We start from the raw sequence: 113,767 nt of genomic DNA on the forward strand, positions 1-113,767 counted from the left end.
GGCGCCGCGGGGCGGCCGTGCGCGCCGGGCCCCCGGGGCCCCCCCCGCGGGGGGGGGGGGGGGGGGGGGGCCCCCCCCCCCCGCCCCTGTGGTGCTCGGACGTCAGTTGTGGTGGCCGTTCGGCGCGGTGCTCGTGTCGAGGTCGAAGCCGGGATCCTCGTCGACGATGTCGAGGAGCTCGCCGATGCGGGTGACCTCCAGCAGGAAGCGCACGGTCGGCGGTGCGCGGAGCACGCGGACGCGGTGGGAGCTGCGCGACGCGAGCCGGGCGAGGAACGCCACGCCCGAGGAGTCCATGAACGTCACGTGGTGCGCGTCGATCTCGACAGGCAGGCCGGAGTCCTCGGCGTCGCTGATCGCCTCGCTCAGCTCGGGGCCGATGTCGGCGTCGATCTCCCCCGAGAGCACCACCCGCGCGCGGGAGGTGCCGACGAGGACGTGCACGCTGGCGGGGTCGCCCAGCTCGGGCGGGGCGTCGTCGTCCGGCGTCTCGGTGGGCAGGGGGCCACGCGAGGTCGGTGTCGATCCGTCGTGCACGATGCTCCTCTCCACGCGCCGGGGCGCTCGCCTCGTATCTCGGCGGACACCAATCTACGGTTGAATGACCAGCAAGAACACCAACCAGGACGGGAAACCACGGTAGCGGAGGCATTATGACCGAATCATCCGGTCCTGTGCCCCCGGTTTCCGAGGGTCTGCTCGGGGCCGCGCTGCTCGACGCGATACTTCCGGTCTTCGTGACGGGCTCCTGGGACGACGGGATGCCGGTGCTGTGGGTCAACCCCGCGTTCACCGAGTCCACCGGGATCAGCACCGACGACATGAACCGACGAGGGATCCACCCCCTCCTGACCCTGGTCGAGGACGACCCGGACCGGGAGCCGGGGCAGGCCTCGCTGCGCGCCGGCAAGCCGACCGAGCGGATGATCCGCGGGCAGCGGGCGAACGGCGCGCCCACCTGGTGGCACGTCTCGATGTCGCCGATCCCCGACGGCGACGGGTCCGTGCGGATGTGGCTCGGGGCGGCCACCGACGTCTCCACCTACGTCCAGCGTCACGCCGCACAGCTTGCGTCCCTGGAGTTCGAGCGGCGGGAGCGCGCCGACCTCGACCTCGTCGCCCAGACGTCCGAGCTCCTCGGGGACCTCGAGTACCCGTACGCCCTGCGGGACATCGCCGACCTGCTGCGCGCACTGGTCCCCTGGGCGGGCTTCTACCTCAACGACGACGGCCTGATGTTCGCCGACGGCGTCGACGTCGCGTCGCCGCCGAGCGGACGGGGCAGGCGGCACACCCGTTACGTGCCCGAGTCACCCGTGCTCGCCCACCAGGGAGACCAGCTCGGCGACGACGCCGCGGGCGTCCGCGCCAGCGTCGACCAGGTCCAGGACCTTCTCGACGGCGTCGTCGACGGCCCGGTCCTGCTGGAGCTCGACGGTCGGTTCCCCGCGCACTCGGCGTCCGGCTGGCTGCGTCGCGACCTGGTGCGCAGGATCGTCGAGGAGACGGGCGTGATCCCGCGCTCGGTCGTCGTGCACGGCGTCGCGGGCCGGCGCCGGGTGCTGGGTCTGGTGGCGAGCTGGCACGGCGCGGGCACCGCCGTCGACGGGCTGGTGGGCCCCGACCCCGACGAGATCCCCGCCGAGCCGCAGCACGTGTTCACCGTGATCGAGGTCGTGGCGCGGCGCGCGGGCACCGCCATCGACAACGCCCGCCTGTACGCGCGCGAGCACCGGCTCGCGGAGGCGCTGCAGCGGGCGATGCTGCCCGAGCAGGCCGAGGTGCCCGGGCTCGACGTCTGGACGTACTACGCGCCGAACGCGGAGCACGCCCAGGTGGGCGGGGACTGGTACGACGTGCTGCAGATCACCGAGGGCACGGTCGGCCTCGTCGTGGGCGACGTCGTCGGGCACGACGTCGAGGCGGCGGCCGCGATGGGCCAGCTGCGGTCGGTCGTGCGGTCCTACGCGTTCGAGCTCGCGACCCCGGGCGTCGTCGTCGACCGGGTGGACCAGCTCGTCACCGGCATGCGGATCCCGCGCTCGGCATCCATGGTCTACGCCACCCTGCGCCACGAGCCGGACGGCGACGTGTGGGCCGTCCAGTACACGCGGGCGGGTCACCTGCCGCCGCTGCTGCTGCGTGACGGCACGGTCACCCAGCTCGCCGACGCCGGCGGGTCACTCATCGGGTTCGGGTCCAAGCCGCGAGCCACCGCCCGGGCCGAGCTGCGCCGCGGCGACGTCCTGCTGTTCTACACGGACGGGCTCATCGAGCGGCGCGACCGGTCGCTCAAGGTCGGGCTCGACGCGCTCATCGAGACCTCCGCGCGCATCACCGCACGCGACGCCGCGGGCGTGGGCGAGGAGCTGCTCTCCCGGCTCGCGGACGCCCCCGAGGACGACGTCGCGCTCGTCGTCGTCCGCGTCCCCGACCCGGTCGTGGACGCCGAGGTGCAGCCGCTCAGCCCGCGCTCGCGGCGCTGGCTGCTGCCGAGCGAGCCCGCGTCCATCGGCCGGGCGCGGCACGCCGTGCTGCGCACCTGCCAGGCCTGGGGCCTGCCGGAGTCCGCCTCCGCCGAGCTCGTGGTGTCCGAGCTCGTCGCGAACGGCGTGCTGCACGGCTGGGGGAACATCGCGCTGCGGCTCTTCGACACCGGCGACGGGCTGCGCATCGAGGTGGAGGACTCCAACCCGGCGCCGCCCGTCACCACCGACGGCCACCCCAACCGGCTGGGCGGGTTCGGCATGCAGATCGTCGAGCGGCTCGCGGACTGGGGCTGGCGGCCCGCCGGGTCGGGCAAGCTCGTGTGGGCCAAGCTGCGCCCGACCGGCGCCTGAGCCGCCGGTCCGCCGGGCACGTCGATCCGCCGGTCGGGCCGGCTCAGCCGGTCGGGCCGGCTCAGCCCGCCGGTTCGGCTCGGCCGGTTCGGCTCAGCCGGCGACGAGGGCGCGAACCTCCTCGGGAGACGTGCCGGAGTCGCGCAGGAACTGGGCGCACCGCTCAGACTCCTCCTCCTCGCCGATGAGGTGAGCGGCCCGCGACAGGGCGAGCAGCGCGCGCAGGAAGCCCTGGTTGGGCTCGTGGTCGGCGGGGACCGGCCCTTGGCCGCGCCAGCCGGCACGCCGCAGGGCGTCGAGCCCGCGGTGGTAGCCCGTGCGGGCGTAGGCGTACGCCGTCACGGCGCGGACCGTGCCGGGACCCTGTGTGTCGGCCGCTGCGTCGTCGGCGGCCGGGTCGCCGAGCGTCTGCTCGGCGAGCACGGCCCACGCGAGGCACGACGCCGGGTGGTCTGCGGCGAGCCGCGCCGGGTCCTCGCCGGTCTCGAGGCCCTCGCGCACCTGCGGGTGGTCGTCGGGCAGGAGCGTGGGCGGCGGGCCGGCGAGAAGGTCGCGCTGAGGGTGAGAGGTCATGCGCCCATTGTGGCCCGGTCGTTCGAGCCGCCGTTCCGGGCCGGTCGCAGGTACTCTCGGCACATGATCGAGATCGCGACGTCCTCGACGACGACGACGCTCGTGATCGCCGGTGACCTCGACCTGGCCGAACGCGACCAGTTCCCGGAGATCGCGGCGCGCGTGGTCGGCCTGCGCCGCCAGCTCCTCGTCATCGACATGTGCCGGGTGACCTTCATGGACTCGACCGGAGCGGCGTTCCTCATCTCGCTGGCCGACTCGGGGCGCAAGCGCGGCGGGGCCACGGTGCTGCGCGGCGCTGACGAGCGGGACCTGTTCGTGCTCGAGGTCTGCGGGGCGCTCGACCTGTTCCGCATCGACCGCGACCACCGCTGCGAGTCCTCGACGCCCGCCGCGGGGTCGGCCCACCGGCCGGTCTCTCACCCGCCCGCCTGAGCGTCGCCGCTGGCCGCCAGGTCATGGACGGGTAAACTCGGGCCCGGCCCGACCGCCGGCGTGGAGACCAGCTGCCGCCAGGTGTCTCGCCGGGCCGTGTCGACAGTTCGAGGAGAGTGGGAATCCCATGCCAGCCGTGGTGCTCGTCGGTGCTCAGTGGGGCGATGAGGGCAAGGGGAAGGCGACCGACCTCCTCGGCTCCCGTGTCGACTACGTCGTGAAGTTCAACGGCGGCAACAACGCGGGGCACACGGTGGTCATCGGCGACGAGAAGTACGCCCTGCACCTGCTGCCGTCGGGCATCCTCTCGCCGGGCGTGGTCCCGGTGATCGGCAACGGCGTGGTCGTCGACATCGACGTCCTCTTCGAGGAGCTCGACGCGCTGAACTCGCGCGGCGTCGACACGTCCCGGCTGCTGGTCTCGTCGCAGGCGCACGTCATCGCCGGATACCACCGCACCCTCGACAAGGTCACGGAGCGGTTCCTCGGCAAGCGCCGCATCGGCACCACCGGCCGCGGCATCGGTCCCGCCTACGCGGACAAGATCAACCGCGTGGGCCTGCGGATCGCGGACCTCTTCGACCCGAAGATCCTCACCGAGAAGGTCGAGGGCTCCCTCGACCAGAAGAACCACCTGCTGGTGAAGGTCTACAACCGCCGCGCCGTCGACGTGAACGAGACGGTGGACGAGCTGCTGGCCCACGCCGAGCGGCTCAAGCCTATGGTGGCCAACACGCCGCTGGTGCTCAACCAGGCGCTGGACGCGAACAAGACGGTCCTCTTCGAGGCCGGCCAGGCCACGATGCTCGACGTCGACCACGGCACCTACCCGTTCGTCACGTCGTCGAGCGCGACCGCCGGCGGGGCCGTGACCGGCTCCGGCATCGGCCCCACCCGCGTGGACTCGGTCATCGGCGTCATCAAGGCGTACACGACGCGCGTCGGCGAGGGACCGTTCCCCACCGAGCTGTTCGACGCGCAGGGCGAGTACCTGCTCAAGACCGGCGGGGAGTACGGCGTCACCACCGGCCGCGCGCGCCGCTGCGGCTGGTTCGACTCCGTCATCGCCCGGTACGCGTCGCGCATCAACGGCCTCACCGACCTCGTGGTCACCAAGCTCGACGTGCTGACCGGCATCGAGAAGGTGCCGGTCTGCGTGGCGTACGACGTCGACGGCACCCGCTACGACGAGATGCCCGACGACCAGACCGCGTACCACCACGCGAAGCCGATCTACGAGGAGATGCCCGGCTGGTGGGAGGACATCTCCGGCGCGCGCACCATCGAGGACCTGCCCGCGAACGCGCAGGCGTACCTCACGCGGCTCGAGGAGCTGTCGGGCTGCCGGATCTCGGCCGTGGGCGTCGGCCCCCGCCGCGACGAGATCATCGGGGTGCACGACCTCATCCACGGCCGCGGATGAGCGGCCCGACGGCCGCCGTCGTCGCCGCGCTCGCCCCCACCGGGGTGCTGCGCGCGGTGATCAACCTGGGCAACCCCGTGCTGGCGCAGGGCACCGCCGGCACGCCGTCCGGAGTGACCGTCGACCTGGCGCACGAGATCGCCCGCCGCCTCGGGGTCGACGCCGCGCTGTCGTGCGTCGACGCCGCGCGGCACTCGTTCGCGGCCGTCGCCGAGGGGCGTGCGGACGTCGGGTTCCTCGCCGTCGAGCCCGCTCGGGCCGCGCAGGTCGCGTTCACGGAGCCGTACGCGCTCATCGAGGGCGTGTACGCCGTGCCCGCGGGCTCGCCGGTGCGCGTGGCGGACGACGTCGACCGGCCCGGCGTGCGGGTGGGCGTCAAGGAGGGGTCGGCGTACGACCTGTTCCTCACGCGCACGCTGACCCGCGCGGAGGTGGTGCGCGGGATCGACGGCACGCAGGTCTTCGAGGCCGAGGGCCTGGACGTCGCGGCCGGGATCCGGCAGCCGCTGACCCGGTACGCGGACGCCCACGGGCTGCGCGTCGTCGAGCCGCGGTTCACCGAGATCCGGCAGGCGGTGGCGACGGCCCGCGACCAGGACCCGGCCGCCGTCGCCTGGCTGGCGGCGCTCGTCGAGGAGCTGCGGGCCGACGGGTTCGTCGCGGCGTCGCTCGGCCGCTCCGGCCAGGACGCCACCGTCCCGACGATCGGCTAGGCCCGCTGGTCAGGAGCGGCCCTGCGACGGGGGCTCGGCCACCGCGTCGGCCCACACTTCCACGATCTCGTGGAGCAGGCCGTCCGGTCCTGCCGTGGCGAACGTCGCGACATGGTAGACGTCGTCGCTCGCTCCCGTCGCGTCGCTCACGCGGGCGCGCAGCGCGCCCCGGGCGCCCCCGTCCACGACGTCCTGCTGCTCGAACCGCCACGCGCCCGGGTAGTCGCGGTTGAGCGCCACGAAGCCGTCCCGGTCGAACTCCTCGCCGGTGTGCACGTAGCGGGCGCGGAAGTCTGGCGCGAGCAGGGCGGCGAGGCCGGCCCAGTCCTGCGCGTCGATGCGGTCGGAGAACGTGCGGAGCAGCTGCGCGGCGGTCGTCATGGGGCCAGCATGGTGGTCGCCACCGACGCCCGGCCCCCGCGCCTCCTACACTGGGCGCCTGTGAAGATCCTCGTCGTCGGGAACGGTGCCCGCGAGCACGCCATCGTCCACGCCCTCGGGTCCGAGGAACCGGCCCACGAGCTGCACGCCGCCCCCGGCAACCCGGGCATGGCGGCGCAGGCGGAGCTGCACCCGGTGGACGCGAACGACGGCCGCGCCGTCGCCGCCCTCGCGCGCTCGCTCGGGGTCGACCTCGTGGTCGTGGGCCCCGAGGCGCCGCTGGTCGCCGGGGTGGCTGACGCCGTCCGCGAGGCCGGGCTGCCCGTCTTCGGACCCTCGGCGGAGGCAGCGCGCCTCGAGGGCTCCAAGGCCTTCGCCAAGGACGTCATGGCCGCGGCGAACGTGCCGACCGCGATGGCGCACGTGTGCACGACCGTCGAGCAGGTCGCCGAGGCGCTGGACGCCTTCGGCGCACCGTACGTCGTCAAGGACGACGGTCTCGCCGCTGGCAAGGGCGTCGTCGTGACGTCGGACCGCGAGGTGGCGCTCGAGCACGCCCGCGAGGCGTTGGCGGCGCGCGGCGACGAGGGACAGGTCGTGGTCGAGGAATACCTCGACGGGCCTGAGGTGTCGCTCTTTTGCCTGTGCGACGGGGCGACCGTGGTGCCGATGGTGCCGGCCCAGGACTTCAAGCGCGTGGGCGACGACGACGCCGGCCCGAACACCGGCGGCATGGGCGCGTACACCCCGCTGGACTGGGCGCCGTCCGGCCTCGTGGCCGAGGTGGTCGACCGCATCGCGCAGCCCACCGTGGACGAGATGGCGCGCCGCGGCACCCCGTTCTCCGGCGTGCTGTACGTGGGGCTGGCGCTCACCTCCCGCGGCACCCGCGTGGTCGAGTTCAACGCCCGCTTCGGCGACCCCGAGATCCAGACCGTGCTCGCGCGCCTGCGCACCCCGCTGTCGGGCGTGCTGCTCGCCGCCGCCACCGGCCGCCTCGACGCCATCGAGCCGCTGCGCTGGTCCGACGACGCCGTGGTGAACGTCGTCGTCGCCTCGGCGGGCTACCCCGAGGCGCCTCGCAAGGGCGACGCGATCACGGGGATCGAGGCCGCGCAGGCGCTCGACGGCGTCCACGTGCTGCACGCGGGCACGGCGCGGTCCGACGACGGCGGGCTCCGCTCCGCCGGCGGGCGCGTGCTGTCCGTCGTGGCGCGGGGGGCCGACCTCGCGGCCGCGCGGGCGGCGGCGTACCGGGGCGTCGCGCTGATCGGCCTGGACGGGTCGCACCACCGCAGCGACATCGCGCTGAAGGCCGAGCGCGGCGAGGTCACCGTTCCCCCTGCAGGTGTGTGAAACCGGGCTGAGGGGCGGTGTGGAAACGGGAGTAGCGCGCAGCGCAGGCGTCCTGGTTCCACCAAGGGGAGCTCGCTGCCTGCTCGGTGAGCGCACCTGGGCGATGCCGATCTCGTCGATCTGGCGGTGAGCAGCGCGGCACGGACGTCTGGAAGGATGTGCCCGTGACTGACACCCTCGAGCTGCCGGGCTGGCGGCACGTCTACTCCGGCAAGGTGCGCGACCTCTACGAGCCGGACCTGCCGGCGCTAGGCGGGGTGCACCCGCTCGGCGACGTCGTGCTCGTCGTGGCGTCGGACCGCATCTCCGCGCACGACCACGTCCTCGACCCGGGCATCCCGGACAAGGGCGCGGTGCTCACCCAGCTCAGCCTGTGGTGGTTCGACCAGCTGCGCGACGTCGTGGACAACCACGTCGTGTCCACCGCGGCCAGCGCGGAGCCGGGTGACGGCCTGGTGCCGGACGCCGTCCTGGGCCGCGCCATGATCTGCCGCCGCCTGCAGATGTTCCCGGTCGAGTGCGTGGCCCGCGGCTACCTCACCGGCTCCGGCCTGGCGGAGTACCGGGAGAACGGCCAGGTCACCGGCATCCCGCTGCCCGCGGGCCTCGTCGACGGGTCGCGGCTGCCCGAGCCGATCTTCACCCCGGCCACGAAGGCCGAGGTGGGCGAGCACGACGAGAACGTCCCGTTCGCCGAGGTGGCGCGCCGGATCGGGGACGAGGCCGCGGGGCGGCTGCGCGACCTCACCCTGACGGTCTACGCGCGGGCCGAGCAGATCGCGCGCGAGCGCGGCATCATCCTCGCGGACACGAAGCTGGAGTTCGGCGTCGACCCGGCCACCGGTGCGATCCTGCTCGGTGACGAGGTCCTCACGCCCGACTCGTCGCGCTTCTGGCCGGCCGACCTGTGGTCGCCGGGCCGCTCGCAGCCGAGCTTCGACAAGCAGGACGTCCGCGACTGGCTCACGTCGCCGGCCTCCGGCTGGGACCGGGCGTCGGACACGCCGCCCCCCGCCCTGCCCGACGCCGTCGTGCAGCGCACGCGGGACCGCTACCTCGAGGCGTACGAACGCCTCACGGGCACGCCGCTGTACTGAGGGCGCGGGCCGGCGCTGCGTGAGCTACTGGGCGACGCTTCCGGTCAGCGGCGTGCCGTCCATCGTCTGCACCCAGCAGTCGATGCTCCGGTCCCCGAGCTGCCACGAGACGGACGTCGGGTACAGGTAGCCGACGTCGAGGTTCGAGGTGTCGACGTCCGGAGAGACGTAGCCCGACGCGACGTCGAAGCAGAACTCGTCCGCCGTGGTCAGCACCTCGGTCTCGCCCGGGTACACGTCCGCGGTCAGCTCGCGCGCTCCGACGACCTCGGCCGAGTGCGGTGAGGCACAGTCGACGTGCACGAGGTTCGTGACGTCCGCGAGGTCGGCGGGAAGCTGGATGCAGCTGCCCACCTCGAGCACGAGGCCGGCGTCCGCCTGCGCACCTTCCCACCCGGACTGGAACCCCTCCCGGAAGTCGTCCGAGTTCCATGCGGCGACGGCGAGTCCGATCAGCGCGAACCACCCGACGACACCGACGGATCCGAGCACGATGCCGGCGATGGCGAGTCCCCTGCCGCCGCGACCCGAGCGGCGGGTGCGCACCAGGCCGGCGATGCCGAGGCCGATGGCGATCACGCCCATCCACAGGATGCCGGTGACGAGGGCCGCGATCGCGACACCGTCCGTGCCGGCGGGGCGGGGAGCAGGCGGCACGACACCGGCCGGAGGCCCGAACCCCGCCGGGGGCACCGGAGCGCCGGGGAGGGCGGGGGCTGTCTCCGCTCCCGCCGGTGCCGGGACCTCCGGCGAGGGCTCCTCGTCGGCGGGGGCGTCGCCGGCCGTTGCAGCCGGGCTGTCCACGCGGGCGTCCTCGGCGGCGGGAACGGGCTCGTCCGCGGGAGCGCCGTCGGCCGTCGCAGCGGGCTCCGCGTCCACCGGCGGGACGTCGGCGACATCCTGCGGCGTGGCGTCCTGGACGGTCTCGCGGGTGGTGGTGTCCGGGGCAACCTCCGGGGTGGTGTCCGGGGTGGTGTCGGCCGGCGTCGTGGGCTCGGGCATCGGGTCCTCTACGTCTGTCGGTGGGGCCGGCGATCGGCCCGTCGCGGCTGAGAGTATCCGTATCCCTCCGCACGTCGGAACCGACTTCCGGGTCGGTGACGGACGGCGTCGGGGTGCGACCGGCGTGCCGGGTAGACTCGTCGCGGAATCCCGCCGCCGTGCTCCCGCCCGCCACGCCCGCGCCTCGACGTGGACCGTGTCGGGATCCCGGAGCGGCGGCCGCCCTGACCGCCCGGTCACGATTCAAGGAGCACCCGTGGGACGCGTCGTCGTCGAGGTCATGCCCAAGCCCGAGATCCTGGACCCCCAGGGCAAGGCCGTCGTCGGGGCGCTGCCCCGCCTCGGCTTCACGCAGTTCACCGGCGTGCGCCAGGGCAAGCGTTTCGAGCTCGAGGTGGACGGCGACGTCACGCCCGAGGTCCTGGTCGCCGCGCAGCAGGCCGCCGAGATGCTCCTGTCGAACCCGATCATCGAGGACGTCGTGCGGGTCGCGGACGCCGCCGTCGAGAGCGTGGCCTGATGTCGGCCACCCTGGCGTCGGCTCGGATCGGCGTCCTGACGTTCCCCGGCACGCTCGACGACCGCGACGCGGCCCGTGCCGTGCGCCTCGCCGGTGGCGAGGCCGTCTCGCTGTGGCACGCCGACGGCGACCTGCAGGGCGTCGACGCCGTCGTGCTCCCCGGCGGGTTCTCCTACGGCGACTACCTGCGCGCGGGGGCGATCTCGCGTTTCGCGCCCGCGATGGACGCCGTCGTGGACGCAGCGAACGGCGGGATGCCGGTGCTCGGCATCTGCAACGGCTTCCAGGTGCTCACCGAGGCCCACCTGCTCTCCGGGTCGATGGTCAAGAACGACCACCTGCACTTCGTCTGCCGCGAGCAGGTGCTCACGGTCGAGAACGCCGCCACCGCGTGGACCAACCTGTACGCACCCGGCCAGCAGATCACCATCCCGCTGAAGAACCAGGACGGCCAGTTCGTCGCCGACGAGCGCACGCTCGACGAGCTCGAGGGCTCGGGCCGGGTCGTCTTCCGCTACTCCGGCTGGAACCCGAACGGGTCGCGACGCGACATCGCGGGCATCAGCAACGAGCGCGGCAACGTGGTCGGCCTCATGCCCCACCCGGAGCACGCGGTGGAGGCGGGATTCGGGCCGGCGGACGCGACCGGGCCCCGCGGCGGCACCGACGGGCTGGCGTTCTTCACGTCGGTGCTGGCGTCCCTCGTCCACGCCTGAGGAAGCAGACATGAGCACGATGGCGAGCGCGCCCGCAGGCCTGGGCGCCGATCCTGTCCGGCGGGACGTCGAGATCCACGACGTCGACTGGGACCATCCGGACGCCGTGGCCCTGCGCACCGCGCAGGAGGACGAGATGAACTCGCGGTACGGCGGACCGGACGACGCACCGGCGATCGACCCCGCAGCCGTCGTCGTGGTCCTTGTGGCGCGCGTCGACGGCATTCCCGTGGGCACGGGTGCGGTGCGGGACGTCTCGGGCCGTGACGACAACCGCGGTCGCGGCACCGCGCACGGCGCCGCGACGGGTGAGGTCAAGCGGCTCTACGTCGCCCCGGGGCACCGCGGCTCAGGGATCGCCAGGCTGCTCATGGCGGAGCTGGAGCGGTCCGCGCGCCGGGTGGGCTTCCGCCGGTTCGTGCTGGAGACCGGCACCGCGCAGCCCGAGGCGATCGCCCTGTACGAGGCGATCGGCTACCAGTCGATCGAGAAGTACGGCGACCACGTGCACGAGGAGCAGCAGCGCTGCTACGGCAAGCGCCTCTGACGGGTGCGTCAGCTCCCGGCCCCTGACCACGCCGGGAGCTGCTGCAGCGTCCAGGTGTTGCCGTCCGGGTCGTCGAACGTGACGAACCGGCCCCACGGGAGGTCCTCGACGCCCTGGGCGTCGACGTCGGCGCCGCGCAGGCCCGCCAGGGCCTCGTCCGCGTCCGGGACCACCACCTGGATCGTGTCCTGCTGGCCGGGCGTGAGGCCGCTGCCCAGGCCCGTGCCGAACGCGATCGAGCACGCCGAGCCCGGTGGGGTCATCTGGACGAACCGCAGCCCGTCGTCGACCCGGCGGTCGTGATCGGCGTGGAAGCCGATGCGTTCGTAGAACTCCTTGGACCGGTCCACGTCGGTGACGGGCACGAAGATGAGCTCGATCTTCCAGTCCATGCTGACGGCCTCCCGCTGCATCGGTAGCCCCGCATCGGTGCGAGGGCCTGCGGTCACGCTATATCGAGCCTGTGACACCGCCGCCGGCGCGCGCGAGGTGCTCCAGCTGGGCCCGGACGCTCTGCCGGGCGGCACCGCGCACCGAGGGATCGACGTCGGCGTAGACGACGTCGGCGACGCGGTCCACGAGGTCGTCGGTGAGCGTCACCCCGGACGGGAGGTCCAGCGCCACGGTCGCGGCCCGGACCTGCGCCAGCCGCTCCAGGCGGTGGGCGCGGTAGGCCCGGACGAGCACGGCCAGGTCCTCGATCTCGGGTCCGTGCGCCGGCAGCCCCAGGACGCCGTCGCCTCGTGACTCCAGGAGATCGAGGCTGGCCAGGTAGTCCGTCAGCGAACCGTCGGGCTCGGCAATGACGGTCGTGCCGCGGCCCAGCACGGTGTCGCCCGTGAGGACGGCCGGAGGCTCACCGGGCGCCGAGACGACGAAGCAGACCGAGTCCGCCGTGTGGCCGGGGGTGGCCAGCACCTCGACGCGGACGCCCGCCACCTCGATCGTCTCGCCGTCGTGCAGGGGCAGGCCGCCGGCCAGGCAGTGTGCCGGGTCCAGCGCCCGGACAGGGGCGGCGGTGAGCTCGTGGAGCCGCTGGGAGCCGGCCGTGTGGTCGGCGTGCCGGTGCGTGATCAGCACGAGCGCCACCGCCCCCGCGGCGGCGAGGGCGCCCAGGTGAGCCTCGTCGTCCGGGCCGGGGTCGACGACGACGGTCTCCCGCGAGCCCGGCGCGCGCAGCACGTACGAGCGCGTGCCGTCGAGCGTCATCGGGCCGGGGTTGTCGGCGCGGACCATGGTGACGGACGGCGTGAGCTGCACGAGCCTCATCGTGGCAGATGCTCGCGCCGCCGAGAACGACCCGGGGCGGTCACCACCCGCCGGGACCGCCTCGACGTCGTCCCGGCGGGTGGAAGCGGCGGCCCCGCGGTGGGCGGCGGAGCTCAGGCGAGGGCGTCGGCCAGCAGCTCGAGGGTCTGCACGCGGCCCGGCGTGGCGTCGAGGGGCTCCGCGTCGTAGGTGCCGGCGACCGGCACGACCATGACCTCGTCGGCGCCGTGCCGCGCGGCCAGGTCGCGGATCTGGGCCGCCGCCTGGTGCGGCTCGCCGATGATCCAGCGGGCCCGCATGTCGGCGACGATCTGCTCGCCCATCGCGTCGAGCGGCTCGGCGGCCGCCGCCTCCACGGTCTCCGCGCGGCCCATCGGCTTGCCCGTGCGCAGCCTCGCCATGGAGCGGAGCTGGGGCAGGGCACGCTCGTACGCCTCGACGGCGGTGGGCGCGACGACGGCGTTCACGGTGAGGAACGTGCGGGGCTCGGGGTGCGCCTCGCTGGGCCGGTACCCGTCGCGGTAGAGGGCCAGCACCTGCTCGATCCCCGCGCCCGAGAAGTGGTTCGCGAACACGTAGGGCAGCCCCAGCTCGGCGGCCAGCCGGGCGGAGTAGTCGCTCGACCCGAGCAGCCAGACGGTGGGTGCGGCGTCCGCGGCCGGGGTGGCGTGCACGTCGTAGACGTTGCCGTCGCCGAGGCGCAGCGCCGCGCCCTCGGGACGCATGAGGGCGAGGATGTCGCGCACGTGCTGGGGGAACCGCTCGACGTCCGACGTCGGGCCGGAGGCGCGCAGCAGCGCGGTCACCACCGGGTCCGAGCCGGGTGCCCGCCCGATGCCCAGGTCGATCCGGCCCGGGGCCAGCGCCTCGAGGGCGGCGAACTGCTCGGCGACCACCAGCGGCGCATGGTTGGGCAGCATCACGCCGCCCGAGCCCACCCGGATGCGCTCGGTGACCGCGGCCGCCGCGGCGATCATCACCGGCGGCGTCGACGCCGCCACCGCGGCCATGTTGTGGTGCTCGGCGAACCAGTAGCGCTCGAACCCCAGCTCGTCGGCGCGGCGCGCCAGCGCGAGGGACGATGCCAGCGCCTGCGCGCTCGACTGGCCGGTGCGGACCGGGACCAGGTCCAGCACCGACAGGCGCGGGGTCGTGGCCCCGGTGGCTCCGGTGGGGATTCCCGTCGTGGCTGCTGGAGCGGTGGGCGAGGTGGGCTGCGAGGCGGATCCGTCGGTGTTCATCGTGCAGGGCAACCCTCCCGGGCGGTGGGCCTATTCCTCGACCGGCGGGAAGTCACTGCGGGAGGGGTTCGCGCAGGCCGCTCGCACGCCGGACGGGGTGCGCGACGGCGGCCCGGACGGCGTCCGCGCCGGCCACCACGCGCACGTGCTCCTGGGCGCGGGTCACCGCCGTGTACAGCAGCTCGCGGGTGAGCAGGGGCGACCGTTCCGGGGGCAGGATCAGCGACACCCGGCGGAACTGGCTGCCCTGCGCACGGTGCACGGTCATGGCGTGCACGGTCTCGACCGGGGGCAGACGGTGGGTGCGCACCCGCAACGGGGCGCGCGAGTCCCCGAACGCCGCCACCACGCCGTCGCCGTCGGCCACCAGGATGCCGGTGTCGCCGTTGTACAGGCCCACCTCGGCGTCGTTCGCGGTGACCAGCAGCGGGCGGCCCACCACCCACCCGGTGGCTGCGCCCGGGCTGCCGGGTCTGCCGGTGGCCTCTTCCACCCAGGCCTCGACCTGGGCGGCCCAGCGGGCCACGCCCACGGGGCCGCGCCGGTGCGCCACCATCACGCGGTGCTGCGACAGCGCCAGGAGCGCCGCGGCGGCGTCCCCGGCGCGCGCGGCCTCCACCAGGGCGCGACCCGCCTTCGTCGCGTCGGCCCGCAGCGCCTGCACGGACTGCTCGTCGAGGTGCTCGGTGTCGGCCTCCACGAGCTCGACGCCGCCCCTGCCGGCGCGCAGCACCTCGAGGGCGGCGTCCGCGTCGCCGTCGCGGATGGCGGCGGCGAGCGGCAGGATCGCGGAGCTCTCCTCCTGCCGGTGCACGGTCACGAGCCGGACGACGCCGTTGCCCAGGCCGGCGGCCTCGCCGGGCTCCAGCCCGGCCTGCGTCACGTGCAGGCGCTCGGGGGCGGGCGCGACCGGCGGGCGGGCGACCAGGTCGCCGAGCACGGCCCCGGCCTCGACGGACGCGAGCTGGTCCGGGTCGCCCACCAGCACGAGCCGCGCCTCGGGCCGCAGCGCCTCCAGCAACCGTGCCATGAGCGACAGCGGCACCATCGACGTCTCGTCCACCACCACGACGTCGTGCGGCAGGTGGTGGCCGGCGTCGTGGCGGAACCGCGTGGCGCTGCGGTAGCCGAGCAGCCGGTGCACCGTCGTGGCCGCGGGCAGGCCGGTGCGTGCCCGGTCGTCGGGGTCCAGGGTGCCCACGACGTCGCGCACCGCCTCCTGCAGGCGGGCGGCGGCCTTGCCGGTCGGTGCGGCGAGCGCCACGCGCAGCCCGTGCCCGTCGTGGCCGGAACCTTGGCCCGCCACGTCCTGCAGGACGGCGAGCAGCCGTGCCACGGTCGTCGTCTTGCCGGTGCCCGGGCCGCCGGTGAGGACGGTGAGCCGCCGCCCGGCGGCATGCTCGGCCGCGAGCCGCTGGCGGACGTCCGCGGCCGAGCCGAAGAGGCGCGCGAGGGCGGCGTCCAGGCTCTCCGCGTCGACCTCGAAGGGTGCGGCGCGCAGGCGCGCGTCGACCAGGCGGCGCACGGTGAGCTCGTCGCGCCAGTAGCGGTCCAGGTACAGGCGCCCGCCGACCCAGCGGGCGGGGCGGTCCGCGGGCTCGCCCGTGCCGGTCGCGACCAGCGGGCTGGCCTCGATCGCCCGGAACCAGTCCTGCGCCGCCGGCCACGGCGGCGGGCCGGCGGCTGCTGGGCCGGGCGTGCCCTCGGGCACGTCGGGGAGCTCGACGCGATCGGCGTCCTCCGGGAGCGCCAGCGCGGCGAGCTCGACGGGGTCGTCGAGCCGCACGCAGACCGAGCCGCCGCGCAGCGCCCGCACGGCGAGGGCCACGGCCAGCAGGACGGTGGCGTCGTCCTCGCCGGTGAGCCTGCCGAGCCGGGTCGCGACGTGCACGTCGGTCGCGGCGACGACACCCGCCGCGTTGAACTCGCGCAGCAGGCCGAGCGCGCCGGACGCCACGCGCACGTCGCCGTCGTCGCCCCCCGTGCGGGCGCGGCCGTCGGCGTGCGCCGTCCCGACGGTCGAGGGGGTCGAGGTGGTCATGGCACGTCCTTCCTGTCCAGCAGGGCGGAGAGCGCCGGCACGAGTCCCGACGGCGGCGTCCAGGACACGACGCCGAACGGCGCGCCGTCCGGCCCGGTCGGCGTGCCGGGCCCGCACATGCCGCGCACGAACAGGTAGAGCCCGCCGCCCAGGTGCGTGTCGGGGTCGTACCCGGGCTGCCGCCAGCGCAGGTAGCGGTGCAGCGCCACGAGGTACAGCACGAGCTGCAGCGGGTAGTGCGCGTGGAGCATCGCGTCCACGGTGGCCTCGGGGCGGTAGTCGTGCGCCGTGAGCGGGGTGTCGGGCACGCCGAGCCGGTTCGTCTTGTAGTCCACGACGAGGTACCGCGGGGCCGCGTCGTCCGTGCCGGGCACGCGCAGGACGACGTCGATCGACCCGGTCAGGTAGCCGCGCAGCGGGCGCGCGGTGAGGTCCGCCGCGGCCAGCTCCGCGAGGGCCGCCGGGTAGCCCGCGAACGCGTCGTCGTCGGCCAGGTACCGGCCCAGGAGCTCGGCGACGTCAGCGAGCGTGGCGCCGCCGTCGCCACCTGCGGTCACGACCTCGCCGTCACCGCCGGCCAGCGGCAGCTCGAACTCCAGCTCGGCGAGCCGGTCCGCCGGCGTCACGTCGGCGAGGGTGCGGCCCGCGGCGAGCGGGCCGAGCGGCGTGCGGGCCACGACGCCGAGGGCCGCGGCGAGCTCGGCCGGGTCCGTGCCTGGCACGCGGGTCGTCGCGGCGGCCGCGCACCGGGCGAGCAGCTCGGCGTCCAGGTCCGGTGCGGCGGTGTCGACGTACTCGAGGACCTCGTGCACCAGCGTGCCGAAGCCCGTGCCCGCGGGCAGGCCGGACATCGGCGACGGGAGGTCGGCGCCGGGCGCCCGTTCCGGGGCGCTGCCCCTCGGCGCGACGGGGAGCGGGGCGGCCCCGTCCCCGGCGGGCTCGTCGTCGAGGTGGGCACCCTCGGGCTCGGACCCGACCCCGCCGGCGCCGGTGGCAGGCGGGGCGGCGGGGGCGAGCGTCGTGCCGCCCCCGTACGGGGTGTGGGCCGCGGCGGTGAGCGCGGTGTACGACGCGCGCCGCCAGGTCTGGTCGGGAACCCGCGCCTGCCGCGCGACCGCCAGGTCGGGCAGCTCCTGCGCGGCGGGCCGCCACCGCTCTGCCGGCGGGTCGGCGGGGACCTCCTCGGCGACGATCGTCCCGTCGGAGCGGTCGGCCAGCGCCCCGAGCGCGGCGCGCACGGCGTCGTCCCGCATGGCCTGCTGCGACGCGTGCGGCGCCGGCTCTCCGCCGAGCGTCCGCTCGCCGAGCAGCACGCGGGTCAGCGCGGCCTTGGCGGTGTTCGCCTTCGACGGCGCCCAGTGCGCCACCACCTGGTGGCGGGCTCGGGTCATCGCCACGTACAGCAGGCGCAGGTCCTCCCCGCGGTCCTCCGCCCGGTGCCGTTCGAGCGCGGCGTCGTACCCGAACGACCCCGGCCCGCCGACGTGCAGGATCCGCTGTCCGTCGCCGGCGTGGAACCGCAGCACCTCGGGCTGCCGCTGCTCGAACCGGTCCCACGCGAACGGCACGTACACGACGCCGAACTCCAGGCCCTTGCTCGCGTGCACGGTGACCACCTGCACCGCGGCGGCGTCCGTCTCGAGGCGGCGGCTGCGCTCCTCGTCGTAGTCGTCCCCGGCCTCGCCGATACGGCGGCGGAGCCAGGCGGTGAGGGCCGAGGCGCCCAGGCCTTCCGTCACGGCGACGAGGTGGAGCACCTCGCCCACGTGCCGCAGGTCGGTGAGACGACGTTCTCCGCTGAGGGTGGGCAGCAGCCGCTCGGCGAGCCCGTCGCGCGTCACGGTCTCCTGCAGCGCCGCCACGCCGCGGGTGTCCAGCAGGCGTGACCAGCGCCGCACGGTGTCGGCCAGCTCGTCGTGCGCCGCGTCGTCGGTGGTCGCCAGCTTCTCGGGTCCCCAGCCGACGAACGGTGTCAGCGCGAGGGCCGCGGCACGCCCGTGCGCGCCCGGCTGCTCGAGCGCCGCGAGCAGCGTCAGCCAGTCGCGCGCGGACTGGGTGCCGAACACGCTCGAGAGGCCGGAGACGACGGCGGGCACCCCACGGTCCACGAGCGCCTGCCGCACCGCTTCTGCCTGGGCGTTGGTCCGCGTCAGGACGGCGACGTCGCGGGGCTCGACCGGCCGCCAGGCCCCTCCCTCGTCCAGCCGGTCCCGGCCGAGCCGTCCCGCGATGTCGGCGGCCACGTCCTGCGCGACGAGCTGCCGGGGCGGGCCCACGGGCGGTGTCTCGCCCGGCGAGATACCGAGGGCCCGGCGTCCGACCTGCCGCAGCCGCAGCGGCGGCCCGCCGTCGAACCGGGAACCCGGGTGCGCCGCCGAGACGGGGCGCACCACGATCCGCTCGTCCCCCAGTGCCGCGCCGCCGAGCACGGTGTCCAGGGCGCGCAGCAGCGGACCGTCGCTGCGCCAGCTCGTGCCGAGCGTCGCGACGTCGGTCGCGTCGCGCTGGGCGTCGAGGTAGGCGACCACGTCGGCCCCGCGGAAGGCGTAGATGGCCTGCTTCGGGTCGCCGATGAGCACCAGCGTGCGGTGCGCGTGGAACGCCGTGCGCAGGATCTCCCACTGCACGGGGTCGGTGTCCTGGAACTCGTCGACCATGACCACGCGGTAGCGCGAGCGGACCCGTTCGGCCGCCGTCGGGCCGTGCACGCGGTCGACCAGGGCGTCGCGCAGCATGACCAGCAGGTCGTCGTAGTCCATGAGGTGCTGGGCGCGCTTGCGCCGCAGGGTCTCGTCGCGCGTCTCGGCGGCGACCGCCCGGCGCAGCGTGCCCAGGGTGGCGGGCGGCTCGCCGTCGCGTGGGGCCGGCTCGATCAGGGCCTGATGGTCGCTGACGGCGGCCCGGCCGAGGTCCGCCGCCATCGTGGGGGTCAGTGCGGGGGAGGCCTCGTCGGAGAAGCGCCGCACGTACAGGTCGTCCGAGACCTCGCGGGCCAGGTCGGCGACGTCGGCCACGAACGTCGCGGCCGGGTCGACGTCGGCGGCGATGCCGAGCGTGGCGAGCATCTGCTGGCAGAAGCCGTGCGTGGTGGTGATGGTCGCCGCGTCGAGCTGGGAGAGCGCGGCCGAGAGCCGAGCCCGACGGCGGTCCAGCTCGGCGTCGTCCACGTCCGCGAGCAGCGCCACCACCGGGTCGTCGCTGTCCGCCGGGTCGGGGCCGCGCAGCGCGCGCTCGGCGCTGACGAGACGCTCGCGGACCCGGTCGCGCAGCTCGGACGTCGCGGCGCGGCCGAACGTCACGAGCATGAGCTCGCGCAGCTCCGCGACGCCCTCCGCGACGTACCGGGTGGCCAGTGCGGCGATGGTGAACGTCTTGCCCGTGCCCGCGCTCGCCTCGAGCACGGTGGTGCCGGTGGGCAGCGGGCCGCAGACGTCGAAGACCGGGCGGTCGGCGTCGGCGGGGGGTCCGGCGGGGGTGCCGGTGGTCGGCGTCGTCACGACGTGCCCTTCTGCTCGTGCGCCAGCAGCGGGTCCCAGACCCGGCGGGCGAGCGCGCCCAGCCGGGTGGGCTCGTCGCCGAAGGTGCGGCGGTCGTCGTCGTCCGGCGTGCCGGCGATCGTGTCGAGCGCCACGCCCTCGCCCCAGCACAGCAGGTGGTACGGGTCGGACTTCTCGAAGCCGCCGTTCCACGTGTACCGGGCCTCGCTCAGTGCCTGTGCGGGGTCGCCGGTGCCGCTCCCGCGGGAGACGGCGTACGCGTGCGAGGCCTCGGGCGGCAGGGGCAGCGGGGCCCGCGCGGCGACGGCGCGCAGCGCGACCAGGTCGTCGAGCAGACGGCGCGCGTCGGCCGGCGACGGCGCGTCGATCTTGCTCCACGCCGCGCGCGGCCCGCGGGCCGGGGCCCGGCCGACGGTGACGGCGTGCCACGCCGGCAGGTCGTCGTCCGCTCCCGCGCGGCCGCCGGCCGGGTCCTGCTCCGACGCGGCCAGCGCCAGGACCTGCACCCACGCCCGCAGCCGGTGCTTGGGCCCCAGCCTCGAGTACTCGGCGCGGACCACGCGGCGGCCGTGGACGCCCGGCACGGTCCCGGTGACCAGCACGCCCGACGGCAGGGCGGCCGCGACGTCGACGACGCGGGCCTCGCCCACGGAGACCGCCTGCTGCGCCGTCGCGCGCACGGGCTGGACCCGCTGGACGACGTCGCGCAGCGCGGCGAACCCGAGCTTGCGCGGCGGTGCCTGCCCGCGGCGCCACTCGGCCTGGAACGCGCGGTCGGGGTCCGTGCCGTCGAGCAGCGCGGCGAGGATCCGGTCGCCGGCCCCCCAGGCGGCCAGGGGCGCCATGGTCAGCGGGAGCCGGTCGGTGACCTCGTCGGACTCGCCGGTCAGGGTGACGCCGAGCGTGGTGCGCACGAACCAGCGCGCGGGGTGCTCGAGCAGCCGCACGAGCTCGTCGAGGTCCACCTCCGGCGCCCCGGCGGCGTCGCTGCCCTCGCCGCCGCTCCCGTGGCCCGCGGTGCCATGGCCCGTGCCGCCGCCGCCACGGAGGGAGACGTCGAGCGGTGCGGTGACCAGCAGCCCGGGCGTGGTGCGCTCCGCCCGTCCGGCGAGGGCGCCCCGGTGCGCTGCCGCGTCGAAGCTGAACGGCCCCGGCGTGCCCAGGCTGCCCGGGACGAAGTTGCGCTCCCCGACCACCTGCAGCGGGTGCCGCACGACGACCTGCTCCCGAGCCGGCCTGCCGTCCGCCGTGCGGCCGACCCGGTCGACGGCGTCCAGCAGCTCGGCGACCGGGACGGCCGGCGGCCGGACCGCGCCCGTGCGCTCGTCGGCCCCCGAGTGCAGCACGACGAGGCGCTCGTGTGCCGCCGTCAGCGCGTCGAGGAAGATCTGCCGGTCCTCGCTGCGGCGGTCGCGCTCGCCCAGGCGGGCGTCGCGGGCCAGGAGGTCGTCGCCGTCCGGCGTGGCCGAGCGGGGGAACGCGCCGTCCTGCATGCCGAGCAGGCAGACCACCCGGTGCGGCACCGCGCGCATCGGCTCGAGCGAGCACACGGTGAGCGCGCCGGTACGGAACCCCGCCCGGGTGGGCCGCCCGGCCAGGCGGTCCGCGAGCAGCGCGCGCACGTCCTCCAGGCGCAGCGACGCACCGGCCAGGGCGTCGCTCGCCGGCCCGTCGTCATGGACGCCGCCGGAGCCCGCCGCTCGCACGTCGCCCAGGACGCGGCGGGCCTGCACCGTCTGCCAGGCGTCGTCGGGGGCAGGGTCGGTCAGCCAGGTCACGGCGCGGTCCAGGACGTCGAGCCAGTGCGTCAGGGCGTGTGACCCGTCCAGGTCGGAGAGCAGCCGCGTGAGCCGCGCGACCAGCTCCGCGAACCGTCCCGCGACCTCGACGTCCGTGGAGCCGACGTCGTCCAGCGGGAGCGCGGGACCCACGTACCGCGAGTCCTCCTCCGCCATCGCGACGCCGAGCAGCACGCGGTCCAGCGCCGCGTCCCACGTGCCCTGGCGCACCCGCGGGTCGATGCCGAACCGGGCACGTCGCGCGCCGTCCTCGCCCCACCGCACGCCGACCTCGACCGCCCAGTCGCGCCAGCGGTCCAGGTCGTCGTCGGACAGCCGGAACCGGCGCCGCACGGGCTCGCTCGCGGCGAGGTCGAGCACCTCCGACGCGGTGACGCGGCCGTCGGCCAGCCGCAGGAGCGTGGCGAGCACGCCGAGCACGGGGTTGACGACGCCGGCCCCCCGGTCGGCGAGGCTCACGCGCAGGTGCTGGCCGGGGTGCACCGGGACGCCGTCGGGCGCGGCCCCGAAGGTCGCGGTGATCAGCGGCGCGAACGCCTCGACGTCGGGGCACAGGACGACGACGTCGCGCGGCTGGAGCGTCGGGTCCGCGGCGAACATCCCGGTGAGCACCTCGCGCAGCACCTCGACCTGGCGCGCACGCCCGTGGCAGGCGTGCACCTGGACGCTGCGGTCGGCGGGCTCGAGGTCGGTCGCGGGCAGGTCCGGGTCGTCCGTGCGCAGCGCCGTCTGCAGCCGCCCGAGCAGCGTGGCCGGGGGCGCCGGCGCCGCGTGGTGGACGACGACGACGTCGTCGTCCACGAGCCGCAGCTGCAGCTCGACGGCGTCGCGCGCGGTCGAGGCGAGCAGCGGGTGTCGGGCGAGCACCGGCAGGTCGTCGCGACGCGGGCCCCGCGGGGGCGCACCCGGCCCGGACCAGGCGGCGACCGCGTCCCACAGCGCGGGGGACGGGTGCGGCAGCCACAGGTGCACGTCGCGGTGGTGGGCGAGGGCGCGCAGCACGTCGAGCTGGTCCTGGGGCAGCCGCGTCGGGCCGAACACCGACAGCCGGGCGGGCAGGTCGACCGTGCCGGGGTCTCGCGTGATCGTCTCGACGGCGTCGGCGAGCACCTCCGCCGGACCGGGGGCGTCGACCCGCGCGCGGACCAGCCGCCACAGGGCGGGCTGCCAGGCGAGGTCGGCGGGCACGGCCGCCTCGGTACCGGGGTCGAGCCACCCGGTGAGGAGGGCCGGGCGCTGCTGCGCGTACGCGGCGAACAGCTCCGCGACGCGCTGGGCCAGGGCGACCCGGCGGGACCGGCGCACGCCGTCGTCCGCCTCGCCGACGTACCGCGCCAGCGGCGCCGCCCACGGCTCGTCGAGCGACGCGTCGATCGTCTCGAGCACCGGCCACACGAGCCGCGAGCGCCGCCACGGGTCGTCGTCGCGATCGACGCCGGTCACCGCCGTCACGGCGGCTGCGACCAGCCGCGACGGCGAGCCGAAGTCCACGTTGGCGCACACGCCGTCGCCGGCGCCGGGCTCCGCGGCGGTTCCCAGCCTGTGCGACAGCCGCTGCGCCAGCCATCGTTCGATCCCGCGCGTGGGCACGGCCACGACGTCCGGGGTGAACGGGTCGTCCGGCGGGTCGGCGAGCACGTCCGCGAGCGGGGCGACGAGCGCGTCCGCGCGCTCGGACCGGTGGATGTGCAGCACGTCGGCCAGGCTACGGGTCCCCGCCGACATCGGGCCCTCACCACAGGGGAACCGCAGGTTCGGCAGTACCCCGAGGGCGGGCCCGACCTCCGCCGCAGGTCGCAACGCAGGTTCCGTCCTGCGGCCCAAGACCCGCACCGGCTGGGACGGAGAGCCTGGTGGTGCGGCGCGGACCGGCGCCGCCGGACAGAGGAGGAGACGGATGAGCGTCATCCGGATCGAAGGGCTGAAGAAGTCCTACGGACGTTTCGAGGCGGTGCACGACGTGACGTTCGCGGCCGGCGCCGGGCGCGTCGTGGGCCTGCTGGGACCGAACGGGGCGGGCAAGAGCACGACGCTGCACGTGCTGCTCGGCCTGGCGTCCGCGGACGCGGGGACGGCGACGATCGACGGCCGCCGGTACGCGGAGCTCGAGCACCCGTCGCGCGTCGTCGGCGCGATGCTCGACGCCGGCGGGCTGCACCCCGGCCGCACGGGCCGCGACCACCTGCGCGTCCTGGCCGCCGCGGGCGGGCTGCCGGCGCTGCGGGCCGAGGAGGTGCTGGACCTGGTCGGCCTGCGACCTGCCGCCCAGCGCCGGGTGCGCACCTACTCCCTGGGCATGAAGCAGCGGCTCGGCATCGCCGCCGCGCTGCTCGGCCGCCCCCAGGTGCTGGTGCTCGACGAGCCCGCCAACGGCCTCGACCCTGCCGGGATGCGCTGGTTGCGCGAGCTGCTGCGCTCGTTCGCGGCCGACGGCGGCACGGTGCTGCTGGCCAGTCACGTGCTCGCGGAGGTCACCCAGGTCGCGGACGACCTCGTCGTCGTCGGCCAGGGCCGCGTCGTCGCCGCGGGGACCCTGGACGACCTCGTCACCGACCGTTCCCTCGAGGACGTGTACCTCGACCTCACCGCCACCACCGAAGGAGTGCGCTGATGTTCCGCGCCGAGCTGCTCAAGCTGCGGTCCACCCGGACCCCCTGGATCATCGCGGCGGTCGCCGCCGCCGGCATGGTCCTCACCCAGGTCGTCACCCTCGTGCTGCCGCGCACCCTGGGGACCCTCGGGGGCCTCGGGGCCCTCGGCTCGGGCGACGGCGCCGGCCTCACCGTCGGCACGCCCATGACCCCCGCGGACACGGCGGAGCTCACCGCCGACCTCGGCGCGCTCACCGACCTGGGCTCCGCCGACGCGCAGCGCGGGCTGCTGGACCTCCTGGGCAGCGGGGCGGGCGGCGCCGCGTCCTCCGGGATCACGGCGCTGTGCATGCTGCTGCTGGGCGTCCTCGCGGTGACGACCGACTTCCGCACCGGCGGGATGGTCCCCACCGCGCTCGTCGTCCCCGACCGGCTGCGGATCCTGGCGGGCAAGGCGGGTGCGACGGCGGTCGTGGCCGTCGTCACGGGCGGCGTCCTGGCGCTCCTGACCGCCGTGGGCCTGGTGGTCGCGGTCGCGACGACGCCGGACGCGTCCCTGGTGCTCGGCGCCGGCGAGGTGCTGGGAGTCTGGGGCCGTGGGCTGGCGGTGCTCGTCCTGCTCACCTGGCTCGGCCTGGCGGTCGGCACCCTGGTGCGCGGCCAGGTGGCGGCGATCGTGGTGGTCGCGTCGCTGGCGCTCGTGGAGCCGCTGGTGCAGACGATGGCGCTCGTCCTGTCCGGCGGGACGGCGTCCCTCACGTCGTGGCTGCCGCTCACGCTCGGGTCCCTCGCCTCGACCGGGCAGGCAGGTGCCGCGCAGCTCTTCGGCGGCTCGGCGGCGATGGGCGCCGGGACGGCGCTCGCGGGCCTGCTGGCCTGGGCGGCCGTCCTGCTCGGGGTCGCGGCGGTCGTGTTCCGCCGCCGCGACCTCGCCTGACGATGCGCCTGAGGATGCGCCTGACGATGCGCCTGACGATGCGCCCGGCGATGCTCCCGACGGCGCGGGCCGGACGGTACCGTCGGACGGACCGCGACCAGCCATGACGGGGGGACCTGTGCTCGAGGTGCTGCACCGCCGGCTCGACGCCGCCGGGATCCGGACGACGACGGCGCGCGACGCCCTGCTCGCCGCCGTCGTCGCGGTGGGGAGCCTGCTGCTCTTCTGGGCCGTCATGCGGGCCGTCCTGACGGACCTCGGCGCCGCGATCGGCGTCGACGTCTCGGCGGACCACATGACCACAGGGCAGTACGTCGGCGCCGGCGCCGTGATCGTGGCGCAGGCGTCGGCGCTCACCCTGCGGCGTCGGGCGCCGCTGCTGTGCCTCGGGCTCACCCTCGTGGGCCAGCTGGGGCTGGTGCTCCTGCTGCCGCCGTTCGTCAACTTCCAGGCGCCGGCGGGGGTCGTCGCGGCGTACACGCTCGGGGCGTACGCCCCCCGGCGCACGGCGATCTGGAGCGCGGGCGGGACGGCGGTGGTCCAGGTGCTGCTCGGCCTGGTCCTCGCCGGCCCGGACACGTCCCTGGGGTTCTCGGTCGGTGCGCAGCTGTCCAGCGGGCTGGTCTCCGCCCTCCTGACGTACCTGGGGGCGGTGCTCGTCGGGGCGTACGTCGGCACGCGCCGCGAGCTTCTGGCAGGGCTGCGCGAGCAGGTGCTGCAGGCCGAGCGGGAGCAGGAGGCCCTCGCCGCGCAGGCCGTGCTCGAGGAGCGCGGCCGCATGGCCCGGGAGCTGCACGACGTCGCGGCGCACCACCTCTCGGGCATCGTCCTGCAGGCGTCGGCCGCCGAGCGGCTCGTCGACCGCGACCCCGACCGGGCCAAGGAGTCGATGCGCTGGATCCGGGCGCAGGGGCGCGAGACGCTCGACAACCTGCGGCTCGTCGTCGGGATCCTGCGCGACGCCACCGCGCCCGACGACGGAGTCCCCGCCACGCCGCAGCCGACGCTCGACGACGTCCCCGAGCTGGTCGAGCTGGCCCGCAGCGCGGGGGCGACGGTGCGGGAGACCTCGCGGGGTGAGCCCGTCGACCTGCCGCCGACGGTGCAGCTCACCGTGTACCGCGTGCTGCAGGAGGCGCTGTCCAACGCCCGACGGCACGCCCCCGGGCGCACCGTCGAGATCGACACCGAGCACGGTGCCCGCGCGCTGGTGGTGACGGTGCACAACGGCGGTCCGACGACGACGACCGTGCCGTCGGCCGCGGCCGCCCGTCCCGGGCACGGGCTGATCGGGATGCGCGAGCGCGCCGAGTTCGTGGGCGGCACCCTGGACGCCGGCCCGGCGCCCGGTGGCGGCTGGCGCGTGCGGCTGACGGTGCCCCGCACCGCGTCCGCACCTGCGCCGTCGCGCCCTGCGCCGGCGCCCGCGCCGTCGCGTTCTGCGTCCGCGTCTGCGCCCGTGCCCGGTGAGGCCGCGGAGGGGGCCCGATGACCCGCGTGGTGCTGGTGGACGACCAGGCGATGGTCCGCGCCGGGATCGCCGTCATCCTGGAGAGCGAAGGGCTGCAGGTGGTGGGCGAGGCGTCGAGCGGCACGGACGCGGTGCGCGTCGTGCGGCGCGTGCGGCCGGACGTCGTCTGCATGGACGTGCGGATGCCCGGCGGCGACGGCATCGCCGCGACGCGGGAGCTCGCCGGGCCTGGGGTGGAGGACCCGGTGCCGGTCCTCGTGGTGAGCACCTTCGACCTGGACGACGACGTCTTCGGGGCGCTCGAGGCGGGCGCGTCGGGGTTCCTGCTCAAGGACGCGGAGCCGGAGGTGCTCGTGGACGCCGTGCGCCGTGTGGCGGCGGGCGACGGGCTGGTCGACCAGTCCCTCACCCGGCGGGTCATCGACGAGTTCGCGCGGCGCCGCGGCCCGGTCGCGCCCGACGCCACGGCGGAGGGGCTGCTCACGGCGCGGGAGCGGGAGATCGTGGCACTCCTGAGCCGTGGATCGTCGAACGCCGAGATCGCCGCGGCGCTGTTCCTGGAGCCGAGCACGGTGAAGTCGCACCTGAGCCGCATCATGACGAAGACGGGCGCGCGCGACCGGGTGCAGCTCGTCGTGTGGGCCTACGACTCCGGGCTGGCCGTGCCCGGCGCCTGACCGGTCCGACGGTCCGTGGGGCGCTCGCGGTCAGGGCTGGCGGGCCAGCCGTTCGGCCCGTCCTCGCTGCCCGACGAGCCGGTTGAGGCGCTCGGACATGAGCAGGCCCAGGGCCACCAGCACGGCGAGGAACAGGGGGAGGACCCACATCCCTGCCCAGGCCGAGACCAGGCCGAACAACGGTGGCGCGAGGGTGGAGCCGGTGTACGCGGCGGCCATCTGGATGCCGATGACGGCCTGGGAGCTGCGGCGCCCGAAGTTGGCCGGGGTGGAGTGGATGATCGCGGGATAGACGGGCGCGCACCCGAGCCCCGCGACCACCAGCCCGGCGAGCGCGAGCACGTCTGTCTCCACGGGGAGCGCGAGCATCGCGACACCCAGTCCGGCTGTCGTGAAGCCGAGACGGATCAGCTGCTTGTCCCCGACCCGGTCGGCGAGGAAGCCGGCCAGGAACCGCCCGCCGGTGATGCCCAGGAGGAACAGCGAGGCGAACGCGGCCGCCGTGGCGGCATCGACGCCGCGCTCGGCCACGAGGTATGTCGACGCCCACAGGATCGAGGTGCTCTCCAGCGCGCAGTACGCGAAGAACGCGGTCAGGATCACCAGGACACCGGGGATCCGCAGTGCCTGCGCGAGCGGGACGTGACCGCCCGCGCCCGGCGGCTCGGTCGCGGCCCCGTGCGCCTCGTCCGTCTCGTCGGTCTGCCCGGGAGGCGCGACCCGGTTCACCTTCCCCCACATCGGCAGACTGACGATCAGCACGCACGTCAGGACGGCCTGGACGATGCCGACGGTGCGGTAGGCGCCGGTCCAGCCCATCCCGGAGGTGACGGCGTAGCTCATGATGAACGGGCTGATCGACGCGCCCAGCCCCCAGAAGCTGTGCAGCCAGTTCATGTGCCGCGCGGCGTAGTGCAGGGCCACGTAGTTGTTGAGGGCTGCGTCGACCGCACCGGCTCCCAGCCCGTAGGGGACGGCGAAGAGGCACAGCATCCAGAACGAGCCGGAGACGGAGAAGCCGACGAGGGCGGCCGCGGTCAGCCCGACGCTGACGGCCGTGACGATGCCGGCGCCGAACCGGCGCGTGACCCGCTCGGACGCGAGGCTGGACAGGATGGTGCCGCCGGCGATGATCATGGTGATGACGCCGGCGAAGGAGACGGGGACCCCGAGGTCCTGGTGCATGACCGGCCAGCCGGCTCCGACGAGGGAGTCCGGGAGCCCGAGGCTGACGAAGGCGATGTAGATGATCGCGAGGAGGAGCGAGTACACGGCGGGGAGTGCTGCCTTTCACGGGCCGGCCAGGTGCCGGGAACGTGGCTGAGGTCAGGCGCGCAGCGCCTGCTCGACATCCTCCAGCAGGTCCAGCGGGTCCTCCAGCCCGACGGACAGGCGCAGGGTGGTCTCCGCGATGCCGACCTCGGCACGGCGCTCGGCGCCGAGCCGGCGGTGCGTCGTCGTCGCGGGGTGCGTGATGATCGACTTCGCGTCGCCGAGGTTGTTGGAGATGTCGACGATCTGCAGTGCGTCGACGAACGCGAACGTGCGCTTCTTCGCCTCCGCGGGGTCGGTGCCCTCGGGCACGTCGAGGCCGAACGTCACGACCGTCCCGCCGCCGGACTGCTGCGCCAGCGCGAGCTCGTGCTGCGGGTGCGACGGCAGGTACGGGTAGCGCACGCCGGTGATGCCGTCCAGCCGCTCGAGCGCCGTCGCGATCTGCAGTGCCGCGGCGTTCTGCGCCCGGACACGCACGTCGAGCGTCTCCAGCCCCTTGAGCAGCACCCACGCGTTGAACGCGCTCAGCGACGGCCCGGTGTTGCGGATGAACGTCTGCACAGGTCCCGTGAGGAACTCCCGCGAGCCGAGGATCGCGCCGCCCAGCACCCGGCCCTGGCCGTCGATGTGCTTGGTGGCGGAGTAGACCACGACGTCGGCCCCGAGCTCGAGGGGCTTCTGCAGCACCGGCGTCGCGAACACGTTGTCCACGACGACGACCGCGCCCGCGGCGTGGGCGAGGTCGGCCACCCGGCGCACGTCCACCAGGTCCTGCATGGGGTTGGACGGCGACTCGAAGAAGACGACGTCGGCGGGGGTGGCCAGCGCCTCCTCCCACTGGGAGGTGACGTGCCCGTCGACGTAGTCGACCTGCACGCCCCACTTCGCGAGGATCTCGGAGTAGATCACGGTGGTGGAGCCGAACAGCGCCCGCGCGGACACGATGCGCGAACCGCTGGACACGAGCGCGGCGAGCGTCGTGAACACGGCCGACATGCCCGACGCCGTCGCGTAGCAGGCCTCGGCACCCTCGATCAGCCGCAGCCGCTCCTCGAAGACGTGCACCGTGGGGTTGCCGTAGCGCGAGTAGAGGAACCGGGACTGCTCGCCGGCGAACGCCGCCTCGGCGTCGGCGGCGGTGTCGTAGGTGTAGCCCTGGGTGAGGAACAGGGCCTCCGACGTCTCCTGGAAGTCCGAGCGGCGGTGCCCGCCCCGCACGGCGAGCGTCGCGGGGCGCGCGGTCGCCGGCAGCGGGCCGCGGCCGGAGCCGCCGTGCAGGACGTCGTCAGCGGCGGGGCCGGTGGGGATGTGCAGCGCGCTCACCGGTCGGCGCCCGTCGGCGGCGTGGGCTCGGCGTCCACGAGCTCGCCCCAGGGCAGGCCGCGGACCTTCCAGCCCTCGTGGTCGCGGGCGCCGTCGAACCCGGCGCCGCCCTCGAAGCCCTCCAGGATGTTGTACGACGGGCCGATGCCCGCGGACGTCGCGAGGCGCGCCGCGCCGATCGAGCGCTGCCCGGAGCGGCACAGGAACACGACCGGGCGGCCCGCGGTGACGCCGGCGTCCTCGAGGTCGGTGAGGAACGCGGGGTTCGGCCGCCCGCCGGCCTTGACCCATTCCACGAGGACGGTGTCCTTGTCGAGCGCGCGGGTGTCGGGGACGCCGACCGCCCGCCACTCGCCCTCGGTGCGGACGTCCACCAGGACGGCGTCGGGGTCGGTGGCGAGCAGGTCCCAGGCCTGCTGGGGGTCCAGGTCGCCGGCGTAGCCCGGGGCGGGCCGGGCTTCGGGGTGTGCTCCGGGCGTCGGTGCAGGTGCCGTCATGGCGCTCCTCCCATCGGTCGTGGCGGTAGCACCCTCGTCCGGTCCGGGTCGTCGACGGAGACCGGCGACGACCGGCCCGCGGGTTGCTGCGGCGTCGACGTGCCACGTCACTCGGCCGCTCGGGATGGTCAGCGCGATCGTACGACACCGTCCGCCTGGTGGGCACCCCGTCTCGCGAGGTGAGCCAGGCGGGCCCGCAGGCGCGTGGAGGGCTCAGCCGCCGTAGCGGATCTCGACTCGGCGGTTCTGCGCACGGGCCGTGGCCACGGCGTCCTCGTCACCGCTCTCGCGCACCTTGGGCCGGGTCTCCCCGAACCCGCGGACGTCGGTCGCGACGTCCTCACGAGCGGCCCGCACGGCGTCGGCGACCGCCTCGGCGCGCCGTTCGGACAGCTCCTGGTTGACCTCGTCGGTGTCCACGGTGTCGGTGTGACCGTGCACCTTGATCGAGGCGCCGTCCGGGACGTCGGCGACCAGGTCCGCGACCTTGGCCCGCGCCCCGGCGGAGAGCTCCGCCTCGCTCGGCGCGAAGAGGATGTCGGAGGACAGCGTCACGACGGTCTCCTCGCCCTCGGTCGTCACCTCCTGCACGGGTACGACGTCCATGCCGCCGTGGTGCACCACGGAGGGCTGGTGCTCGATGACGTCGCCGTGCGAGCCGGGCTCGCCGGTGTCGTCGTCGCCGAGGTCCGGCGCCGACGGCCAGTCGTAGGAGGGTCCGTCGTCGTCGGCCGGGGCGTCGGAGCCGGAACCGGTGCAACCGGCAAGGACGAGGACGACGCCGAGCGCCGCCCACCGGGCGCCGGGACGTGCGGTGCGGGTGCGCATGCCTAGTCCTCGACGGTCAGGGGGACGTCCTCGAACACCGGCCAGGAGTCGTGGAGCTTGACGTCGATCGTCGTGATGTCGTCCTCCGGCGCGGCGAAGTACGCCTGGAACCCGACGGACTCGCCCCGGGCGGCCTTGGCGCCGACGTAGTCGGTGGTGTACCCCGTGCGGTACTCCTTGAGGTTCTCCCGGTCGATGAGGTCGAGCCCGCCGCTCGTCTCCCCGAGCATGCTGAACACGGAGATCGCGTCCCCGTCGTCGTACTGCGGGGTGAAGACCAGCCGCAGCTCCGTGGTCTCGCCGCGCACGGTGAGCGACTCGATGCCCACCCGCACCTCGTCCTTCGTGCCCGGCACGGTGAACGTCGCGTCCGCGACGACGTCGTCGGGGTCCGGGAAGTCGACGCCCACGACGCCGCCCGGAGCAGCGTCGCCGGACTCCTGCGCGGCGCCGGCCGGGGCATCTGCGGCGTCGGCCGCCGCGTCGTCCTGACCGCCGGACGTGCAGCCGGACAGGGCGAGCGCTCCGGCGACGAGGACGGGGACGAGGCGCAGGGTTCGCTGACTCACCGGAGCACCGTACCGTCAGGAGGCCGCATCGCGAGACGTTTCGCCCACCTGTTGACATCCGTCGACGGCTCCGGTGATCCTGGCACCAGGTCAAGAGCGCCAGCGTCAAGCCCCGGCTCGCTGGCCGGCAACCCTCCTTCCGCGGCGGGGTGCCCCGGGTGACGACCAGGCCCGCGCCGTCCGGCGCCGGGCAAGCGCGGGGAGAGCTCTCCCCGGCACGACCGAGGGGACCACTCATGACCACGCTCACCGATGCCCGGCCCGCCCGGGCCACGCCGGCGACGACCGGGACCACCGCGACCGTCCACGACGTCGCGCCCGTGCTGCCCGTCGTCGGCGCCGACACGCTCGTCCCGCTCGTGGACGGACGCCGGGTGCCGTACGCCAACCTCGACGTCGCGGCCTCGGCCCCGGCCCTGCAGGCCGTCGCGGACCGCGTCACCCAGGTGCTGCCGCTGTACGCGAGCGTGCACCGCGGTGCGGGATACCTGTCGCAGGTCTCGACCGCCCTGTACGAGCAGGCACGGCGCACCATCGGCACGTTCGTCGGCGCCCGCGAGGAGCACCTGACCCTCGTCACGCGCAACACCACGGACTCGCTCAACCTGCTCGCGGGCTGCGTCCCCGTCGACCAGGCGACCGGGGCGCGAGGACGCGTGCTCGTCCTCGACATCGAGCACCACGCCAACCTGCTGCCCTGGCAGCGGGTCACCGACGCCACCGTCGTCACGGGCGGCCACACGGTCGCCGCCACCTGCGAGGAGATCGCCGACGAGCTGGCCGCAGGCCTGGCCGAGGGGCGCCCGTACGCCCTCGTCGCGCTCACCGGTGCCTCGAACGTGACGGGGGAGTCGCTGCCGGTCGCCGACGTCGTCGCCCTCGCGCACGACGCCGGCGCGCGCGTCGTGCTCGACGGCGCGCAGCTCGTGCCGCACCGCCGGTTCTCGCTCGCCGCCACGGGCGTCGACTACGTCGCCTTCTCCGGGCACAAGACGTACGCGCCGTTCGGCGCGGGCGCGCTGGTGGGGCGGCGCGACTGGCTCGACGCCGGCACCCCGTACCTCGCGGGAGGCGGCGCGGTGCGCCGGGTCCGCGCGACGACGACCGACTGGCACGAGGGCCCGGCCCGGCACGAGGCGGGGTCCCCCAACGTGCTCGGGGCGGTGGCGCTCGCGGCGGCCTGCGACGAGCTCGCCGCGCTCGACACGACGGTGGCGCGCGAGCACGAGGACGCGCTGCGCCGCCGGCTCGTCGACGGCCTGGGGGCGCTCGACCGCGTCGAGGTCGTGCACGTCTGGGACGACGCGGTGGACCCGGTGGGCGTCGTGACGTTCACGGTCACGGGCTACGACCCGGGGCTCGTGGCCGCGTACCTGTCCGCCGAGCACGGCATCGGCGTGCGCGACGGTCGGTTCTGCGCGCACCCGCTGCTGGGGCGCCTCGGCTTCGACGCCGGGGCCGTGCGGGCGTCGGTCGGGCTGGGGACCGCCGGCGAGGAGGTGGAGCGGCTCGTCGCCGCCGTCGGCGCCCTCGTCTGCGACGGCCCGCAGGCCAGGTACGACGTCGTGGACAACCTGTGGGTGGTGGTCGACGACCCGCGGCCCGTGCCCGAGGGCTCAGGGCTCGAGGGGCTGCTGGCGACGGCGGCTCTCGGGGCCGACGAGGCGTTCGGCTGCCTGCCCGGCGACGCGTGACGGTCGGGCCCCGCTGGACGTCGAAGGGGGCGCGACCGGCGTCCGGTCGCGCCCCCTTCGACGTGCAGGCCTACTTGAACGCGTCCTTGACGTCGTCACCGGCCTGCTTGAGGTTGGCCCCGGCCTGCTGGGCCTCGCCCTCGGCCTCCTTCGACTCGTCTCCGGTGAGCTTGCCCGTCGTCTCCTTGACCTTGCCCTCTGTCTCTTCCGCGAGATGCTTGGCCTTGTCTCCGAGTGCCATGGGGCTCCTTCCGTCGAACGTGGACCTCGAACGACGACGCTATGCACGTCGCTGCCCGCCCGCATCTCGGGCCCCCGGGTGGCGGGGCGTGGGGGGCCCGCGGCGCCGGCGGGCTCAGCCGAGGACGGCGAGGGTCAGACAGATCCCGCCGACCGTGAGGTCCAGGCCGATGCACCACACGGCGAGCGACTGGTGCACGACGACGTCGCGGCGGTAGTGCACGAGGTCCCACGCGGCGTGGGCGGCCAGCGCGAGACCGGCCACGACGAGACCGGCGCGCGGGGCCAGGCCGACGCCGGCGAGCGCGACGCCGTAGTACGCGACCATCGCGGCGCCCTGGGCGAGCGTCGTCGGCCGGCGCCGCACGAGCCCGAGCAGCAGGAGAGCGAGCCCGGCGACGGCGAACGGCAGCCAGCGAGGCACCCCGACGAAGGCGAGGAACGGCAGGGCGCTGGCGACCGGCACCGCCGCCCAGCCGACCCAGCGGAGTCCGGTCGCGGCGGCAGCGAGGTAGCACAGGGCGGCCACCGCCACGGCGGTCGCGGGGGCCGAGGCGGTGGTGGCGAGCTCGGTCGCCGCGCCGTCGCCGGGGCTCGTCGAACCGCCGAGGCCGAACACGATGCCGATCCCGGACACGATGCCGACGACGGTCCACCCGGCGATCCAGGCGATGCTTCGTGGTGGTGCGTCGCCGCCGGTCGGTGCGGCTGGTCGGGAAACCGCTGAGGTCTCTCGATGGGGCATGGCGATCCACTCCTTCGTGCATCACGGTAGGCGTACCCGGCAGGGGTATATACCCCTACCCCCGAGGGGTAACCTACCCCGATCGGCCCACCCTGTCGAGACCCTTCTCGTCGTCCGCGGGCCCGGCCCGGTGGAGAGGCGTCACCAGGTCGGCGGACGCCGGTCGGCCCAGCGCAGGCGGTCCTCGAGCTGGGCGGCGACCGCGAGCAGGGTGCGCTCCCCGCCGGGCCTCCCGACGACCTGCACGCCCATGGGCAGGCCCGCGTCGGTCTGGTGCACCGGCACCGCGATCGCCGGCAGCCCCGCCACGTTGAGCATCGACGTCCAGGGCGTGTACTGGCACTGCTGCTCGAAGTTGCGCTCCGGGTCCTGCGGGTCGAACCAGCCCACGGGTCGCGGCGGCATGGCCAGAGCGGGGGTCAGCACGACGTCGAACCGCGCGACCTGCGCCACCAGGTGCCGCTCGAACGCCGTGAGCGTGCGCAGCGCCTCCGCGAGCCGGCGGGCCGGGACCTCACGGCCGCGGCCGATGAGCCACTGCGTCAGCGGCTCCAGCCTGGCCAGGCGCGCGGGGTCGTCGAGCGGGACCGCGGACGCCCCCGCCATCCACAGGGTGCGGAACGCCGGCCCGTACTCCTCGAACGGTGCGAGCGAGAGCTCGTCGACGTCGTGCCCCAGCCCGGTGAGCTCGTCGGTGCCGACGTCGAGCGCGGCCCTGGCCTCGGCCGACGTCGTGATGTCGTAGAAGTCGTCCCAGGCGGAGTCGAGCGTCACCCCGATCCGCAGGCGGCGCCGGGCACGGCCGTCGTCGCCGGGGGCCTCGCCCCGCTGGGCGGCAGCGAGGTACTCGCCTCGCCGGGCAGACGGCGCGCGCAGCGTCAGCGGGTGCGCGACCCCGCCGTCGGCGTCCCAGGTGAGCATGCCCTCGAGGAGCAGCGCGACGTCCGCGGTGGTGCGCGCCAGCGGCCCGTTGACGACGAGGCCCCCCAGGGCCTCCTGCCCGGACCCGGCCGGCATCAGCCCGCGCGACGGCTTGAGGCCCACGACGCCGCACGCCGCGGCGGGGATCCGGACCGACCCGCCGCCGTCGGACCCGGGGGCGAACGGCAGCAGCCCCGCGGCGACCGCGACCGCCGCCCCGCCGCTGGAGCCGCCCGCCCCGAGCGCCGGGTCCCACGGGTTGCGCGCGACCGGCCCGGCCAGCGGCTCCGTGTACGCCGGGAAGCCGAGCTCGGGCGCCGTCGTGCGGCCCAGGCTCACGACCCCCGCGGCGTCGAGCACCTCCACGATCTCGTCGCTCGACGGCGGCACGACGGCGTCGTCGCCGGCGAACGCCCGCGACCCGAAGCCGGCCGGGACGCCCGCGCGCGCCCAGAGGTCCTTGTCCCCGCTCGGCAGCCCCCACAGGGGCCCGCGGTCGCCGTGGTCCATCGCCTCGAGAGCGGCGGCCCGCTCGCGCGCGGCCCCCGGCGTGACGCTGACGAACGCGCCGAGGCCGGGGCCGGCCCGCTCGATCCGGGCCAGGAAGTGGTCCGCCACCTCCGTGGGGGTCAGCTCGCCCGCGCCCAGGCGGTCGCGCAGGTCCACGGCGGTCGTCTCGTGCAGCTCGTCCATCCCCCCATCCTGCGCGCCGAACCCGCGGTCGCCGTCGTTCTCGGCCGTGACGCCGGTCCCAGCCCGTGCCCGGCGCCTCGGTCGGGGGGTGCGGGGTCAGAGGAGGAGGGGAGCCACCCGCTCGCCGACGAACGTGGCGAAACCGTCGAGGTCGGGCTCGTCACGGGTGGGCTCGGCGACCACCGAGGTCGCGCCGAGGTCGACGAACCGTCGCAGACCGTCGGCGACCTGCTCCGCGGAGCCCCAGGAGAAGTGGTCCGCGAGCACCGCGCCGTCCTGCGGGTCGAGCCCTTCGGTGGCCGCCGCACGGCGGACGCGCTCGACGGCGTCCGGCCCGGCCGCCACCGGTAGGAACGTCACGACCCGGAACGGGTCCTCGCTGCCGGGGCCGGAATCCCGTACGGGCGGACGCCCGGCCGCGGCCCGGCCCTCGTCGAGGAGCGGGAGCGCCCGGCGCACCGCCGCGAGCCCGGCGCCGCCGTCGAACACGACGCCGTCTGCCACCTCGCCCACGAGCCGCAGCGTCCTCGGCCCCTTGGCGGCGCAGAGCACGGGTGGGGCGGACGCGGGCGGCCAGTCGAGCGCCACGTCGTCCAGCGTGACGTAGCGTCCCGACGTCGTGACCCGCTCGCCGTCGAGCAGCGCACGCAGGGCGCCGACCTGTTCGCGCAGCAGCGTCAGCGGCGAGGCGGCGCGGACGCCGAGCTGCCCCATCCAGGACTGCACCCCGTGCCCGAGGCCGGGCAGGAACCGCCCGGGGAACATGCCGTCGAGGGTGGCGGTCTCCATGGCCGTGAGCGCGACGTGGCGCAGGGGCGCCGGCATGACGCCGATGCCGACGCGCAGGCGTTCGGTGGCCGCGAGCATCGCCGCTGCGGTCGCCGGGCCGGACTCGAGGAAGCAGTCCTCCCAGAGCCACACCTCGTCGAGGCCCGCGGCCTCGGCGGTCCGCGCGAACGGCGCGAACCGCGACGGGGGGTTGCCGTACGGCGGCAGGACGCATCCGATCGTCGTCATGGCACGAGCCTGACCCCGTCGGCGGGTCCTGTCGAGGTCGGGCCTGCGGCCGGCCGCCGACAGGACGGCGACCGGCCCGGCCGCCGGGTCAGAGCGGGGTGACGCTGCCCTCGAAGTGCTTGATCCGGCGCCCGCCGTTCCAGCCGACGTAGTCGAAGCCGACCCCGTCGGCCGCCGGGGTCACGGCGACGTCGACCGTCCCGGGCAGCAGCACGGGCTTGGCGAACCGGACCGTCCACCGATAGGCCTCGCCGCGCGCGTGGCCGACGTCGGCCAGGGCCCGCGCCGCGGTGTACATCCCGTGCGCGATGGCGCGGGGGAAGCCGAACGCCTTGGCCGACAGCGCCGACAGGTGGATCGGGTTGCGGTCCCCGGAGACGGCCCCGTACGCGCGGCCCGTGCCCGGCCCGAGCGCCCAGCGCCCGGTGGGCAGCGGGGGCGCCCACGTGCCGACCGGCGCCCGGTCCTCGGCGGCGTCCTCGGGCTCGGTGACGCCGGCCGGCTCGGTCCCGGGCGCCTCGAACCCCTTGGCCAGGTAGGTGGAGACCCCGCGCCACACGGGCACGCCGGCAGGGTCGTCCGCGCGACGCACCTCGGCGACGAGGTCGACCTGGACCCCCCGCCGGTGCGGCCTCAGGTTCTCCGCCCACGCCCGCACCTCCAGGACGTCGCCGAGCTGCACGGGACCGCGCAGCTCGACCGCGTTCGCCAGGTGCACCATGCCGAGCAGCGGCAGGGGGAAGTCGGGCCGCACCATCACCGCGGTGGCGAGGGGGAACGCCAGCACGTGCAGGTACCCGGCAGACAGCACATCCGTCACCGGCTCGTGCAGCAGCCGCTGGTAGTCGTGCAGGTGCGCGGTCATCCCCGCGGTGGCCACCCCGGTGACCTGGTACGCGACGTCGGGCAGGACGAGCGTGCCGCCCCCGTCGTCGTCACCGTCGCCGGCGCGGCCGTAGCCGATGACCGGCAGCCCGGGCAGCGCCCGGCCCGCGGCGATACGGCCCGAGGAGGCCGCGCCGCGCGCGTACAGGCCGCCGAGACCCGGCAGGGTCGGCAGGGACTCGACCCGCAGCGGGTCGCCGGCGCCGGTCGCCGGGGTGGCCGCCGTCACTGGCCCACCATGTGCTGGCCGCACACGCGCAGCACCTGGCCGTTGATCCCCGCGGCGGCGGGGGAGACGAGGAACGCGACGGCCTCGGCGACGTCGACGGGCTGGCCGCCCTGCTGCAGCGACGGCAGGCGCCGCGCGACCTCGCGGGTGAGGAGCGGGATGGTGGCTGTCATGTCGGTCTCGATGAAGCCCGGCGCGACGGCGTTCGCGGTGCCCCCGGCGGCGGCGGCGAGCGGTGCGGTGGCCCGCGTGTGCCCGATGACGCCCGCCTTGGAGAAGCCGTAGTTCGTCTGGCCCTTGCCGCCCGCGATGCCGGAGGTGGAGGCGAGCGAGACGATGCGCAGGCCCTCCAGCCCGGCTGCCAGGAGCTGGGCGTTGATGCGCAGCTGCGCGGAGAGGTTCACCGCGACGACGGCGTCCCACTGCGCCGGCGCCATGTTGGCGAGCAGCTTGTCGCGCACGATGCCGGCGTTGTGCACCACGATGTCGAGCCGGCCGTGCCGGGCGCGGGCGTGCTCGAGGATGCGGGTGCCCGCGTCGTCGGCCGTGACGTCGAGCTGCAGCGCGGTGCCGCCGACGGCGTTGGTGGTCTTCGCGAGGGCCTCGCCCGCGGCGGGGACGTCCACGCACACGACGGTCGCGCCGTCACGCGCCAGCGTCTTCGCGATCGCCGCGCCGATGCCGCGCGCGGCACCCGTGACGACGGCGACCTGGCCGGCCAGCGGGCGCTCCGTGGCATGGTCCGGCGTCGTGGCGGTCTCCGCGGCCCGGGCGGCGTCCGGCGTCGGGCCGACGGGGAGCAGCTGACCGTCCACGTACGCGGACTTCGCGGACAGGAAGAACCGCAGCGTGGCGAGGGCCGTGGGGTCGTCGGCCGCGGCGTCGTCGGTGAGCACGATGCCGTCGGAGGTGGCGCCGAAGCGCAGCTCCTTGGCGAGCGAGCGCACGAACGCGTCGATGCCCTGGCGCACGGCCGCGAGCTCGGGGGAGTCGCCGTCCGTCGTCGCCCGCGACACCGTGACGACGCGGCCGCTCGGCGCGAGGGACCGCAGCACGGAGCCGGTCGTGAGCACGGCCCCGGAGACGTCGGTGGGCACGGCCGCACCGGTGAGCACGAGGACGACGGCGCCCCAGCGGGCGTCGTCGGTCGGCTCGCGGCGTACGTCGACGCCCCAGCCCAGGAGCGTCCGGGCGAGCGCGTCCGCGTCGGGCCTCGACGCGGCGTCGGACACCACGAGCACAGGCCCCACGGTGAGCGGGCTGCCGGCGCGGTGTCGGCGCAGGATCGCGGGCCGGGGCAGGCCGAGCTTCTTCGCGAGGGTCTTGGTGAACCCGGAGTTCACGGCCTTGGTGTAGTTGTCGGTCATCGGTTTCCCCCGCTCAGACGGACTCGACGATGGCGGTGGCGCCCAGGCCCCCGGCAGCGCAGACGGAGAGGAGCGCGCGGGCGGGCCTGCCCGTCTCGGCGGCCTTCGCCGCGACCAGCTTGGCGGCCGTGGCGAGGATCCGCCCGCCGGTGGCCGCGAACGGGTGGCCGGCGGCCAGCGACGAGCCGTTGACGTTGAGCCGCGCGCGGTCGACGCTGCCGAGCGCGCCGTCCAGGCCGAGCTCGCTCTTGCAGTAGTCGGCGTCCTCCCAGGCCGCGAGCGTGGTGAGCACCGTGGAGGCGAAGGCCTCGTGGATCTCGAAGAAGTCGATGTCGTCCAGCGTGAGGCCGTTGCGGGCGAGCAGGCGCGGCACCGCGTGCACCGGGGCCATGAGCAGGCCCTCGTGGCCGTGCACGAAGTCGACGGCGGCGGTCTCGGCGTCGACAAAGCGGGCGAGGACGGGCAGGTCGCGCTCGGCCGCCCACTCGGCGGACGAGAGCAGGACGGCAGAGGCGCCGTCGGTCAGGGGGGTGGAGTTGCCCGCCGTCATGGTGGGCTCCACGGGGGCCTCGGACGACGTGGCGAGGCTCTTGCCGAAGACCGGCTTGAGCGACGCGAGCTTCTCCATGGAGGTGTCCGCGCGCAGGTTGTCGTCGCGGGTCAGCCCGCGGAACGGGGTGACGAGGTCGTCGAAGAACCCCGCGTCCCAGGCGGCGGCCAGGTGCTGGTGGCTGGCGAGCGCGATCTCGTCCTGCGCCTCGCGGCTGATGCCCCAGCGAGCGGCGGTGATCGCCTGGTGCTCGCCCATGGACAGGCCCGTGCGGGGCTCGTCGGTGGACGGGGTGAGCGGCTTGAGGTCGGCCGGGCGCACCTTGGCGAGCGCCTTGAGGCGGGCCTGGAGGGTCTTGGCGTGCGAGGCGTCGAGCAGCGCGCGACGCAGGCCCTCGCTCACGGCGACCGGCGCGTCGGAGACGGTGTCGGTGCCGCCGGCGATGCCGGAGTCGATCTGGCCGAGCTTGATCTTGTTCGACACGTTGATCGCGGCCTCGAGGCCGGTGGCGCAGGCCTGCTGCAGGTCGAACGCGGGGGTCTGCGCGGAGAGCGAGGACCCGAGCACCGACTCGCGCACGAGGTTGAAGTCGCGCGAGTGCTTGAGGACGGCGCCGCCCACCACCTCGCCGAGCCGCTCGCCCTGCAGGCCGAAGCGCGCGACGAGGCCCTCCAGCGCGGCGGTGAGCATCTCCTGGTTGGACGCGTCGGAGTACTTCTTGCCGGTGCGGGAGAACGGGATCCGGTTCCCTCCGACGATCACGGCGTCGCGGACGCCAGGGGCGCGGTCCGCGGCTGCGCGGGCGGTGGCCCGGCTGGCGGACCCGGTCGGCTTGCGTGTGGCCACAGGTAGTTCCTTCACTCCGTCGGTCAGGTAGGACTCACAGTACCTGATACTCTCAGTCTCGTGAGACGAGTCACAGGATGCGGCCGATGAGGGCCGCGGAGCGAGAGCCCGGCGGGCGCGCGACGCTCGACGGTCGTTCCACGAGGTGGGACGACCATCGTGCCGCGCGACGGGCCGAGCTCGTCAATGCTGCCCGCAGAGCGGTGCACCGGGGCGGGCCCACGGTCTCGATGGACGAGATCGCCACCGCCGCCGGCACCTCGAAGTCGATCGTCTACCGCTACTTCGACGACAAGGCGGGGCTGCGCCTCGCCGTCGCCGCGCACGTGGTGGCCACGATGCACGACGCCCTGCGGGAGGCGGCCGAGGCGGCCCCCACGCCGCACGCGGCGCTGCGCGCCATGGTGCGGGTCTACCTGGAGATGATCGAGCAGTCTCCGAACGTCTACTGGTTCGTCACCCGGACCGCGATCGGTGGCAACGAGCCCGCGACCGACGGCGGGCCCCCGGGGTCGACGTCGGGACCCGTCGAGGCGCTGGGCGCCTACCTCGACTCCGTGATCGAGCTCGTCGCCGAGCCGTTCGCCCGCGCCGTCCACGTCCCGGCCACGACGGCGGCCGCCTGGGCGGCCGGCGCCGTGGGCTTCGTCCGCGGCGCGGGCGAGTGGTGGCTGTCGGGCCAGGGCCCCGGCCGCCTGTCGCGCGAGGAGCTCACCGAGCAGGTGACCCTGTGGCTGTGGACCGGCCCCGTCGGGGTCCTGCACCACGACGCCCCGGGGATCCCGCCCGCCGCGCATCCCGCAGACCATGCAGACACCCACACCGCACGCACGCAGGAGCACCGATGACCATGACGTCCGACCGTCCCGTGTCCCTCCCTGACGACCACCCGCGCGCCTCCGGCGCGAAGCCGACGCCGCGTGTCGACGTCGCCGGGATGTCCGAGCACCTGCTCGGCCGCTGGCCCGAGTGGCGCCGCGCCGCCCGCGAGCGCGCGACCGACCCCACCTTCTGGAAGGACGAGTCGCAGTCCATGGCCGAGCACCGCGAGCGCGTGCTCGAGCAGATGAAGCTGCTCGCGTCGGAGGAGACGCACCAGGTGTGGCTCGGCTTCCCCGAGCGCCTCGGCGGCAAGGACTCCTCTGGCGCGAACCTCGCCGGGTTCGAGGAGCTCGTGGCGGCCGACCCGTCGCTGCAGATCAAGGCGGGCGTCCAGTGGGGCCTGTTCGCCTCGGCGATCCTGCACCTGGGTACCCCGGAGCAGCAGGACCGCCTGCTGCCTGCCGCCATGGACCTGTCGGTGCCGGGCGCGTTCGCGATGACCGAGATCGGGCACGGCTCGGACGTCGCCTCGGTGGCCACCACCGCCACGTACGACCCCGCGACCCAGGAGTTCGTCGTCCACACGCCGTTCCGGGCGGCGTGGAAGGAGTTCCTCGGCAACGCGGCCGTGCACGCCACCGCGGCGACCGTCTTCGCCCAGCTGATCACGAACGGCGTCAACCACGGCGTGCACTGCTTCTACGTGCCCGTGCGCGACCCCGAGACCATGGAGTTCCTGCCGGGCATCAGCGGCTACGACGACGGCCTGAAGGGCGGCCTGCGGGGCGTGGACAACGGGCGCCTCGCGTTCGACCAGGTGCGCGTGCCGCGCGCCGACCTGCTCGCCCGCTACGGAGCGGTGGCGGCCGACGGCACCTACTCGTCGATCATCGACAGCCCGGGGCGGCGCTTCTTCACCATGCTCGGCTCGCTCGTGCAGGGCCGGGTGTCGCTCGACGGCGCGGCGGTCACCGCGTCCAAGCTCGGCCTCGCGATCGCCGTGAAGTACGGCGCCGAGCGCCGCCAGTTCACGTCGTCGTCGCCCGTCGAGGAGACCGTGCTGCTCGACTACGCCACGCACCGTCGCCGGCTGCTGCCGCGCGTCGCGGAGACGTACGCGTCGCACTTCGCGCACGACCGCCTGCTCGACCTGTTCGACGACGTGTTCTCCGGCGAGAAGGACACGCCGGAGCAGCGCGAGGACCTGGAGACGATGGCGGCGGCGCTCAAGTCGACGTCCACGACGTTCGTGCTCGAGACCCTGCAGGAGTGCCGGGTGGCGTGCGGCGGCGCGGGGTTCATGACCGAGAACCGGATCACGAGCCTGCACCACGACCTCGACGTGTACGCCACGTTCGAGGGCGACAACACGGTGCTGCAGCAGCTCGTGGCCAAGCGCCTCGTCGGCGACTACGCCAAGCACCTCAAGGGCAGCACGAAGACGCCCGCCGGGCTGGCGCGCTTCGTCGTCGACCAGGCCGCCGACGCGGCGCTGCACCGGACGGGCCTGCGCCGGTTCGGCCAGGCGATCGCCGACGTCGGCGACCCGCGCCGTGCGGCCGGTCACCTGCGCGACACCGACACGCAGCGCGAGCTGCTGGCCGACCGCGTCGCGACGATGGTCGAGGACGTCGCCATGGCGATGCGTCCCGCGCAGAAGGCGGACCCGGTCACGGCCGCCCGCATCTTCGACGAGAACCAGGTGCAGCTCGTCGAGGCCGCCAAGGCGCACGCGGACCTGCTGCGCTGGTCGGCGTTCACCGAGGCCCTGGCCGACATCGAGGACCCGGGCACCCGCCGCGTCCTGACGTGGCTGCGCGACGTCTTCGGGCTCACGCTCATCGAGCGCAACCTCGCGTGGTACCTCGTCAACGGCCGGCTGTCCGCGCAGCGCGCCCGGACGGTGACGTCGTACGTCGACCGCCTGCTCGACCGCCTGCGTCCGCACGCCGTCGACCTGGTCGACGCGTGGGGCTACGGCCCCGAGCACCTGCGGGCGCCCATCGCCTCCGGTCTCGAGGCCGAGCGTCAGGAGGAGGCGCGGGCCTACTACGCCGCGCAGCGCGCGAGCGGCGAGGCGCCGGTGAGCGAGAAGTCGCTCAAGAAGAAGCAGCGCTGACGAAGGGGCCGAGAGGCCGGCCCTGACACGACGACGAGCCCGACCCCGCCCACGGCGGGACCGGGCTCGTCGTCGTGCGGGTCGGGCTCGTCGCCGTGCGGGTCAGGCGGCGGCCGGCGTCGGTTCGGCGCTCGGGCGGAGCGTCTCGATCGGGACGGGCGGCAGCTCGGACTCGATCTCAGGCTCGACGGCGTCGGCGTCGCGCACCGGCAGGCCCAGCGTCACCGTGGACGGGCGCGCGGTCTCCCGAGGCGGGGGCACGGTCAGCGCCAGGGTGACGGCCGCCGCGAGCCCCGCCACGAGCGCGAACCCGGCGAGGACCGTCCAGCCGAGCGCCGCGGCGGCGCCGAGCAACGCTCCGTCGATCGTCGCGACCACGACCCCGACCACGAGCACGCGCCTCATGCCTACCTCCCACGGTCCGCCTCTTCCGTGCCCTTCCAGGAGACGACACCTCGGCGTGCGTTGCATCCGCAGGGGCGGCCGTGCAGGTCACAGGACCGTCACGGTTGGCGCGCCCACCACCCGGCGGTGCTGTCGTCGGGCTCCGGCGCGGGGACGGAGCCCGACGGCGGGGACGTGTGCCCCAGCAGGAGGCCGTCCCCGACGGCGCCGGCCTCGCGGCGCAGGGCGAGGTGCATGTCGCCCGTGAGGCGCAGCGCGAGCTCGAGCCGGACGGCGGCGACACCCTCGGCGTGGAGCCGGCCGCCGACGGCGGGGTGCGGCGAGAAGGCGAACACCTCGTCGGGCCGCAGGACGACGCCGCGGGCGTGCGCCTCCCGGAACACGTCCTCCAGGAGCAGGTCGGAGCGCCCGTCGGGGGAGTCGAGCTCGGCGTAGAGGTCGACGGCGGTGGGCCACCGCAGCTCGAGCGATCCCTCGATCGTGTCGAGGAACCACCAGCCTTCGAGGGACTCCAGGAACACGTCGCCGAAGCCGGTCGTGAAGCGCGGGGTCTTGCCGTGGACCCCCAGCCAGGACCAGGAGGTCAGGCCGTAGGCGAACGCATCGGGGGAGAAGGCGCGAAGGAGTTCCACGAGCGCATCAAACCATCTTGTGGTAGAAGGCAAAAGCCCTGCAGGTGGCGGGCTTGTGTGTGGGACCCGTCACGGACGGATATCACCCCCGTCGGTGGCGGCCGCCCTCACGGCCAAGAAACCCTGTGCGAACGGGCAAAGGCGGGTCATCTGTGCAGGCCGTGATGGTCGCGGAACCTCGGTGCGCCCTCGTCCGTTGCACCTGTGACGCTGCCGGGGACCGGGATCGCGCGGTCCGGGCGGCGTCGACCGTGTGACGACCCTGGAGGTGGGATGAGGTACAGCGCCGCACAGCTAACGGCGACGGACCGGCTCGCGACGGGCGGTGAGACGCCCGGCGGCCCGGACCCCCGAGCCGCCGTGGTCACCGGCCTGACGACGCTCGCCTGGTACGCGGTCCCGGACGTCGTGACACCGCGCTGGGCGCGGGCGTTGGCCAAGACGGCCGTCGCCGTCGGCGGGAGTCTCGGGATGCTGGTGACCGCCGACGGCCGGGCCCTGCGCGCGGGCCTGCGAGAGCTTCGCGCAGCGAACGCGGACGGGTCGCGCGACGAGCAGGGTGAGGACGTCGCCGCCGGTGCGCCGTCGGACGACCGCGCCGTCGACGACGAGAACGGTCCCGTGCTGGGGGCGGACGACGCGGAACCGGAGCCCGGCGTCAACCCCGTGCTGGCCGGTGCGGCAGTCGTCGGTGTCACGGCGGCGGCGGTGCTGGTCGCCGTCGGCGGGGAGAAGTGGGCGTACCGCCGCGGCGAGCGGTGGCGTGAGAGCGGGCTCGCCTGGCCGCACACGCGCGTCGGGCTGGTGCTGGGCGTGCTGGCCGCCGGGGTCACGCTGCTGGAGCCGCCGCGGGCCGTCCCTCTCGACCAGCGCCCCTGAGCGTCCGAGCGGGCTCAGCGGGTGAGGGAGATCCAGATGAAGAGCTGGGTCACGAGGAACCCGGTGACGGGGTTGAGCACGAGGAACCGGCGCCAGCCGTCGTGCGCGCGCTCGCACTCCGCGTCGGGCAGGTTCCGGTACCCGGCGATGCTGACCACGTAGGGGACGACGAGCGCGGCGGCGAGGGCGCCGGGCCACCCGGTGAGCAGCACGACGACGCCCGCCGCCACGTAGGCCGCCATGGCGGCGCGGACGGTGCGCGCGGCGCCCCACGACGTCGCGATCGAGCTGATGCCCGCCGCCCGGTCCGCCTCGACGTCCTGCACGGCGCCGAACGCCTGTGACGCCATGCCCCACAGGAAGAACGCGACGAGGGCGGCCCCCACGGCGACGTCGACGCTGCCGCCGGCGAGGACGAGCCCCATCACGGCAGGGCTGACGAAGTGCGTGCTCGACGTCACGGAGTCGAGCACCGGGCGCTCCTTGAAGCGCAGGCCGGGCGCGGAGTACGCGACGACGGCGAAGACGCTGACGGCGAGCACGGCGGTCGACGCCGCGGTCCCCACTGAGACGAGGTACGCGAGGAACGGGACGTTGCTCAGCACCGCCGACCACACGGTGAGCCGGTGCCAGCGCCGGGACAGCACCACGCCCTCGACGCCGCCCTTACGAGGGTTGCGCAGGTCGGACTCGTAGTCCCAGACGTCGTTGAGGCCGTACATGAGCAGGTTGTACGGGATCAGGAAGTACAGGGTGCCGACGACGACCTCGGTGACGCCGACGCGCCCCAGCCCGCCCGCGAGCAGGTAGGACGCCGCGAACGGGTAGGCGGTGTTGATCCAGCTCACCGGGCGGGAGGCCCCGACGAGCTGGCGCACCGCCGCGCCGACGCGCCGCTCCGCCACGGCCGTCACGCCCGCTCCCCGCCCGCGGCGCCGGCGCGCGGGGTGACCAGCTCCAGCAGGGCGGGCAGCGCGAGGGCGGCGACGACGGGCCAGGCGAGGTCCTCCACGGGTGTGAGCCACACCCGCGGTCCCAGGAGGGCGCCGTCGCCGTACCGGAACAGGTCGGCGCTGATCATGAGGCTGTCGAAGACGACGGTGAGGGCGACCAGGACCGTCGCCGTGAGCGCGGTCGCGGCCCACCACCGGCCGCCCGGGCGGCGCACGACGGCGGTGACCATGGCGACCGCGAGGGCGACCAGGAGGGCCAGCAGGGCCAGGCCGGCATACGTCATGCGTCCTCCCGCGTCGAGGGGTCGGGGGACCGCCGGTGGGGGGCTTCCCCGCCGGGATCCGGGTGGCCCGCAGCGATCCGGTCGAGCGCCCGGCGGGCGAGCCCGTGCAGCAGGAGCGTGACGTAGCAGAGGAAGACGACGAAGATGAGCTCCTCCAGCGGCAGGTGCGGTGCGAGCTCGATCCCGGTCATCGCGGCGCCGCCGCGGGAGTAGAACCCCGCGGCGATCGCGACGACGTCCCACACGAGGAACCCGGCGGTGCCCACGCCGAGCACCAGCGCGCCCCGGCCCGGGTGCGCGGACCAGAGCAGCAGCCGGAAGCGGCGGTCGACGGCGGCCATGCAGCCGATGCAGCCCAGGAGCAGGCCGAGATACACGAGGTGCGTCACGCCGTCGATCATGACGCCTCGGCGGCGATCGCGGGGCGCGCCCCTGCCGGGGCGAGCGGGACGGTCAGGGGACGGGTCCCGGTGTCGCCGCGCAGGCGCTTGAGCACCAGCTCCGCGCTGATGAGGCACATGGGCAGCCCGACACCGGGGATGGTCGACCCGCCCGCGTACAGCAGCCCGCCGACGCGCCGGGACTGGTTCCCCGCGCGGAACATGGCGCTCTGTCCCAGCGTGTGCGCGGGGCCGAGGAGGCCACCGCGCCACGACTCGAGGTCGGCGGCGAAGTCGCCGGGCCCGACGGTGCGCCGCACGACGATCCGCTCGCGCAGGTCCGGGACGCCGGCCCACGCGGCGACCCGGTCGAGGGCGTCGTCGGCCACCCGTTCGACGGCCCGGTCCCCCGAGCCGTCCTCGCCCCCGCGCCCGAGGGTCGCGTCGGCGGGGACGGGGACGAGCAGGAAGAGGTTCTCGTCGCCCTCGGGCGCGGTACCGGGGTCGGTGCGCGACGGCGTGCACACGTACACGGACGCGGGGTCGGGCACCCGGCCCGCCCTGATCGCGCCGAAGTTCGCGCGCCAGTCAGACGTGAAGAACAGCGAGTGGTGGGCGAGCTCGGGCACGCGGCCGCGGACGCCGAGCATGACCAGCACCCCGCCCGGGCCGGGGTCGCGCCGGTCCCACCACCGCTGCGGGTAGGACTGGAGGCGCTCGGGGAGCATCGTCGTCTCGACGTGGTGCAGGTCCGCCGCCCCGACGACGACGTCGGCCGGGCTGTGGCGATCCGTCCCGGCCGCGTCGCGCCAGCGGACGCCCGTCACGCGCGCTCGGGGGCGTCGGGGGCCGGCGAGGGCGGGCCCGTGGCGGCCTCGGCTGTTTCGACGGCCTCGACGGCCGTGGGGGCCGGGAGCGTCGGCGGTCGTGGTGATCTCCACCGCGCGGGCGCAGGTGCGGAGCGTCGCGCCCGCCCCCGCCGCGAGCCCCGCGACGCGGTCGATCACGTGCGCGAACCCGCCGCGCGGGTACTGCACGCCGCCGTCGAGGTCGAGCGCGCTCATCAGGTGGTAGAGGCTCGGGGTCCGGTCCGGCGACGAGGCCAGGAAGACCGCGGGGTAGCCCAGGACCTGGCGCAGCCGGTTGTCGGTGAACGACGCGGCGGCCCGGGCCTCGAGGGAGCGCGTCAGGAGCGGCACGAGCCGGTGCAGCCGGGCGAGGACCTCCTTCGAGGCGAGCGCACGCGGGGAGGCGAACGTCGTGTAGAGGAAGTGCCGGAGCGCGAGGTCGTATGTCTCGTGCGCCGAGTCGAGGTAGTGCTCCAGGCGCTCGCCGGCGCCGCCCTCGACCGCCTCGAACGCGGCGACGTTCGCGCCGCGGTCCCGGGCGACGTCGAGCGGGGCGGCGTGGTCCTCGAAGAACACCCGGGACGCCGGGTCGAGCGGGACGAGGTCGAGCTCCCGGTCGGCCGAGCTGCCCATGAGCCGGAACCAGTGGTCGAAGACCTCGGGCATGAGGTACCAGGAGGGCCCGGTGTCGAAGCGGAAGCCGTCGCGGGCCCAGGACCCGGCGCGACCGCCCAGGGTGTCCTGCTGCTCCAGCAGCTCCACCTCGTGGCCGTCCCGCGCGAGGAGGCCGGCGGTGGCGAGCCCGGCGATGCCGCCACCGATCACGACGACCTTCACCGCAGCGCCTCCCGCGCCAGCGCGGTGCTGACCAGCCGGGCCTTGACCGCGTCGGGCACGCGGACGCGGCTGCGGCGCAGCTCGGCGGCCGGGGTGGCACGCAGGCGTCGCGACAGTGCCGCGAAGAGGTCGTGGGCCACCTGGACGCCCACGCGGCTGCTCCGGGGGAGGGCGAGGATCGCTGCGCTCGCGGCCTCCAGGTCGGCGTCGACGTCGTCGAGCAGCGCGTCGCGCGCGGCGTCGTCGAACGTCGCGATGTCGAGCCCGGGGAAGTAGCTGCGCCCGAGGCCGTCGTGGTCGTCCCCGAGGTCGCGCAGGAAGTTGACCTTCTGGAACGCGGCGCCCAGCCGGGACGCGCCCTCCGCGAGGCGCGCGTAGGCGGCGTCGTCGCCGCCCACGAAGACGCGCAGGCACATGAGCCCGACCACCTCCGCCGAGCCGTGCACGTACCGGGCGAAGCTGTCGGCGTCGTGCCGCGTCACGGAGAGGTCTGTCCGCATGGAGGCGAAGAACGGGTCCAGCAGCTCCGGCCCGATGCCGAACCTCCGCGCCGTGCGCGCGAAGGCGTGGACCACGAGGTTGGTGCTGCGGCCGCACCGCGTGGCGTCTGCCACCTGCTGCTCCAGCCCCGTGAGCAGCACCTCTCGCTCCGCGGTGGTGAGGCCCGCGTCGATGTCGTCGACGATCTCGTCCGCCACCCGCACCAGGGCGTAGACGGCCCGGACGTCGTCCCGGACGGATCGGCCCAGCAGCCGGCACGCCCAGCCGAACGACGTCGAGTAGGACGCGACGACCACCTCGGCGCTGCGCGAGGCCACGGCGTCGTACCTGGTCACGGCGGCGGACGCCGGGCGCAAGGTGCTGGCGCGATGGTCCACGTGCCCCTCCCTTCGGTCGCGGCCGTCGGGGCTTCCCGAACAAACTGCCTAGCCTGGCAAGATAATTGCTGGGGAAACATATAGCATCTTCGGGTGAGCTACGCACCCGAGGGCTCGTCGTACTGGTACGGCGGGAGCGACCCGGAGCCGCGCGCCCTCCTCCAGGCGCTGCGCGCGTTCCGCCGGGCCGACGACGCCATGCGGGTGCGGGCCAGCCGCGACATGGACATGAACCTCACGGACCTGCGCGCGCTGCAGCACGTCATGGCCCGCGAGCAGAGCGACGACCCGGTCACGCCGAGGTCCCTCGCCTCCGCGCTGGGGATCTCCACGGCCTCGACCACCAAGCTGCTGGACCGCCTCTGCGCCTCCGGCCACCTCGAGCGCCTCCCGCACCCCAGCGACCGCCGCTCCGTCGTCGTCGTGGCGTCCCCGCACGCGCACGTCGAGGTCCAGGAGCGGCTCGGCCGCATGCACGACCGCATGCTCGCCATCGCCGAGGCCGTGCCGCCGTCCGGCCGCGCCGCCGTCCACGATTTCCTCGTCGCGATGACTGCCGAGGTGGGACGCGAGCACGACGACGAGGCCGCGCGGTCGGTGGCCGTCCGGGGGCCGGCCGCGCGCCGGTAGACTGGGGCCGCGCCGCGTGGGCGCTCCCCCGCCCGGACCGACGCCGGATGCCGGCACCGCACCGCGGTGCGGTGATCACCCGGTCCGAGCAACTCGTGCGACCCGAGGGAAGTTGATGACCACCGCTGCCGACACCCCGCAGATCGACCAGCACCTGGACACCGTCGAGCGCGCCGCGGCGACGCCCGACGAGGCCCAGCCGTTCGCCGAGCTGGGGCTCAAGCCCGACGAGTACCAGCGCATCCGCGACATCCTCGGCCGCCGCCCCACGGCCGCCGAGCTCGCGATGTACTCGGTGATGTGGTCCGAGCACTGCTCGTACAAGTCCTCCAAGGTTCATCTGAAGAAGTTCGGCGACCGCGTCACCGAGGAGATGACGAAGCACCTGCTCGTGGGCATCGGCGAGAACGCGGGCGTCGTCGACGTCGGCGACGGCTGGGCCGTCACGTTCAAGGTCGAGTCGCACAACCACCCGTCGTTCGTCGAGCCCTACCAGGGCGCCGCGACGGGCGTGGGCGGCATCGTCCGCGACATCATCTCGATGGGCGCACGCCCCGTGGCGGTCATGGACCAGCTGCGCTTCGGCGACGTCGCGCACCCGGACACGGCGCGTGTCGTGCACGGTGTCGTCAGCGGCGTCGGCGGGTACGGCAACTCCCTGGGCCTGCCGAACATCGGCGGCGAGCTCGTCTTCGACGCCTCGTACCAGGGCAACCCGCTCGTCAACGCCCTGTGCGTGGGGGTGCTGCGGCACGAGGACATCCACCTGGCCAACGCGTCCGGCGTCGGCAACAAGGTGGTGCTGTTCGGCGCCCGCACGGGCGGCGACGGGATCGGCGGCGCCTCCATCCTCGCGTCCGAGACGTTCACCGGCGGCGTCCCCGCCAAGCGCCCGAGCGTGCAGGTCGGGGACCCTTTCATGGAGAAGGTGCTCATCGAGTGCTGCCTCGAGCTCTACGCGGCCGGGGTCGTGGAGGGCATCCAGGACCTGGGCGCGGCCGGCATCTCCTGCGCCACCTCCGAGCTCGCCTCCAACGGTGACGGCGGCATGCACGTGTGGCTCGACGACGTGCTGCTGCGCGACCCGTCGCTCAACGCGGGCGAGATCCTCATGAGCGAGTCCCAGGAGCGGATGATGGCGGTGGTCACGCCCGAGAAGCTCGACGAGTTCCTCGCGATCACCGGCAGGTGGGACGTCGAGACCGCCGTCGTCGGCGAGGTCAACGACTCCGGCCGCCTCACGATCGACCACCACGGCCAGCGCATCGTGGACGTCGACCCGCGCACGGTCGCCCACGAGGGCCCCGTCTACGACCGCCCGTACGCCCGTCCGGCCTGGCAGGACGGCCTGCAGGCCGACACCACCGTGGCCGCCGGGCTGGCGCGCCCGGCGGCAGCCGCCGAGCTGCGCGACACGGCGCTGCGCCTGCTCGCGTCGCCGAACCTCGCCTCCAAGGCGTGGGTGACGAACCAGTACGACCGCTTCGTGCAGGGCAACACGGCGCTCGCGCAGCCCGACGACGGAGGGGTCGTCCGCGTGGACGAGGCCACGGGCCGTGGCGTCGCGCTCGCCACCGACGCCAACGGCCGCTACGGCAAGCTCGACCCCCGCACCGGCGCCCAGCTCGCGCTCGCGGAGGCGTACCGCAACGTCGCCACGGCGGGGGCCACGCCGCTCGCCGTCACCGACTGCCTCAACTTCGGCTCCCCGGAGCACCCGGACTCGATGTGGCAGCTCGTCGAGGCGATCGAGGGCCTCGCCGACGCCTGCCAGGAGCTGGGCGTGCCCGTCACGGGCGGCAACGTCTCCCTCTACAACGGCACGGGCGAGCCCGGGCAGATCGACTCGGCCATCCACCCGACGCCCGTCGTCGGCGTCCTCGGCGTGCTCGAGGACGTCCGCACCGCGGTGCCCTCGGGCTGGCAGCGTGACGGCCTGTCGGTGCTGCTGCTCGGCGCCACCGCGGACGAGCTCGACGGCTCCGCGTGGGCCGACGTCGTGCACCGCCACCTGGGCGGCCTCCCGCCCCGCGTGGACCTGGCCGCCGAGCGCGCCCTGGCGTCAGCGCTGGTCTCCGCGCGCGAGCAGGGCCTCGTGGCCGCGGCGCACGACCTGTCGGAGGGCGGGCTCGTGCAGGGGCTGCTGGAGGCGTCGCTGCGCTTCGGCGTCGGCGCGTCCGTCGCGGTCGACGGCGTGACGGGTCGGGACGGCGTCACGCCCTTCGCGGCCCTGTTCAGCGAGTCGACGGCCCGCGCCCTGGTCGCGGTCGACCCCGAGCAGGAGAGCGCGCTGGTCGAGGTCGTGCAGGCGGCGGGCGTGCCGGTGCTGCGGCTGGGCGTCACCGGCGGCGACGCGCTCGTGGTCGCGGGCGGGTTCGACGGCGGCACGTTCGAGATCCCGCTGGCCGAGGCGCGCGAGGAGCACGAGGGGACGCTGCCGCGCATCTTCGGCTGACCCCTGCCGGTGTTGTGAGCGGGCGTTTGGCCCACTTTTCCTCCCGGAACCGGGCCAAACGCCCGCTCACAACGTGGTCGCCGCGGCGGTCGGGCGCCGCACCACAAGAGTCTCGGGACCTGAGACGAGGTCTCGCTGCACGATGAGACTGCGATAGTTGTCGGATGCCCCCGTGCCCGTGATCGACCGAGGCGCCGGGCGGCACCCGCGTCACCGAGTCCGGAGGAGTACCCATGGAAGACCGCCTGCAGCCCGCCTTTGCCGAGGTGCTGCGCCGCAATCCCGGCGAGGTGGAGTTCCACCAGGCCGTGCGCGAGGTCTTCGAGTCCCTCGGGCCGGTGCTGCGCAAGAACCCGCAGTACGCCGAGGCCGCGGTGCTCGAGCGGATCTGCGAGCCCGAGCGGCAGATCATCTTCCGGGTGCCGTGGGTCGACGACACGGGCCGCGTGCGCATCAACCGCGGCTTCCGGGTGGAGTACAACTCAGCCCTCGGCCCGTTCAAGGGCGGCCTGCGGTTCCACCCGTCGGTCTACCTGGGGATCGTGAAGTTCCTCGGGTTCGAGCAGATCTTCAAGAACGCGCTCACCGGCCTGCCCATCGGCGGCGGCAAGGGCGGCTCCGACTTCGACCCCCGCGGGCGGTCCGACGGCGAGGTCATGCGGTTCTGCCAGTCGTTCATGACGGAGCTCTACCGGCACATCGGCGAGTACACCGACGTCCCGGCCGGCGACATCGGCGTCGGCGCCCGCGAGATCGGCTACCTCTTCGGCCAGTACAAGCGGATCACCAACCGTTACGAGTCCGGAGTGCTCACCGGCAAGGGCCTCACCTGGGGCGGGTCGCTCGTCCGCAAGGAGGCCACCGGCTACGGCAGCGTGCTCTTCGCCCAGAGCATGCTCGGCACCGTCGGCGAGAGCCTCGACGGCCGCCGCGTGTCGATCTCCGGCTCCGGCAACGTCGCGATCTACGCCGCCGAGAAGGCGCAGCAGCTCGGTGGCCGGGTCGTCACGTTCTCCGACTCGTCCGGCTACGTCGTCGACGAGGCCGGCGTCGACCTCTCCCTGCTCAAGGAGATCAAGGAGGTCGAGCGCGGGCGGGTGTCCGACTACATCGCCCGCCGCCCGGGGGCCCGGCTCGTCAAGGACGGGAGCATCTGGGACGTGCCGACGGACGTGGCGCTGCCCTGCGCCACCCAGAACGAGCTGACCGAGGCGGACGCGAAGCAGCTCGTCGCGAACGGCGTGCGCGCCGTGGCCGAGGGCGCCAACATGCCGAGCACCCCCGAGGCGGTCGCGCTGCTGCGTGAGGCCGGGGTCCTCTTCGGACCGGGCAAGGCCGCGAACGCCGGTGGCGTCGCGACGTCGGCCCTCGAGATGCAGCAGAACGCGTCCCGCGACTCGTGGAGCTTCGGCCACACCGAGGACCGGCTGGCCGAGATCATGGTCAGCATCCACGACAACTGCCTCGCGACCGCGGACGAGTACGACGTCCCGGGCGACTACGTCGTCGGCGCCAACGTGCGCGGGTTCACGCAGGTCGCCGACGCGATGATCGCCCTCGGCGTCGTCTGATCCCCGGGCCATGGCCGGGCCTACGATGCACGGATGGAGTGGATCGGGTTCCTGGTGCTCGTGCTCGTGGTGGTGCTCCTGACCGAGCGCCTGGCCACCGGGTCGATGCGCCACCGGTCCCCGGACGGCGGTGAAACGGCAGGCTCGGGTGCGTTCGGCGAGCTCGTGGAGATCTTCCAGCCGTCGCGCACCCACGTGACCGCGGAGCGCGAACGGCAGCGCCTCGACATCGTCCAGCGCCCGGCCGAGGGCCACCCGTTCGGGGTCGACCTCGACGGGGGCGTCGCCTACCTGGGCGCGCTGCCGCCGTCGTCGGCGCCATCGCTCGTGGCCCCGCCCGTGTCCTCGCCGCCGACCTCGCCCGTGACCGCGTCGAGCACGGCGGTGGAGAACCCGTCCCCGAGCGCGGGGGAGTGGATCCCGCCGTCGATCGTCCACAGCTCCACGCGGACGTCGCCGGCGCAGCCGGAATAGGCCGCGACCGACGTCTCGGCACCGGGCAGCCCGACGTCGAGGTCGAGCGTGCCCGCTGCGACGGGCTCGTCGTCGCAGCGGTCCAGCCGGGCCCAGGCGGCGACCGAGTCCGCCGCGGAGGGGTAGGCGGCGCCTTCGGGGAGACCCACGTCCGCAAGGTTGCCGCCGTCGAACGAGACCACCGGGTCTGCCGTGCCGTGCGCCTGCACGACGCTCACCGGCCGCTCCGGTGCACAGGCAGCGTCGTCCGCGGCCATCGCGCCCGCGACGGAGACCACCAGCCGGACCAGGTCGGCGTGGTCGCACGCCGCGCGGTAGGCCATGAACCCGCCGTTGGAGTGGCCCACCAGCGCCACCCGGTCGGGGTCGACGGCGTGTGTCTCGGCGACGGTGCGGACGACGGCGGCCAGGTAGGCCGAGTCGTCGACGCCGGGACCGGCCCCGGCCCAGGCGCAGCAGGCGTCCGTGGCGTCCCAGAACCTGCGTCCCGTGGAGTCCTGCGTGCCCTCGGGCAGCGCGTACAGCACGCCACGGCGTGCGGCGTCGTCGCGCAGGCCGAAGCGGGCGTCGACGCCCGCCGGGTCGTCGCCGTAGCCGTGCAGCACGACGAGCAGCGGCGCGGGCTCCGACCCGTCGTGACCGGCGGGGACCACCAGCTCGAACGGCCGCCCGCCCGCCTCGAGGGTGACCGAGCCCGGTGCCCCGTCCGGTGACGTCGTGGCATCAGGCGTGGCCGGGGCGGTGCTGGCGGCCGACGGGGGGCCGATGCTCGTGGCGCCGTCGTCGTCCGGACCGCCGTCGGCGGGAGAGCAGGCGCCGAGCAGGAGCGTGACGACCCCGACGACGAGCGTGGGGACGACGGTGCGGCAAAGCGGCATCGTCCGATTGTCGTGCGCCGCGCCGCCGCCCGCAGAAAGGCCGCCCGCACGGACGTCTGCGGTGCGGCTGCCGGCCGGACGCCGACGGCGCGGCCCCGCGTGGGGCCGCGCCGTCGGGTCGTGGTGGTCGGGCGGGTCAGATGGTCGGGCCGGCCGACCGGTCGTGGATCAGACCTCGTGGTTCTCCGAGGTGATCATCCACGCCTCCTTCTCGAGCGCGGCGATGATCTCGTGCAGCAGGTCAGCGGTGGTCGGGTCCTCGGCGTCGACGTCGTCGTGCACCTCGCGCGCGACCTCGACGGTCTGGGCGATGCGCTCGACGATCGCGTCGACCGTGTCCCCGACGGACACCAGCCCGGCCGGGTACGGCGAGAGGTCGGTGGTGGTCGCGACGGTCTCCGTGCGGCCGTCCGGCACCGCCTGCAGGGCCCGCAGGCGCTCCGCCACGACGTCGCTCTGCTCGCGCGCCACGTCCACGAGCTCGTCGAGCTGGAGGTGCAGGTCCCGGAAGCCGCGACCGGTCACGTTCCAGTGGGCCTGCTTGCCCTGGACGTGCAGGTCGACCAGGGCGACGAGGACGCGCTGCAGGTGGGTGCGCAGCTTCTCGGACGCCTCGGCGCGCGACGTGCTGCGGTTGATCGTGGATGCAGTCATGGAGCTCCTCGCTTTCTGGGGGCCTCCGTGCGGAGACCACCCGCATGCTCGTCGGGTCGTCCCGCGAGACGGCCTGCTCTCTTGAACGATTCCAGATTAGGCGGGTCCGTGGCGGTCCGCCAGCAAGGAGAGGCAGGCCTTCGTCCGCCGTCCGTCGGCGTCAGCGCGCGGTCGCGACGTCCTACGCGACGTCCGACGCGATGTCCGGCGCGACGTCGGGTGAGGTGTCGAGCACCGCGTCGAGCACGGCGTCCGCGAAGGCCGCGGTCGGCTCCGGCGCATGGCCGGCACCGGCGATCGACCACAGCTCGACACGGGTGCCGGCCGTGCAGCCGGCCCAGGCCAGGACGGTCGTCTCGGGCCCGGGCACGGTCGCCCACAGGTCGCGGGGGGAGGAGCCGGTGACGGGCTCCGCGGCGCAGCCGTCCAGGCGCGCCCAGGCGGTCACGGACCGCAGGGCGGAGGGGTACGCGTGCCCTTCGCGTCGTCCGCCGCCGGGGTCGATGACGCGGTCGTCGGTGCCGTGGGCCTGGACGACGCGCACGGGCGCGGTCGGGGCGCAGGCGGCGTCGTCGGCCGGCATCGCACCCGCGAGCGACACCACGACGGAGACGAGGTCGGCGTGGTCGCACGCCGTGCGGTAGGCCATGAAGTCGCCGTTGGAGTACCCGACCACGGCGACGTGGTCGGGGTCGACGGTGTACGTGGCGAGCAGGGTGCGCAGCACCAGCTCAAGGTAGGCGGAGTCGTCGACGGCGCCCCGGTCCCGGCCGCAGCAGGCGTCGGTGGCGTTCCAGAACCGGCGGCCGTCCGGGCCCAAGCTGCCCTCGGGCACGGCGTAGAGCACGCCGCGTTCGGCGGCGACGGCGCGGAGCGCGAGCTGTGCGTCGACGCGTGCCGCGTCGGAACCGAACCCGTGCAGCAGCACCAGCAGGGGCACCTGGTCCGCGGCGTCATAGCCCGGCGGCACCTGGACGTCGACCGGCCGCCCCCCGATCTCCACCGTGCCCGACCCCGCGGTCACGGGCACCGCCGCATCGGCGGGAGCCGCGAGGGTCACCGGCCCCGCCGGCCGGGTGGGGGCCCAGACGCCGCATCCGGCCATGAGCGCCGCCACCAGCGCGCTCAGGAAAAGCGTCCGGCAGCGGGGCAGTGACATGGGGCTGATCGTCGCGGATGCGGCGGTGTGGGCATAGGCTGAAAAACGGGATCGGTGGTGATGCTCCGATGACGTGGCAGGTGGCGCTCCTCCTGGTGGCGGCCGTGGTGGGGACCGCGGTCGCGGTGCGGTCGTGGGCCGAATCGGACGCCCACCGCGAGACGGTGGCCCGGCGTGACCTACGACGCCGTGCGGCGATGGCCGACCCGCTCGTCACCCTCGCGGTCCAGGTGCGGCTCGGGCAGCTGGCGGGCGAGCTGCGGCGGCTGGACGACGATCCCGACGTCTTCGCGCGGGCGCACCACTGGCGGGCGGTGCAGTGCGCCTACGACGCCCTGCTGCGGGAGGCCTGCCGCCTGTCCGGGCTCGCCGTCGAGGACCCGCCGCTGCGGGCCGACCAGCGGACCGAGGCCGCCGAGCGGCTCCGCGAGGAGCTGGAGCTCAGCTCCCGCGGCTGGAACTGGTAGCGCCGAGATAGAGAAGGCGGACCCGCGAGATAGAGAAGCTCGGACACGAACCCAGCCGGCTGGGTTCGCGTCCGAGCTTCTCTATCTCGCGGGTCCGCCTTCTCTATCTCGGCGCCCCGGGCTCTCTATCTCGGCGTCAGAGCGCGGCGAGCGCGGCGTTGAACGTCGCGGACGGGCGCATCACGGCAGCGGCCTTGGCCGGGTCCGGCCGGTAGTAGCCGCCGATGTCGGCCGGGGAGCCCTGCACGCCGACGAGCTCGTCGACGATCGTCTGCTCCTTCTCGGCGAGCGCGGCGGCCAACGGGCCGAACGCGGTGGCAAGCTCGGCGTCGTCCGACTGACCGGCCAGCTCCTGGGCCCAGTACAGCGCCAGGTAGAAGTGCGAGCCGCGGTTGTCGATGCCGCCCACGCGACGCGTCGGCGAGCGGTCCTCGTTGAGGAACGTGCCGGTCGCGCGGTCCAGGGTGTCCGCGAGGACCTGCGCCCGGGCGTTGCCGGCGACGGACGCCAGGTGCTCGAACGACGCCGCCAGCGCGAAGAACTCGCCGAGCGAGTCCCAGCGCAGGTAGTTCTCCGCGAGGAGCTGCTGCACGTGCTTCGGCGCGGAGCCGCCGGCACCGGTCTCGAAGAGCCCACCACCGTTCATCAGCGGCACGACGGACAGCATCTTGGCGGAGGTGCCGACCTCGAGGATCGGGAACAGGTCGGTGTTGTAGTCGCGCAGCACGTTGCCCGTCACCGAGATGGTGTCCAGGCCCTCGCGGATGCGGGCGAGGGAGAACGCGGTGGCCTCGGCCGGGGCCATGACGTGGATGTCGAGGCCGTCCGTGTCGTGGTCGCCGAGGTACCGCTCGACCTTGGCGATGAGCTGCGCGTCGTGCGCACGGCGGGCGTCGAGCCAGAACACGGCGGGGGACCCGGACGCCCGGGCGCGGGTCACCGCGAGCTTGACCCAGTCGCGGATCGCGACGTCCTGCGTCTGGCAGGCGCGCCAGATGTCGCCGGCCTGCACGTCGTGGGAGAGGAGCACCTCACCGGCGGCGTCGACGACCTCGACCGTGCCGTCGGCGCCGATCTCGAAGGTCTTGTCGTGCGAGCCGTACTCCTCGGCCTTCTTGGCCATGAGGCCCACGTTGGGCACGGAACCCATCGTGGCCGGGTCGAGGGCGCCGTGGGCGCGGCAGTCGTCGATGACGGTCTGGTAGACGCCCGCGTACGACGAGTCGGGGATGACGGCCAGCGTGTCGTGCTCCTCGCCGTCGGGGCCCCACATGTGGCCGCCGCCGCGGATCATCGCCGGCATGGAGGCGTCGATGATGACGTCGGACGGCACGTGCAGGTTGGTGATGCCCTTGTCGGAGTTGACCATGGCGAGCGCCGGACCGTCGGCGAGCCCCTGGGCGACGGCGGCCTTGATGGCCTCGCCGTCGGGCAGGGTGTCGACGGCGGCGAGCAGGCCGCCGAGGCCGTCGTTGGGGGAGATGCCCGCGGCCTTGAGCTGCTCGCCGTACTGCTCGAACAGGGCCGGGAAGAACGCCTGCACGACGTGGCCGAAGATGATCGGGTCCGAGACCTTCATCATCGTGGCCTTGAGGTGCGCGGAGAACAGGACACCCTCCGCCTTCGCGCGCGCGACCTGCTCGGCGAGGAAGGCGTTCAGCGCGGCGACGGACATGAACGTGGCGTCGACGACCTCGCCCTCGAGGACCTCGAGGCCCTCCTTGAGCACGGTGGTGCCCTCGGGCGTGACGAGGCGGATCGTCAGGGTGTCGTCGGCGGGCAGCACGACGGACTTCTCGTTGGCGAAGAAGTCGCCGGCGCCCATGGTCGCGACGTTCGTCCTCGAGTCGGCGGCCCAGGCGCCCATGCGGTGCGGGTGCGCCTTGGCGTAGGCCTTGACCGACGCGGGGGCGCGGCGGTCGGAGTTGCCCTCGCGCAGGACGGGGTTGACCGCGGAGCCCTTGACCTTGTCGTAGCGGGCGCGCGCGTCCTTCTCGGCGTCGGTCTGCGGGTTCTCGGGGTAGTCCGGGATGTCGTAGCCCTGGGCCTGGAGCTCGGTCACGGCGGCCTTGAGCTGGGGCACGGACGCCGAGATGTTCGGCAGCTTGATGATGTTGGCCTCGGGCTTGGTCGCGAGCTCGCCGAGCTCCGCGAGCGCGTCCCCGATGCGCTGCTCGTCCGTCAGCCGCTCCGGGAACTGGGCGAGGATGCGCCCGCCGAGGGAGATGTCGCGGGTGGTGACCCCGACCCCGGCCTGGGCGGCGTACGCCTGGACGATCGGGAGGAACGAGAACGTCGCGAGCAGCGGTGCCTCGTCGGTGTGCGTGTAGATGATCGTGGCGGCCTCGGGCCGGGACTCGGTGGTCATGCGGCGGTGCTCCCTAGGCAGGGTGGTGGTGTGGACGGGAAGATTGTTTGACATCAAGATATCTGGCGGTCCGCGCGCCTGTCGAAAAGTGAGCGCCATCTCACGGCCCACCGAGCGCGGCAAGGGTGGTCGAACTACGGTCGAGCCGTGCCGTCCCGTCATCTCCATCTTGCCGCGAACCCGTCCGACGACGTGGCGGACGCGCTCGCCGCCCTGCGCGCCGAGGTGGGTCTGCCCCCGATGTTCCCCGCCGTGGCGCGCGCAGAGGCGGACGAGGTCGCCGCGGACGAGGCGGAGACCGGCGGCGGCCACCAGGACCGCCGGGACCTGGACCTGGTCACCATCGACCCGCCGGGGGCGATGGACCTGGACCAGGCGGTGCACGTGGCGTCGTCCGGCCGCGGGTACATCGTGCGGTACGCCATCGCGGACGTCGCGGCGTTCGTGCGGCCGGGCGGTGCGCTGGACGCCGAGGCGCACCGTCGGGGCACCACGGTCTACGGCCCGGACGCCCGCACGCCGCTGCACCCGCCCGTGCTCTCGGAGGGGGCGGCGAGCCTCCTGCCCGAGCAGGACCGGCCCGCCGTCCTGTGGACGATCGGGCTGGACGCGGCCGGGGAGATCACCAGCACGTCCGTCGCCCGCGCGCTCGTGCGTTCCCGGGCGCGGCTCACGTACGGGGAGGCGCAGTCGTCGCTCGACGCGGGCACCGCGCCGGAGTCCCTCGCGCTGCTCGCCGACGTGGGCAGGCTGCGCCAGGAGCGGGAGCGCGACCGTGGCGGGGTGTCGCTCGACGTCCCCGAGCAGGTGATCGTGCCGCGCGCCGACGGCGGGTACGGGCTGGAGCTGCGCCGCAACCTGCCGGTGGAGGGCTGGAACGCGCAGATCTCGCTGCTGACCGGCATCGCGGCCGCCGCGATGATGAAGGACGCCGGGGTGGGGCTCCTGCGGACGCTGCCGCCCGCGGACGACCGCGACGTCGCCCGGTTGCACCGCACGGCCACCGCGCTGGGCATCGACTGGCCCGACGACGAGACGTACGCCGCGCTGCTCGCGCGGCTCGAGTCGCGGCGTCCGACGCACGCCGCGTTCCTCCACGAGGCGACGTCCCTGTTCCGCGGTGCGGGCTACCTGGCGCTGGGCGGGCATGAGACCGTGGCCGCGTCCGGGTCGGGCGGGGTGACGGGGACGGGCGTCCCGCCCGTGGGTACCCGGCACGCGGCCATCGCGGCCGAGTACGCCCATGTGACCGCACCGCTGCGCCGGCTCGCCGACAGGCACGCCACCGAGGTGTGCCTGGCCCTCGCGGCGGGGCGCGAGGTGCCCGCCTGGGTGCGCTCGGCGCTGCCCGGCCTCCCGTCGACGATGGCGTCGGCGGGCTCCCGCGCCTCGGCGTTCGAGCGAGGCTGCCTCGACATCGTGGAGGCGGCGCTGCTGGCCGGCCGTGAGGGGGAGTCCTTCGACGGCGTGGTGGTCGACGTGCGCGAGGGCGCCGGGGACGCCGTCGGCCGGCAGGACGCGGTGCGCGGCGAGGTCATGCTGCGTGATCCGGCCGTGAAGGCGCGTGTCGACGGCGTCGGCCTCACGCTGGGCGAGCGGGTGCGTGTGACCCTGACCGAGGTGTCTGTCCTGGACCGTCGGGTGCGCTTCGCGCTCGCCTGACCACGTGCGCCTCATGCCCGCCTGACGACGTCCTCCGGAGCCGTGCGCCCGCGCGCTCGCCTGACGCACGGCACTGACGCTCGCCCGACGGCGCATCCCACGTCGGCCTGACCCACGCTGCGTCCGCGCGACAGTGCACCTCACGTCCGCCTGACGAACCGGTCTCCGTCCGGTCACTCCCGTGGCTCGCGCTCTCGTCGGGCGTCGTTGTGGCTCGTGCGCCGTCCGGCGAGGGCCGGACCTGGCGGCTTGCGGGCGGCGGGCGTCCGTCCCGGGAGGGCCTGGTTCTGGCCCGGATCCGGCGCGAGGCTACAGTTTGATAACACTCCTGCCTTATAACGATTCAACCCCTAGCGGTGACCGTGCTCACATTCGTTAAGGTGCCTCACCTAAGCCCCATGCGGTACCAACCCCCGCGGCGTGACGACGCGCCGCCCTCCGGAAGGACCACGATGAACCGACGTACGACGCGAGGGCGCTGGCTGATGGCCGCCGCCGCGCTGACGAGCGTGACCCTCCTCGCCGCCGGGTGCTCCGGCGGGGACGACAACGGCGACACCGGGACCGGCGAGACCGGCGCCCCGGCCGCCGAGGGTGCCGCGACCGACCGTGAGCTCGTCATCTGGGCCGGGTCCCAGACGCCGATCACGGCCAACTTCAACCCCTACGCCGTCGGGGTGCTGCACCTGGCCAACGGCGGCATCTACGAGACCCTGTTCAACTACAACAAGGTCAAGGACGTCGACCCGACGCCCATGCTCGCCGAGTCGTCCGAGTGGAACGCGGACGGCACCGAGCTCACCGTGAAGCTGCGCGCGGGCGTCACGTGGAACGACGGCGAGGCGTTCACCGCCGACGACGTCGTCTACTCCTTCACCAACGAGACCGCGAAGCCGAGCTACCTCGCGGACGCGAAGGCGGCGGACGACACGACCGTCGTCTTCTCCTTCGACGAGCCGGCCTTCGCCAACGAGTTCGCCATCCTCGGCAGCACGTACATCGTGCCGCAGCACGTGTTCTCCACCCACGAGGAGGACACGGGCGAGTCCGCCGAGGGCGGCGAGATCAAGGGCCTCATCGCCTGGGCGAACGCGGAGTCGCCGGTCGGCACGGGGCCGTACCTGCTCGACACCACCTCGAACGCCGCGTACACGGCCAAGGCGAACCCGGACTACTGGGGCGGCGCGCCCAAGGTGGCCTCCCTGCGCTACGTCGGCATCGACGCGAACCAGTCCGCCGAGGACCTGCTCACCACGGGGCAGATCGACTGGACCACGATGTTCGTGCCCGACCCGGAGCGCATCACGGCGTCCGGCGCCTACGGCTACGTGAACACCCCGGTGGACCCGACCGTGCTGTACACCTGCGCCAACGCGGACCTCGGGTGCGAGGGCGCCCAGACCGACGTCGCCGTCCGGCAGGCGCTCAACCTGGCGATCGACCGCGGCACCATCAACGAGAAGGCCTTCGTGGGCCTCGCCAAGGAGATCTCGCCCACGTTCGCCCTGCTCGGGCGTGACGACAAGTGGATCGCGGACGGCATGCCGGCCGAGTCCCCGCAGACGGCGGACGCCGCCGCGGCGGCGAAGGTGCTCGAGGACGCCGGCTACACCAAGGACGCCGACGGCTTCTACGGCAAGGACGGCAAGCCGGTCGAGCTGACCCTGACCTCGGTCGACGGCTGGTCCGACTACAACAACGCCGCCAAGCTCATCGAGGAGCAGGCACGGGCCGCGGGCCTCAAGGTCACGGCCTCGACGATCTCCTGGAACGAGTTCGCGGACGCCCGCGTCTCCGGCGACTTCGAGCTCATCATGGGCGGCGTCGTCGGCACCTCCATCGCCGACCCGTTCCAGATCTACCGCGAGTGGTTCACGGGCGACTACACCCAGAAGGTCGGCACGGCCCTCGAGCCCGGCGAGTGGAACTTCTCGCGCTACGCCAACGACGAGGTGGACGCGGCCGTCGCGACGGCGTCGCAGACCAACGACGAGGCCGTCAAGAAGGAGGCCTACGCCACGGTGCAGAAGCACATCGTGGAGGACCTCCCGTACATCCCGCTCGTCGTGAACGCGTCGCAGACGTTCTTCAACTCCACGAACTACACCGGCTGGCCCACCGAGGACGACATGTACATGTTCCCGCCGTCGTGGCAGGGGCCGTCGTCCGGTCTCATCCTCAGCAAGGTGGGCGGCACCGAGTAACGCCGCCACGCCACCCGGTGGCCGGCGGGCTCCCCTGCCCGCCGGCCACCGCCGTCGTCCCGTGAGACCACGACCTGGTCACGACTCGAGGAGGAGCCGCATGCCCGCGACACCGAAGGGCAGCCCCGCACCATGAAGTTCTACCTACGAAGGATCGGCTTCTACGCGGTCACGCTGTGGGCCGCCATCTCGCTGAACTTCTTCATCCCCCGCCTGCTGCCCGGCGACCCCTTCACGATCATCATGGCCAAGCTGCAGCGGGCGGGCGACATCTCGCCCCAGGTCGAGAACACGATCCGGCTCATGCTCGGCGCCGCGGAGGACAAGTCCATCTGGGAGCAGTACGCCGACTACTGGGCGAACCTCTTCCAGGGCAACCTCGGCGTCTCCGTGACCCAGTTCCCCACCCCGGTCACGGAGCTCATCGGCGACGCGCTGCCGTGGACGCTCGGCCTCGTGGGCACCGCCACCGTCATCTCGTTCGTGCTCGGCATCGGGCTCGGCGCGCTGGCCGGCTGGAAGCGCGGCTCCTGGGTGGACGGGCTCATCCCCAGCACGACGATGCTGCAGTCGCTCCCGTACTTCTGGGTGGCGCTGATCTTCATCTTCGTGTTCAGCGTGACGCTGCGCTGGTTCCCGATCATCGGCGGGTACGACGTCTTCGGGTTCAACGGCCCGGAGTGGACCTGGGCGTTCGTGGGCTCGGTGATCTACCACGCGTTCCTGCCGGCGCTCACGATCGTCATCTCGTCCGTCGGCGGCTGGCTCCTCGGGATGCGGAACATGATGGTCTCCACGCTGTCGGAGGACTACATCACCACCGCGGAGGCCAAGGGCCTGCGTCCGCGCCGCGTCTTCACGACCTACGCCGCACGGAACGCCGCGATGCCGTCCCTCGCCGGCTTCGGCGTCTCCCTGGGGTTCGTCGTGGCGGGCTCCCTGGTCATGGAGCAGGTCTTCACCTACCCGGGCATCGGCAAGCTGATGATCACGGCGGTGCGCAACAACGACTACGCCCTCATGCAGGGCACGTTCCTGGTGATCACGCTGGCCGTGCTGGCGGCGCTGTTCCTCATGGACGTGATCTACGGCTTCATCGACCCGAGGACGCGGCACCATGGCTGAACGACGCAAGCGCATCCCGCTCACCTGGTCCGGCAAGCTCGTCGCGGGCGTCGTGCTCGTCGGGGGCATCATCCTCTTCGCGATCGTCGGCCCGTGGGTCACGCAGGACCCGCGCAGCTCCGACAACCCGGCGATGCTGCCGCCCGAGCCCGGCCACTGGCTCGGCACGACGAGCCTCGGGTACGACACCCTGGCCCAGCTCGCCGAGGGCGCCCGCGGCTCCCTCCTCGTCGGCCTGATCGCGGGCTTCATCGCCATCGCCCTCGCGCTGCTGATCGGCGTGGTCGGCGGCTACCTGCGCGGCTGGACGGACGAGTTCCTCTCCCTGGTCACGGGCATCTGGCTCGTGATCCCCGGGCTGCCGCTGATGATCGTCATCGCCAGCTACCTCGAGGTGCGCAGCCTGTGGGTGGTGGCCCTGATCCTCGGCATCACCGGCTGGCCGGGCGCCGCGGTCGTGCTCCGGTCGCAGGCGCGCTCGCTGCGGGTGCGCGACTACGTGTCGGCCGCCCGCGTGGCGGGCGAGCGGACGCCGCGCATCATCCTCGTGGAGGTGCTGCCCAACCTGCTGCCCCTCCTCGCGGCGCAGTTCCTGGGCGCGGTCCTGCTGGCGATCCTCGGCGAGGCCGGGCTGTCGTACCTGGGGCTCGGCCCGAACGGGTCGATCACCTGGGGCACCATGCTCAACGAGGCGTACACGGGCGGCGCGCTCACCCGCGGTGCCTGGTGGTGGTTCGTCCCGCCGGGCGTGATGATCGCGCTGTTCGGCTGCGGTCTGTCGCTGATCAACTTCGCCATCGACGAGGTCGTCAACCCGAAGCTGCGGCTCGCGCCCGCCGCCACGAAGAGGGTCCGCAAGGCCCGGAGGTCCGGCCGGGACAAGCTCGGCCGCCAGGAGGCCGCGCCGGCCGCCGCCGACGCTCCCGCCGCGCCGGGCGTCGACCCGCACGACGACGGCGACCCGCACGACGACGGCGACCCGACCGAGCAGAAGGAGAAGGTGGACGCATGACCGCCACCACGACGGCGGGACCCCTCTCGTCGGCCACGCACGCCGACTACCTCGAGGGCCTCGAGCCGGTGCTCACCGCGCACGACATCTCGATCGACTACGAGGTGGACCCGCCGGTCCACGCGGTCAGGCACGCGTCCCTGACGCTCCACCGGGGAGAGATCCTCGGCCTGGCCGGCGAGTCCGGCTGCGGCAAGACCACCCTCGCGTACGGCCTGAACCGGCTCCTCAAGCCGCCGGCGATCCTGCGCTCGGGCGAGGTCACGTTCCACGACGCCGACGGCACCGACGTCGACGTGGTGGCCCTGCGGGACGACGCCCTGCGGGCCTTCCGGTGGGACAAGGTCTCGATGGTGTTCCAGGGGGCGATGAACTCCCTGAACCCCGTGATCAGCGTGCGCAAGCAGCTGCACGACGTGATGACCACCCACCGGCCGCAGATGACCAGGGCGGCACGGGACGAGCGGTCGGCCGAGCTCCTCGCCCTCGTGGGCGTGGACCCGGCCCGGCTCGACAGCTTCGCCCACGAGCTGTCGGGCGGGATGCGCCAGCGCGTGATGATCGCGATGGCGCTCGCGCTCAACCCGCAGGTCATGATCATGGACGAGCCCACGACGGCGCTCGACGTCGTCGTCCAGCGCGGGATCCTGCGCGAGATCATGCGGCTGCGCGAGCAGTTCCGCTTCGCGGTCGTGTTCATCACGCACGACCTGCCGATGCTGCTCGAGATCAGCGACCGGATCGCGGTGATGCGCGCCGGCGAGATCGTCGAGATCGACACCGCCGAGTCGATCTACACCCGGGCCCAGCACCCGTACACCCGGGAGCTGCTGACCGCGTTCCCGAGCCTGACGGGGGAGCGCGGGTCGTTCGTCCGCACCGGCCGGTCCGACGAGACCGGTCCGTCTGCCGGCACCGAGAAGGGGGACGCGTCATGAGCAGCCTCGAGGTCCGCCACCTGGTCAAGGACTTCAAGGTCCGCGGGGGCAAGCTGCGCGCGGTGAACGACGTGTCGTTCACCCTGGAGCCCGGCAGGACGATCGCCGTCGTCGGCGAGTCCGGCTCGGGCAAGTCCACGGTGGCGCGCATGATCGCCCAGCTCGAGACTCCGACGTCCGGCGAGATCCTGCTCGACGGCGCGCCGGTCGCGCGGCGTGGCCGGGCCCTGGCCGTCTACCGTCACCAGGTCCAGATGGTGTTCCAGGACCCGTTCGCGTCGCTCAACCCGTACCACACGGTGGCGCACCACCTGGAGCGGCCGCTGAAGATCCACGGGGTGGCCAAGGGGGACGCGCTGCGCCCTGCCGTGCACGGCCTGCTGGAGCGCGTGAACCTCACGCCGGCCGAGGTGTACGCGGCGAAGCAGCCGCACGAGATGTCCGGCGGGCAGCGGCAGCGCGTCGCGATCGCCCGGGCGCTGGCACCTGGCGCGCGGTTCCTCGTCGCGGACGAGCCCGTATCGATGCTGGACGTGTCGATCCGCCTCGGGGTGCTCAACCTGCTGGCCCGCCTGCAGCGGGAGGAGAACCTCGGCGTCCTCTACATCACGCACGACCTCGCCACCGCACGGCACTTCAGCGACGAGATCATCGTCATGTACCGCGGCGACGTCGTGGAGCGGGGACCGTCGGACGCCGTCATCCTCGACCCCCAGCACGACTACACGAAGACGCTGCTCGCCGCGGCTCCGGAGCCCTCGCGGCACGGCCGGCTGCGGGACGAGGTGCGGGCCGAGCTGGCGGCCGGGGCCTAGCCCGCGGCGGCTAGCCCGGGCGACCGGCGGCGGCCCGCTGCCGGTGCGCCTCGTACAGCACGATCGCGGCGGCGTTGGAGGCGTTGAGCGAGCTCGCCGACCCGGCCATCGGGATGCGGACGACGACGTCGGCGGCGTCCAGCCACGCCCGGGACAGCCCGGCGGTCTCGTTGCCCGTGAGCAGCAGCGTGGGGGCGGTCAGGTCGTGGTCGGCCGCGTCGAGGTCGCCGTGCTCGTCGGTGGCCACGACGACGAGCGGCAGGCCGGCGTCCCGCTGTGCCTGGACCCACGTCATCACCTCGCGGTGCGACGGCGAACGCACCACGGGCACGGCGAAGAGGGATCCCGTCGACGCGCGGACGGACCGCGGGTCGTAGGCGTCGGCGGCGTGGCCGGTGGTGATCAGCGCCTGGGCGCCGAAGGCGTCGGCGGACCGGGCGATCGCGCCGATGTTGCCCGGTTGCGTGGGACGGTCGAACACCACGCCGAGGAACGACGGGCCGGCTGCCACCCGCGAGAGGTCGTCCGGGGGCATCTCGACCACGGCGAGCAGCTCGACCGTGCCGTCCTGCTTCTCGGCCAGCTCGGCGAGCAGGGCGGGCGCCATCGCCACCAGCTCCGCCCCCGTGGAGCGCAGCAGGCCCTGCGCCCAGTCGGACAGCCGGGCCTCGGCGTCGTACAGCAGGGTCCGGACGGTCCACCCGTGCTCGACGGCCATCGAGATCGGCCGCACGCCCTGGACCAGGAACTCGCCGGCCCGCCCGCGCTTGGTCCGGTTGGTCAGTAGCGTCCCGAGCTGCTGGAACCGGGCGTTGCGGGTCGTGATCCGCAGGGTCGTCACCACCAGGGCCTCCGATGCGAGGGGACGGGCCGGCGCGCGCCGGCTCGGACCAGGATGCCTTATCGTGCCGCCATGCCCGCACGACGACGGACCGATCCCGAGCGAGGGCGCGCGGCTCTCGGCGCCTGGCTGCGCGGCGAGGCGACGCGCGTCGACGTGACGACGGCGGTGCGGTTCACGCTCGAGGAGCTGGCCGACGTCGCGCCCGGGAACGCCGTGGAGGTGCGGGTGCCGCCCGCCGGGGCCGTGCAGGCCGTGACCGGCCCGCGGCACACCCGCGGAACGCCGCCCAACGTGGTGGAGACCGACGTCGAGACCTGGCTCGCGCTGGCCGCCGGGCGGCTGAGCTGGGCCGAGGCCGTGGCGCAGGGGCGCGTGCGGGCGTCGGGCGAGCGGTCGGACATCTCCCACCTGCTGCCGCTGCAGGCCGCGCGGGAGCGCTGAGCACCAGGGCGGGCAGGCTCCGGTAGGCGGGTGTGGGCGCCGTCCGCTACGTTCGGCGTCACCCCTGGCAGTGGGGACCGCACCCCGGACGCCGTCGTCCTGTGACCTGCGGTTCAACCGTGGTTCACACGGGGCTGCTGGGATGGTCGTCCCGCAGTGCCACCCGCGAAGGAGCCCCAGTGAGCAGCACCCATCCGTCCCGGCGTCGAGGTCCGTGCGCGGCCGTCGTCGCCGCGGCGCTCGTCATCCCTGCGACCGGAGGGCTCGCCGCGCCGGCGTCCGCCGCCGTCGCCCCGGACGCTCCCGTGATCATCGACGAGGTCTACGGCGGAGGCGGCAACAGCGGCGCCGCGTTCAACCAGGACTTCGTGGAGCTGTATAACGCCTCGGACGAGGCCGTGTCGCTGGACGGCTGGTCGCTCCAGTACGCGTCGGCCGCGGGTTCGTGGGCCAACGGGTCCCAGACCGACCTCGTCGGGCAGGTCCCGCCCGGCGGGTCGTTCCTCGTCGGCCAGGCGTTCGGCGCGGATACGACCAAGCCCGCCCTGCCGACGCCGGACCTCACCGGCACCGTCGCGATGTCCGGGTCGGGCGCGAAGATCGCTCTCGTCCGGTCGACCGACCGCCTCACCTGCTCCGGCACGGCCTGCGCCGCGGCCGACGACGTCGTCGACCTGGTCGGGTGGGGGTCGAGCGCGAACGCGTACGCCGGCACGGCGCCCGCCCCGGGCACGACCAACGCCACGTCGGTGGCGCGCGACGAGCACGCCCACACCGCCGACAACGGGGCCGACTTCACCGCCGGCGTCCCGACGCCGACCGCGGGCGGTACGGGGCCCGGTCCGGACCCCGACCCGGATCCCGAGCCCCGGACGGCGACGATCGCCGAGATCCAGGGGACGGGCTCGGCGTCGCCGCTGGCCGGGTCAGTCGTCACGACGACCGGCGTCGTCACCGCGGCCTACCCGACGGGCGGCTTCGGCGGCCTGTACCTGCAGACCGCGGGCACGGGCGGGGACCCGGCCGACGACGCGACCCCCGGGGCGTCCGACGGCGTCTTCGTCTTCTCCCGCGCGGCGGCCGCCGACCTCGCCGTCGGGGACCACGTCGAGGTCACCGGCGAGGTGTCCGAGTACGAGGGCCTCACCGAGATCACCGCCGACTCCTGGACCGTGCTTGACGGGCCCGGCGAGGTCACGCCGCTGGCCACCGGCTGGCCCGCCACGGACGCCGGTCGCGAGGCGCTCGAGGGCATGCTGCTCGCCCCGCAGGGCGACTTCACCGTCACCGACAACTACGACACCAACTACTACGGCACCATCACGCTCGCAGCGGGCGACTCGCCGCTGGTACAGCCGACGACTGCGGGTCGGCCGGGCTCCGCCGAGGCGGCCGCGCAGGCGCAGGACAACGCCGCGCGGACGGTGCTGCTCGACGACGGCTCGTCGACGAACTACAGCTCGACCGCGAACAAGGGCCTGCCGCTTCCCTGGCTGACCGGCGCGGACCCCGTCCGGGTGGGCGCCGCGGTGACGTTCACGACCCCGGTCGTGCTCGACTACCGCTACGGCGCGTGGGGTCTGCAGCCGCGCACGCAGCTGACCCCCGACGTCGCGGAGGAGGTGCAGCCGGCCACGTTCGAGGACACCCGCGAGCAGAGCCCGCAGGACGTCGGCGGCACGCTCACGGTGGGCACCTTCAACGTGCTGAACTACTTCACCACCACGGGTGACGAGCTGACGGGCTGCACCTACTACACGGACCGCGACGGCGACCCGGTGACGGTCCGCGGCGGGTGCGACGCGCGCGGCGCCGCCGAGGACGAGGACCTCGAGCGGCAGCAGGCCAAGCTCGTCGCCGCGATCTCCACCCTCGGGGCCGACGTCGTCGCCCTGGAGGAGATCGAGAACTCCGCGCACTTCGGCGCGGACCGCGACCAGGCGCTGTCCGACCTGGTGGCGGCGCTCGACGCGCACGACGGCGCGGGCACCTGGGCGTTCGTCCCGTCACCCGCCGCCGTGCCCGCGGACGAGGACGTCATCCGCAACGCGTTCATCTACCGCACCGCCGGGGCCGAGCCGCTGGGCTCCTCGCGGATCCTCGACGACCCCGTCGCGTTCGGCAACGCCCGCCAGCCCTTGGCGCAGGTGTTCCAGCCGGCCGGGGGCGTGGACGCCGACCAGGGTGACGACGTCGTCGTCATCACGAACCACTTCAAGTCCAAGGGTTCCGCCGGGCCGTGGCCCGGCGACCAGGACACCGGCGACGGGCAGGGCAGCTCGAACGAGTCCCGGGTGCGGCAGGCGACGGCGCTCGCCGAGTTCGCCGACGACGTCGCGGCCCACGCCGGTACCGACGCGGTCCTGCTGGTGGGCGACTTCAACGCCTACGAGCAGGAGGACCCCATCGTCGTGCTCACCGAGGCCGGGTACACCGACCTGGGCCCGGCGACGGGCGAGTACTCGTACGTGTTCGACGGCATGGTCGGCTCGCTCGACCACGTGCTCGCGTCCCCGGCGGCGGCGGAGGCGATCACCGGCGCCGACATCTGGAACATCAACGCCGTCGAGCCGATCGCGAACGAGTACAGCCGCTTCAACTACAACGTGTCGAACCTGTACGACACGACTCCCTTCCGGTCGTCGGACCACGACCCGTTCCTCGTGGGCCTCGACCTGACGCCGTCGGCCGACGCGTGGGAGAAGCGCGCGACCTACACGCACGGTGACCGCGTGGTGCACGGTGAGGGCCTCTTCGAGGCGCTCTGGTGGACGCGCGGCGACGTGCCAGGCGCCACGCCGTACGGCGCGTGGGCCGAGGTGGGCGCGCCCGTCGTCACCGAGGCGGGCACCGTGCCGACGTGGACGGACACCTGGGTGTACGGCAGGGGCGACGTCGTCGTGCACGACGGCCACCGCTTCCAGGCGCGGTGGTACTCCCGCCACGTCGAGCCGCGCGCCTCGCTGTGGGGCCCGTGGGAGGACCTCGGGGCACTCTGACCACTCGTCGGCCGGGCCTGTCGCACCCTCGACCCGCTCGGCCGGCGTGGTCCTGGCCGCCGACCGGTGGCATAGGCTCGTGGCGTGAGCAGCCCGACCCCAGACCGGACCCCCGAGCCCGAGCCCGCACCGCAGGCCGACGCCTCGGGGGAGCCGCCGGCGCCGTCCACCCCGTCGACGCCGTCGGCGCCGTCGACGGCTCCTGGTGCGTCGGTGCCGGAGGACGAGCAGGACCTCGCGCTGCTCGTCGACCCGGAGCGGGTGCGCCGCGCGCCTCGATACCCGGCGTTCTTCACGGTGGGGGCGATCGTCGGGATCGTCGCCGGGCTCTGGTTCGGCACCTGGCTGGCCGGCAACGTGGACCCGTCCCAGGGGGACGCGCCGCTGCTCAAGCCTGGTGTCTTCGTCACCGTGATCACGCTGGGCACCACCACCCTCGCCGTGCTCCTCGCCGGGCTCGCCGCCCTCGTCGCCGACCGGCGGAGCCTGCGCCGCCGCTGAACGGGTCGCGGTGTCCACGATGGTCCCCGGCGCGATGCCCTGTGGGATACTCGGGTCATGCCCTTGCGCCCTGACGGCCGTCTGAACCACGACCTCATGCCCGGCGAGAAGGGACCCCAGGACGCGTGCGGCGTGTTCGGGGTCTGGGCCCCCGGTGAGGAGGTCGCCAAGCTCGCGTACTTCGGCCTCTACGCCCTGCAGCACCGCGGGCAGGAGTCCGCCGGCATCGCCACCAGCAACGGCGAGCAGATCCTCGTCTACAAGGACATGGGCCTCGTCTCCCAGGTCTTCGACGAGACGGCCCTGGACGCCCTGACCGGTCACCTCGCCATCGGCCACTGCCGCTACTCGACGACGGGCGGCGTCACGTGGGAGAACGCGCAGCCCACGCTCGGCGCGACGGCCGGCGGCACGGTCGCCCTGGGGCACAACGGCAACCTCACCAACTCCGCCGAGCTGGTCAACCTCGTCGCGGAGCGCTACGGCGCCCAGCGCCGTGGCGAGCTGGCCCGCGGCAACACCACGGACACGGCGCTCATCACCGCGCTCTTCGCGGGTGACGCCGACCACACCCTGGCCCAGACGGCGCTCGAGGTGCTCCCGCGTCTCCGGGGAGCCTTCTCCCTCGTGTTCATGGACGAGACCACCCTGTACGCGGCGCGCGACCCGCAGGGCGTGCGGCCGCTCGTGCTCGGCCGGCTGGACCGCGGCTGGGTCGTGGCGTCCGAGACCCCGGCCCTCGACATCGTCGGCGCGTCGTTCGTGCGCGAGGTCGAGCCCGGCGAGCTCATCACCATCGACGCCGACGGGCTGCGCTCGGAGCGGTTCGCCGAGGTGGAACGGGCGGGCTGCGTCTTCGAGTACGTCTACCTGGCGCGGCCGGACAACACGATCAACGGCCGCTCGGTGCACGCCGCGCGCGTCGAGATGGGCCGCGCGCTCGCCCGCGAGCACCCGGTGGAGGCCGACCTCGTCATCCCGACGCCCGAGTCGGGCACGCCCGCCGCGGTCGGCTACGCGGCGGAGTCCGGGATCCCGTTCGGCCAGGGCCTGACGAAGAACGCCTACGTGGGCCGCACCTTCATCCAGCCGTCCGACACGCTGCGCCAGCTCGGCATCCGGCTCAAGCTCAACCCGCTCAAGGAAGTGATCCGCGGCAAGCGGCTGGTCGTCGTCGACGACTCGATCGTGCGCGGCAACACCCAGCGCGCGCTCGTCCGGATGCTCCGGGAGGCCGGCGCCGCCGAGGTGCACGTCCGGATCTCGTCGCCGCCCGTGAAGTGGCCGTGCTTCTACGGCATCGACTTCGCGTCGCGCGCCGAGCTGATCGCCAACGGGCTCAACGCCGCGGAGATCGGCCAGTCGCTGGGAGCCGACTCGCTCGGTTACATCTCGGTCGACGGGATGATCGCCGCCACCGAGCAGCCCGAGTCGCAGCTCTGCGCGGCCTGCTTCACCGGCCGGTACCCGATCGAGCTTCCGGCTGCCGAGCAGCTCGGCAAGCACCTGCTCGAGCAGGCCGAGCTGCCCCTCGGGGCCCCGGAGGACGGGCTGACGCAGGTCTCCGTCGGTGCCGGTGCCTCCACGGCGCTCGACCACCCCTGACCCAGATACCGGTGGCACGCCACCGGCCCAGGAGCCACACGTGACGAACGAACCCCTGACCTACGCCGCCGCCGGCGTCGACACCGAGGCCGGCGACAAGGCCGTCGAGCTCATGAAGGACGCGGTGCGCCGCACCCACGGCCCGGCCGTGCTGGGTGGTGTCGGCGGGTTCGCGGGCCTCTTCGACCTGTCCGCGATCCGCACGTACCGCCAGCCGCTGCTCGCGACGTCGACCGACGGCGTCGGCACCAAGGTGGCCATCGCCCAGGCGCTCGACAAGCACGACACGATCGGGTTCGACCTGGTCGGCATGGTCGTGGACGACATCGTCGTGGTGGGCGCCGAGCCGCTGTTCATGACGGACTACATCGCCACGGGCAAGGTCGTGCCGGAGCGCGTGGCCGACATCGTGCGCGGCATCGCGCAGGCGTGCGAGGTGGCCGGCACGGCGCTCGTCGGCGGCGAGACCGCCGAGCACCCCGGACTGCTCGCGCCGGACGAGTACGACGTCGCCGGCGCTGCCACCGGCATCGTCGAGGCCGACGCCGTGCTCGGCCCGGAGCGGGTCCGGGCCGGCGACGTGCTCGTGGCCATGGGGTCCAGCGGGCTGCACTCCAACGGCTACTCGCTGGTGCGGGCCGTCGTGAAGCACGCGGGCTGGGAGCTCGGCCGCCAGGTCCCGGAGTTCGGCCGCACCCTCGGTGAGGAGCTGCTGGAGCCGACCCGCGTGTATGCCCGGGACGTGCTCGCGCTGGCGCAGGACCCGGCGGCACAGGTGCACGCGGTCACGCACGTGACCGGCGGCGGGCTGGCCGCGAACCTGGCGCGGGTGCTGCCCCAGGGCCTGGTCGCCACGGTCGACCGCGCCTCCTGGGAGGTGCCGCCGGTGTTCCGGACGGTGCGCGAGCTCGGCTCCGTTCCGCGCGGTGACCTGGAGAACACGCTCAACCTCGGCGTCGGCATGGTGGCGGTCGTCGCTGCGGACGGCGTGGAGCCGGCGCTGGCCACGCTCCGGGACCGGGGGGTGCCCGCCTGGGTCCTCGGCGAGGTCGGGGACCTCGACCCGGCGGCGCCGGCGGAGGACCTCGTCGCCGGCACGAAGGGTGTGCACGGCGGCGCCGTGCGGATGGTGGGCGACTACCGCTGACCCCTCACCTGGAGGGAAGAGGACAGAAGGGCCGGGCGGCGATGCCGTCCGGCCCTTCTGACTGGATCACGGGTGATCGGAGAGAGTCTCAGCGATCGTCGTGCCATGACGTATAGCGGTTGTCGTACTCGTCGTCGTCGCCCGCGAAGCGGTCCTCCGTGGCGACATCCGTACGACCACCCTCGCTACCCCTGAGCTCTTGCTCGAGCGCATGGTAGTTCGTCTCGGGGCTGTAGTACTTCAGCTCGCGAGCGACCTTGGTCTGCTTTGCCTTCTGACGGCCGCGGCCCATGGCTGAGACCCCCTCAACTAGGAGCGGGGCTGGCGACGTCTCAGACGTGCGGCCCCGTGCGTAAGTATCGTCTGTTCAGACCCTAACGGTACATGGTCCGAAGCCCTTCCCTCCACTCCGATGGGGCGGCGGGGCGAGGAGATGTCGTGTGAAGAGCCCGCTCACGGCGTCGGTGTGTCTCAGATCACGAGATCGTCATCGCGCATGGTGGGCATGTCGGGTGGGTTCCCGCGTCTCTGCGGGGCCGATCTGGCGCGTACGCCCGACTCGTCGGGGAACGGCGGTCCGCCGGGATTCATCCCGCTCCCAAGTCGCCTCAATCCCGCTTTCTGCACACAATGGATGAGCGAGGCCGTCGACCCTCCGGGCGCCGCTCGGGCCGGCCGCGTACTAGGAGGTGATCGGATGTCGCTCCACGGTGAGTCCGAGGTGCTGCTGACACCCGCCGAGGTAGCCAGCCTCTTCCGGGTCGATCCCAAGACCGTCACCCGCTGGGCGAAGGCGGGCAAGCTCTCGTCGATCCGTACGCTCGGCGGACACCGCCGGTACAAGGAGTCCGAGGTGCGGGCGCTCCTCGGCGCCGCGTCGGAGGACGCGCACCCCGACAAGTGACGCGGGCACGCAGGGAACGCACGAGAACCGCGGCGACGCTGCCGACACTTCTTCGCGCCCTGCTCAGCCCTGTTCAGCCCTGTTCCGTCGGCTTCCCTGCCCGTGCCCGCGCGGCGGAGCTCAGCGACGCGCGGAGCGGATGACGACGATCGCGACGACGGCGATCCCGGCCGCGACCGCGCCCAGGAGGATCTTCGCGTTCCGCTCCCGCTGCGGCTGCACGTCGGAGAGCCCACCACCGGTCACGAACGTCCCGAGGTCGGACGCCGCCTGCTTGGTCGTGTGGGCGAGCTGAGTGGCCTGGTAGCGCGGTGAGAGCCGCTCCACGAGGAGGTCGAGCGTCTCCCCGAGCTCGCTGCGGCTGCGCCTGACCTCGGCCTCGAGCTCCGCGGGGGTGGGTGCGGGCGTCTCGGGCCGCGGGATCGTGGGATCGCTCACCGGTGCATCCCCTTCTTGATCGTCTCGACGTCCTCCTTGACCCGGTCGATCGTCTCGGGTCGCTGCGCGGCACGCTTCAGCTGGGAGATCGCGATCCACGCGGCCAGGCCCGCGACGAGCAGGAGGAAGACCCCGACCACGAGGGCGGACAGCCACAGCGGCCAGACCGTGGCGAGCCCGAGCACCCCGGCCCAGATCAGGACGCCCACGGCGTAGAGGACCACCACGAGCGCGAAGCCGATGAGCCCGAGGCCGATGCCGGACTGCTTGGCCTTGGTCGTGAGCTCGGCCTTGGCGAGCGCGATCTCCGCGCGTACGAGCCGGGTGGCGCGCTCGGAGAGCTGCTCCACGAGCCGTCCCACGGTGGGCGGCTGCTCGGTGGGGGGCGGGGTCCGCCCGTCGTCCCAGTCCGTCATCGGCTGCTCCGATCCCTGATCCGATCGACCTGTGCTGTCCCCACTCAACCCGTACCTGCTGGTCCCGGCAATTCCAGGGAGCGTCCCGTGCTCGTCGTTCACCCGCTCCGGGACGACGAAACCCCCGTGGCCTGGGGCCCGGGGGTTCCGGCTGTGGCTCCGACCGGCGTCGATCCGGTGACCTTTCGATTTTCAGTCGAACGCTCTACCAACTGAGCTACAGAGCCATGACACGAACGCCCGGGCGCCGTTGCCGACGAACCGGGCGCATCATGCGCGACCCTGACGGGACTTGAACCCGCGACCTCCGCCGTGACAGGGCGGCGCGCTAACCAACTGCGCTACAGGGCCTCGGCGAGGAGTGGAACTCCTTGCCGGAGAGCTCGTTTCGAGCCGAGAAGAAGCGTACCCCATGGTTCGGGCGATCCTGAAATCGGCTCCTGACCAGGGAAAACACTCCGTGTTTGCCGACCCCGCGAGGCCTGCAGACGTACCCCCAACGGGATTCGAACCCGTGCTACCGCCGTGAAAGGGCGGGGTCCTAGGCCGCTAGACGATGGGGGCTGGACGACGGCAAGCATACCTAGTCGTCAGCCCGGGGCTCGCCGGTGGGCGAGGATGGGCGCGTGGTGGAGATGACGCGCGAGGAGTTCGAGGACGCCGTCCGGGACGGGCTCGACGAGGTGCCGGCCGAGCTGGCGGCGATGATGGACAACGTCGTCGTCCTCGTGGAGGACGAGGCCCCGGCGGACGACCCGGAGCTGCTGGGCCTGTACGAGGGGGTGCCGCTCACCGAGCGGGACCTCCACTGGGCCGCCGGCTCGCTGCCCGACCGGATCACGATCTACCGCAACCCCACCCTCGCGATCTGCGAGAGCCGCGAGGACGTCGTCGAGGAGGTCGCGGTCACCGTCGTGCACGAGATCGCGCACCACTTCGGGATCGACGACGACCGGCTGCACGAGCTCGGCTGGGACTGACCCTTCACCGAGCCCGGAAGACCCGGCGAGGCGTCGGCGCAGGGGGTCAGCGGCGCGGCGAGTACTCCCAGTGCCACGCCTCGGGCTTGCGGCCACCCGCCTGCGCCCAGTCGGGGTTCTCCCAGCCGAACTCGCCCGCGTGGGCGACCAGCCACTCGTGCTGCGCCGACCCGAACCTCTCCACCCCACCGTTGAGGTCGACGGCCACGGCCCAGCCGTGGTTGGAGTAGCCGGGCATGGCGGCGAAGTAGCCGCGCGACGCCTTGGTGGCGACCTGCGCGTCGTACGAGCGGTAGGAGTCCCGGATCTTGAGGTGAGCGCCGAAGCGTGCGTGATACGCGGCGTCCAGCCGATCGAGCTGGTCCGCGGCGTCGCAGCGGAGGGTCTCGCCGCGGGCGAACGACGGCTGGCACAGATCGTCCGCGGGGATCCGCCCGTTCTCGTGGCCCGCGGTGTCGTCCGCGTGATCGGCGAGCGTGCGCGCGGCCTTGCGCGCCCCCTTGACCTCGGCCCGGAGCACCTCGGCGGGGGTGTCCGGCGCCGGCTCGATGTCGATCTGCCCGGTCTGCGCCTTGTCGAGGAGCGCCGTGAGGGATGCGGTGGCCTTCTCGATCTTCGCGTCCGGAGACGCCGCGCTCGTGGCGCCCTCGGTCGGCTCGGTGCCGGAGCCGTCGTCGGACGCCGGTCGCGTCGCACCGTCGGGAACGGCGGTGACGACGTCGAGCGTCGGCAGTCGGAGGCCGGCGGGTGACGGCGCCACCGCCCGCGGGGCGACGGCCTCGTCGGCCTTCGTGCGTCCCGGCGACGGCGTGGTCTCGGCCGTCTTGGACTTGGCCGACGCCTTGGCTTCCTTGGCTTCCTTGGCTTCCTTCGCCTTGGTCGCCTTGGTCGCCTTGGTCGCCTTGGTCGCCTTGGTCGCCTTGGTCGCCTTGGTCGCCTGGGCCGTCTTGGAGGGCTTGGACGCCTCGTCCTCGGCCCTGTCGTTCGCGGATGCGTCGGTGGTGCCGCGCTCGTCGAGGGACGTCCGCTCGGACGTCCGTGACGCGGCACGCGCCGCGGGCGTGGCCGCCCGCTCGGCGACGAGCTCTTGGAGCGCCTCGGCGCGGGCGGAGATCTTCTCGCGCTGCTTCTTCGTCACGGCCAGCGAGTCGCTCGTCACCGACGTCGCCCGGGCGAGCGCGGCCTGGGCGGCGCTGACGCTCTCCGACGACCCTGCGCCGGCCAGCGTCGCCGAACCGGCGAAGGCGGCGCCACTCACCGTGTCGGCCGCCATGGTGCCAGCCGCCACGGTGCCGGCCGTCGACGCACCCGCCGACGCACCCGCCGACGCCGGGCCCGAGGCCGCGTCGCTGGTGGCCGCCACGCCGGTGCAGATCCCGGCGGTCAGCGCCATCACGGTCAGGGCGACCGGGACGGCGCCGCGGTGCCGCTCGCGCCAGGGCGCGCGCGACCGCGGCACGGGGCGCTGGGGGCGGTGGACGTCCCTGCGGCGGGGCAGAGGGGTCGCGGCAGGCCGGGCGTCGGGGGAGTCAGGGGTCGCTCCGCCGTCGGGCAGGGGGGAGCGCGGGGCGTCGTGCAGAGTCAAGATGCGGGGTCCTGGGATCCTCGGGGAAGGGAAGCTCCTTCCATGGTGCGCACACGCACGACGTGCTCAGGACCGTTCACTTGAGCGTCAGACAAGGATCAGGTGCGGACCAGGGAACCGGGATGTGAAGGCCCGGACAACCAGGACACGGGTTGCCGCCGTCGACCACCGGCCCGCCGTTCACAGCGCCCGGACAGGGAGACGTTCCTAGGCTGAGGGCATGCTCCCGTTCACCGATCCCGACCTCGGTGAGACCGCCGAGGCCACCGCCAGCCTCGCGGTCACCCTGGCATGGGCGGTCGGCGCGATCGTCGTCGCGTACGTGCTCGCGACGTTCGCGTCGGTCCTCATCCGGCGGCTGGGACGCCGGAACCCGCTGGTGCGGGACATGGGACTGAGGATGCGGCGGCCGATGCGGGCCGTGCTCATGATCGTCGCGTTCTGGCTCGCGGTGCACCTGACCGCCGACCGGAACGAGCCGTGGTTCGACGCCGTCGGGCACGTGCTGCTCATCGCCACCATCATCGCCGTGGCCTGGCTGGTGGGCGCGGTGGCCTTCGTCGTGGAGGACCGCACCCTCGCCCGCTTCAGCGGCGACCGTGTGGACGACCGGCACGCCCGCCGGGTCCGTACGCAGGTCAACCTCGTGCGCCGGGTCACCGTCGCCGCCCTGGTGATCTGCGCGATCGCGGCCGTGCTCCTCACGTTCCCCACCATGCAGGCCGCGGGGGCGAGCATCCTCGCCTCGGCGGGCGTCCTCTCGATCGTGCTCGGCGTCGCGGCGCAGTCGTCGCTGGCGAACGCGTTCGCGGGCATGCAGATCGCGTTCACCGACGCGATCCGGGTGGACGACGTGGTCGTCCTGAACGGTGAGTTCGGCCGCATCGAGGAGATCACGCTCACCTACGTCGTCGTGCACGCGTGGGACGACCGGCGGCTGATCCTGCCGTGCACCTACTTCACCACCACGCCCTTCGAGAACTGGACCCGGCGCGCCGCCGACCTGCTCGGCACCGTGGTGCTGGACCTCGACTTCCAGGTGCCGATGGGCGAGCTGCGCGCCGAGCTGGACCGGCTGCTCGACTCGTCGGCCCTGTGGGACCGGCGCACCGGGGTGCTGCAGGTGACCGACGCGGTGGACGGCCGGGTCCGGGTGCGCGCCCTGGTGAGCGCGGCCGACGCCCCGACGCTCTGGGACCTGCGCTGCTTCGTGCGGGAGGGCCTGGTCGAGTGGCTGCAGCGGGAGGTGCCGGAGGCGCTCCCGCGGATGCGGGTCGACGGCGTCACCGCGCGCGCCGGCGCGCCGGGCCGGGCCGCGGACGGTGGTCCTGCCGGGGTCGAGGCCGTCGTCGACGGCGAGCCCGGCGACGAGCCGGACGCGGAGCATGCCCGGGACGCGAAGGCCCGCGGCCGCGGACGCAAGGGCAAGGCTGGGGCCGCTCCGGCGGTCGTCCCGGCCAGAGCCCCGGTGCGGCACCGCGACCTGCCGTCGCCCACGCGCTCGACCGTTCGGCCCGCGACGCCCGGCAAGGGGCACGGGCAGGACCGGACCGTCGTGCTGGGCGCCGTCGAGCTCCCGGGCGAGGGCGGCGACCGGCCCCTCGACGCGACCGTCGTCATGCCCGCGATCGAGGACCTGGACGCGGAGCAGGGCAGCACCGCGGAGCGGTCGGCGCTGTACAGCGGCAGCGCGGAGGCGGAGGCCCGGTCCAAGCACTTCCACGGGCCCGGCCAGGACGTCATCGAGCAGCGCGAGCAGACCGCGCTCCTCCACCTGGGCGAAGCCGAGGTGGACGAAGAGAACGCGGCCGACACGGCCGACGTGGAACCGGCGGACGACGACGATCCGGCCGACGGCCGGAGCGGACGCCGGGGGCGGCTGGCGCCGGACTCCGGCGACGGAGGTCCCACCGGCGGACGGGGGGACGGCGGCGGCGACGGCAACTGACCGCACGGGCAGGGAGCGACTCGGGCTGCGTCGGCGCCCGGTCTCAGCGGTCGTCAGCACTCGTCAGCCTCGTCGTGGGTACCGGTCGTCAGTGCCGGTCCTCGGTGCCGGCGAACCAGCGCAGGAACTCCGTGGGCAGGTCGTCGTCGGCCCCCGTGAGCCACATGAGCAGCTGGTCGGGATGGTCGGTGATGATCCCGTCGACGCCGGCGGACACCAGCGTGGCCCAGGTGTCCTTGTCGTTCACCGTCCAGGCGACCACGTGCAGTCCGGCGTCGTGGCACCGGGCCACCAGCGACGGGTCGGCGGAGATCATGGGCCAGGCGAGGCTCACGCCGGCCGCGCCGAGCGCAGTCGCCTTCTGCACCAGGTCGGGGTGGTCGCCCTCCGCCAGCAGCGCCCGCGGCACGGTAGGGGCGACCTCGCGCAGCGCGGCGACGGTGGGCGGCTGGAAGCTCTGCCCCATGAACCGGTCGACCAGCCCGGCCGCCTCGACGGCACCCACGGTGACGGCGACCTCGTCCGGGGTCCAGTAGCCCTTGTACTCGCACAGCAGGTCCATGCCCGGGTGCGTGGCGAGGAACGCGAGGACCTCGTCGAGCGTCGGGATGCGCTGGCCCGCGAACTCGGGCGCGAACCACGACCCGGCGTCGAGCTCGCGCAACGAGTCGACCGGCAGCCGGCCGACCGCCCCGGACCCGTCGGTGGTGGCGTCGACGGTCGCGTCGTGGATGACCACCGGCACGCCGTCCGCGCTCAGGTGCACGTCGATCTCGACGACCTGGGCGCCCGCCCGCCACGCCGTCTCGAACGACGCCAGGGTGTTCTGCGGGGCGACGCCGGGGCTCCCGCGGTGGGCGACGACGACCGGCCGTGGTGGCTGGCCCGCTCCGGCCGGGCGGGGGGTGGCGAGGAACGTGGTCACGTGCCACTCCTTCGGCGATGCCGGACGTCGGATTCCTCACTGTAGGACCGCGGCGGCTCGAAGAGTGCGCGCCGGACCGTGCCGCACCGGATCGGTGGCGTTGTTCGTCCGCTGTCTGCGGGCCGTTCATCCGGCGCCGCGCCGCGTAGGGGTGGGCCCCCCGGGGATCGAACCCGGAACCCGCGGATTAAAAGTCCGCTGCTCTGCCGATTGAGCTAGAGGCCCGCCGTCGACCGTCCGCGGGGCGGGAGGCGGCTGCGCACAGCGTACGCGGGGGCGGGGCCGCCTTGGATGCGACGGACCCGCGCCGTCGTGCGAACGACCGGTGCTGGAGGCCACGGTCACGGCCCGGAGGGCAACCTATCTGAGCGCCGAGACCGTGTCACCCGCAGTCTCAGCTCGTGGGAGATCTTGCCCTGATCGCGTCTCATCGTTGCTTTGGCACCCGGACCCTGTTTCGGTGGAGCAGTACGCCCGGACCATCGAGAGGAGCGTCCATGCTCACCGTGACCGACAACGCCCGGACCGCCGTGCAGGATCTTGCCCAGCAGGCGGGGGTACCGGACGAGGGCGGCCTGCGGATCGCGCAGTCCGCCGGCCAGCCCGGCAACTTCGAGCTGGCGCTCGTTCCCGCGCCCCAGCCCGACGACCAGGTCGTCGAGGAGGAGGCGCCGCACGTCTTCGTCGAGGCTCAGGCGGCACCCGCCCTCGACACCCTCACGCTCGACACCGACCCCGAGGCCCAGGGGCCCGGGTTCGTGCTCACGCCTCAGGCCTGAGCCACTTCTTGTCAGGCCGACGGGGACGGACCGGTGACCGGTCCGTCCCCGTCGTCATGCCCCGCTCGCGGGCTCGACGATCCAGGTGGCGCCGAGCACGAGGCAGCCGACGGTGACGAGCAGGAACACGATCACCCACAGGATGCCGGTGGTCCGCGTGAGCGTGCCGAGCTGGTCGGCGTCGGACCGCCGGGCCCGGCCCTGCGAGCGCTGCGCCTGCAGCTCGAAGACGGGGCGGACGGAACCCAGCAGCAGGAACCACGTGACCGCGTAGGCGACGGTCGACTGCGCCTCGGGCTCCAGCCACCAGGAGACCGCCACGAGCGCGCCGCCGCTGATGAGGACCGACCAGAGCCCGAACCAGTTGCGGATCTTGAGCAGGAGCAGGGCGAGCAGCACGACGAGCAGCCACAGCAGCCCGACGGCGTAGCCCTGGCGCAGCAGCCACGCGGCGCCCAGCCCGGTCAGGCCGGGGCCGACGTAGCCGGCGAAGGCCGTGACGATCATGCCGAACCCGCGCGCCCGCCCGGCGGACACGGTGAGGCCGGAGGTGTCCGAGTGCAGGCGGATCCCGTCCAGCCGGCGGCCGGTGAGCATCGCGGCGACGGCGTGCGCGCCCTCGTGGGCGATGGTCACGACGTGCCGTGCCACCCGCCACACGGGCGTCACGAGCACGACGGCCAGCGCCACCAGCCCGGCGGCGAGCACGACCGTCTGCGACGGCGGGTCCACCGGCGTGGTCGCCGCCGTCCAGATCTGTCCGATCACGTCCACGGTGGTCTCCAGGAAGTCGTCCACGGCGGACATTCCACCACGACAGCCTGATCACGACGGCAGTTCGTGATCAAAGCGGCAGAACGAACTGCCGACCGGATCACGAACTGCCGCGGTGATCGCCCCGGAGCGTGCTGTCCGCCGTCGGTGCGCCGGCGTGCGACAATGGGGTCAGGTGGCTGCGCGTCCGCGCGCCCCGCGTCGTGGTGATCCCCCTGGATTGTGTGCGGCGGACCCCGACCCGACGTCTCCGACGTCCGAGCCCGAGAGGCCCCCCTTTCTGTGACTTCCTTTGCCGATTTCGGCCTGCCCACGCCCGTCGTCCGTCTGCTGACGGACCAGGGCATCACTGCTCCCTTCCCCATCCAGACGGCGTCCCTGCCGGACACGCTCGCGGGCTCCGACGTCCTCGGCCGCGGCCGCACGGGCTCCGGCAAGACGCTCGCCTTCTCGCTGCCGGTCGTGACCCGGCTCGCGACGTCGGCGGCCAAGGCTGTCGCGGCGGGCAAGCCCCGCCGTCGGCCCGGCCGGCCGCGCGCGCTGGTGCTCTGTCCCACCCGTGAGCTCGCCAACCAGATCAACGCCGTGCTGGAGCCGCTCGCGGCGGCGCTCGGCCTGAAGACGACGACGATCTTCGGCGGCGTGGCACAGTCGCGCCAGGTGACCGCGCTCGCGGGCGGCGTCGACGTCGTCATCGCCTGCCCGGGGCGCCTCGAGGACCTGCTGGGCCAGAAGCACCTGTTCCTCGACGACATCGAGATCACGGTGCTCGACGAGGCCGACCACATGGCCGACCTCGGCTTCCTGCCCGGCGTCAAGCGCATCATGGACCGCACGCCGTCGGTGGGGCAGCGCCTGCTGTTCTCCGCGACGCTGGACAACGGCGTCGACGTGCTCGTCAAGCGCTACCTGAAGACCCCGGTCACCCACTCGGTCGACGACGCCGCCGCGCCGCCGCCGCAGATGACCCACCACATCCTCGCGGTCTCCGACGCCGACGCGAAGAAGGACGTGGTGCACGCGCTGGCGTCCGGCACGGGTCGTCGCGTCCTGTTCACCCGCACCAAGCACCAGGCGAAGAAGCTGGCCAAGCAGCTCACCGGCGCGGGCGTGCCCGCCGTCGACCTGCACGGCAACCTCGGGCAGGGGGCGCGCGAGCGCAACCTCGCGGCGTTCTCGTCCGGCTCGGTGAAGGTGCTGGTCGCCACGGACATCGCGGCGCGCGGCATCCACGTGGACGACGTCGAGCTCGTCGTGCACGTCGACCCGCCGGCCGAGCACAAGGCGTACCTGCACCGCTCCGGGCGGACGGCGCGGGCCGGCTCGGTGGGCGACGTCGTGACCGTGATGCTCCCCGAGCAGCGCGGCGACGTGCGCGACCTGACGCGCAAGGCGAAGATCTCCGCGCGCCCGCAGCCGGTGACGCCGGGGGACGCGACGGTGTCCGCCCTCGTCGGCGAGCTCGCCCCCTACGTCAAGCCGGCGCCCGCGCCCGCGCCGCAGCAGCCCTCGCGGAAGAGCCAGGGCCAGGGTCAGGGCCGTTCCAGGTCCGGCCAGTCGGCGGGCTCCCGCCACGGTTCCGGCACGCAGGGCGTCTCGCACGGGGGTGGCTCGTACGGCGGTGGCGCCCAGGCCGGGTCCCGCGCAGACGGCGCCCCCGGGCAGCCGGGACAGCGCCGTCGTCGGCGTGGTGGCCGCGGCCGCGGGCCGCGCGTCGGCGCCTGACCATCCGCGCCCGGGGCGGAACACCCGCGACCGGGCCTCGGTTGTCACCCACGGAGGTGTCAGATGACGTACGAGGTGACCAAGACCGACGAGCAGTGGCGCGCCGAGCTCTCCCCGCAGGAGTTCGCGGTGCTCCGCCAGGCCGGCACCGAGCGGGCCTGGACGGGTGAGCTGCTCGGCGAGCAGCGGACCGGTGTGTACCGGTGTCGGGCCTGCGGGCACGAGCTGTTCCGCAGCGAGACCAAGTTCGAGTCGCACTGCGGGTGGCCGTCGTTCTACACGCCGCTCGCGGAAGACCGGGTAGAGCTGATCGAGGACCGTTCGGCGGGGATGGTCCGTACCGAGGTGCGGTGCGCCGGCTGCGGCTCGCACCTGGGCCACGTGTTCGACGACGCGCCGCAGACGCCCACGGGCGACCGCTTCTGCATGAACTCGGTGAGCCTGGCGTTCGAGCCCACCGAGGGCTGAGCGCCGGCGGCGGGACCACACGACGGGGGACCTACCGGTACCGGTAGGTCCCCCGTCGCACGTGCGCGGCGCGATGCCCCGCCGTGCCGCTAGGGTCGACGGGTGACCGAGCTGCGGCAAGATCCGGCCCCCGGCCACCTCGTGAACCTTCGGGACGTCGCGACGGCGGACGAAGGGCTGCGCCCCGGGGTGCTGCTGCGCTCCGACGCCCCGCGCCGGGGCGACGCGCCGCCGCCGGGCGTCGTGTGGCCGCCGCGCACGGTGCTGGACCTGCGTGACCTCGCGGAGAAGCGGTTCGAGCACCCCCTGGCGGGCACCGCACGCGTCGTCGACCTGCCGTTGCTCGACGGCGCGACGACGGCCGGCGTCATGGTGCCGGCCATGATCCCCGGGCTCGGCGAGCTCTACCTGCAGATCCTGGACGGGGTCGGCGCCGCCCGGCTCGTGGAGGCCGTGGGCTGGGTCGCGGCGGGTCACGGCCCGGTCCTCGTCCACTGCACCGCCGGGAAGGACCGTACGGGGGTCACGGTGGCGCTCGTCCTCGCGCTGCTGGGGCTGCCCCGGCAGCGGATCGTGGCCGACTACGAGCAGACCGCGTCGAACATGCCCGGGGTCCTCGCCCGGGCGTCCGCGACGGCCCGCCTGCCGGAGCCCGACCGTCACCTGCTCGCGGCGCTGCCGCCCGAGCTCCTCACGGCGCCCGGCTGGGCGATCGAGACGGTCCTGGACCGGCTCGAGGCCCACGACGGCGGTGCAGCGGGCTGGTTCCTGGCCCGCGGCGGCGACGTGTCGACGCTGGACGTGCTGCGGAGCCGCCTCCTGGTGGGATGAGGTCAGCGCTGCTGGTCGCGCCAGGCCACGAAGTCGGCCGAGTACCGGCGCAGGAGCGTGGAGAGGGTGCCGACGTCGCTGCCGTCCCAGCCGTCGAGGGCCTGCTTGAGCATCTCGACCCGGCTGTCGCGCGCACGGGCGAACCGGGCGGCGCCGTCCTTGGTGAGGGTGATCTGCTGGCCCCGGGTGTCCTCGGGGTCCACCTCCCGGTGCACCAGGCCGAGCTTGACCAGCCGGCTGAGCTGGCGGGAGACGGTGGCCCGGCCCACGCCGAAGTGCGCGGCCAGATCCGACCCGCGGATCCCTGGGTGCGAGTCGATGTGGGCGAGCAGCGGGTATGCCGAGGCGTCGAGCTCGGGATGTACCCGGCGAGCCGTCTGCGCGGAGGAGGACTGGGCGCGCCGGATGAGCGTGCGGAGCTCGTGTTCGAGAGCGCCGTACGGATCGGTCTCCGGGTCGGGCAACGGGGCGGCAGCGTCGTGCATGCGCCCATCATGTCCGTAGGACGAGGCAAACGGGAGCGGCCGAGGGGGCGAACCTTCGAAGGTTCGCCCCCTCGGCCGGGTGAAATCCGCGTGACGGGCGGGTGCCCGGCTCCGCAGGGCCGCCACGGCACCGTCCGGAGCCCGTCAGGAGGCCGTCGCGACCCTCTCCGCGCGCTCGTCCTGGCGTCCCTCGTCGAGCACCTGCTCGATGCCGGAGCGCTGCCCCAGCGGGACCTCCTTGATGAACAGGACGGCGATCAGCGAGATGACGGCCATGGGGACGGCGTACAGGAAGATCGTCGTGATGCCGGTCGAGTAGGACGCCTCGATGACCCCGCGCACGGACTCGGGCACCTGCGAGAGGTCTGGAACGGCGCCGCTGTCGTCGCCGATCGCGGTGGCGGGGATGCCGAGCTGGGCCAGGCCGGTGGTCATCTCCGTCTTGACCTTCGCGGCCATGACGGCGCCGAGGGCGGAGACGCCGATCGCGCCACCGAGCGAACGGAAGAACGCGACCCCGGAGGTGCCGGACCCCATCTCGCGCACGTCCAGCGTGTTCTGCGTGGCGAGCACCAGGTTCTGCATGAGCGCGCCCACGGAGAGTCCCAGGCCGAACAGGTACACGGAGATGAGCACGAAGCTCGTGTCGACCTCGATCGTGGACAGGGCGAACAGGGACGCGGTCAGGACGGCGGCGCCGCCGACCATGATGGCCTTGTACCGCCCCGTGTTCGAGATGATCCGGCCCAGGACGATGCCGGCGAGCATCGTGCCGACCACCATCGGGATGGTGAGCAGACCCGACTCGGTGGGGGTCTTCGCCCGCGCGAGCTGGAAGTACTGGGCGAGGAACACCGCGGTGCCGAACATCGCGACGCCCACCGAGGCGGAGGCGACCACCGAGAGCACGAAGGTGCGGTTGCGGAACAGGTGGAGCGGGATGATGGGTTCTGCGGCGGCCTTCTCGACGAAGACCGTGACCAGGAGGGCGACGAGCGCGGCGCCCACCATCGCGGCGGTCTGCCACGAGGCCCACGCGAACTGGTCGCCCGCGAACGTGACCCACAGCAGCAGGAGGGCGACGGCGACCGCGATGAGGCCCGCGCCCGCGTAGTCGATCTTGACCGCGCGCTTCGTGACCGGCGGCAGGTGCAGGGTCTTCTGCAGCACCAGGAAGGCGGCCACCGCGAACGGGACGCCGACGAAGAACGTCCAGCGCCAGCCGACGGAGTCGGTGAGCACGCCGCCGAGCAGCGGGCCGCCGATCTGCGCGACGGCCATGACGCCACCCATCAGGCCCATGTACTTGCCGCGCTCGCGAGGGCTGATGATGTCGGCCATCAGCACGGTCGCGAGAGCGGTGAGGCCGCCCGCGCCGATCCCCTGCAGAGCACGGAAACCGATGAGCGTCTCGATGTTCTGCGACAGCCCTGCGGCGGCCGCCGAGACGACGGTGATCGCCAGCGCGACCTGCATGAGCGTCTTGCGGTTGGTGAGGTCGGCGAGCTTGCCCCACAACGGGGTCGAGATCGTCATCGTCAGCAGCATCGCCGTGACGACCCAGGTGTACGAGTGCTGCGAGCCGCCGAGCTCGTTGACGATCTTGGGGAGCGACGTCGAGACGATGGTCGTGGCGAGCAGCGACACGAAGACGCCGAGCATGATGCCCGAGAGCGCCTCGAGCACCTCGCGGCGGGTCATGGCGGGGGCGGCAGGTGCGAGGGATTCTCGGGTGCCGGGCGCAGGGGTGGGGGCAGTGGTCATCGGGCGGAGATCTCCTCGGGCGCCAGGGCGCGGTCGTGGGTCGAGGTGAGAGCGGCCGCGACGCTGCGGATCCGGGAGGTGGCGTCGGCGAGGTCCTGCTCCGACCAGTCGGAGAAGGCCTCGGAGACGAGGATGTCGATCCGGCGGAACGACGCCTCCGCGAGGTCGCGGCCGGCGTCGGTGAGCTTGAGGGTGCGAGCGCGGCGGTCGTCGTCGTCCACGGTGCGCAGCACGAGCCCGGAGTCGACGAGTGCGCTCACCTGCCGGCTCGCGACGGAGACGTCGACGCGGAGCCTGTTGGCGACGTCGGTGAGCTGAACCCGCCCGCAGCGGGTGAGGAGGTGGAGCACGCCGAGCGTGGCGCGGGACAGCTCGAGGTCGCGTGCCACCAGCGTCCCGGCCTCTCGCTGGGCGCGGGAGAGCTCCTCGAGCGACTGCACGAGGTCGCGGGCGGAGTGCGGGGAGACGGGCATGGAGAACCTTCGAGGGAGGTGAGAGGAGGGGCCTGGGCCGACGGCCCGGCGGTGCGGCCCGACCGGGCCGGTCCTTGCAGACTGCAAGCATAAAGACAATGCTTGCAGCAAGCAAGTTTGCAGGTGGACGAGAGACCGGGGTGCCCGGCAGGGCACCCCGGCCCCGGGCGTCGCCGTCAGTCGCGGCGGTACGCCTCGCCCGACATGTCCTCCAGCTCGACGCCCTTCGTCTCCGGGATCTTGCCCAGCACGAAGAAGAACGACAGCACGGCGAAGACCGCGTACATGAGGTACGGCACCGCGGGGCCGAACGTCGCGAGCATCGGCGGGAACGTCAGGGTGATGAGGAAGTTGGCGATCCAGTTGGCCGCCGCGCCGACGCCGAGGGCGGCCGCGCGGATCCGGTTGGGGAACATCTCGCCGAGCAGCACCCACATGAGCGGGCCCCAGGTGGCGCCGAAGAAGACCACGAACGCGTTCGCCGCCACCAGCGCGACCACGTTCCACGGGCTGCCGAGCGTGATGTCCTCGCCGCTGCCGGTCGCCTGGGTGAAGGCCACCGCCATCAGGCCCAGCGACACCGCCATCCCCGCAGAACCGACGAGCAGCAGCGGGCGCCGGCCGACCTTGTCGATGAGGGCGATCGCGATGAACGTCACGGCCACGTTCGTCACGGCGGTGATCGTCGAGACCAGGAACGCCTGGGACTCGTCGAAGCCGACCGCCTGCCACAGCGTCGTGGAGTAGTAGAAGATCACGTTGATCCCCACGAACTGCTGGAACACCGCCATGACGATGCCGACCCACACGATCGGCTTGAGCCCGAACCGGTCCCCGCGGAGCGAGCCCAGCTCGGCGTTCGTCTCGTCCTGCTGGATGGACCGATGGATCTGGGCGATCCGGTCGTCGACGTCCTCGTCCGGCCCGAGCACCGACGCCAGCACCCGGCGCGCGTCGGCGTCCTTGCCCCGGGCCACCAGGTAGCGCGGCGACTCCGGCATCCGTATCGCGAGAAGGCCGTAGACGGCGGCCGGGACCACGGCGACGAGGAACATCCACCGCCAGGCCTCCCACCCCAGCCACAGCTCGTTCGCGGCGCCGCCCGCGCTCGTCGCGAGAATCTGGTCGGACAGCAGGGCGGTGAAGATACCGACGGTGATCGCGAGCTGCTGCAGCGAGCCGAGGCGGCCGCGCATCGTGGCCGGCGCGATCTCGGCGATGTAGGCGGGCGCGATCACCGACGCGATGCCGATGCCGAGCCCGGCCATGAAGCGCCACAGGGCGAGGTCCCAGGCGCTCCACGCGATGGCCGACAGGATCGACGAGACGAAGAACAGGACCGCCCCGAGGACCATGACGTGCGTCCGGCCCCACCGGTCGGCGAGCTTGCCGCCGGACCAGGCACCCAGAGCGCAGCCGAGCAGGGCGATCGCGACGACCAGACCCGTCACGGTGGAGCTCAGCTCGAACTGCCCCTGGACCGCGTCGACGGCACCGTTGATGACCGACGAGTCGAAGCCGAACAGGAAGCCTCCGACGGCGGCGGCCACGGCCAGGCCGATGGCCTTGCGGTGCGCGCTCTGGGCGTTCGCGGATGTCGGTGACGCGTTCGTCATGGTCGTCCTCGCTCCTGCCGGGTCGGGATCGCTGCCTTTCCGATGCTAGGTCCGTCCAGCCTGGTCGGCGCGGGGACGGGCGGACCGCGCGTGCCGTCGACTGCGGACGGGCCGGGCCGCGGGGGACACTGGGGGGATGGGTGACGTACCGGAGCCGCGCAGGCCACGCCGTCCCGCCATGCTCGACCCGCACACCGCGGAGCAGCTCGGCGGGCAGGTCGACCCCGAGACGCGGGACGAGATGGCGCACACGACCGCGCGGGCGGTGGTGCACCGGGCTCGGGCCGCAGAGGACCCGGAGGTCGTGGACCGGCTGATCAGGCTCGTCGAGCGGGAGGGCCTCGACGTCGTCGCCGGGCTGTGGTCCGACGCGACCCCGTCCTCGCTGCCCGGGGCGCTGTGGCGCCTCTACGTGCTGCGCGAGTGGGTCCGCCGCGACGCGGCCACCGTCACGCTGCGGTACCGGCTCGGCGTCGACGCCGCCCCCGTGCACGAGGTGGTCGCCGGCGTCCCGCGCCCGCCCGAGCCGCAGGACGTGCGGGCGCTCGCCGACGACGTCCTGTCCGGCGTGTACGCCGGGGACCTGGCGGTCGCGCTGGAACGTGCCGCGTCGTTCTGCCGGATCCTGGCCACGGGCGCCGCGTTCGACGCCGACGCGCGCGACGTCGCCGACCCCGAGGGGGCCGCCCGCATGACCCGCGGGGCCGCGGGGCTGGTCCGCACGGCCGAGGAGCTGGAGGCGGCCGCGGCGTCCTGGCGCGCCGGGACCCTCGACTGAGACGCGCCCGGAGCGGAACCGCAGGCTCGGTTGACAACGGCTCGACCGAGACGGAGGTGCAGCGCAGGGTGTGGGCCGAGGGACGAGGTCGGCCCACGGGCGGGTTTACGATGGTCGCGCGACGTCGGGCCGCGGTAGCCCCGGGCTCCATCTTCAGCCGCTACGAGCGGCCGCGCGCCGAGAGGCGCTCCCGGTCCGGCGTCGCACTCCGACCCCACCGACGCTGGTTCGCGGGGTGATCGTTCACCGTTCGTTCAACTGGTCTTGCGGTGCGCGCCCGCCCTACTCTGTGAGCGACTCAGCGTCTTCAACCTCAGGAGCTCCACGTGCGCCTGCGCCTGACACCGCGCGACACGACTTTCTTCGACATGTTGGCCACGCTCGCGCAGCACAACGTGACGGGGGCCTCCCTGCTCGCCGAGCTGCTGGGCGCGCCGCGGTCGGAGCGTGACGCCATCGTGCACAAGCTGTCGGAGGCCGAGCACGTGGCCGACGACGCCACCCACTCGATCATGCGGCGACTGAACCAGACGTTCGTCACCCCGTTCGACCGGAACGACATCTACGGCCTCGCCTCCGCACTCGACGACTGCATGGACGCGATGGAGGAGGCCGGCGACCTCATCGTCCTGTACAAGGTCGACCAGCTGCCGCTGCGGGTGTCCGAGCAGGTGCAGGTGCTGCAGCGCTGCGCCGAGCTCACGGCCGAGGCGATGCCGCGCCTGCGGTCGATGGACCAGCTCGCCGACTACTGGGTCGAGATCAACCGGCTCGAGAACCAGGGCGACAAGCTGCACCGCAAGCTCATCGCCCAGATGTTCGACGACACGACCGACCCGGTGCTGCTCATGAAGCTCAAGGAGATCGTCGACATGCTCGAGGAGGCGGCGGACGCCTTCGAGCGGGTCGCGAACATGGTCGAGGCCATCGCCCTCAAGGAGTCGTGACGTGGAGACGGCTCTCGTCGTCCTCGTCGTCGCTCTGGCTCTCGGCTTCGACTACACCAACGGTTTCCACGACGCGGCCAACGCGATCGCGACGTCGGTCTCCACGCGGGCGCTGACCCCCCGCGCCGCGCTGCTCATGGCCGCGGTGATGAACTTCGTGGGAGCGCTGCTCGGCACGGAGGTCGCGGAGACGATCGCGACGTCGATCGTGGACCTGCAGGACGCCTCCAACCACACGGCTCTCGTGGTGGTGTTCTGTGCGCTGATCGGCGCGATCGCCTGGAACCTCATCACGTGGTGGTTCGGCCTGCCGTCGTCGTCGACCCACTCGCTGATCGGTGGCCTGGTGGGCGCAGGGCTCGCCGGCGGGCTGCCGATCTACGGTCAGGCGATCGTCGACAAGGTCGTCCTGCCGATGGTCTTCTCGCCGCTCGTCGGCTTCCTGGGCGCCTACCTGGTGATGGTCGCGGTGCTGTGGATCTTCCGCCGCGCCGCCCCCTCGCGGGTCACCCGCCGGTTCCGGCTGGCGCAGACGGTGTCCGCGGCCGCGATGGCGCTGGGCCACGGCCTGCAGGACGCGCAGAAGACGATGGGCGTCATCTTCATGGCGCTGCTCACGGTGGGCTGGGCCGACCCGGACGACGGCATCCCGCTGTGGGTCAAGCTGGCCGCGGCGGGCGCGATCTCGCTGGGCACCTACTCGGGCGGCTGGCGGATCATGCGCACGCTCGGCCGCCGCATCATCGAGCTCGACCCGGCGCGCGGCTTCGTAGCCGAGTCGGTCTCGGCGCTCGTCCTGTACGCGAACGCGTTCATCCTGCACGCCCCCGTCTCGACGACGCACACGATCACCTCGGCGATCATGGGCGTGGGGGCTACCCGCCGGCTGTCGGCGGTGCGCTGGGGCGTGGCGGGCAACATCGGCATCGCCTGGGTCCTCACCATCCCCGCGGCGGCCCTCGTCGCGGCCGTCACCACGCTGGCGCTGCACCCGCTGCTCTTCTGACGCCACCTCTGACGCGCCGCGCCCTGCCGGTCAGTGCAGGGGCGGCGTGATCTTCTCCGCCGCGACGACGCGAGGCCCCTTCGCCGTCGCGGCGACGTGCGCCACGAGCAGCTCGCCCGGCTCCAGGAACGGGTCCCGGGCGGGGAGCACGTCCGCGACGGACCGGCGCGAGTGCTGGCCGAGCACGTCGAGCACCGTCGGCAGCACCGGGCGGTGCGTGCACAGCACGGACGGACGGGCGTCCTCGAGCAGGACCCGCACCGTCGCCGCCACGCGGGCGGGGGAGCGTTCGTGCTGCGCCTCGCTGAGGGTGTCGACGTACTCCGGCCGCACCCCGGCGGCGCGGACGTAGGGGTCGATGGTCGCGGCGCACCGCTCCCAGCGGCTCGACACGACCGTCCCGACGCCGAAGGCCGCCAGCACCGGGACCGCCGCCGCGGCCTGCGCGTGGCCCACCGGGGTGATCGGGCGGTCCTGCTCGGCCCCGTGCCAGGCGTTGCGCGGCACGGAGCGGCCGTGCCGGACGATGACGACGACGTGCGTGGCGAGGCGCCCGTCGGCGTGCGCCCGGGCGAGCGCCTCGAGCGGGATCCGGTCCGCCTTGCGGGTCAGCCGCTGGGCTGCGTCGTCGACGCCGAGCCACGCCTGCTTGTCCACCTCGTCCGTGGACGGCGGCTCCACGGGAAGGCGCGCCGCGAGCGCCCGGCCGTCGTCGGGGCGCCGGGCGCGGCGGGCGGCCCAGTAGTGCACGCGCTTCACGCGGCCCTCCGGCGTCAGGTACTGCAGGCCGGGCAGCGGGATGCCGAGGACCACGGGCCTGCCGGTCTCCTCCGCCACCTCCCGGGCTGCGGCGGTGGCCAGCGCCTCGCCCGTCTCGAGCTTGCCCTTGGGCCAGGACCAGTCGTCGTAGCGGGGGCGGTGCACGAGCCGCACCTGGAGGTCGCCGTCGCGCACGCGCCACACCAGGGCGCCGGCGCTCTCGATCACGGGGGCGTGCTGCATCGAGCGAGCGCCGAGCGGGTCGACCAGCGGGGCCGCGGCATGCGCGGCGGTCAGCGGACGGGCGCGGTCCGACCTCACCGCGTCCGCTCCGGTCGCCTCCGGTGCCGCTCCACGAGGGAGGCCTGGAGATCCTCCAGCGGCCGCCCGTCGTCCCCGACGCTGTGGCGGGTCCACGTGGCGTCGGGCTCGAGGTGCCACGTGGAGGTCTCGTGGGACATGGAGCGGTCGACGAGCTCGACGAGCTCGGTGACGTGCGCCTCGTCGGTGATCCGCACCAGCGCCTCGACACGGCGGTCCAGGTTGCGGTGCATGAGGTCGGCCGACCCGATGTAGACCTCCGGCCCGGAGGCAGGACCCTCGGCGATGGCGGGGCCGGCCGCGTTGGCGAAGGCGTAGATGCGCGAGTGCTCGAGGAACCGGCCCAGGATGGAGCGGACCCGGATGTTCTCGCTCAGGCCGGGCACGCCAGGCCGCAGCGCGCAGATCCCGCGCACGACGAGGTCGACCTTCACCCCCGCCTGCGACGCGCGGTACAGGGCGTCGATGATGGCCTCGTCGACCGCGGAGTTGACCTTGATCTTCACCCACGCCTCGTGCCCGGCGCGGGCGGCGGCGGCCTCGCGCTCGATCCGCTCGACCAGCCCCGAGCGCACGGTGCGGGGCGCGATGAGCAGGCGGTGGAACCGTGACTGCGGCGCGTACCCCGACAGCTGGTTGAACAGCCGGGTGAGGTCCTGACCCACGTCGCGGTCGCAGGTGAGCAGCCCGTGATCGGTGTAGCTGCGGGCCGTCTTGGGGTGGTAGTTCCCCGTCCCGACGTGGCAGTACCGCTGGAGCCCGTCGGCCTCCTGCCGGACGACGAGGGACAGCTTGCAGTGCGTCTTGAGGCCGACGATCCCGTACACGACGTGCACGCCCGCCTCCTCGAGCTTGCGGGCCCAGGAGATGTTCGCCTGCTCGTCGAAGCGGGCCTTGATCTCCACCAGGGCGAGCACCTGCTTGCCCGCCTCGGCGGCGTCGATGAGGGCGTCCACGATCGGCGAGTCGCCCGACGTGCGGTACAGGGTCTGCTTGATCGCCAGGACCGCGGGGTCGGCGGCCGCCTGCTCGAGGAACGTCTGCACGGACGTGGAGAACGAGTCGTACGGGTGGTGCAGCAGGACGTCGCGCTCGCGGATGGCGGCGAAGACGTCGCGGGGTCGGGCGGACTCCACCTCCGCGAGCTGGCGGTGCGTCGTCGGGATGAACGGCGGGTAGTGCAGGCTCGCGCGTTCGATGTCGGCGATGACGTTCAGGCCCGTGAGGTCCAGGGGCGCGGGCAGCTCGTAGACCTCCTCCTCGACCACCCCCAGCTCCCGCACCAGCAGCTCGCGGATGCGCGGGGAGATGCCGGTGGCGAGCTCGAGGCGCACGGGCGGGCCGAAGCGGCGCCGCAGCAGCTCCTTCTCCATCGCCTGGAGCAGGTTCTCGGCATCGTCCTCCTCGACCTCGACGTCCTCGTTGCGCGTGACCCGGAACGTGTGGTGCTCGCGCACCTCCATGCCGGGGAAGAGGTGGTCGAGGTGCTGGGCGATGACCTCCTCCAGCGGCACGAACGACGTCTGGGTGCCGCCCTTCTGCGTGGGGGTCGGCGCGCTGGGGCGCCCGCGCTCGTCGACGGCGATGAACCGGGGCAGCAGCGGCGGCACCTTGACGCGGGCGAAGTGCTCCTTGCCGGTGGTGGGGTTGGCCACCACGACGGCGAGGTTGAGCGACAGCCCCGAGATGTAGGGGAACGGGTGCGCGGGGTCGACGGCGAGCGGGGTCAGCACCGGGAAGATCTGCTTGCGGAAGAACTTGTGCAGGCGCTCCTGCTCGCGCTGCTCGAGCTCGTCCCAGTGCACGATCGTGATCGCCTCCGCGGCGAGCGCGGGCTGCACGTCGGCGCGGAACACCTCGGCGTGGCGTGCCATGAGGCGGTGCGCCTCGGCGCCGGTGGCCTCCAGGACCTCGCGAGGGCTCAGGCCCGACGCGGCGGTGACGGCGATGCCCGTCGCGATGCGGCGCTTGAGCCCGGCGACCCGCACCATGAAGAACTCGTCCAGGTTGGACGCGAAGATCGCGAGGAAGCGCACCCGTTCCAGCAGCGGGAGCGTGGTGTCCTCCGCCAGCTCCAGGACCCGTTCGTTGAACGCCAGCCAGCTCAGCTCCCGCTCGGCGAAACGGTCCTCGGGCAGGGGCTCCAGGTCTGCCGGTGCGGCCGGGACGGCCGCGGTCGCCTCGGGCAGCTCGGCCATGTGCTCGGCGATGTGCGCGGCGAGCTGGGGGTCGAGCGGCCGTGATCCCGTGCTGGCCGTGGTGCGGGTCCGGCTGTCGGTCACCTCGGCGGCTGCGGTGGGAGCCGAGAACCGGCCGTGGTCGTCACGGGGGCGTGGCGCTGTCATGTGCCCATCGTGGCACCGATGGATGAACGGCGGGTGACGGGCCCGGACGCCGGCGGCGCCGCGGGCGGGTCAGGGGCGCGCGTACTGGACGTCGACGGCGGCGGGGGAGAATCCGGCGCGCGCGTACGTCGCCCGGGCCGCGGCGTTGTCGCCGTCGACGTACAGGACGGCCCGGGCGCAGCCGGCGTCGGCGAGGTGCGCGAGCGCCACCCCGGTGAGCGCACGGCCCAGCCCGTGGCCCTGGGAGTCCGGGTCCACCCCGACCGCGTAGATCTCGCCGTCGCGCGAGGTGGGCTCCTGGTCCGGCTCGACCTTCGTCCAGAGGAACGCGACGAGCCGTCCGGTGTCCGCCGCCTCGACGAGGAAGAAGCCCGCGGCGTCGAACCAGGGCTCGGCGACACGGTCGTGCAGGTCGGCGACCGTGAGGCGGCCCTGCTCGGGGTGGTCCGCGAACGCGCGGGCGTTGAGCCGCACCCAGGCCTCGTCGTCGTGCCCCGGACGGAACGCACGCACCCGGAAGCCGTCGGGGAACACCGGTGCGCCGGTCGCGTCGTCGGCGGTCAGCGGGCGGGCGAGGAACAGCAGCTCCCGTACGACGTCGTAGCCGCGCGCCGCCGCCAGCTCACGGGCGGCCGGAAGGTCGCCGTGCGCCCACAGGCGCAGCGCCTTGCCGCGCTGCCCCGGGGCGCCGGAGACCATCGGCAGCCGGGCGTCGCGCTCGGCCGTGCGCAGCAGCATGCTGCCCGTCCCGCGGCGGCGGTGCTCGGGGTGCACCACGAGCTCGGCGCTCGCGACGTCGCCAGTGCGGTCCACCTGGACGTAGCCGACGGCGGCGCCGTCCGTCCCGCGCACGACGACGTGGGTCAGCTCCTCGGAGTCCGTGCCCAGGTGCAGCAGCGGCTGCTCGGACAGCGGGGCGACGCCGTCAGCGGCGGCCGCGGCGGCGGCGAGGCGCCGCACGTCGTCCTGCGCGGCGGGGTCCAGGGGGCCGATCTCGATCGGTGCGGTGTGGGGCACGGAACCATCATCGCCGACGCGGCCCACGCTGCCGGGCACAGGGGTGGCGTCCGCGATGGCCGGCCATCACGAACGCCACCCCGTGCCCGGCGCCGGGTGGGCGGGTTCCTGGGTCCCGGGCGGGTCAGGAGGCGGTGCAGGTGACCGCGGGCGCGGCGGCCGGCGCGGTGCCGGACCCGAGGAACCCGGCGGTCGCGGAGCCGTCCGCCGCCAGCGCGCCGTTCCACGCGGCGTGGGTGACGACGACGCCGTCCTGGGTCGAGGTCAGGGACCCGCCCCAGAGCTGGGTCACCGCGACGCCCGCGGGAAGGGCGAACGACGCCTCCCAGCCGGTGATCGGGGCGTCGCCCGCCGTGACGACGAGCTCCCCCTGCCAGCCGCCGGGCCAGGACCCGGTCACGCGGACGGTCGCGGTGCACCCTTGGTCGGCGGGCGGGTCGGTCGGCTCGTCGGTCGGCGGGTCCGTGGGCTCGTCCGTCGGCGGGTCGGTCGGTCCACCGCCGAACCACGAGGCCTCGACGGCCGTCTCGCGCAGGCCGTCCGGCCCGTCGATGACGCGCGTCCCCCAGGCGCTCGGGTCGGTCGCGTCGAAGCCCAGCACCATGTCGAGGTACGGGTCGGTGTTGCCGCTCCAGGACCACGCGAGCCAGCCGAGGTCGAGGCGCTCCGCCTCGGCGAGCACGACGTCCTCGTCCACGTCGCCGTCGGTGCGGCGCCAGCCGAACTCGCCGACGACGAGCGGCAGCCCGGCGTCGACGAAGTGCTCGAGGTAGTCCGTGACGGACTGGGCCTGCGCGTACACGCCGTACATGTGGATGGAGAAGACGGTGTTCGCGTCGGGGTCGGAGGCGAAGACGTCCGCTGCCTGGGCCTCCATGACGTGGGTCCAGTCCTGGCCCCAGTTGGGGGCGTCGACGACGATCGCGTGCTCGTACCCGACGGTGCGCAGCCGCTCGATCGCGGCGGAGGTCTCGGCGCCCCAGGTGGCGTTCGTCGCGTCGTCGTTCCCCATCGGCTCGTTGCCGATGTTGACCATGACGAAGTCCTCGGTGCCCGTGAGCGTGGGGTAGAGGTCCTCCCAGTAGTCCACGGCCTGGTCGAGCGTGGCGGCGTCGGGGGCGGACGTGTCGCCGTAGCCCGTCGTGTCGTGCACCTCGAGGATGCAGACCAGCCGGTTCTCCTGGCAGAGGTCGACGATGCCTCTGACGTCCTCGGGGGTGTTGCGCGTCCACTGGTCGCCGCTGGACAGCACGACGCGCACGGAGTTCGCACCGGCGGCCTTGATGTCGGCGAACGCACCGGTGGTGTGGGTGTACCAGGTGTGGGCGTGGTTGACGCCGCGCAGCACCAGGTCCGTGCCGTCGGCCTCGACGACCCGGCCGTCGGACACGTGGATGCCGGGCGGGGTGTCGGCCCGCGCGGTCGGGGCCGTGGCCGCGACGAAGGCCGCCGTGCCGGCCAGGAGCGCCGCCACGGTGACGACCGCCGCCGTCGCAGCGGTGACGGCGGCGGGTCGCGACCTGACGGCGGCGGTGCTCGGGGCGTCAGGGATCGGGACGGGGGAGCGCAGCATCGGGACGTCCTTGTCTCTCGGGGGAACCAGCGGACGTACCAACCGTGACGGGAAACCGATCTCCGGGGCAGCCGCTGAAACGATTCGGCGCCCGGTGGGGGTCTGGCGAGACGACGGTCCCCGCACCCGGAAAGGGCGCGGGGACCGTGGGACGCGCGGCTGCGGCCGTCAGTCCTCGCTGCCGGGCTTGTTCGTCGCCAGGCCCGCGGAGATGAGGTCCATCACCGAGGAGTCCGCGAGCGTCGTCGCGTCGCCGACGGCGCGGTTCTCCGCGACGTCGCGCAGGAGGCGGCGCATGATCTTGCCGGACCGCGTCTTGGGCAGCTCCGCGACCACGAGGATGCGCCGCGGCTTGGCGATCGGGCCGATCTCCTTCGCGACGTGCGAGCGCAGCTCCTCCTGCACCTGGGCCGCGCCGTCGGGCGTGCCCGCGCGCTCTGCGTGCTCGCCGCGCAGGATGACGAAGGCGACGACGGCCTGGCCGGTGGTCTCGTCGGCCGCACCGACGACCGCGGCCTCGGCCACGATGTCGTGCGAGACCAGGGCGGACTCGATCTCCGTCGTCGAGAGGCGGTGGCCCGAGACGTTCATGACGTCGTCGACCCGGCCCAGCAGCCAGATGTCGCCGTCCTCGTCCTTCTTGGCGCCGTCGCCGGCGAAGTAGAGGCCCTCGAACCGCGACCAGTACGTGTCCTTGAACCGCTGAAGGTCGCCCCAGATGCCGCGGAGCATCGCCGGCCACGGCTCGGAGAGCACCAGGTACCCGCCGCCGCCGTCCGGCACGGAGTGCGCCTCGTCGTCGACCACGTCGGCGGCGATGCCGGGGAGCGCCACCTGGGCGGATCCCGGCTTGGTCGCGGTGACGCCGGGCAGGGGGCTGATCATGATGGCGCCGGTCTCCGTCTGCCACCAGGTGTCCACGACCGGCGTGGTGTCGCCGCCGACGACGCGGCGGTACCACATCCAGGCCTCGGGGTTGATGGGCTCGCCCACCGAGCCGAGCACGCGCAGGCTCGACAGGTCGAAGCCGGCGGGGATGTCCTCGCCCCACTTCATGCACGTGCGGATGGCGGTCGGTGCCGTGTACAGGATCGAGACCTGGTACTTCTCGACGAGCTCCCACCAGCGGCCGCGGTGCGGGGTGTCCGGCGTGCCCTCGTACAGCACCTGGGTGGCGCCGTTGGTGAGCGGGCCGTAGACGACGTAGGAGTGCCCGGTGACCCAGCCGATGTCGGCGGTGCACCAGTAGACGTCGGACTCGGCCTTGAGGTCGAACACGTTCTTGTGCGTGGAGGCGCACTGCGTGAGGTAGCCGCCCGTGGTGTGCAGGATGCCCTTCGGCTTCCCCGTCGTGCCCGAGGTGTACAGGATGAACAGCGGGTGCTCGGCGTCCACCCACACGGGCTCGTGGACGTCGTCGGCGGCGGCGACGGCCTCGTGCCACCACACGTCCCGGCCCTCGGTCCACTCGACGTCCTGCTCGGTGCGCCGCACCACGAGCACGTGCTCGACGGTGGTGGCGGGCTCGCCGTCCTTCGGGGCGAGCGCCGCGTCGACGGCGGGCTTGAGCGCGGACGGCGCGCCACGGCGGTAGCCGCCGTCGGCCGTGACGACGACCTTCGCCTCGGCGTCGGCGATGCGGCTCCGCAGCGCGTCCGCGGAGAAGCCGCCGAACACGACCGAGTGGGGTGCTCCGATGCGGGCGCAGGCGAGCATCGCGACGACGGACTCGACGAGCATCGGCAGGTAGATGACGACGCGGTCGCCCTTGGTGACCCCGAGCGCTGCCAGCGCGTTGGCGGCGCGCGAGACCTCGCGCTGCAGGTCGGCGTAGGTGACCGTCCGGGTGTCGCCCGGCTCGCCCTCGAAGTGGATCGCGACGCGGTCGCCGTGCCCGGCCTCGACGTGACGGTCCACCGCGTTGTAGGCGGCGTTCAGCGTGCCGTCGGCGAACCACTTCGCGACGGGCGCCCCGGACCAGTCGAGGGTCTGCGTGAACGGCCGCTCCCAGGACACCAGCTCGCGGGCCTGGTCGGCCCAGAACCCGAGACGGTCGGCCTTCGCGTCCTCGTACATCGACGGCTGGGCGTTGGCCTGCGCGGCGAAGGCCGCGCTGGGCGGGAACGCGCGCGTCTCGTGCAGCAGGTTCTCGAGGCTGGGGGCGGTGGGCTCGTTCTCTGGCACGCTGACCTCCGGTTGTGCATCGACGCTGGTGCGGTCCCGGTCGAGGCGCGACGAGGATGCGCCCGGGGACGGCGGACCCCGAGGGGCCCGCGGTCGGGAGTCTAGACCCCGCCAGTGACCGAGGTCACTCCGTCCCACAGTTCGGCCGCCCTGCTCACAAACTCGCTCCGCCGTTGCGGTGGCCGCACCGCCCGCAGGTTGCCATCCTGAGCACGGCAGCCGACGACGGCGGGTCCGAGGCGGAGAGGTGACGGTGAGCTTCGTCCATCCAGAGGCGCTGGAGTCCGCCCGGCGGTGGCTCCGCGCCGGCCAGGACGTGCACGTCATCGGTGACGCCGGCTCCGGTCGCACCACCGTGCTGAGGGCCCTCGGCGAGGCGCTGCGCGGGGCGGGCTGCCCCGTCGTCGAGCTCCCGGGCGTCGCGGGCGGGCAGGCCGTGCCGCTCCGCGCGCTCCTGGTGCACCCGTCGCTGCGTCCCCGGGCCACCGTGCCGCGCTGGGGCGCCGCCGAGGCGGCGTCCGCGCTCGCCGAGGAGCTGGCCGGCCGTGGCGCCACCGTGCTCGTCGACGACGTGCACCTGCTCGACGCGGCGTCGCTCGCCGTCGTCGGCACCGTCGCCCGGCAGCGGCCGGACGGGATCCGCGTCGTCACGTCGGTCCCGCCCGGCACGCCGGCCGACGCCGAGTGGTCGGGCCTCGCACGGGGCTCGGCAGCCGTCCGGCTGACCCCGCTCGGCGTGACCGGGGTCGCAGCGCTGCTCGCCGACCGGCTCGGCGGCCAGGTCGAGGGCAGCCTCGCCGCGATGGTGACCGGACGATCGGCGGGCAACCCGCGCGCCGCCGTCGCGCTGGCGCTCGCGGCGGCGGGATCCGGTGCCGTGGCCCAGGTGCGGGGACGGTGGGCGCAGGTGGGCAACCTCGAGGCCGTGCCCACGGAGTCGGTGCTGCACGGCCTGCTCGACGGCCTGCCGGGCGCCTTGCGGGACGGCCTCGACGCCCTCGCGTGGTTCGGGCTGCTCGACGTCGACCACGCGAAGACGCTGCTCGGCGTGGACCGTCTCGCCGCGCTCGACGCCGCGGGCCGCATCGCCGTCGACGAGCGGTCCGACGCGCGCCTGGTGGCGGTGACCCCGCCGGTGCTCGCCCAGGCGCTGCGGGCACGGCTGTCCGGCGCGCGCCGGGCGATGCTGCGAGCACGCGCCGAGGAGCTGTTCGGCGCCTCCGGCTCCGCCGGGGGCGACGGCGACGACGCCGGCCGGTCCCGGCTGGTCGCGCTGGCGGGGATGAGCCCGGACGACCGCCCGGTGCACCAGCAGGTCGCCGTCGTCATCGAGTCCGTGCGCACGCGCGCCGCCCTCTGGGCCGGCAGGTGGGCGCAGCGGCACGACGTCGCGAGCGCGCTCCCGCTGCTGCGCCTGACCCTCGTGGACGGGCTGGCGCACGTCGACGTGGACGAGATCTTCGCCGGCACGCTGCCCACTGCGGGCGACAACGCCGAGCAGGTGGCGTCGTACGCGGTGCTCCGGGGGCAGTGGGCCGCGCAGCAGGGCGGCACGGTGCGCGACGGCCTGGTGCGCGACCCGGGCCCGTCGGCGCGGCTGGTCGTGGACGGGCTGGGGGAGTCGTTCCTGCGGTACCTGGACCAGGCGTACGACGGGCCGGGCCGCGCCCCGGACGCCACCGCGATCGACATGGAGCGGGACGTGCCGCCCGCCATGGGCGGGTACGCCACGGTGCAGCGGCTGCGGACCGTGATCGAGGCGGGCGACCCCGACCGCGCCCTCGACCTCCTCGGGAGCTGGCAGGGGTCGGACCTCCAACGGCCGTACACGCACCGCATGGACGCCCTGCGCGGCGACGCGCTGCTCCTGGCGGGCCAGGTGGACGACGCCGTGGACTGGGGGCGAGGGCGCCTGAGTGCCGCCTACGACGAGCTCAGCCCGGTCGGCATCCGGCTCGCAGCGCGCGGGCTGGCGACCGCCCTGTTCCTCAAGGGCGACGACGACCGCGCGCTGCGGGCCCTGAGCGTGGTGCTGCGCCTGGGGCGGATCGGGGTGGCGCTGAGCCCCTACGACGAGCGCATCTTCGGCATCGCCGCGGTGCTGCACGCGCGTGCCGGCAACCACGACCTGGCCCGCATGATGCTGGACGAGCTGGAGGCCACCGCCCGCCCGTTCGCGCCCGTGCTGGACTTCATGCGGCCCTGGGCGCGGCTGGAGGTGGCGCACGCGGCGGCCGGCGGGGTGCCCGACGGCGAGCCGATGTGGGCGGCGGGCGAGGACCTGTGGGCCCAGGGCTGGGTGGCGTCGGCGGTGTTCTGCTGGGCGCTGACGCCGCAGCGGCTGAGCCACGAACGCCTCGCCAGGCTCGAGTCCGGCTTCGCCGCGACGCACGTCCCGCTGCTCCTCCCGGCGGTGCGCCTGCACCGCCACCTCGCCCACGGGACGAGCGGCGTCATCCTCGAGTCGGTGCGGGCCATGCGCACCCGGGGACCGTTGGCCCACGTGGCCGTGGCGAGGGCGCAGGAGCTGACGAAGGCCGAGGGGCGCACCGCGCTCACCGTGGAGGACCTGGCGGAGAGCGTCGGCGTCCCCGCCTCGACCGTGCGCGCCTCGGGACGCCCCGCCGCCGGGCTCACCGCGCGAGAGGCGGAGATCGTCGCCCTCGCGCGCGAGGGCCTCACCAACCGGGAGATCGCCAGCCGCCTGTTCCTGTCCGTGCGGACGGTGGAGAGCCACCTGTACCGCGCGATGCAGAAGCTGGGGGTGTCCGACCGGCGTCAGCTCGTCCGGTGACGACGGGCCCGCCAGGCTCGCCACCACAGCGTCGCGGCCCACAGGAGGAAGGCGCCCGCCACGACGTACACGACGACCGTGCGGTGCTCCCCGTTGACGGCGGTGTTCACGTACCCCAGGCCCGGTACGGCGTACCAGACGGTGCCGCGCACCTGGTGCTCTGCCACCGGGTCGTCGGGGGCGGTGTTCGCGTCGCCCTGCAGGGTGAAGGTGCGCGTGCCGTCCTGGTGCACGTCGATGCCGGTCACACGGTGGGTGACCGCCGTGGGGTCGTCCGGGTTCGGCAGGTAGGTGACGACGTCGCCGATGCGGACGTCCGCGGGCTCGACCGGCCGCACGACGGCGAGCGACCCGATCGGCAGGTTCGGCTCCATCGAGCCGGTAAGGATGGTCAGCGGGACGCCCCCGACCACCTGGGGCACCACGATGACCAGCGCCGCCAGCAGCAGCACGAGGCTGAGCAGGCCGTACGTGAACCCCGTCCACAGGCCGGAGAGCACCGGGTGCCGGCCCTGCCGGTCCTGCCGTCCGGTCACGCCGTCCCGCGGCGCCGGCGCGCGGCCGGTGGCCGCCGCGGGGGCCGCCGGCCAGCGGTCGGCCGCACGGTCGGCCGGGTCGTCCGTGGCTTTCGTGGCGTTCCAGGTTCCGTTGTCCGCGATGGTGTCGTCCTCCCGCGTCCGCCCTGCCCGAGCTCGCGCTGTCGCGCGTTCCTCAGTCTGCATCGGTGCCCCCGGCTCCTGCCATCGGGCGGACCTGCGGGGTCGGCGTGCCGTCGCAGGCCGCCGCGTCCTCGGTCGGGTCGGCATCGGTATCGGCGGCGTCGGCGGCGGCGGCGGCGGTGCCCGCCACGTCGGCGTCGTCCTCCTGGCACACCAGCTCCTCGGTGGGCCCCTCGCCCTCGCCCTCGACGTCCGGGAGGACGGGCTCGGTGGCGTCGGCGGACGGGTCGGCCGGCTCGCCGGCCGGCGGCGTCGTGGCCGCGTCGGGCCCGGTGGCCGGCGGCGCCTGCGGGGGAGCGGTGCGGGCGACGTTCCAGACGGGCTCGGTGAGCGGGCCGGCACCGGTCGCGAAGTCCTGGTGGCTGACGACCGCCCCCACGTCCCACCCGCTCAGGTCCCGTGCCATCGACGCCGCGTCGCGGAACATGGCGTCCATGGTGGCCACGCTGCCGGTGTCCCAGGCCCTGATGTCGGCGTCGAACGACCGGGCGCCGTCGAACATGGCGTCCATGGTGGTCACGCGGGACACGTCCCAGTGGGCGATGTTGCCGTCCCCCCAGTTGGCGCCGACGTAGCTCGACGCCCCCTGGAACATGCCTTCCATGGTGGTGACGTTCGCCGTGCTGGTGAAGCTGACCGGGCCTCGGAAGGAGGTCGCACCGGCGAACATGAAGGACATGTCCGTGACGCTCGTGGTGTCGAACGTCGGGTTGTACTGGCGGTAGTTGGACGCGCCGTCGAACATGTGCGCCATCGTCGTCACGTTCGACGAGTCCCAGCCCACGATCTCCATGCTGATCGTGCCGGGAGCGTACGCGGAGCCGGCGTTCTGGAACGCGTAGGAGGTGTCGGTCAGCGTGCTGGGCAGCGTGGAGACCTCCCTGAGGTGCACCGCGTCCTTGAACGCATGGCTGGCCGACGTCGACCCGATGGCGGTCGTCCACCCCTGGACCGCCGTGAGGGAGCCGACGAGCGACTCCGTCTGCTCCGGCGAGCCCATGCCCTCGAAGCTGCCCACGATCTCGATCCAGGGCATGGCGGCGTAGCCGCTGTAGTCGAACGAGTTCAGGCCGTCGACGGCGTCGGTGGTGTGTTCCCCGGGGACGCCGTCGACGTACCAGACGTTCCACTTGACCTTGGTGCCGGGTGCCGGGTCCTGGAGGTAGAAGCCCACGACGTCGTCGTCGTCGAGGGAGCGGTCGAAGTTCATGACGACGGTGCCGCCCGCGGGGGCGGTGGCCCCGGTGGTGAGGGTGCCGGCGTCCAGGCTGGCGGTGTCCGACCACCCGCGGCCGTTGGTGAGGGTCACGGTGAGGTGGGACAGGTCGATGGTCCGCGCGCCCGACGGGAGGTAGGCGCCGGCGGCCACGGTGAGGGCGAGGTCGACGACCTGGTGGCCGTCGGCGTCGGAGTCGGCGCCGCGGACCGTCGCGGGGTCCGCGGCGATGGCGATCGTCACGTGGTCCTCGACGGCCTCGGGCACCACGGCACCGCGCACGTCCCCGAAGGTGGCCACCAGGTTGTCGCCGACGGCGGTGACGGGCACCGCCGCCACGGTGTACGTGAGCGTGGTGCCGGCGGTGAGCCTGCCGGTGGCCGGGTCGAACGGGGCGCCCGCCCTGGTCCAGGCGCCGTCGTCGAGCGTGTCCTGGTCGATCGCCAGGCTCCCGGTGGTGGCCGTTCCCCCGAGGGGCGCGGTGGCGTTCCAGCTCGCGTACGAGCCCGCGGCCGGCAGGATCACCATGAGGACGGCCACGGCGGCCACGGCGGCCGCGACCAGCGCGGTCGTGCGGAGCGGGCTCGTGGACGGATCCTGGCGACGCATGTCATGCCTTCCTTCGGGTAGCGGGCTCGACGTCGTGGTACCGCGGGCGGCAGCGTCAGCGGGGGAGGGGACGGGCTGCCGCCCGCGGTGGTTCAGGGGGTCAGACGCCGGCCGCGCCGTGGAGGCGCTGCTGCAGGTCGACCTTGACGTTGGTCAGGTCGATCGCGGTGTTCTCCGACCCCTCGGTGTCCGGGTCGAACGTCAGGGTGACGTCGGCGGTGAGGCGGTGCAGCGTCCCCTCGTTCGAGCCCTCCAGCTCGAGCGCGGCACCCGAGTCCGTGCCGTCGGACAGCAGCACGGTGGCGGTCACGCCCTCGGGAAGGTTCGCGGCACCGGCGTCGAGGCCGGCGTCGACGAGCAGGTTCTCACCGGTGGCCGTGACGTCGACCGTGGTGGTGCCGACGACGGTGTCGCCCGGGACCATCCGGAACGCCGCGATGTCGGCGATGTCGTTGTCGGCGCCGTCCGTGACGTCCTTCCACGTGGTCTGGTCGCTGAAGGTGGCGCTCAGCGCGCCCGTCTGGGTGCCGACCGTGCCGATGCTGCCGCTCTGGTTCCACAGGGCGAACGTGCCCGCCCCGCCCAGCAGGACGGCGACGCCCGCGGCGGCGGCGACGGCGCCCTTGACGGCGCTCTTCTTGCCGGACGTGCTGGTGGTCGTGGTGCTCATGATCTGTTCCTCCCCGGTGGGCTGAGGCCGGCACCTGGTGATGCCGACGTCTAGACCGTCCCCCGCGGTGGCGGCGCGTGGGGCGTCCCGGGGCGCCTCAGTAGGTAGCGGCGACGTCCGGACCTGCGACGACGCATCGGCCAGGCACCGGGTGCAGTAGCCGAGTGCTGCCCTGCGTATCCGTCGCTGGGTGGCTACCCACGAGAAATCCCTGGGCCGGGCTCGACGGTCTTGGTAGACCTCGTGCCATGACCACGACGACGTCCGACGTGACCTGGCCGCGCCAGGTCGGCCCGCTCGTGCTGCGCCCGCCGTCGAGCGCGGACCTGGACCACGTGCTGACCTGGCGCAACCACCCCGACGTCACGCGCTGGCTGCTCACGACCACGGTGGACCCGGACTCCTACCGCGCTGCGTGGCTGGCGAGCGGCGACGACGCGACCGACGTCGGCGTCGTCGCCGACGTCGACGGCACCGTCGTCGCGACGGGCACGATCTCCGTCTCCGACGGCATGGGGCAGACGCAGGGTGACGTGTGGCGCGGCGCCGAGGGATCGCTCGGCTACCTGGTCGACCCGGCGTACGCGGGGCGCGGTGTCGCCACCGCCGTCGCGGGAACGCTGCTCGACGTCGCGTTCACCGACCTGGGCCTGCACCGGGTCACGGCGGGGTGCTTCGCCGCGAACCGTGCCTCCTGGCGCGTCATGGAGAAGCTCGGCATGCGCCGTGAGCAGCACGGCGTGGAGGACTCCTGGCACGCCGAGCTGGGCTGGGTCGACGGCTACACATACGGCATCCTCGCCCGCGAGTGGCGGGAGCGCGCGGGTTCCGTCGGCCGATAGGCCTGCCGACACGAGGACGACGCCCGGACGTGTCGACCGAGCGTCGCGCCCGCCAGCCCGGACGGGTGAGCAGGCGCGAATCCGATCACTGGGTGGGGTCGTTCCCACCGAGTGGGTCCTGACCGTGGACTTCCTGTGCGTGGGTTCCGCGTCCGGCTGTCGTCCTTCCATGGAACGTCACGGGGGCCCGGGACGCAAGCGGTCAGGGGCGTCGTCGTACCCACCAGCGCCGCACCAGCAGAGCGACGGTGACCGTCGCGAGGACGGCGCCGACGGCGACGGCGACGGTGGGTGGGCGCAGCACGGAGCGCAGCGCGACGGGGCGCGTGAAGGTGAGGACCCCCCACCCGCTGGCGATCGCGAGCCGGCGCAGCGCCCGGTCGGGGTTGACGGCGAACCCGTGCCCGACGGCGGACAGCATGGGCGCGTCCGTCACGGAGTCCGAGTAGGCGTAGCTGCGGTCGAGGTCGTAGCCGCGGGCGGCCGCGAGCTCGCGGACGGCCTCGGCCTTCTGCTCGCCGTAGGCGTAGAACTCGATCTCGCCGGTGTACCGGCCGTCGTCCACGGACATCTGGGTTGCGATGACGTGGTCGGCGCCGAGCACGGTCGCGATGGGCTCGACGAGCTCGGCGCCGGAGGCGGAGACGATGACGACGTCGTGGCCGAGCTCGTGGTGCTCGGCGATGAGCTCGACGGCCTCGGCGTAGACGTAGGGGTCGATCAGCTCGTGCACCGTCTCGGCGACGATCTGCTGCACCTTGCTCACCTCCCAGCCCGTGGCGAGCTCGGACAGGTGCTTGCGCATCCGTTCCGTCTGGTCGGCGTCGGCGTTCCCGGCCATGAAGAGCAGGTGGGCGTAGGCGCTGCGCAGCACGTCGCCGCGGGTGATGAGGCCGCCGGCGTAGAACGGCTTGGAGAACGCCGCGGAGGAGCTGGTGGCGATGATCGTCTTGTCCAGGTCGAAGAACGCCGCGACGCGTCCGCGCGTCGGGCCCCGGGGCGGTGCGACCTGCGGCGGGGTGCTCACGCCTCAGAGAGTAGCGGGGCGGGGTGACGCGCCGGCGGTGCAGCACGCCGGTGGGGTGCGGCACCTGCTGCGCCACTCCACTGCACAATTCCTCGGCACAACTCTTGTGCATCGGTCTTGTGCACAGTTATTGTGTACGCATGGAACCGAGCCCCGACGCCCCGTACACCCACCTCCAGCTCACCGCGGAGGCGGCCAAGGTGCTGGCGCACCCCATGCGCTCCCGGCTGCTCGGCGCCCTGCGCCGCGGCGGGCCCGCGTCGGCCACCGCGCTGGCCGCCGAGCTGTCCACCAACTCCGGGGCGACCAGCTACCACCTGCGCCGCCTCGAGGCGGTCGGCATCGTCGAGGACACCGGCGACGGCCGCGGCAAGGAGCGACTCTGGCGCGCCGCGACCGACAGCCACGGCTGGCGGAACTCCGACTTCGACGACGACGAGGACGCGCGCACCGCGCTCGGCTGGCTCGTACGCGACTACCACCGGCAGTTCGACACCCGCTACTCCCGCTGGCTCGACGTCGCCGACTCGTGGCCCGTGCCGTGGCAGGACGCCCTCGGCATGACGGACACCTGGGTCGAGGTCACCCCGGACCAGATGCAGGCCATGTCGAACGAGCTGGAGGCCGTCGTCGACCGCTACCTCAAGGCGGGCGAGGGGCAGCCGGGGGCCCGCCGGATCAGCCTGTACCGGTTCGCGTTCCCGCTGGACGAGGGCGACGTGCCTGAGGCGGGCGACGTTTCCGAGGCGGGCGACGTATCCGAGGCGGGTGAGACGCACGGGTCGGGAGACGTCGCGGGCACCGACGGCCTCGAGGGCGCGGGGGACGCCGGCGCGGCGGGCGGTGACGAGCGATGACGACGATGACGCCGGCCGCCGCGCGCCGGGTCTTCCTGCTCCTGACGGCGACGCGCTGGTTCCCCGTCGGGCTGGTGGTCGCGGTGACGACCCTGCTGCCGCTCGAACGTGGCCTGTCGATCACCCAGACCCTGACGCTCGCGTCCATCACCGGTCTGGTCGTGTTCGCGCTGGAGCTGCCCACCGGCGGCACGGCGGACGCCCTCGGGCGCAAGCCGGTCCTCGTCGCCGCGGCCGCGGCGCAGGTGCTCGCCGCGACGGTTTTCGCGGTGGCGCAGGGCTTCTGGGCCTTCGCCGTCGCGGCCGCCCTCACGGGCCTGTTCCGGGCGCTGGACTCGGGACCGATGGAGGCCTGGTTCGTCGACACCGTGCACGCCAGTGCCCCGGGTGCCGACGTCGACCGGACCCTGTCCCGCCAGGGAGGCGTGCTCGGGGCGTCGATCGCGCTCGGCGCTCTCGTCTCGGGCGGACTCATGTGGTGGCACCCCGTGACCGCCTGGAACGCGCTCACCCTGCCGTACGCGCTCTACGCCGCGCTCGCCGTCGTGCACCTGGTCATGGTGTCGGTGCTGCTCAAGGAGGACCGCGGGCACACGAGCGCGCTGGACGTGAGCGGCCCGGTGGTGAGCGGCCCGGTGGTGAGCAGCCCGGTGGTGAGCAGCCCGGTGGCCGCGATCGTCGACGGGTTCCGGCTCGTGCGAGCGGACCGCGTGCTCCTGGGCCTGCTCGCCGTGGAGCTGTTCTGGTCGGCGGGCATGGTGGTCTTCGAGCAGCTCATGCCGATCCGGCTGGCCGACATGCTGGGCAGCGGCGAACGCTCCGGAGCCGTGATGGGTGTCGCGGCCTCGGTGGGATGGGGCGTCTTCGCGCTCGGCGCGTCGCTCGCCGGGCTGTCGGCCCGGCGGTTCGGCGTCGCGCGGGTAGCGATGGCGGCCCGGGTGCTCAACGGCCTCGGGGCGGTGTGGATGGGGCTCGTCGCCGGGCCGGTGGCGCTCGTCGTGGCGTACCTCGTCACGTACGGCCTGCACGGGGCGAGCGGCCCGGTGTACCAGGCGCTGCTGCACCGGCAGGCGGCCCCACGGAACCGGTCGACCGTGCTGTCGATGGCGTCCATGGCCGGGTTCGCCTCGTTCGCGCTGGCCTCGCCTCTGCTCGGCCGCGTCTCGGAGCTGTTCTCCACCCCCGCCGCGATGGTCACGGGTGGCGCCTTCAGCATCGTGGGCGTGCTCTGCTTCCTCCCCGCCCTGCGTGCCGAGCGGGAACGGGTGGCCGCTTCCGGGGTCGTCGCGAGCGTCTAGCCCGGCAGGACCCCGTCCCCAGGCTCCGCTCGTCCACAACCTGGCCGCGCCGGGACCTCGGGTCCCCCCTGCCCGGCCAACCTGGGCGCATGGACGACACGAGCCGAACAACCGCACCGGCGGGGCGCACCGCGCCCCCCTGGCTGCCGCCGGGCGTTCCCGGGCACGTCAGGGCCGGCCGCACCGTGGCCGTGGTCGGCGCCTGCGGAGGTGCGGGCACCAGCACGCTCGCCGCCGGGCTCGCGCACGGGCTCCGTCGCGCCGGCGAGGGCGGGGTGCTCGTGGACCTCGACGCCCCGGGAGCCGGCGTCGACGTGCTGCTCGGCGTCGAGGACGAGCCCGGCGCACGCTGGCCCGAGCTCGCGGACGCCCGCGGCGACGTCGACGGTGCGGGCCTCGTCGCCGCCCTGCCGCGCTGGCGGTCGGTGCCGGTGCTCTCCGCGGCGCGGTCGCACGGCGAGCCTCCGGACGACGCCGTCGCGGTCGACGTCTGCACCGGGCTGCTGCGGGCGGGCGAGTCCGTCGTGCTCGACCTGCCCCGGCCGCAGGCATGGACCCCCGCGGCCCGGTTCCTGGTCGCGGCCGCCGACGCGGTGCTCCTCGTGGTGCCGTGCACGGTCCCTGCGGTGGCGGGTGCCGTCGCGGCCGTCCCCCGGTTGGGCGCGGCGTGGGCCGGCACGTGCTGGGTCGTCGCGCGGGGCCCGGCGGCCGGCCGGGTCGACCCCGCCGCGATCGAGTCCGCCCTCGGTCTGCCCGTCGTCGCGGAGGCGCGGTGGGACCGCCGGCTCGCGGACGCCGTCGGCCGGGGCGAGGGCCCACCCGTCGGACGTCGCACCCCGCTCGGCCGGGCCGCCGCGGACCTCGTCCCGGCGTTGGTCTCGGCCCGCGGGACGGTGCACGTGC

100 protein-coding genes, 4 tRNA genes, 1 pseudogene and 1 riboswitch (1 of these 106 cut by a window edge) are annotated in these 113,767 nt (G+C 74.0%); of the genes and pseudogenes, 48 read left to right on the forward strand and 57 right to left on the reverse strand.

What is annotated here, in order from left to right; all coding sequences use genetic code 11:
* Window positions 1–102: 102 nt before the first annotated feature.
* Window positions 103–537, reverse strand: a complete 435-nt coding sequence (locus LEP48_RS01560) for an STAS domain-containing protein (protein ID WP_308009941.1) — start codon at window positions 535–537, stop codon at window positions 103–105.
* Between the two features lie 137 nt (window positions 538–674).
* Between LEP48_RS01560 and LEP48_RS01565 the strand changes: the two genes are divergently transcribed.
* A complete protein-coding gene (locus LEP48_RS01565) occupies window positions 675–2,840 on the forward strand; it encodes an ATP-binding SpoIIE family protein phosphatase (RefSeq protein ID WP_308009942.1) in 2,166 nt (721 codons plus the stop codon).
* A 93-nt stretch (window positions 2,841–2,933) separates the two neighbouring features.
* Here the strand turns inward: LEP48_RS01565 and LEP48_RS01570 are convergent, their stop codons facing one another.
* Complete coding sequence (locus LEP48_RS01570; RefSeq protein ID WP_225563758.1) at window positions 2,934–3,413, reverse strand: DUF3151 domain-containing protein; 480 nt, start codon at window positions 3,411–3,413, stop codon at window positions 2,934–2,936.
* Between the two features lie 63 nt (window positions 3,414–3,476).
* On the opposite strand from LEP48_RS01570, the gene LEP48_RS01575 reads away from it, so the two are divergent.
* The 3 genes from LEP48_RS01575 (at window position 3,477) to LEP48_RS01585 (ending at window position 5,984) form a co-directional block, all read left to right on the forward strand.
* On the forward strand, window positions 3,477–3,848 hold the full coding sequence (locus LEP48_RS01575; protein ID WP_225563759.1) for an STAS domain-containing protein: 372 nt from the start codon (window positions 3,477–3,479) through the stop codon (window positions 3,846–3,848).
* Window positions 3,849–3,975: 127 nt separating this feature from the next.
* Window positions 3,976–5,271, forward strand: a complete 1,296-nt coding sequence (locus tag LEP48_RS01580) for an adenylosuccinate synthase (protein WP_225563760.1) — start codon at window positions 3,976–3,978, stop codon at window positions 5,269–5,271.
* The gene (locus LEP48_RS01585; protein ID WP_225563761.1) at window positions 5,268–5,984 is read left to right on the forward strand and encodes a transporter substrate-binding domain-containing protein; all 717 of its coding nucleotides are present in this window, start codon (window positions 5,268–5,270) and stop codon (window positions 5,982–5,984) included. Before LEP48_RS01580 ends, LEP48_RS01585 begins: the two co-directional genes overlap by 4 nt.
* A gap of 9 nt (window positions 5,985–5,993) precedes the next feature.
* On the opposite strand, the gene LEP48_RS01590 is transcribed toward LEP48_RS01585, so the two are convergent.
* Complete coding sequence (locus LEP48_RS01590) at window positions 5,994–6,365, reverse strand: nuclear transport factor 2 family protein (protein ID WP_225563762.1); 372 nt, start codon at window positions 6,363–6,365, stop codon at window positions 5,994–5,996.
* A 60-nt stretch (window positions 6,366–6,425) separates the two neighbouring features.
* On the opposite strand from LEP48_RS01590, the gene purD reads away from it, so the two are divergent.
* Together purD and LEP48_RS01600 are read left to right on the forward strand one after the other, a co-directional pair.
* Window positions 6,426–7,721 carry a phosphoribosylamine--glycine ligase gene (gene purD, locus LEP48_RS01595; RefSeq protein ID WP_225563763.1) on the forward strand — a complete coding sequence of 432 codons (1,296 nt, stop codon included), beginning with the start codon at window positions 6,426–6,428 and terminating at the stop codon, window positions 7,719–7,721.
* A 164-nt stretch (window positions 7,722–7,885) separates the two neighbouring features.
* Complete coding sequence (locus tag LEP48_RS01600) at window positions 7,886–8,818, forward strand: phosphoribosylaminoimidazolesuccinocarboxamide synthase (RefSeq protein ID WP_225563764.1); 933 nt, start codon at window positions 7,886–7,888, stop codon at window positions 8,816–8,818.
* Between the two features lie 24 nt (window positions 8,819–8,842).
* Here the strand turns inward: LEP48_RS01600 and LEP48_RS01605 are convergent, their stop codons facing one another.
* Window positions 8,843–9,820 (reverse strand): DUF4190 domain-containing protein, encoded by a 978-nt coding sequence (locus LEP48_RS01605; protein WP_225563765.1) that lies wholly within the window; start codon window positions 9,818–9,820, stop codon window positions 8,843–8,845.
* A gap of 256 nt (window positions 9,821–10,076) precedes the next feature.
* Between LEP48_RS01605 and purS the strand changes: the two genes are divergently transcribed.
* The 3 genes from purS to LEP48_RS01620 are packed head-to-tail and all read left to right on the forward strand — an operon-like array spanning window position 10,077 to window position 11,603.
* On the forward strand, window positions 10,077–10,340 hold the full coding sequence (purS, locus tag LEP48_RS01610; RefSeq protein WP_225563766.1) for a phosphoribosylformylglycinamidine synthase subunit PurS: 264 nt from the start codon (window positions 10,077–10,079) through the stop codon (window positions 10,338–10,340).
* Window positions 10,340–11,056: a phosphoribosylformylglycinamidine synthase subunit PurQ gene (purQ, locus tag LEP48_RS01615; protein ID WP_225563767.1), complete on the forward strand. Its 717-nt coding sequence runs from the start codon at window positions 10,340–10,342 to the stop codon at window positions 11,054–11,056. The genes purS and purQ overlap by 1 nt, the downstream gene beginning before the upstream one ends.
* 10 nt (window positions 11,057–11,066) lie before the next feature.
* Window positions 11,067–11,603: a GNAT family N-acetyltransferase gene (locus tag LEP48_RS01620; protein ID WP_225563768.1), complete on the forward strand. Its 537-nt coding sequence runs from the start codon at window positions 11,067–11,069 to the stop codon at window positions 11,601–11,603.
* 8 nt (window positions 11,604–11,611) lie between these two features.
* Here LEP48_RS01620 and LEP48_RS01625 read toward each other — a convergent pair whose 3' ends face one another.
* The 6 genes from LEP48_RS01625 to recC all read right to left on the reverse strand — a co-directional run bounded on the left by LEP48_RS01625 (window position 11,612) and on the right by recC (window position 23,145).
* The gene (locus LEP48_RS01625) at window positions 11,612–11,995 is read right to left on the reverse strand and encodes a GNAT family N-acetyltransferase (RefSeq protein WP_225564095.1); all 384 of its coding nucleotides are present in this window, start codon (window positions 11,993–11,995) and stop codon (window positions 11,612–11,614) included.
* A gap of 58 nt (window positions 11,996–12,053) precedes the next feature.
* The gene (locus LEP48_RS01630; RefSeq protein ID WP_225563769.1) at window positions 12,054–12,872 is read right to left on the reverse strand and encodes an MBL fold metallo-hydrolase; all 819 of its coding nucleotides are present in this window, start codon (window positions 12,870–12,872) and stop codon (window positions 12,054–12,056) included.
* 113 nt (window positions 12,873–12,985) lie between these two features.
* On the reverse strand, window positions 12,986–14,113 hold the full coding sequence (locus tag LEP48_RS01635; RefSeq protein ID WP_225563770.1) for an LLM class flavin-dependent oxidoreductase: 1,128 nt from the start codon (window positions 14,111–14,113) through the stop codon (window positions 12,986–12,988).
* Between the two features lie 52 nt (window positions 14,114–14,165).
* On the reverse strand, window positions 14,166–16,154 hold the full coding sequence (gene recD, locus LEP48_RS01640; protein ID WP_225563771.1) for an exodeoxyribonuclease V subunit alpha: 1,989 nt from the start codon (window positions 16,152–16,154) through the stop codon (window positions 14,166–14,168).
* Complete coding sequence (locus tag LEP48_RS01645; protein WP_225563772.1) at window positions 16,151–19,651, reverse strand: UvrD-helicase domain-containing protein; 3,501 nt, start codon at window positions 19,649–19,651, stop codon at window positions 16,151–16,153. The genes recD and LEP48_RS01645 overlap by 4 nt, the downstream gene beginning before the upstream one ends.
* Window positions 19,648–23,145 (reverse strand): exodeoxyribonuclease V subunit gamma, encoded by a 3,498-nt coding sequence (gene recC / locus LEP48_RS01650; RefSeq protein WP_225563773.1) that lies wholly within the window; start codon window positions 23,143–23,145, stop codon window positions 19,648–19,650. Before recC ends, LEP48_RS01645 begins: the two co-directional genes overlap by 4 nt.
* A gap of 202 nt (window positions 23,146–23,347) precedes the next feature.
* Here recC and LEP48_RS01655 point away from each other — a divergent pair, with 202 nt between their 5' ends.
* The 4 genes from LEP48_RS01655 (at window position 23,348) to LEP48_RS01670 (ending at window position 27,126) form a co-directional block, all read left to right on the forward strand.
* A complete protein-coding gene (locus tag LEP48_RS01655) occupies window positions 23,348–24,061 on the forward strand; it encodes an ABC transporter ATP-binding protein (RefSeq protein ID WP_225563774.1) in 714 nt (237 codons plus the stop codon).
* A complete protein-coding gene (locus tag LEP48_RS01660) occupies window positions 24,061–24,978 on the forward strand; it encodes a hypothetical protein (RefSeq protein ID WP_225563775.1) in 918 nt (305 codons plus the stop codon). Before LEP48_RS01655 ends, LEP48_RS01660 begins: the two co-directional genes overlap by 1 nt.
* A 103-nt stretch (window positions 24,979–25,081) precedes the next feature.
* Window positions 25,082–26,470, forward strand: coding sequence for a sensor histidine kinase (locus LEP48_RS01665; RefSeq protein ID WP_225563776.1), 1,389 nt, complete (start codon window positions 25,082–25,084; stop codon window positions 26,468–26,470).
* Window positions 26,467–27,126 (forward strand): response regulator, encoded by a 660-nt coding sequence (locus tag LEP48_RS01670; RefSeq protein ID WP_225563777.1) that lies wholly within the window; start codon window positions 26,467–26,469, stop codon window positions 27,124–27,126. The genes LEP48_RS01665 and LEP48_RS01670 overlap by 4 nt, the downstream gene beginning before the upstream one ends.
* A 30-nt stretch (window positions 27,127–27,156) precedes the next feature.
* Here the strand turns inward: LEP48_RS01670 and LEP48_RS01675 are convergent, their stop codons facing one another.
* The 5 genes from LEP48_RS01675 to LEP48_RS01695 all read right to left on the reverse strand — a co-directional run bounded on the left by LEP48_RS01675 (window position 27,157) and on the right by LEP48_RS01695 (window position 31,618).
* On the reverse strand, window positions 27,157–28,398 hold the full coding sequence (locus tag LEP48_RS01675) for an MFS transporter (RefSeq protein WP_225563778.1): 1,242 nt from the start codon (window positions 28,396–28,398) through the stop codon (window positions 27,157–27,159).
* A 54-nt stretch (window positions 28,399–28,452) separates the two neighbouring features.
* A complete protein-coding gene (locus LEP48_RS01680) occupies window positions 28,453–29,679 on the reverse strand; it encodes an O-succinylhomoserine sulfhydrylase (RefSeq protein WP_255640537.1) in 1,227 nt (408 codons plus the stop codon).
* 41 nt (window positions 29,680–29,720) lie between these two features.
* Window positions 29,721–30,221 (reverse strand): rhodanese-like domain-containing protein, encoded by a 501-nt coding sequence (locus LEP48_RS01685; protein WP_225563780.1) that lies wholly within the window; start codon window positions 30,219–30,221, stop codon window positions 29,721–29,723.
* Window positions 30,222–30,434: 213 nt separating this feature from the next.
* Entirely contained in the window at window positions 30,435–31,049 is a 615-nt protein-coding gene (locus tag LEP48_RS01690; protein ID WP_225563781.1) for an OmpA family protein, read from the reverse strand.
* A gap of 2 nt (window positions 31,050–31,051) precedes the next feature.
* Complete coding sequence (locus tag LEP48_RS01695) at window positions 31,052–31,618, reverse strand: hypothetical protein (RefSeq protein ID WP_225563782.1); 567 nt, start codon at window positions 31,616–31,618, stop codon at window positions 31,052–31,054.
* 88 nt (window positions 31,619–31,706) lie between these two features.
* Window positions 31,707–31,821: riboswitch (SAM riboswitch) on the forward strand.
* A gap of 33 nt (window positions 31,822–31,854) precedes the next feature.
* Between LEP48_RS01695 and LEP48_RS01700 the strand changes: the two genes are divergently transcribed.
* Window positions 31,855–33,312 carry an aminotransferase class V-fold PLP-dependent enzyme gene (locus LEP48_RS01700; protein WP_225563783.1) on the forward strand — a complete coding sequence of 486 codons (1,458 nt, stop codon included), beginning with the start codon at window positions 31,855–31,857 and terminating at the stop codon, window positions 33,310–33,312.
* 70 nt (window positions 33,313–33,382) lie between these two features.
* On the opposite strand, the gene LEP48_RS01705 is transcribed toward LEP48_RS01700, so the two are convergent.
* From LEP48_RS01705 to LEP48_RS01735, 7 genes are all read right to left on the reverse strand, one after another.
* Entirely contained in the window at window positions 33,383–33,553 is a 171-nt protein-coding gene (locus LEP48_RS01705) for a CsbD family protein (RefSeq protein WP_225563784.1), read from the reverse strand.
* 114 nt (window positions 33,554–33,667) lie between these two features.
* Window positions 33,668–34,297, reverse strand: coding sequence for a hypothetical protein (locus LEP48_RS01710; RefSeq protein ID WP_225563785.1), 630 nt, complete (start codon window positions 34,295–34,297; stop codon window positions 33,668–33,670).
* Window positions 34,298–34,438: 141 nt separating this feature from the next.
* Window positions 34,439–35,911, reverse strand: a complete 1,473-nt coding sequence (locus LEP48_RS01715) for an amidase (protein ID WP_225563786.1) — start codon at window positions 35,909–35,911, stop codon at window positions 34,439–34,441.
* 96 nt (window positions 35,912–36,007) lie between these two features.
* Entirely contained in the window at window positions 36,008–36,928 is a 921-nt protein-coding gene (locus LEP48_RS01720) for an LLM class flavin-dependent oxidoreductase (protein WP_225563787.1), read from the reverse strand.
* An 88-nt stretch (window positions 36,929–37,016) separates the two neighbouring features.
* Complete coding sequence (locus LEP48_RS01725; RefSeq protein ID WP_225563788.1) at window positions 37,017–38,042, reverse strand: MaoC family dehydratase; 1,026 nt, start codon at window positions 38,040–38,042, stop codon at window positions 37,017–37,019.
* Window positions 38,039–39,409, reverse strand: coding sequence for a 3-oxoacyl-ACP reductase (locus LEP48_RS01730; RefSeq protein ID WP_225563789.1), 1,371 nt, complete (start codon window positions 39,407–39,409; stop codon window positions 38,039–38,041). The genes LEP48_RS01725 and LEP48_RS01730 overlap by 4 nt, the downstream gene beginning before the upstream one ends.
* 13 nt (window positions 39,410–39,422) lie before the next feature.
* Window positions 39,423–40,805, reverse strand: coding sequence for an acetyl-CoA C-acetyltransferase (locus tag LEP48_RS01735; RefSeq protein WP_225563790.1), 1,383 nt, complete (start codon window positions 40,803–40,805; stop codon window positions 39,423–39,425).
* A gap of 86 nt (window positions 40,806–40,891) precedes the next feature.
* Here LEP48_RS01735 and LEP48_RS01740 point away from each other — a divergent pair, with 86 nt between their 5' ends.
* Both LEP48_RS01740 and LEP48_RS01745 read left to right on the forward strand, forming a co-directional pair.
* Complete coding sequence (locus LEP48_RS01740) at window positions 40,892–41,653, forward strand: TetR family transcriptional regulator (protein ID WP_225563791.1); 762 nt, start codon at window positions 40,892–40,894, stop codon at window positions 41,651–41,653.
* Entirely contained in the window at window positions 41,650–43,746 is a 2,097-nt protein-coding gene (locus tag LEP48_RS01745) for an acyl-CoA dehydrogenase family protein (protein WP_225563792.1), read from the forward strand. Before LEP48_RS01740 ends, LEP48_RS01745 begins: the two co-directional genes overlap by 4 nt.
* A gap of 102 nt (window positions 43,747–43,848) precedes the next feature.
* On the opposite strand, the gene LEP48_RS01750 is transcribed toward LEP48_RS01745, so the two are convergent.
* Window positions 43,849–44,151, reverse strand: coding sequence for a hypothetical protein (locus LEP48_RS01750; protein WP_225563793.1), 303 nt, complete (start codon window positions 44,149–44,151; stop codon window positions 43,849–43,851).
* Between the two features lie 98 nt (window positions 44,152–44,249).
* Complete coding sequence (locus LEP48_RS01755) at window positions 44,250–44,783, reverse strand: T6SS immunity protein Tdi1 domain-containing protein (protein WP_225563794.1); 534 nt, start codon at window positions 44,781–44,783, stop codon at window positions 44,250–44,252.
* Window positions 44,784–45,056: 273 nt separating this feature from the next.
* Between LEP48_RS01755 and LEP48_RS01760 the strand changes: the two genes are divergently transcribed.
* Window positions 45,057–45,662: a hypothetical protein gene (locus tag LEP48_RS01760; RefSeq protein ID WP_225563795.1), complete on the forward strand. Its 606-nt coding sequence runs from the start codon at window positions 45,057–45,059 to the stop codon at window positions 45,660–45,662.
* Window positions 45,663–45,676: 14 nt separating this feature from the next.
* Here LEP48_RS01760 and LEP48_RS01765 read toward each other — a convergent pair whose 3' ends face one another.
* The 5 genes from LEP48_RS01765 to LEP48_RS01785 are packed head-to-tail and all read right to left on the reverse strand — an operon-like array spanning window position 45,677 to window position 49,842.
* Complete coding sequence (locus LEP48_RS01765; RefSeq protein ID WP_225563796.1) at window positions 45,677–46,576, reverse strand: prenyltransferase; 900 nt, start codon at window positions 46,574–46,576, stop codon at window positions 45,677–45,679.
* Window positions 46,573–46,899, reverse strand: a complete 327-nt coding sequence (locus LEP48_RS01770) for a lycopene cyclase domain-containing protein (RefSeq protein ID WP_225563797.1) — start codon at window positions 46,897–46,899, stop codon at window positions 46,573–46,575. Before LEP48_RS01770 ends, LEP48_RS01765 begins: the two co-directional genes overlap by 4 nt.
* Complete coding sequence (locus LEP48_RS01775; protein WP_225563798.1) at window positions 46,896–47,288, reverse strand: lycopene cyclase domain-containing protein; 393 nt, start codon at window positions 47,286–47,288, stop codon at window positions 46,896–46,898. Before LEP48_RS01775 ends, LEP48_RS01770 begins: the two co-directional genes overlap by 4 nt.
* An 8-nt stretch (window positions 47,289–47,296) precedes the next feature.
* Entirely contained in the window at window positions 47,297–48,964 is a 1,668-nt protein-coding gene (gene crtI / locus LEP48_RS01780) for a phytoene desaturase family protein (protein ID WP_225563799.1), read from the reverse strand.
* On the reverse strand, window positions 48,961–49,842 hold the full coding sequence (locus tag LEP48_RS01785) for a phytoene/squalene synthase family protein (protein ID WP_225563800.1): 882 nt from the start codon (window positions 49,840–49,842) through the stop codon (window positions 48,961–48,963). The genes crtI and LEP48_RS01785 overlap by 4 nt, the downstream gene beginning before the upstream one ends.
* Window positions 49,843–49,935: 93 nt before the next feature.
* On the opposite strand from LEP48_RS01785, the gene LEP48_RS01790 reads away from it, so the two are divergent.
* From LEP48_RS01790 to LEP48_RS01805, 4 genes and pseudogenes are all read left to right on the forward strand, one after another.
* Window positions 49,936–50,472 carry a MarR family winged helix-turn-helix transcriptional regulator gene (locus LEP48_RS01790; protein ID WP_225563801.1) on the forward strand — a complete coding sequence of 179 codons (537 nt, stop codon included), beginning with the start codon at window positions 49,936–49,938 and terminating at the stop codon, window positions 50,470–50,472.
* A 115-nt stretch (window positions 50,473–50,587) separates the two neighbouring features.
* A complete protein-coding gene (gene purL, locus LEP48_RS01795; RefSeq protein WP_225563802.1) occupies window positions 50,588–52,927 on the forward strand; it encodes a phosphoribosylformylglycinamidine synthase subunit PurL in 2,340 nt (779 codons plus the stop codon).
* A 233-nt stretch (window positions 52,928–53,160) separates the two neighbouring features.
* Window positions 53,161–54,498, forward strand: a complete 1,338-nt coding sequence (gene gdhA, locus LEP48_RS01800) for an NADP-specific glutamate dehydrogenase (RefSeq protein ID WP_225563803.1) — start codon at window positions 53,161–53,163, stop codon at window positions 54,496–54,498.
* 105 nt (window positions 54,499–54,603) lie between these two features.
* A pseudogene (locus LEP48_RS01805) lies at window positions 54,604–54,735 on the forward strand (hypothetical protein); the annotation flags it as partial.
* A 50-nt stretch (window positions 54,736–54,785) separates the two neighbouring features.
* Here the strand turns inward: LEP48_RS01805 and LEP48_RS01810 are convergent.
* The 3 genes from LEP48_RS01810 to LEP48_RS01820 form a co-directional block, all read right to left on the reverse strand.
* Window positions 54,786–55,850: a CE1 family esterase gene (locus tag LEP48_RS01810; protein ID WP_225563804.1), complete on the reverse strand. Its 1,065-nt coding sequence runs from the start codon at window positions 55,848–55,850 to the stop codon at window positions 54,786–54,788.
* A 168-nt stretch (window positions 55,851–56,018) separates the two neighbouring features.
* Window positions 56,019–56,504, reverse strand: a complete 486-nt coding sequence (locus LEP48_RS01815) for a Dps family protein (RefSeq protein ID WP_225563805.1) — start codon at window positions 56,502–56,504, stop codon at window positions 56,019–56,021.
* A 181-nt stretch (window positions 56,505–56,685) separates the two neighbouring features.
* A complete protein-coding gene (locus LEP48_RS01820; protein ID WP_225563806.1) occupies window positions 56,686–57,663 on the reverse strand; it encodes a CE1 family esterase in 978 nt (325 codons plus the stop codon).
* A gap of 68 nt (window positions 57,664–57,731) precedes the next feature.
* Between LEP48_RS01820 and LEP48_RS01825 the strand changes: the two genes are divergently transcribed.
* On the forward strand, window positions 57,732–58,130 hold the full coding sequence (locus LEP48_RS01825) for a hypothetical protein (RefSeq protein ID WP_225563807.1): 399 nt from the start codon (window positions 57,732–57,734) through the stop codon (window positions 58,128–58,130).
* A 136-nt stretch (window positions 58,131–58,266) separates the two neighbouring features.
* On the opposite strand, the gene LEP48_RS01830 is transcribed toward LEP48_RS01825, so the two are convergent.
* Window positions 58,267–60,498 carry an NADP-dependent isocitrate dehydrogenase gene (locus LEP48_RS01830; RefSeq protein WP_225563808.1) on the reverse strand — a complete coding sequence of 744 codons (2,232 nt, stop codon included), beginning with the start codon at window positions 60,496–60,498 and terminating at the stop codon, window positions 58,267–58,269.
* A gap of 147 nt (window positions 60,499–60,645) precedes the next feature.
* Here LEP48_RS01830 and LEP48_RS01835 point away from each other — a divergent pair, with 147 nt between their 5' ends.
* The 6 genes from LEP48_RS01835 (at window position 60,646) to LEP48_RS01860 (ending at window position 68,254) form a co-directional block, all read left to right on the forward strand.
* Entirely contained in the window at window positions 60,646–62,160 is a 1,515-nt protein-coding gene (locus LEP48_RS01835; protein ID WP_225563809.1) for an RNB domain-containing ribonuclease, read from the forward strand.
* A gap of 452 nt (window positions 62,161–62,612) precedes the next feature.
* Complete coding sequence (locus LEP48_RS01840) at window positions 62,613–64,364, forward strand: ABC transporter substrate-binding protein (protein WP_225563810.1); 1,752 nt, start codon at window positions 62,613–62,615, stop codon at window positions 64,362–64,364.
* Between the two features lie 132 nt (window positions 64,365–64,496).
* On the forward strand, window positions 64,497–65,489 hold the full coding sequence (locus tag LEP48_RS01845; RefSeq protein WP_225563811.1) for an ABC transporter permease: 993 nt from the start codon (window positions 64,497–64,499) through the stop codon (window positions 65,487–65,489).
* Window positions 65,482–66,501: an ABC transporter permease gene (locus LEP48_RS01850; RefSeq protein ID WP_225563812.1), complete on the forward strand. Its 1,020-nt coding sequence runs from the start codon at window positions 65,482–65,484 to the stop codon at window positions 66,499–66,501. Before LEP48_RS01845 ends, LEP48_RS01850 begins: the two co-directional genes overlap by 8 nt.
* Window positions 66,498–67,439, forward strand: a complete 942-nt coding sequence (locus tag LEP48_RS01855; RefSeq protein WP_225563813.1) for an ABC transporter ATP-binding protein — start codon at window positions 66,498–66,500, stop codon at window positions 67,437–67,439. The genes LEP48_RS01850 and LEP48_RS01855 overlap by 4 nt, the downstream gene beginning before the upstream one ends.
* Window positions 67,436–68,254, forward strand: a complete 819-nt coding sequence (locus tag LEP48_RS01860; RefSeq protein ID WP_225563814.1) for an ABC transporter ATP-binding protein — start codon at window positions 67,436–67,438, stop codon at window positions 68,252–68,254. Before LEP48_RS01855 ends, LEP48_RS01860 begins: the two co-directional genes overlap by 4 nt.
* A 10-nt stretch (window positions 68,255–68,264) precedes the next feature.
* On the opposite strand, the gene LEP48_RS01865 is transcribed toward LEP48_RS01860, so the two are convergent.
* Window positions 68,265–69,098 carry a TrmH family RNA methyltransferase gene (locus tag LEP48_RS01865; RefSeq protein WP_308009943.1) on the reverse strand — a complete coding sequence of 278 codons (834 nt, stop codon included), beginning with the start codon at window positions 69,096–69,098 and terminating at the stop codon, window positions 68,265–68,267.
* 69 nt (window positions 69,099–69,167) lie between these two features.
* Between LEP48_RS01865 and LEP48_RS01870 the strand changes: the two genes are divergently transcribed.
* The 5 genes from LEP48_RS01870 to purM all read left to right on the forward strand — a co-directional run bounded on the left by LEP48_RS01870 (window position 69,168) and on the right by purM (window position 75,791).
* A complete protein-coding gene (locus LEP48_RS01870; RefSeq protein ID WP_225563815.1) occupies window positions 69,168–69,539 on the forward strand; it encodes a sterol carrier family protein in 372 nt (123 codons plus the stop codon).
* 179 nt (window positions 69,540–69,718) lie between these two features.
* A complete protein-coding gene (locus tag LEP48_RS01875; protein ID WP_225563816.1) occupies window positions 69,719–72,538 on the forward strand; it encodes an ExeM/NucH family extracellular endonuclease in 2,820 nt (939 codons plus the stop codon).
* 84 nt (window positions 72,539–72,622) lie between these two features.
* Window positions 72,623–73,039 carry a hypothetical protein gene (locus LEP48_RS01880; protein ID WP_225563817.1) on the forward strand — a complete coding sequence of 139 codons (417 nt, stop codon included), beginning with the start codon at window positions 72,623–72,625 and terminating at the stop codon, window positions 73,037–73,039.
* Between the two features lie 57 nt (window positions 73,040–73,096).
* Entirely contained in the window at window positions 73,097–74,644 is a 1,548-nt protein-coding gene (gene purF / locus LEP48_RS01885; RefSeq protein ID WP_225563818.1) for an amidophosphoribosyltransferase, read from the forward strand.
* A gap of 40 nt (window positions 74,645–74,684) precedes the next feature.
* Window positions 74,685–75,791, forward strand: a complete 1,107-nt coding sequence (gene purM / locus LEP48_RS01890; RefSeq protein WP_225563819.1) for a phosphoribosylformylglycinamidine cyclo-ligase — start codon at window positions 74,685–74,687, stop codon at window positions 75,789–75,791.
* Window positions 75,792–75,879: 88 nt separating this feature from the next.
* Here the strand turns inward: purM and LEP48_RS01895 are convergent, their stop codons facing one another.
* The gene (locus LEP48_RS01895; RefSeq protein ID WP_225563820.1) at window positions 75,880–76,083 is read right to left on the reverse strand and encodes a DUF3073 domain-containing protein; all 204 of its coding nucleotides are present in this window, start codon (window positions 76,081–76,083) and stop codon (window positions 75,880–75,882) included.
* A gap of 405 nt (window positions 76,084–76,488) precedes the next feature.
* On the opposite strand from LEP48_RS01895, the gene LEP48_RS01900 reads away from it, so the two are divergent.
* On the forward strand, window positions 76,489–76,695 hold the full coding sequence (locus LEP48_RS01900) for a BldC family transcriptional regulator (protein WP_225563821.1): 207 nt from the start codon (window positions 76,489–76,491) through the stop codon (window positions 76,693–76,695).
* Window positions 76,696–76,815: 120 nt separating this feature from the next.
* On the opposite strand, the gene LEP48_RS01905 is transcribed toward LEP48_RS01900, so the two are convergent.
* The 5 genes from LEP48_RS01905 to LEP48_RS01925 all read right to left on the reverse strand — a co-directional run bounded on the left by LEP48_RS01905 (window position 76,816) and on the right by LEP48_RS01925 (window position 78,113).
* Window positions 76,816–77,133 (reverse strand): DUF3618 domain-containing protein, encoded by a 318-nt coding sequence (locus LEP48_RS01905; RefSeq protein ID WP_225563822.1) that lies wholly within the window; start codon window positions 77,131–77,133, stop codon window positions 76,816–76,818.
* On the reverse strand, window positions 77,130–77,549 hold the full coding sequence (locus tag LEP48_RS01910) for a phage holin family protein (RefSeq protein ID WP_225563823.1): 420 nt from the start codon (window positions 77,547–77,549) through the stop codon (window positions 77,130–77,132). Before LEP48_RS01910 ends, LEP48_RS01905 begins: the two co-directional genes overlap by 4 nt.
* A 154-nt stretch (window positions 77,550–77,703) precedes the next feature.
* A tRNA-Phe gene (locus tag LEP48_RS01915) sits at window positions 77,704–77,776 on the reverse strand.
* A 50-nt stretch (window positions 77,777–77,826) separates the two neighbouring features.
* Window positions 77,827–77,900, reverse strand: a tRNA-Asp gene (locus LEP48_RS01920).
* A 140-nt stretch (window positions 77,901–78,040) separates the two neighbouring features.
* A tRNA-Glu gene (locus LEP48_RS01925) sits at window positions 78,041–78,113 on the reverse strand.
* Between the two features lie 71 nt (window positions 78,114–78,184).
* Here LEP48_RS01925 and LEP48_RS01930 point away from each other — a divergent pair.
* The gene (locus tag LEP48_RS01930; protein WP_225564097.1) at window positions 78,185–78,529 is read left to right on the forward strand and encodes a metallopeptidase family protein; all 345 of its coding nucleotides are present in this window, start codon (window positions 78,185–78,187) and stop codon (window positions 78,527–78,529) included.
* Window positions 78,530–78,575: 46 nt separating this feature from the next.
* Here the strand turns inward: LEP48_RS01930 and LEP48_RS01935 are convergent, their stop codons facing one another.
* Window positions 78,576–80,114, reverse strand: coding sequence for a M15 family metallopeptidase (locus tag LEP48_RS01935; protein ID WP_225563824.1), 1,539 nt, complete (start codon window positions 80,112–80,114; stop codon window positions 78,576–78,578).
* A 220-nt stretch (window positions 80,115–80,334) separates the two neighbouring features.
* Between LEP48_RS01935 and LEP48_RS01940 the strand changes: the two genes are divergently transcribed.
* A complete protein-coding gene (locus LEP48_RS01940) occupies window positions 80,335–82,062 on the forward strand; it encodes a mechanosensitive ion channel family protein (protein ID WP_225563825.1) in 1,728 nt (575 codons plus the stop codon).
* Between the two features lie 88 nt (window positions 82,063–82,150).
* On the opposite strand, the gene LEP48_RS01945 is transcribed toward LEP48_RS01940, so the two are convergent.
* Together LEP48_RS01945 and LEP48_RS01950 are read right to left on the reverse strand one after the other, a co-directional pair.
* The gene (locus LEP48_RS01945) at window positions 82,151–82,987 is read right to left on the reverse strand and encodes a glycerophosphodiester phosphodiesterase (RefSeq protein WP_225563826.1); all 837 of its coding nucleotides are present in this window, start codon (window positions 82,985–82,987) and stop codon (window positions 82,151–82,153) included.
* Between the two features lie 152 nt (window positions 82,988–83,139).
* Window positions 83,140–83,212: transfer RNA gene (locus LEP48_RS01950), tRNA-Lys, on the reverse strand.
* 272 nt (window positions 83,213–83,484) lie between these two features.
* Between LEP48_RS01950 and LEP48_RS01955 the strand changes: the two genes are divergently transcribed.
* Window positions 83,485–83,766 carry an iron-sulfur cluster biosynthesis family protein gene (locus LEP48_RS01955; RefSeq protein ID WP_225563827.1) on the forward strand — a complete coding sequence of 94 codons (282 nt, stop codon included), beginning with the start codon at window positions 83,485–83,487 and terminating at the stop codon, window positions 83,764–83,766.
* Between the two features lie 54 nt (window positions 83,767–83,820).
* Here LEP48_RS01955 and LEP48_RS01960 read toward each other — a convergent pair whose 3' ends face one another.
* The gene (locus tag LEP48_RS01960; protein ID WP_225563828.1) at window positions 83,821–84,573 is read right to left on the reverse strand and encodes a M50 family metallopeptidase; all 753 of its coding nucleotides are present in this window, start codon (window positions 84,571–84,573) and stop codon (window positions 83,821–83,823) included.
* Window positions 84,574–84,822: 249 nt separating this feature from the next.
* On the opposite strand from LEP48_RS01960, the gene LEP48_RS01965 reads away from it, so the two are divergent.
* From LEP48_RS01965 to LEP48_RS01975, 3 genes are all read left to right on the forward strand, one after another.
* The gene (locus LEP48_RS01965) at window positions 84,823–86,265 is read left to right on the forward strand and encodes a DEAD/DEAH box helicase (protein WP_225563829.1); all 1,443 of its coding nucleotides are present in this window, start codon (window positions 84,823–84,825) and stop codon (window positions 86,263–86,265) included.
* 63 nt (window positions 86,266–86,328) lie between these two features.
* Window positions 86,329–86,733, forward strand: a complete 405-nt coding sequence (gene msrB / locus LEP48_RS01970) for a peptide-methionine (R)-S-oxide reductase MsrB (protein WP_225563830.1) — start codon at window positions 86,329–86,331, stop codon at window positions 86,731–86,733.
* Window positions 86,734–86,835: 102 nt separating this feature from the next.
* On the forward strand, window positions 86,836–87,564 hold the full coding sequence (locus LEP48_RS01975; protein WP_225563831.1) for a tyrosine-protein phosphatase: 729 nt from the start codon (window positions 86,836–86,838) through the stop codon (window positions 87,562–87,564).
* Window positions 87,565–87,566: 2 nt separating this feature from the next.
* Here the strand turns inward: LEP48_RS01975 and LEP48_RS01980 are convergent, their stop codons facing one another.
* The 4 genes from LEP48_RS01980 to LEP48_RS01995 form a co-directional block, all read right to left on the reverse strand.
* Window positions 87,567–88,049 carry a MarR family winged helix-turn-helix transcriptional regulator gene (locus LEP48_RS01980; protein WP_225563832.1) on the reverse strand — a complete coding sequence of 161 codons (483 nt, stop codon included), beginning with the start codon at window positions 88,047–88,049 and terminating at the stop codon, window positions 87,567–87,569.
* Window positions 88,050–88,193: 144 nt separating this feature from the next.
* The gene (locus tag LEP48_RS01985) at window positions 88,194–89,813 is read right to left on the reverse strand and encodes an MDR family MFS transporter (RefSeq protein WP_225563833.1); all 1,620 of its coding nucleotides are present in this window, start codon (window positions 89,811–89,813) and stop codon (window positions 88,194–88,196) included.
* Window positions 89,810–90,286 (reverse strand): MarR family winged helix-turn-helix transcriptional regulator, encoded by a 477-nt coding sequence (locus LEP48_RS01990; RefSeq protein ID WP_225563834.1) that lies wholly within the window; start codon window positions 90,284–90,286, stop codon window positions 89,810–89,812. Before LEP48_RS01990 ends, LEP48_RS01985 begins: the two co-directional genes overlap by 4 nt.
* Before the next feature lie 176 nt (window positions 90,287–90,462).
* Window positions 90,463–91,902, reverse strand: coding sequence for a sugar porter family MFS transporter (locus LEP48_RS01995; RefSeq protein WP_225563835.1), 1,440 nt, complete (start codon window positions 91,900–91,902; stop codon window positions 90,463–90,465).
* A 178-nt stretch (window positions 91,903–92,080) separates the two neighbouring features.
* Between LEP48_RS01995 and LEP48_RS02000 the strand changes: the two genes are divergently transcribed.
* From LEP48_RS02000 to LEP48_RS02010, 3 genes are all read left to right on the forward strand, one after another.
* The gene (locus LEP48_RS02000) at window positions 92,081–92,680 is read left to right on the forward strand and encodes a hypothetical protein (protein WP_225564098.1); all 600 of its coding nucleotides are present in this window, start codon (window positions 92,081–92,083) and stop codon (window positions 92,678–92,680) included.
* Window positions 92,681–93,006: 326 nt separating this feature from the next.
* Window positions 93,007–93,627, forward strand: a complete 621-nt coding sequence (locus LEP48_RS02005) for a DUF47 domain-containing protein (RefSeq protein ID WP_225563836.1) — start codon at window positions 93,007–93,009, stop codon at window positions 93,625–93,627.
* 1 nt (window position 93,628) lies between these two features.
* Window positions 93,629–94,633, forward strand: a complete 1,005-nt coding sequence (locus LEP48_RS02010; protein ID WP_225563837.1) for an inorganic phosphate transporter — start codon at window positions 93,629–93,631, stop codon at window positions 94,631–94,633.
* Window positions 94,634–94,663: 30 nt separating this feature from the next.
* Here the strand turns inward: LEP48_RS02010 and LEP48_RS02015 are convergent, their stop codons facing one another.
* The 5 genes from LEP48_RS02015 to acs form a co-directional block, all read right to left on the reverse strand.
* Window positions 94,664–95,635 carry an NUDIX hydrolase gene (locus LEP48_RS02015; RefSeq protein WP_225564099.1) on the reverse strand — a complete coding sequence of 324 codons (972 nt, stop codon included), beginning with the start codon at window positions 95,633–95,635 and terminating at the stop codon, window positions 94,664–94,666.
* Between the two features lie 74 nt (window positions 95,636–95,709).
* Window positions 95,710–97,911, reverse strand: a complete 2,202-nt coding sequence (locus LEP48_RS02020) for an RNA degradosome polyphosphate kinase (RefSeq protein ID WP_225564100.1) — start codon at window positions 97,909–97,911, stop codon at window positions 95,710–95,712.
* Between the two features lie 216 nt (window positions 97,912–98,127).
* Entirely contained in the window at window positions 98,128–99,075 is a 948-nt protein-coding gene (gene mshD, locus LEP48_RS02025) for a mycothiol synthase (RefSeq protein ID WP_225563838.1), read from the reverse strand.
* A gap of 124 nt (window positions 99,076–99,199) precedes the next feature.
* Window positions 99,200–100,648, reverse strand: a complete 1,449-nt coding sequence (locus LEP48_RS02030) for a cellulase family glycosylhydrolase (RefSeq protein WP_225563839.1) — start codon at window positions 100,646–100,648, stop codon at window positions 99,200–99,202.
* A gap of 168 nt (window positions 100,649–100,816) precedes the next feature.
* Window positions 100,817–102,832 (reverse strand): acetate--CoA ligase, encoded by a 2,016-nt coding sequence (acs, locus tag LEP48_RS02035; protein WP_225563840.1) that lies wholly within the window; start codon window positions 102,830–102,832, stop codon window positions 100,817–100,819.
* Between the two features lie 253 nt (window positions 102,833–103,085).
* Here acs and LEP48_RS18675 point away from each other — a divergent pair, with 253 nt between their 5' ends.
* Window positions 103,086–105,626, forward strand: a complete 2,541-nt coding sequence (locus LEP48_RS18675; protein WP_225563841.1) for a helix-turn-helix transcriptional regulator — start codon at window positions 103,086–103,088, stop codon at window positions 105,624–105,626.
* Here the strand turns inward: LEP48_RS18675 and LEP48_RS02045 are convergent.
* From LEP48_RS02045 to LEP48_RS02055, 3 genes are all read right to left on the reverse strand, one after another.
* Window positions 105,611–106,348 carry a signal peptidase I gene (locus LEP48_RS02045; RefSeq protein WP_225563842.1) on the reverse strand — a complete coding sequence of 246 codons (738 nt, stop codon included), beginning with the start codon at window positions 106,346–106,348 and terminating at the stop codon, window positions 105,611–105,613. The two genes, LEP48_RS18675 and LEP48_RS02045, sit on opposite strands and share 16 nt — an antisense overlap.
* A complete protein-coding gene (locus LEP48_RS02050) occupies window positions 106,338–108,170 on the reverse strand; it encodes a DUF285 domain-containing protein (RefSeq protein WP_225563843.1) in 1,833 nt (610 codons plus the stop codon). The genes LEP48_RS02045 and LEP48_RS02050 overlap by 11 nt, the downstream gene beginning before the upstream one ends.
* Window positions 108,171–108,270: 100 nt before the next feature.
* Window positions 108,271–108,840 (reverse strand): alternate-type signal peptide domain-containing protein, encoded by a 570-nt coding sequence (locus tag LEP48_RS02055; protein WP_225563844.1) that lies wholly within the window; start codon window positions 108,838–108,840, stop codon window positions 108,271–108,273.
* Window positions 108,841–109,088: 248 nt separating this feature from the next.
* Between LEP48_RS02055 and LEP48_RS02060 the strand changes: the two genes are divergently transcribed.
* Window positions 109,089–109,682, forward strand: coding sequence for a GNAT family N-acetyltransferase (locus LEP48_RS02060; protein WP_225563845.1), 594 nt, complete (start codon window positions 109,089–109,091; stop codon window positions 109,680–109,682).
* A 202-nt stretch (window positions 109,683–109,884) separates the two neighbouring features.
* On the opposite strand, the gene LEP48_RS02065 is transcribed toward LEP48_RS02060, so the two are convergent.
* Window positions 109,885–110,709, reverse strand: coding sequence for an HAD family hydrolase (locus LEP48_RS02065; protein WP_225563846.1), 825 nt, complete (start codon window positions 110,707–110,709; stop codon window positions 109,885–109,887).
* Between the two features lie 140 nt (window positions 110,710–110,849).
* On the opposite strand from LEP48_RS02065, the gene LEP48_RS02070 reads away from it, so the two are divergent.
* From LEP48_RS02070 to ssd, 3 genes are all read left to right on the forward strand, one after another.
* A complete protein-coding gene (locus LEP48_RS02070; RefSeq protein ID WP_225563847.1) occupies window positions 110,850–111,566 on the forward strand; it encodes a winged helix-turn-helix domain-containing protein in 717 nt (238 codons plus the stop codon).
* Entirely contained in the window at window positions 111,563–112,864 is a 1,302-nt protein-coding gene (locus LEP48_RS02075) for an MFS transporter (protein WP_225563848.1), read from the forward strand. Before LEP48_RS02070 ends, LEP48_RS02075 begins: the two co-directional genes overlap by 4 nt.
* Window positions 112,865–112,953: 89 nt before the next feature.
* Window positions 112,954–113,767, forward strand: partial view of a septum site-determining protein Ssd gene (gene ssd, locus LEP48_RS02080; RefSeq protein WP_225563849.1) — the 5' portion only. The gene runs 68 nt beyond the window's last position; 814 of the gene's 882 nt are visible here — the first part of the coding sequence; it begins with the start codon at window positions 112,954–112,956; its stop codon lies off the right edge, out of view.

Origin of the sequence: Isoptericola luteus, assembly GCF_020297055.1 — a bacterium.
GTDB lineage: Bacteria > Actinomycetota > Actinomycetes > Actinomycetales > Cellulomonadaceae > Isoptericola > Isoptericola luteus.

Coding starts and splice junctions, on each gene's coding strand:
- LEP48_RS01625 (WP_225564095.1), bottom strand. CDS start 11,995: ATGGACTGGAAGATCGAGCTCATCTTCGTGCCCGTCACCGACGTGGAC.
- LEP48_RS02020 (WP_225564100.1), bottom strand. CDS start 97,911: ATGGCCGAGCTGCCCGAGGCGACCGCGGCCGTCCCGGCCGCACCGGCA.
- LEP48_RS01635 (WP_225563770.1), bottom strand. CDS start 14,113: ATGAACACCGACGGATCCGCCTCGCAGCCCACCTCGCCCACCGCTCCA.
- purQ (WP_225563767.1), top strand. CDS start 10,340: ATGTCGGCCACCCTGGCGTCGGCTCGGATCGGCGTCCTGACGTTCCCC.
- LEP48_RS01840 (WP_225563810.1), top strand. CDS start 62,613: ATGAACCGACGTACGACGCGAGGGCGCTGGCTGATGGCCGCCGCCGCG.
- LEP48_RS01585 (WP_225563761.1), top strand. CDS start 5,268: ATGAGCGGCCCGACGGCCGCCGTCGTCGCCGCGCTCGCCCCCACCGGG.
- LEP48_RS01815 (WP_225563805.1), bottom strand. CDS start 56,504: ATGACTGCATCCACGATCAACCGCAGCACGTCGCGCGCCGAGGCGTCC.
- recD (WP_225563771.1), bottom strand. CDS start 16,154: ATGACCACCTCGACCCCCTCGACCGTCGGGACGGCGCACGCCGACGGC.
- LEP48_RS01740 (WP_225563791.1), top strand. CDS start 40,892: ATGAGGGCCGCGGAGCGAGAGCCCGGCGGGCGCGCGACGCTCGACGGT.
- LEP48_RS01580 (WP_225563760.1), top strand. CDS start 3,976: ATGCCAGCCGTGGTGCTCGTCGGTGCTCAGTGGGGCGATGAGGGCAAG.
- LEP48_RS01630 (WP_225563769.1), bottom strand. CDS start 12,872: ATGAGGCTCGTGCAGCTCACGCCGTCCGTCACCATGGTCCGCGCCGAC.
- LEP48_RS01720 (WP_225563787.1), bottom strand. CDS start 36,928: ATGACGACGATCGGATGCGTCCTGCCGCCGTACGGCAACCCCCCGTCG.
- LEP48_RS01940 (WP_225563825.1), top strand. CDS start 80,335: ATGCTCCCGTTCACCGATCCCGACCTCGGTGAGACCGCCGAGGCCACC.
- LEP48_RS01730 (WP_225563789.1), bottom strand. CDS start 39,409: ATGACCGACAACTACACCAAGGCCGTGAACTCCGGGTTCACCAAGACC.
- LEP48_RS01990 (WP_225563834.1), bottom strand. CDS start 90,286: ATGCCCGTCTCCCCGCACTCCGCCCGCGACCTCGTGCAGTCGCTCGAG.
- LEP48_RS01870 (WP_225563815.1), top strand. CDS start 69,168: ATGCCCGCACGACGACGGACCGATCCCGAGCGAGGGCGCGCGGCTCTC.
- LEP48_RS01670 (WP_225563777.1), top strand. CDS start 26,467: ATGACCCGCGTGGTGCTGGTGGACGACCAGGCGATGGTCCGCGCCGGG.
- LEP48_RS01855 (WP_225563813.1), top strand. CDS start 66,498: ATGACCGCCACCACGACGGCGGGACCCCTCTCGTCGGCCACGCACGCC.
- LEP48_RS01605 (WP_225563765.1), bottom strand. CDS start 9,820: ATGCCCGAGCCCACGACGCCGGCCGACACCACCCCGGACACCACCCCG.
- LEP48_RS01690 (WP_225563781.1), bottom strand. CDS start 31,049: ATGCGCACCCGCACCGCACGTCCCGGCGCCCGGTGGGCGGCGCTCGGC.
- LEP48_RS01955 (WP_225563827.1), top strand. CDS start 83,485: ATGCTCACCGTGACCGACAACGCCCGGACCGCCGTGCAGGATCTTGCC.
- LEP48_RS01710 (WP_225563785.1), bottom strand. CDS start 34,297: ATGCCCCATCGAGAGACCTCAGCGGTTTCCCGACCAGCCGCACCGACC.
- LEP48_RS01860 (WP_225563814.1), top strand. CDS start 67,436: ATGAGCAGCCTCGAGGTCCGCCACCTGGTCAAGGACTTCAAGGTCCGC.
- LEP48_RS01665 (WP_225563776.1), top strand. CDS start 25,082: ATGACGGGGGGACCTGTGCTCGAGGTGCTGCACCGCCGGCTCGACGCC.
- LEP48_RS01900 (WP_225563821.1), top strand. CDS start 76,489: ATGTCGCTCCACGGTGAGTCCGAGGTGCTGCTGACACCCGCCGAGGTA.
- gdhA (WP_225563803.1), top strand. CDS start 53,161: ATGGAAGACCGCCTGCAGCCCGCCTTTGCCGAGGTGCTGCGCCGCAAT.
- LEP48_RS01760 (WP_225563795.1), top strand. CDS start 45,057: ATGAGGTACAGCGCCGCACAGCTAACGGCGACGGACCGGCTCGCGACG.
- msrB (WP_225563830.1), top strand. CDS start 86,329: ATGACGTACGAGGTGACCAAGACCGACGAGCAGTGGCGCGCCGAGCTC.
- LEP48_RS01960 (WP_225563828.1), bottom strand. CDS start 84,573: ATGTCCGCCGTGGACGACTTCCTGGAGACCACCGTGGACGTGATCGGA.
- LEP48_RS01830 (WP_225563808.1), bottom strand. CDS start 60,498: ATGACCACCGAGTCCCGGCCCGAGGCCGCCACGATCATCTACACGCAC.
- LEP48_RS01980 (WP_225563832.1), bottom strand. CDS start 88,049: ATGCACGACGCTGCCGCCCCGTTGCCCGACCCGGAGACCGATCCGTAC.
- LEP48_RS02075 (WP_225563848.1), top strand. CDS start 111,563: ATGACGACGATGACGCCGGCCGCCGCGCGCCGGGTCTTCCTGCTCCTG.
- LEP48_RS01655 (WP_225563774.1), top strand. CDS start 23,348: ATGAGCGTCATCCGGATCGAAGGGCTGAAGAAGTCCTACGGACGTTTC.
- LEP48_RS01750 (WP_225563793.1), bottom strand. CDS start 44,151: ATGAGGCGCGTGCTCGTGGTCGGGGTCGTGGTCGCGACGATCGACGGA.
- LEP48_RS01700 (WP_225563783.1), top strand. CDS start 31,855: ATGACCACGCTCACCGATGCCCGGCCCGCCCGGGCCACGCCGGCGACG.
- LEP48_RS02000 (WP_225564098.1), top strand. CDS start 92,081: ATGCTCGACCCGCACACCGCGGAGCAGCTCGGCGGGCAGGTCGACCCC.
- LEP48_RS01910 (WP_225563823.1), bottom strand. CDS start 77,549: ATGACGGACTGGGACGACGGGCGGACCCCGCCCCCCACCGAGCAGCCG.
- LEP48_RS01660 (WP_225563775.1), top strand. CDS start 24,061: ATGTTCCGCGCCGAGCTGCTCAAGCTGCGGTCCACCCGGACCCCCTGG.
- LEP48_RS01930 (WP_225564097.1), top strand. CDS start 78,185: ATGACGCGCGAGGAGTTCGAGGACGCCGTCCGGGACGGGCTCGACGAG.
- LEP48_RS01590 (WP_225563762.1), bottom strand. CDS start 6,365: ATGACGACCGCCGCGCAGCTGCTCCGCACGTTCTCCGACCGCATCGAC.
- LEP48_RS02060 (WP_225563845.1), top strand. CDS start 109,089: ATGACCACGACGACGTCCGACGTGACCTGGCCGCGCCAGGTCGGCCCG.
- LEP48_RS01825 (WP_225563807.1), top strand. CDS start 57,732: ATGACGTGGCAGGTGGCGCTCCTCCTGGTGGCGGCCGTGGTGGGGACC.
- LEP48_RS01985 (WP_225563833.1), bottom strand. CDS start 89,813: ATGACCACTGCCCCCACCCCTGCGCCCGGCACCCGAGAATCCCTCGCA.
- LEP48_RS01820 (WP_225563806.1), bottom strand. CDS start 57,663: ATGTCACTGCCCCGCTGCCGGACGCTTTTCCTGAGCGCGCTGGTGGCG.
- LEP48_RS02070 (WP_225563847.1), top strand. CDS start 110,850: ATGGAACCGAGCCCCGACGCCCCGTACACCCACCTCCAGCTCACCGCG.
- LEP48_RS01745 (WP_225563792.1), top strand. CDS start 41,650: ATGACCATGACGTCCGACCGTCCCGTGTCCCTCCCTGACGACCACCCG.
- LEP48_RS01715 (WP_225563786.1), bottom strand. CDS start 35,911: ATGGACGAGCTGCACGAGACGACCGCCGTGGACCTGCGCGACCGCCTG.
- LEP48_RS02030 (WP_225563839.1), bottom strand. CDS start 100,648: ATGCTGCGCTCCCCCGTCCCGATCCCTGACGCCCCGAGCACCGCCGCC.
- LEP48_RS01895 (WP_225563820.1), bottom strand. CDS start 76,083: ATGGGCCGCGGCCGTCAGAAGGCAAAGCAGACCAAGGTCGCTCGCGAG.
- LEP48_RS01810 (WP_225563804.1), bottom strand. CDS start 55,850: ATGCCGCTTTGCCGCACCGTCGTCCCCACGCTCGTCGTCGGGGTCGTC.
- LEP48_RS01575 (WP_225563759.1), top strand. CDS start 3,477: ATGATCGAGATCGCGACGTCCTCGACGACGACGACGCTCGTGATCGCC.
- LEP48_RS02015 (WP_225564099.1), bottom strand. CDS start 95,635: ATGCAGCACGCCCCCGTGATCGAGAGCGCCGGCGCCCTGGTGTGGCGC.
- LEP48_RS02055 (WP_225563844.1), bottom strand. CDS start 108,840: ATGAGCACCACGACCACCAGCACGTCCGGCAAGAAGAGCGCCGTCAAG.
- LEP48_RS01850 (WP_225563812.1), top strand. CDS start 65,482: ATGGCTGAACGACGCAAGCGCATCCCGCTCACCTGGTCCGGCAAGCTC.
- LEP48_RS02050 (WP_225563843.1), bottom strand. CDS start 108,170: ATGCGTCGCCAGGATCCGTCCACGAGCCCGCTCCGCACGACCGCGCTG.
- LEP48_RS01705 (WP_225563784.1), bottom strand. CDS start 33,553: ATGGCACTCGGAGACAAGGCCAAGCATCTCGCGGAAGAGACAGAGGGC.
- LEP48_RS01995 (WP_225563835.1), bottom strand. CDS start 91,902: ATGACGAACGCGTCACCGACATCCGCGAACGCCCAGAGCGCGCACCGC.
- LEP48_RS01845 (WP_225563811.1), top strand. CDS start 64,497: ATGAAGTTCTACCTACGAAGGATCGGCTTCTACGCGGTCACGCTGTGG.
- LEP48_RS01620 (WP_225563768.1), top strand. CDS start 11,067: ATGAGCACGATGGCGAGCGCGCCCGCAGGCCTGGGCGCCGATCCTGTC.
- LEP48_RS01570 (WP_225563758.1), bottom strand. CDS start 3,413: ATGACCTCTCACCCTCAGCGCGACCTTCTCGCCGGCCCGCCGCCCACG.
- purL (WP_225563802.1), top strand. CDS start 50,588: ATGACCACCGCTGCCGACACCCCGCAGATCGACCAGCACCTGGACACC.
- LEP48_RS01685 (WP_225563780.1), bottom strand. CDS start 30,221: ATGACGGCACCTGCACCGACGCCCGGAGCACACCCCGAAGCCCGGCCC.
- purF (WP_225563818.1), top strand. CDS start 73,097: ATGCCCTTGCGCCCTGACGGCCGTCTGAACCACGACCTCATGCCCGGC.
- LEP48_RS02045 (WP_225563842.1), bottom strand. CDS start 106,348: ATGCAGACTGAGGAACGCGCGACAGCGCGAGCTCGGGCAGGGCGGACG.
- LEP48_RS01770 (WP_225563797.1), bottom strand. CDS start 46,899: ATGACGTATGCCGGCCTGGCCCTGCTGGCCCTCCTGGTCGCCCTCGCG.